Annotated in this window: 95 protein-coding genes, 14 pseudogenes and 3 other annotated features (1 of these 112 running past the window's edge); of the genes and pseudogenes, 25 read left to right on the top strand and 84 right to left on the bottom strand. The window is 63.3% G+C overall.

Annotated features, from left to right (window positions below; translation table 11 throughout):
* A protein-coding gene (locus PA01_00835; protein KON82667.2) for a sigma 54-interacting transcriptional regulator crosses the window boundary here: on the top strand, window positions 1-773 show its final stretch. Its footprint begins 1,039 nt before the window's first position; 773 of the gene's 1,812 nt are visible here — the last part of the coding sequence; its start codon lies beyond the left edge, outside the window; the stop codon is at window positions 771-773.
* Between the two features lie 105 nt (window positions 774-878).
* Here the strand turns inward: PA01_00835 and PA01_00830 are convergent, their stop codons facing one another.
* From PA01_00830 to PA01_00810, 5 genes are all read right to left on the bottom strand, one after another.
* Entirely contained in the window at window positions 879-1,331 is a 453-nt protein-coding gene (locus PA01_00830; protein ID KON82607.1) for a universal stress protein, read from the bottom strand.
* A gap of 19 nt (window positions 1,332-1,350) precedes the next feature.
* Window positions 1,351-3,747 (bottom strand): MMPL family transporter, encoded by a 2,397-nt coding sequence (locus tag PA01_00825; GenBank protein KON82606.1) that lies wholly within the window; start codon window positions 3,745-3,747, stop codon window positions 1,351-1,353.
* On the bottom strand, window positions 3,747-4,775 hold the full coding sequence (locus tag PA01_00820; protein ID KON82605.2) for a YCF48-related protein: 1,029 nt from the start codon (window positions 4,773-4,775) through the stop codon (window positions 3,747-3,749). The genes PA01_00825 and PA01_00820 overlap by 1 nt, the downstream gene beginning before the upstream one ends.
* 240 nt (window positions 4,776-5,015) lie before the next feature.
* Window positions 5,016-6,380 carry a DUF1329 domain-containing protein gene (locus PA01_00815; GenBank protein ID KON82604.1) on the bottom strand — a complete coding sequence of 455 codons (1,365 nt, stop codon included), beginning with the start codon at window positions 6,378-6,380 and terminating at the stop codon, window positions 5,016-5,018.
* Between the two features lie 29 nt (window positions 6,381-6,409).
* Window positions 6,410-8,008: a DUF1302 domain-containing protein gene (locus PA01_00810; protein ID KON82666.2), complete on the bottom strand. Its 1,599-nt coding sequence runs from the start codon at window positions 8,006-8,008 to the stop codon at window positions 6,410-6,412.
* Window positions 8,009-8,768: 760 nt separating this feature from the next.
* Here PA01_00810 and PA01_00805 point away from each other — a divergent pair.
* A complete protein-coding gene (locus tag PA01_00805) occupies window positions 8,769-9,101 on the top strand; it encodes a hypothetical protein (GenBank protein ID KON82603.2) in 333 nt (110 codons plus the stop codon).
* A gap of 38 nt (window positions 9,102-9,139) precedes the next feature.
* Here PA01_00805 and PA01_00800 read toward each other — a convergent pair.
* A pseudogene (locus tag PA01_00800) lies at window positions 9,140-9,460 on the bottom strand (transposase).
* A 62-nt stretch (window positions 9,461-9,522) separates the two neighbouring features.
* Here PA01_00800 and PA01_00795 point away from each other — a divergent pair.
* Window positions 9,523-10,053: pseudogene (locus PA01_00795) on the top strand (transposase).
* A 94-nt stretch (window positions 10,054-10,147) separates the two neighbouring features.
* Here PA01_00795 and istB (PA01_00790) read toward each other — a convergent pair.
* Both istB (PA01_00790) and istA (PA01_00785) read right to left on the bottom strand, forming a co-directional pair.
* Complete coding sequence (istB, locus tag PA01_00790; protein KON82601.1) at window positions 10,148-10,936, bottom strand: IS21-like element helper ATPase IstB; 789 nt, start codon at window positions 10,934-10,936, stop codon at window positions 10,148-10,150.
* Between the two features lie 38 nt (window positions 10,937-10,974).
* The gene (istA, locus tag PA01_00785; GenBank protein ID KON82600.1) at window positions 10,975-12,501 is read right to left on the bottom strand and encodes an IS21 family transposase; all 1,527 of its coding nucleotides are present in this window, start codon (window positions 12,499-12,501) and stop codon (window positions 10,975-10,977) included.
* A 226-nt stretch (window positions 12,502-12,727) separates the two neighbouring features.
* On the opposite strand from istA (PA01_00785), the pseudogene PA01_00780 reads away from it, so the two are divergent.
* A pseudogene (locus tag PA01_00780) lies at window positions 12,728-13,621 on the top strand (transposase).
* A gap of 116 nt (window positions 13,622-13,737) precedes the next feature.
* On the opposite strand, the pseudogene PA01_00775 reads toward PA01_00780, so the two are convergent.
* The 3 genes and pseudogenes from PA01_00775 to PA01_00770 form a co-directional block, all read right to left on the bottom strand.
* Window positions 13,738-14,693 (bottom strand): annotated as a pseudogene (locus PA01_00775) (IS256 family transposase).
* Window positions 14,694-14,786: 93 nt separating this feature from the next.
* Window positions 14,787-14,969: a hypothetical protein gene (locus PA01_18375; GenBank protein ID KAI5913750.1), complete on the bottom strand. Its 183-nt coding sequence runs from the start codon at window positions 14,967-14,969 to the stop codon at window positions 14,787-14,789.
* A complete protein-coding gene (locus PA01_00770) occupies window positions 14,956-15,159 on the bottom strand; it encodes a hypothetical protein (protein ID KON82599.1) in 204 nt (67 codons plus the stop codon). Before PA01_00770 ends, PA01_18375 begins: the two co-directional genes overlap by 14 nt.
* Before the next feature lie 315 nt (window positions 15,160-15,474).
* Between PA01_00770 and PA01_18370 the strand changes: the two are divergent.
* Window positions 15,475-15,669: pseudogene (locus PA01_18370) on the top strand (transposase domain-containing protein).
* A gap of 30 nt (window positions 15,670-15,699) precedes the next feature.
* Here the strand turns inward: PA01_18370 and PA01_18365 are convergent.
* The 7 genes and pseudogenes from PA01_18365 to PA01_00735 form a co-directional block, all read right to left on the bottom strand.
* A pseudogene (locus PA01_18365) lies at window positions 15,700-16,214 on the bottom strand (transposase).
* A gap of 212 nt (window positions 16,215-16,426) precedes the next feature.
* A pseudogene (locus PA01_00755) lies at window positions 16,427-17,730 on the bottom strand (IS4 family transposase).
* A gap of 209 nt (window positions 17,731-17,939) precedes the next feature.
* Entirely contained in the window at window positions 17,940-19,226 is a 1,287-nt protein-coding gene (locus PA01_00750) for a Fic family protein (protein ID KON82596.2), read from the bottom strand.
* Between the two features lie 220 nt (window positions 19,227-19,446).
* Window positions 19,447-19,779: a hypothetical protein gene (locus PA01_00745; GenBank protein ID KON82595.1), complete on the bottom strand. Its 333-nt coding sequence runs from the start codon at window positions 19,777-19,779 to the stop codon at window positions 19,447-19,449.
* Window positions 19,780-20,166: 387 nt separating this feature from the next.
* Window positions 20,167-20,379, bottom strand: coding sequence for a DUF4224 domain-containing protein (locus PA01_00740; protein KON82594.1), 213 nt, complete (start codon window positions 20,377-20,379; stop codon window positions 20,167-20,169).
* 1 nt (window position 20,380) lies between these two features.
* Window positions 20,381-20,548 carry a hypothetical protein gene (locus PA01_18360; GenBank protein ID KAI5913749.1) on the bottom strand — a complete coding sequence of 56 codons (168 nt, stop codon included), beginning with the start codon at window positions 20,546-20,548 and terminating at the stop codon, window positions 20,381-20,383.
* Between the two features lie 73 nt (window positions 20,549-20,621).
* Window positions 20,622-20,999, bottom strand: a complete 378-nt coding sequence (locus PA01_00735) for a hypothetical protein (GenBank protein KAI5913748.1) — start codon at window positions 20,997-20,999, stop codon at window positions 20,622-20,624.
* A 798-nt stretch (window positions 21,000-21,797) separates the two neighbouring features.
* Here PA01_00735 and PA01_00730 point away from each other — a divergent pair.
* Window positions 21,798-23,381: a nitroreductase family protein gene (locus tag PA01_00730; GenBank protein ID KON82593.1), complete on the top strand. Its 1,584-nt coding sequence runs from the start codon at window positions 21,798-21,800 to the stop codon at window positions 23,379-23,381.
* 12 nt (window positions 23,382-23,393) lie between these two features.
* A complete protein-coding gene (locus tag PA01_00725; GenBank protein KON82592.1) occupies window positions 23,394-24,161 on the top strand; it encodes a hypothetical protein in 768 nt (255 codons plus the stop codon).
* Here the strand turns inward: PA01_00725 and PA01_00720 are convergent.
* Together PA01_00720 and PA01_18355 are read right to left on the bottom strand one after the other, a co-directional pair.
* Window positions 24,158-24,502 (bottom strand): hypothetical protein, encoded by a 345-nt coding sequence (locus tag PA01_00720; GenBank protein KON82591.1) that lies wholly within the window; start codon window positions 24,500-24,502, stop codon window positions 24,158-24,160. The genes PA01_00725 and PA01_00720 overlap by 4 nt on opposite strands.
* A 115-nt stretch (window positions 24,503-24,617) precedes the next feature.
* Window positions 24,618-25,136, bottom strand: a complete 519-nt coding sequence (locus PA01_18355; protein ID KAI5913747.1) for a response regulator transcription factor — start codon at window positions 25,134-25,136, stop codon at window positions 24,618-24,620.
* Here PA01_18355 and PA01_18350 point away from each other — a divergent pair.
* Window positions 25,065-25,520: a hypothetical protein gene (locus tag PA01_18350; protein ID KAI5913746.1), complete on the top strand. Its 456-nt coding sequence runs from the start codon at window positions 25,065-25,067 to the stop codon at window positions 25,518-25,520. The two genes, PA01_18355 and PA01_18350, sit on opposite strands and share 72 nt — an antisense overlap.
* A 78-nt stretch (window positions 25,521-25,598) precedes the next feature.
* On the opposite strand, the gene PA01_00710 is transcribed toward PA01_18350, so the two are convergent.
* From PA01_00710 to PA01_00685, 5 genes are all read right to left on the bottom strand, one after another.
* Window positions 25,599-26,594 carry a tyrosine-type recombinase/integrase gene (locus tag PA01_00710; protein KON82665.2) on the bottom strand — a complete coding sequence of 332 codons (996 nt, stop codon included), beginning with the start codon at window positions 26,592-26,594 and terminating at the stop codon, window positions 25,599-25,601.
* Window positions 26,591-26,782 (bottom strand): hypothetical protein, encoded by a 192-nt coding sequence (locus PA01_00705; GenBank protein KON82590.1) that lies wholly within the window; start codon window positions 26,780-26,782, stop codon window positions 26,591-26,593. The genes PA01_00710 and PA01_00705 overlap by 4 nt, the downstream gene beginning before the upstream one ends.
* Entirely contained in the window at window positions 26,782-27,069 is a 288-nt protein-coding gene (locus tag PA01_00700) for a ribbon-helix-helix domain-containing protein (GenBank protein ID KON82589.1), read from the bottom strand. Before PA01_00700 ends, PA01_00705 begins: the two co-directional genes overlap by 1 nt.
* A gap of 385 nt (window positions 27,070-27,454) precedes the next feature.
* A complete protein-coding gene (locus PA01_00690) occupies window positions 27,455-27,706 on the bottom strand; it encodes a type II toxin-antitoxin system ParD family antitoxin (GenBank protein ID KON82587.1) in 252 nt (83 codons plus the stop codon).
* A gap of 292 nt (window positions 27,707-27,998) precedes the next feature.
* Complete coding sequence (locus tag PA01_00685; protein ID KON82586.2) at window positions 27,999-28,361, bottom strand: HNH endonuclease family protein; 363 nt, start codon at window positions 28,359-28,361, stop codon at window positions 27,999-28,001.
* 130 nt (window positions 28,362-28,491) lie between these two features.
* Here PA01_00685 and PA01_00680 point away from each other — a divergent pair, with 130 nt between their 5' ends.
* The 3 genes from PA01_00680 to PA01_00670 all read left to right on the top strand — a co-directional run bounded on the left by PA01_00680 (window position 28,492) and on the right by PA01_00670 (window position 35,370).
* On the top strand, window positions 28,492-29,367 hold the full coding sequence (locus tag PA01_00680) for a site-specific integrase (protein KON82585.1): 876 nt from the start codon (window positions 28,492-28,494) through the stop codon (window positions 29,365-29,367).
* Window positions 29,368-29,374: 7 nt separating this feature from the next.
* Entirely contained in the window at window positions 29,375-30,541 is a 1,167-nt protein-coding gene (locus PA01_00675; GenBank protein ID KON82584.1) for an IS91 family transposase, read from the top strand.
* A gap of 557 nt (window positions 30,542-31,098) precedes the next feature.
* On the top strand, window positions 31,099-35,370 hold the full coding sequence (locus PA01_00670) for a DUF3883 domain-containing protein (GenBank protein KON82583.1): 4,272 nt from the start codon (window positions 31,099-31,101) through the stop codon (window positions 35,368-35,370).
* Window positions 35,371-36,183: 813 nt separating this feature from the next.
* On the opposite strand, the gene PA01_00665 is transcribed toward PA01_00670, so the two are convergent.
* A complete protein-coding gene (locus tag PA01_00665; GenBank protein KON82582.1) occupies window positions 36,184-37,380 on the bottom strand; it encodes an IS256 family transposase in 1,197 nt (398 codons plus the stop codon).
* Between the two features lie 267 nt (window positions 37,381-37,647).
* Between PA01_00665 and PA01_00655 the strand changes: the two genes are divergently transcribed.
* Window positions 37,648-38,870, top strand: a protein-coding gene (locus PA01_00655; protein ID KON82580.2) for an IS3 family transposase whose coding sequence is annotated in 2 segments (ribosomal slippage) — window positions 37,648-37,930 and window positions 37,930-38,870 — 1,224 coding nt in all. Because the reading frame shifts where the segments join, the coding sequence is not laid out codon by codon here.
* Window positions 37,926-38,042, top strand: a sequence feature (AL1L pseudoknot). It overlaps the preceding gene by 117 nt.
* 1,066 nt (window positions 38,871-39,936) lie before the next feature.
* On the top strand, window positions 39,937-43,794 hold the full coding sequence (locus tag PA01_00650; GenBank protein ID KON82579.1) for a DUF3427 domain-containing protein: 3,858 nt from the start codon (window positions 39,937-39,939) through the stop codon (window positions 43,792-43,794).
* 255 nt (window positions 43,795-44,049) lie between these two features.
* Here PA01_00650 and PA01_00645 read toward each other — a convergent pair whose 3' ends face one another.
* On the bottom strand, window positions 44,050-44,634 hold the full coding sequence (locus tag PA01_00645) for a plasmid pRiA4b ORF-3 family protein (GenBank protein ID KON82578.1): 585 nt from the start codon (window positions 44,632-44,634) through the stop codon (window positions 44,050-44,052).
* Between the two features lie 2 nt (window positions 44,635-44,636).
* Window positions 44,637-44,873, bottom strand: a pseudogene (locus PA01_00640) (transposase domain-containing protein).
* Window positions 44,874-45,179: 306 nt separating this feature from the next.
* Here PA01_00640 and PA01_00635 point away from each other — a divergent pair.
* Both PA01_00635 and PA01_00630 read left to right on the top strand, forming a co-directional pair.
* Window positions 45,180-45,383, top strand: a complete 204-nt coding sequence (locus PA01_00635; GenBank protein KON82576.1) for a hypothetical protein — start codon at window positions 45,180-45,182, stop codon at window positions 45,381-45,383.
* Entirely contained in the window at window positions 45,370-47,448 is a 2,079-nt protein-coding gene (locus PA01_00630) for a recombinase family protein (GenBank protein KON82575.1), read from the top strand. Before PA01_00635 ends, PA01_00630 begins: the two co-directional genes overlap by 14 nt.
* Here the strand turns inward: PA01_00630 and PA01_00625 are convergent.
* From PA01_00625 to PA01_00510, 24 genes and pseudogenes are all read right to left on the bottom strand, one after another.
* A pseudogene (locus PA01_00625) lies at window positions 47,449-48,761 on the bottom strand (IS66 family transposase).
* A 63-nt stretch (window positions 48,762-48,824) separates the two neighbouring features.
* Entirely contained in the window at window positions 48,825-49,172 is a 348-nt protein-coding gene (tnpB, locus tag PA01_00620) for an IS66 family insertion sequence element accessory protein TnpB (protein ID KON82574.1), read from the bottom strand.
* Window positions 49,169-49,615, bottom strand: coding sequence for a transposase (locus tag PA01_00615; GenBank protein KON82573.2), 447 nt, complete (start codon window positions 49,613-49,615; stop codon window positions 49,169-49,171). The genes tnpB and PA01_00615 overlap by 4 nt, the downstream gene beginning before the upstream one ends.
* Window positions 49,616-49,770: 155 nt before the next feature.
* Window positions 49,771-51,255: a reverse transcriptase domain-containing protein gene (locus PA01_00610; GenBank protein KON82572.1), complete on the bottom strand. Its 1,485-nt coding sequence runs from the start codon at window positions 51,253-51,255 to the stop codon at window positions 49,771-49,773.
* Window positions 51,256-51,745: 490 nt separating this feature from the next.
* Window positions 51,746-53,176: an IS1182 family transposase gene (locus tag PA01_00605; GenBank protein ID KON82571.1), complete on the bottom strand. Its 1,431-nt coding sequence runs from the start codon at window positions 53,174-53,176 to the stop codon at window positions 51,746-51,748.
* Between the two features lie 396 nt (window positions 53,177-53,572).
* Window positions 53,573-56,893: a DEAD/DEAH box helicase family protein gene (locus tag PA01_00600; protein KON82570.2), complete on the bottom strand. Its 3,321-nt coding sequence runs from the start codon at window positions 56,891-56,893 to the stop codon at window positions 53,573-53,575.
* 297 nt (window positions 56,894-57,190) lie between these two features.
* A pseudogene (locus PA01_18345) lies at window positions 57,191-57,331 on the bottom strand (transposase).
* A 36-nt stretch (window positions 57,332-57,367) separates the two neighbouring features.
* The gene (locus tag PA01_00590) at window positions 57,368-57,967 is read right to left on the bottom strand and encodes a muramidase (GenBank protein KON82664.2); all 600 of its coding nucleotides are present in this window, start codon (window positions 57,965-57,967) and stop codon (window positions 57,368-57,370) included.
* Between the two features lie 2 nt (window positions 57,968-57,969).
* On the bottom strand, window positions 57,970-58,524 hold the full coding sequence (locus tag PA01_00585) for a TrbM/KikA/MpfK family conjugal transfer protein (GenBank protein KON82568.2): 555 nt from the start codon (window positions 58,522-58,524) through the stop codon (window positions 57,970-57,972).
* Between the two features lie 754 nt (window positions 58,525-59,278).
* Window positions 59,279-60,205: pseudogene (trbL, locus tag PA01_18340) on the bottom strand (P-type conjugative transfer protein TrbL).
* Between the two features lie 10 nt (window positions 60,206-60,215).
* Entirely contained in the window at window positions 60,216-60,446 is a 231-nt protein-coding gene (gene trbK, locus PA01_00575) for an entry exclusion lipoprotein TrbK (protein ID KON82566.1), read from the bottom strand.
* Between the two features lie 14 nt (window positions 60,447-60,460).
* Entirely contained in the window at window positions 60,461-61,219 is a 759-nt protein-coding gene (trbJ, locus tag PA01_00570; GenBank protein KON82565.1) for a P-type conjugative transfer protein TrbJ, read from the bottom strand.
* 18 nt (window positions 61,220-61,237) lie between these two features.
* The gene (locus tag PA01_00565; GenBank protein ID KON82564.1) at window positions 61,238-62,626 is read right to left on the bottom strand and encodes a TrbI/VirB10 family protein; all 1,389 of its coding nucleotides are present in this window, start codon (window positions 62,624-62,626) and stop codon (window positions 61,238-61,240) included.
* Window positions 62,627-62,631: 5 nt separating this feature from the next.
* Window positions 62,632-63,129, bottom strand: a complete 498-nt coding sequence (locus PA01_00560) for a conjugal transfer protein TrbH (protein ID KON82563.2) — start codon at window positions 63,127-63,129, stop codon at window positions 62,632-62,634.
* Entirely contained in the window at window positions 63,126-64,022 is an 897-nt protein-coding gene (gene trbG / locus PA01_00555; protein KON82562.1) for a P-type conjugative transfer protein TrbG, read from the bottom strand. The genes PA01_00560 and trbG overlap by 4 nt, the downstream gene beginning before the upstream one ends.
* A gap of 17 nt (window positions 64,023-64,039) precedes the next feature.
* Window positions 64,040-64,822, bottom strand: coding sequence for a conjugal transfer protein TrbF (locus PA01_00550; GenBank protein ID KON82561.1), 783 nt, complete (start codon window positions 64,820-64,822; stop codon window positions 64,040-64,042).
* Window positions 64,819-67,356: a VirB4 family type IV secretion/conjugal transfer ATPase gene (locus PA01_00545; GenBank protein ID KON82560.1), complete on the bottom strand. Its 2,538-nt coding sequence runs from the start codon at window positions 67,354-67,356 to the stop codon at window positions 64,819-64,821. The genes PA01_00550 and PA01_00545 overlap by 4 nt, the downstream gene beginning before the upstream one ends.
* On the bottom strand, window positions 67,353-67,664 hold the full coding sequence (locus PA01_00540; GenBank protein ID KON82559.1) for a conjugal transfer protein TrbD: 312 nt from the start codon (window positions 67,662-67,664) through the stop codon (window positions 67,353-67,355). Before PA01_00540 ends, PA01_00545 begins: the two co-directional genes overlap by 4 nt.
* Window positions 67,665-67,666: 2 nt before the next feature.
* Window positions 67,667-68,092 (bottom strand): conjugal transfer system pilin TrbC, encoded by a 426-nt coding sequence (gene trbC / locus PA01_00535; GenBank protein KON82558.1) that lies wholly within the window; start codon window positions 68,090-68,092, stop codon window positions 67,667-67,669.
* 13 nt (window positions 68,093-68,105) lie between these two features.
* Window positions 68,106-69,065 (bottom strand): P-type conjugative transfer ATPase TrbB, encoded by a 960-nt coding sequence (gene trbB / locus PA01_00530; protein ID KON82557.1) that lies wholly within the window; start codon window positions 69,063-69,065, stop codon window positions 68,106-68,108.
* A 294-nt stretch (window positions 69,066-69,359) separates the two neighbouring features.
* Window positions 69,360-69,722 (bottom strand): transcriptional regulator, encoded by a 363-nt coding sequence (locus PA01_00525; protein KON82556.1) that lies wholly within the window; start codon window positions 69,720-69,722, stop codon window positions 69,360-69,362.
* A gap of 280 nt (window positions 69,723-70,002) precedes the next feature.
* Window positions 70,003-71,211, bottom strand: coding sequence for a mandelate racemase (locus tag PA01_00520; GenBank protein ID KAI5913745.1), 1,209 nt, complete (start codon window positions 71,209-71,211; stop codon window positions 70,003-70,005).
* Window positions 71,212-71,350: 139 nt separating this feature from the next.
* Window positions 71,351-72,535, bottom strand: a complete 1,185-nt coding sequence (locus tag PA01_00515; GenBank protein ID KON82555.1) for an alpha-hydroxy-acid oxidizing protein — start codon at window positions 72,533-72,535, stop codon at window positions 71,351-71,353.
* Window positions 72,536-72,586: 51 nt separating this feature from the next.
* Window positions 72,587-73,621, bottom strand: a complete 1,035-nt coding sequence (locus PA01_00510) for a TRAP transporter large permease (protein KAI5913744.1) — start codon at window positions 73,619-73,621, stop codon at window positions 72,587-72,589.
* 70 nt (window positions 73,622-73,691) lie between these two features.
* On the opposite strand from PA01_00510, the gene PA01_00505 reads away from it, so the two are divergent.
* Window positions 73,692-75,122, top strand: coding sequence for an IS1182 family transposase (locus tag PA01_00505; protein ID KON82554.1), 1,431 nt, complete (start codon window positions 73,692-73,694; stop codon window positions 75,120-75,122).
* 18 nt (window positions 75,123-75,140) lie between these two features.
* Here PA01_00505 and PA01_00500 read toward each other — a convergent pair whose 3' ends face one another.
* Genes PA01_00500 through PA01_00490 form a run of 3 tightly spaced genes read right to left on the bottom strand, consistent with a single transcriptional unit; the run spans window position 75,141 to window position 76,305 of the window.
* Complete coding sequence (locus tag PA01_00500) at window positions 75,141-75,506, bottom strand: TRAP transporter permease (protein KON82553.1); 366 nt, start codon at window positions 75,504-75,506, stop codon at window positions 75,141-75,143.
* On the bottom strand, window positions 75,496-75,978 hold the full coding sequence (locus PA01_00495; GenBank protein KON82552.1) for a TRAP transporter small permease: 483 nt from the start codon (window positions 75,976-75,978) through the stop codon (window positions 75,496-75,498). Before PA01_00495 ends, PA01_00500 begins: the two co-directional genes overlap by 11 nt.
* Before the next feature lie 12 nt (window positions 75,979-75,990).
* Window positions 75,991-76,305, bottom strand: coding sequence for a hypothetical protein (locus PA01_00490; GenBank protein KON82551.1), 315 nt, complete (start codon window positions 76,303-76,305; stop codon window positions 75,991-75,993).
* Between the two features lie 79 nt (window positions 76,306-76,384).
* Between PA01_00490 and PA01_00480 the strand changes: the two genes are divergently transcribed.
* A protein-coding gene (locus PA01_00480) for an IS3 family transposase (GenBank protein KON82549.2) occupies window positions 76,385-77,607 on the top strand; the annotation gives its coding sequence in 2 pieces (ribosomal slippage) (window positions 76,385-76,667 and window positions 76,667-77,607; 1,224 coding nt in all).
* Window positions 76,663-76,779, top strand: a sequence feature (AL1L pseudoknot). It overlaps the preceding gene by 117 nt.
* Here the strand turns inward: PA01_00480 and PA01_00475 are convergent.
* Window positions 77,571-78,335, bottom strand: coding sequence for a TRAP transporter substrate-binding protein (locus PA01_00475; protein KAI5913743.1), 765 nt, complete (start codon window positions 78,333-78,335; stop codon window positions 77,571-77,573). The genes PA01_00480 and PA01_00475 overlap by 37 nt on opposite strands.
* 1,034 nt (window positions 78,336-79,369) lie before the next feature.
* Window positions 79,370-79,579, bottom strand: coding sequence for a hypothetical protein (locus PA01_18335; protein ID KAI5913742.1), 210 nt, complete (start codon window positions 79,577-79,579; stop codon window positions 79,370-79,372).
* Between the two features lie 113 nt (window positions 79,580-79,692).
* On the opposite strand from PA01_18335, the gene PA01_00465 reads away from it, so the two are divergent.
* Window positions 79,693-80,433, top strand: a complete 741-nt coding sequence (locus PA01_00465) for a hypothetical protein (protein KON82548.1) — start codon at window positions 79,693-79,695, stop codon at window positions 80,431-80,433.
* Between the two features lie 146 nt (window positions 80,434-80,579).
* Here PA01_00465 and PA01_00460 read toward each other — a convergent pair whose 3' ends face one another.
* Window positions 80,580-81,563, bottom strand: coding sequence for an IS5 family transposase (locus PA01_00460; GenBank protein ID KON82547.1), 984 nt, complete (start codon window positions 81,561-81,563; stop codon window positions 80,580-80,582).
* A gap of 155 nt (window positions 81,564-81,718) precedes the next feature.
* Between PA01_00460 and PA01_18330 the strand changes: the two genes are divergently transcribed.
* Window positions 81,719-82,580 (top strand): IS5 family transposase gene (locus tag PA01_18330; protein ID KON82663.2). Its coding sequence is split into 2 segments (ribosomal slippage): window positions 81,719-82,134 and window positions 82,133-82,580, totalling 864 coding nucleotides; the frame shifts between segments, so codons are not numbered across the junction.
* A gap of 104 nt (window positions 82,581-82,684) precedes the next feature.
* On the opposite strand, the gene PA01_00450 is transcribed toward PA01_18330, so the two are convergent.
* The 19 genes and pseudogenes from PA01_00450 to PA01_00360 all read right to left on the bottom strand — a co-directional run bounded on the left by PA01_00450 (window position 82,685) and on the right by PA01_00360 (window position 100,218).
* Window positions 82,685-82,822, bottom strand: coding sequence for a hypothetical protein (locus PA01_00450; GenBank protein KON82546.2), 138 nt, complete (start codon window positions 82,820-82,822; stop codon window positions 82,685-82,687).
* 69 nt (window positions 82,823-82,891) lie between these two features.
* Window positions 82,892-83,503: a class I SAM-dependent methyltransferase gene (locus PA01_00445; GenBank protein ID KON82545.1), complete on the bottom strand. Its 612-nt coding sequence runs from the start codon at window positions 83,501-83,503 to the stop codon at window positions 82,892-82,894.
* A gap of 456 nt (window positions 83,504-83,959) precedes the next feature.
* A complete protein-coding gene (locus tag PA01_00440) occupies window positions 83,960-84,724 on the bottom strand; it encodes an enoyl-CoA hydratase (GenBank protein KON82662.1) in 765 nt (254 codons plus the stop codon).
* A gap of 73 nt (window positions 84,725-84,797) precedes the next feature.
* A pseudogene (locus tag PA01_00435) lies at window positions 84,798-85,510 on the bottom strand (ABC transporter ATP-binding protein).
* 258 nt (window positions 85,511-85,768) lie between these two features.
* A pseudogene (locus tag PA01_18325) lies at window positions 85,769-86,083 on the bottom strand (hemerythrin domain-containing protein).
* A 71-nt stretch (window positions 86,084-86,154) separates the two neighbouring features.
* A complete protein-coding gene (locus tag PA01_00425) occupies window positions 86,155-86,910 on the bottom strand; it encodes an ABC transporter ATP-binding protein (protein KON82544.1) in 756 nt (251 codons plus the stop codon).
* Entirely contained in the window at window positions 86,910-87,842 is a 933-nt protein-coding gene (locus tag PA01_00420) for a branched-chain amino acid ABC transporter permease (protein KON82661.1), read from the bottom strand. The genes PA01_00425 and PA01_00420 overlap by 1 nt, the downstream gene beginning before the upstream one ends.
* A 2-nt stretch (window positions 87,843-87,844) precedes the next feature.
* Complete coding sequence (locus PA01_00415) at window positions 87,845-88,720, bottom strand: branched-chain amino acid ABC transporter permease (GenBank protein ID KON82543.1); 876 nt, start codon at window positions 88,718-88,720, stop codon at window positions 87,845-87,847.
* 87 nt (window positions 88,721-88,807) lie between these two features.
* Window positions 88,808-89,956: an ABC transporter substrate-binding protein gene (locus PA01_00410; GenBank protein ID KON82542.1), complete on the bottom strand. Its 1,149-nt coding sequence runs from the start codon at window positions 89,954-89,956 to the stop codon at window positions 88,808-88,810.
* A gap of 40 nt (window positions 89,957-89,996) precedes the next feature.
* Window positions 89,997-91,202, bottom strand: a complete 1,206-nt coding sequence (gene pcaF, locus PA01_00405) for a 3-oxoadipyl-CoA thiolase (protein ID KON82541.1) — start codon at window positions 91,200-91,202, stop codon at window positions 89,997-89,999.
* A gap of 12 nt (window positions 91,203-91,214) precedes the next feature.
* On the bottom strand, window positions 91,215-92,534 hold the full coding sequence (paaF, locus tag PA01_00400) for a phenylacetate--CoA ligase (GenBank protein KON82540.1): 1,320 nt from the start codon (window positions 92,532-92,534) through the stop codon (window positions 91,215-91,217).
* 102 nt (window positions 92,535-92,636) lie between these two features.
* Window positions 92,637-94,298 carry a phenylacetic acid degradation protein PaaN gene (gene paaN, locus PA01_00395; GenBank protein ID KON82539.1) on the bottom strand — a complete coding sequence of 554 codons (1,662 nt, stop codon included), beginning with the start codon at window positions 94,296-94,298 and terminating at the stop codon, window positions 92,637-92,639.
* A gap of 81 nt (window positions 94,299-94,379) precedes the next feature.
* Complete coding sequence (gene paaK / locus PA01_00390) at window positions 94,380-95,456, bottom strand: phenylacetate-CoA oxygenase/reductase subunit PaaK (protein ID KON82538.1); 1,077 nt, start codon at window positions 95,454-95,456, stop codon at window positions 94,380-94,382.
* A gap of 25 nt (window positions 95,457-95,481) precedes the next feature.
* Window positions 95,482-96,015, bottom strand: a complete 534-nt coding sequence (paaJ, locus tag PA01_00385; protein KON82537.1) for a phenylacetate-CoA oxygenase subunit PaaJ — start codon at window positions 96,013-96,015, stop codon at window positions 95,482-95,484.
* A gap of 22 nt (window positions 96,016-96,037) precedes the next feature.
* Window positions 96,038-96,793 carry a phenylacetate-CoA oxygenase subunit PaaC gene (gene paaC, locus PA01_00380; protein ID KON82536.1) on the bottom strand — a complete coding sequence of 252 codons (756 nt, stop codon included), beginning with the start codon at window positions 96,791-96,793 and terminating at the stop codon, window positions 96,038-96,040.
* Between the two features lie 21 nt (window positions 96,794-96,814).
* A complete protein-coding gene (gene paaB, locus PA01_00375; GenBank protein KON82535.1) occupies window positions 96,815-97,096 on the bottom strand; it encodes a 1,2-phenylacetyl-CoA epoxidase subunit B in 282 nt (93 codons plus the stop codon).
* Between the two features lie 25 nt (window positions 97,097-97,121).
* Window positions 97,122-98,123: a 1,2-phenylacetyl-CoA epoxidase subunit A gene (gene paaA / locus PA01_00370; protein ID KON82534.1), complete on the bottom strand. Its 1,002-nt coding sequence runs from the start codon at window positions 98,121-98,123 to the stop codon at window positions 97,122-97,124.
* Between the two features lie 357 nt (window positions 98,124-98,480).
* Window positions 98,481-99,113, bottom strand: a complete 633-nt coding sequence (locus PA01_00365) for a response regulator transcription factor (GenBank protein KON82533.1) — start codon at window positions 99,111-99,113, stop codon at window positions 98,481-98,483.
* Window positions 99,091-100,218, bottom strand: coding sequence for a PAS domain-containing sensor histidine kinase (locus tag PA01_00360; protein ID KON82660.2), 1,128 nt, complete (start codon window positions 100,216-100,218; stop codon window positions 99,091-99,093). Before PA01_00360 ends, PA01_00365 begins: the two co-directional genes overlap by 23 nt.
* Window positions 100,219-100,539: 321 nt before the next feature.
* Between PA01_00360 and PA01_00350 the strand changes: the two genes are divergently transcribed.
* A protein-coding gene (locus PA01_00350; protein KON82531.2) for an IS3 family transposase occupies window positions 100,540-101,762 on the top strand; the annotation gives its coding sequence in 2 pieces (ribosomal slippage) (window positions 100,540-100,822 and window positions 100,822-101,762; 1,224 coding nt in all).
* Window positions 100,818-100,934 (top strand) — a sequence feature (AL1L pseudoknot). It overlaps the preceding gene by 117 nt.
* A 784-nt stretch (window positions 101,763-102,546) precedes the next feature.
* On the opposite strand, the pseudogene PA01_00345 reads toward PA01_00350, so the two are convergent.
* Window positions 102,547-103,245 (bottom strand): annotated as a pseudogene (locus PA01_00345) (IS5 family transposase).
* Between the two features lie 254 nt (window positions 103,246-103,499).
* Here PA01_00345 and PA01_00340 point away from each other — a divergent pair.
* The 5 genes from PA01_00340 to PA01_00320 all read left to right on the top strand — a co-directional run bounded on the left by PA01_00340 (window position 103,500) and on the right by PA01_00320 (window position 109,185).
* A complete protein-coding gene (locus PA01_00340; GenBank protein ID KON82530.1) occupies window positions 103,500-104,081 on the top strand; it encodes a DUF6036 family nucleotidyltransferase in 582 nt (193 codons plus the stop codon).
* A 32-nt stretch (window positions 104,082-104,113) separates the two neighbouring features.
* Complete coding sequence (locus PA01_00335) at window positions 104,114-104,491, top strand: hypothetical protein (GenBank protein ID KON82529.1); 378 nt, start codon at window positions 104,114-104,116, stop codon at window positions 104,489-104,491.
* A 797-nt stretch (window positions 104,492-105,288) separates the two neighbouring features.
* A complete protein-coding gene (locus tag PA01_00330) occupies window positions 105,289-106,485 on the top strand; it encodes an AAA family ATPase (GenBank protein KON82659.2) in 1,197 nt (398 codons plus the stop codon).
* A 1-nt stretch (window position 106,486) separates the two neighbouring features.
* Entirely contained in the window at window positions 106,487-107,578 is a 1,092-nt protein-coding gene (locus PA01_00325; protein ID KON82658.2) for a ParB/RepB/Spo0J family partition protein, read from the top strand.
* Between the two features lie 425 nt (window positions 107,579-108,003).
* Window positions 108,004-109,185 (top strand): replication protein, encoded by a 1,182-nt coding sequence (locus PA01_00320; protein ID KON82528.1) that lies wholly within the window; start codon window positions 108,004-108,006, stop codon window positions 109,183-109,185.
* Between the two features lie 124 nt (window positions 109,186-109,309).
* Here the strand turns inward: PA01_00320 and PA01_18320 are convergent, their stop codons facing one another.
* The 6 genes from PA01_18320 to PA01_00290 all read right to left on the bottom strand — a co-directional run bounded on the left by PA01_18320 (window position 109,310) and on the right by PA01_00290 (window position 115,338).
* Window positions 109,310-109,729 carry a hypothetical protein gene (locus PA01_18320; protein KAI5913741.1) on the bottom strand — a complete coding sequence of 140 codons (420 nt, stop codon included), beginning with the start codon at window positions 109,727-109,729 and terminating at the stop codon, window positions 109,310-109,312.
* A gap of 32 nt (window positions 109,730-109,761) precedes the next feature.
* Window positions 109,762-110,061, bottom strand: coding sequence for a hypothetical protein (locus PA01_00310; GenBank protein KON82657.2), 300 nt, complete (start codon window positions 110,059-110,061; stop codon window positions 109,762-109,764).
* Window positions 110,062-110,493: 432 nt separating this feature from the next.
* On the bottom strand, window positions 110,494-111,282 hold the full coding sequence (gene istB / locus PA01_00305; GenBank protein ID KON82527.1) for an IS21-like element helper ATPase IstB: 789 nt from the start codon (window positions 111,280-111,282) through the stop codon (window positions 110,494-110,496).
* 38 nt (window positions 111,283-111,320) lie between these two features.
* Window positions 111,321-112,847 carry an IS21 family transposase gene (gene istA, locus PA01_00300; GenBank protein KON82526.1) on the bottom strand — a complete coding sequence of 509 codons (1,527 nt, stop codon included), beginning with the start codon at window positions 112,845-112,847 and terminating at the stop codon, window positions 111,321-111,323.
* Window positions 112,848-113,369: 522 nt separating this feature from the next.
* Window positions 113,370-114,533: a site-specific integrase gene (locus PA01_00295; protein ID KON82525.2), complete on the bottom strand. Its 1,164-nt coding sequence runs from the start codon at window positions 114,531-114,533 to the stop codon at window positions 113,370-113,372.
* A 235-nt stretch (window positions 114,534-114,768) separates the two neighbouring features.
* Entirely contained in the window at window positions 114,769-115,338 is a 570-nt protein-coding gene (locus PA01_00290; GenBank protein KON82524.1) for a hypothetical protein, read from the bottom strand.
* Window positions 115,339-115,343: the final 5 nt, after the last annotated feature.

Genomic DNA, 115,343 nt, shown 5'->3' with positions numbered 1-115,343 from the left:
GTGCGAACAAGGGAACGTTGTTTTTGGATGAAATCGGCACCTTGAGCCCCATTGCGCAAGGAAAGCTGCTGCGCGCTCTGCAAGAAGGAGAGATCGAGCGAGTGGGGGGGGAATGTTGTATTCGCATCGATGTGAGGGTGGTCGCCGCTACCAACGTGGACTTGCGCCAGGCTGTTCGCGAGGGCAGTTTCCGCGAGGATTTGTTCTATCGGCTCAACGTATTTCCCATTCAATTGCCGCCGCTGCGTTCGCGCAAGGATGACATACCGCTGCTAATGAATCACTTCTTGAATTTTTATTGCGATAAATATAATCGTCAGGTGATCGGTTTTTCTCCCGCAGTCATCAAGGCTTTTCTCAACTATGAGTTTCCAGGGAACATTCGGGAACTGCAAAATCTGGTCGAGCGCGGAGTCATATCGGCTTATGATGGCGGGGTCATTGATTTGTCGAATCTATTCACGAGCGGCGAAGCCCTCCCCCGAGATGTGCTGTCCATCGCTCTGGGAACAGGGCGCGCGATGCTCAAGAATGACAAAATCGAAGTCGACGAAAAATCTTCCGAGGCGAAGGATTTGTTCCAGTTATTATTGCAGTTTCAAGGCAATGACACGACTCTCTCGCTGGAGAAAATAGAACAAACTTTAGTCGAAAATGCAGTTTCCATGTCGAAGGGCAATTACTCCGCTGCGGCACGCCTGCTTGGGATCACTCGTTCTCAACTCGCGTACCGATGCGAAAAATATAAAATGACCGAAGGTGAAGGTAGTTGAGTCATTTGGCCAGCGCCAGAAACCGTGTTCGTCCTGCGGGTAAAAAAAAGGGGCCCTGCAACCGCCCCGAAAGTCTTCGGAGGAGACCGAAGCAAATAGTTCTGATCAACATGACGGGTGGGCTTTGGCTACAAACACCGGCAGAGGCGAGTGGGTCAGGACTTTGTGGGTTTGCGATCCGAGCGCGAGGGCCTTCAGGCCGCGTCGACCATGCGACGCCATGTAAATCAGGTCGCACGCTTTTTCCCGGGCAACGTGAAGAATCTCCTCGCAGGGGTCGGTGCCTATCCGTACGACCCCTTCGCAGGCGAGCTGCGCGGCCTGGCCCGCCGCCACGGCGTCGGAAATGACGGCCGACGCGCGGTGCTTCAACTCCTTTTCGAACGCTTCGGGAGAGAGCGTGCGCATCAGCGCCCCCTCCTGGGTCGCGCCGTAATCCTCGACCATCGTAAAAAAGGTGACGCGCGCCCCGAGGCTGCCGGCGAACTCCACCGCCTGCGCCACCAGCGAGCTCGTCAGCTCCGAACCATCGAGCGGCACCAGGATGTGACGGTACATTTCATGATCCTCCGTAGGGTCAGGCCAGCGCCATTTTTTTCGGTCGCAGCAGGAAATGCCCGAGCGCGGGCAGCAGGATCAGGGCGCCGAGCATGTTCCAGATGAACATGAAGGCGAGCAGGATCCCCATGTCGGCCTGGAACTTGATCGGCGACCACGCCCAGGTGGCCACGGCCAGCCCCAGCGTGATGCCGGTGAGCACCACCACCTTGCCGGTGAAGGTGAGCGCCTTGTAATAGGCTTCCGACAGGCTCATGCCCTCCTTGAGGCGCGCGAGCGTGACGGTCATCACGTAGAGCGCGTAATCGACGCCGATGCCGACCCCGAGCGCAATCACCGGCAAGGTCGCGACCTTGACGCCGATGTTGAGCCACACCATCAACGCCTCGCACAGCACCGAGGTGATCATCAGCGGCACCACCGCGCACACCACGGCGCGCCACGAGCGGAACGTGATGAACGCGAGCACGATCACCGCCGCATAGACGAGGAACAGCATCTGCACGTTGGCCTTCTTCACGATGATGTTGGTCGCCGCCTCGATGCCCGCGTTGCCGGCGGCGTTCAGAAAGCGCACCGCGTCGGTGTCGTGGCGGGCGGCGAACGCCTCGACCACCTTGACCACGCTCGTGAGCGTGTCGGCCTTGTGGTCCTTGAGGTAGGCATACACGGTCAGAAGATCGCAGTTCTGGTTGAACATCTCGCGCGGGGCGCGGGTGATGATCGCGTTGAGCATCTCCTGCGAGCGCGGGATCTCGAACCACTTGAGGCTCCCTTCGTTCATGCCGGCGTTCGACGCCTTGGCGAGCCCCGCCAGCGAGCTGGTCGTCTCGACCCCGGGCAGCTGCTGCAGCTCGCGCTCGAGCGCATCGACCGCCATCAGCGTGTCGTACTGGCCGCACGCGTATTGGGGCGTGCGCACCATGACGATGTAGACGTCGCTGCTCGCCGCGTAGTTGGCGGTCATGAAGGCGTTGTCGCGGTTGTAGCGCGAGTCCGGGCGCAGCTCGGGCGCCCCCGGGTCGGTGTCGCCGATCTTGAGCTGGAAGCTCGCCGCGAGCCCCACCGCCCCCATCGCCAGTCCCGCGAGCACCGCGATCGTCGCCCACTTGCGCTGCGTGAAGAGATCGAGGAACGCCCAGAACGGGTGCTTGGCCTGGGCGCCGCTCGCCTCGAGGAGCTCGGCCTTGAGGCTGCGCTGGGCGGCGACGGCGCTCACCCCGGTGTAGGAGAGCAGGATCGGTAGCAGCACGAGGTTGGTGAAGATCAGCACCGCGACGCCGATGCTGGCGGTGACCGCCAGATCCTGGATGACCTGGATGTCGATGACCATCAGCACCGCAAAGCCGACCGCGTCGGCCAGGAGCGCGGTCATCCCGGCCAGGAACAGACGGCGGAAGGTGTAGCGAGCCGCCACCAGGCTGTGCGTGCCGCGCCCGATGTCCTGCATGATGCCGTTCATCTTCTGCGCACCGTGGCTCATGCCGATGGCGAAGACCAGGAAAGGCACCAGCACCGAGTACGGGTCGAGCTCGTAGCCGAGCGTGGGCAACAGGCCCAGCAGCCACACCACGGCCACCACCGAGCACGCCACCACCAAGAGCGTGCTGCGCAGGCAGCGGGTGTACCAGTACAGCACCGCGGTGCAGATGAGGATCGCGACAGCGAAGAACATTATCACCTGCTGCAGCCCCTCGATCAGGTCGCCGACCACCTTGGCAAAGCCGGTGACGTGGATCTTGATCGTGTCCGACTCGTATTTCGCGCGCAGCGCCTCGATGCGCTGGGAGAGCGCGTGGTAGTCGATGCGCTCGCCGGTCTCGGCGATCGTGTCCTGGAGCGGCACGAAGAGGATGCTCGACTGATAGTTGGCCGCCACCAGCTGGCCGATCTCGCCCGAGCGCTCGACATTGATCCGCACCTGCTCGAGCGCTTCGGGCGAGCCGTCGTAGTCGTCCGGAATCACCGGGCCGCCGTCGAGCCCTTCTTCGGTCACCCCGGTCCAGCGCACCGCGGGCGCCCACAAGGATTTCATGTAGGGGCGGTCGACGCCCGGCATCAGAAAGAGCTCGTCGCTCATCTTGCGCACGGTGTCGAGATACTCCGCGTTGAAGATGTCTCCTTCGGTCGTCGCCACCGCGATGCGCAGGCTGTTGCCCATGCCCGCGAGCTGGCTGCGGTTGTCGAGGAAGTTCGCGACATACGGGTGGCTCGTCGGGATCATCTTGTCGAACGCGGCGTTCAGCTTGAGCCCGAGCGCCTGGTAGCCGAGCACGACGGTCGCGAGCAGGCACAGCGCGACGATCACCAGGCGGTTGTTGAACAGGAGGCGCTCGCCCAGCGAGCCCGAGCGCGTGTCGAAATTCGCTAGGTTCGCGATGACCGCTTCGGCAGGAAGTGCATGGGCGACAGCCATCATTTACGCTCCGCGACGATGAATTGAGCCAGGCCGACGCGGTTCAGACCGCGTGCCCCGGCCATGATGAGCGCGCCATCGCCGGCTTGGGCGAGCGCGGTGATCGCGTTGGGCGCTTTGACTTCGAGGGCGGTGAAGCTGCGCCCGCGGTCGTTGCTGCGCCGCAGCCGACCGCTTTCGTCGGCGAGCACGACCGACCCATCCTTGAGCCGCACGGCGCTCGTGATCGTGATGTCCTGATCGAGCGCGATGTGCGTCCAGCTCGCGCCCGCGTCGCTGCTGCGCCACACGTTACCGCGCAAGCCGTACGCGAGCAGCGTCTCGTCGCCGAGCGCGAGGACGCCGAAGAACGTGCCCGCATAGGGTGTCTTGATCGCCGAGAACGAAGCCCCGGCATCGGCCGAGCCGAAAAACGCCCCTTGCTCCCCGGAGATCAACAGCTGGTCGCCGTCGGCGTGGACGGTGTAGAGATGCAGCCCCCGCGGGTTCGGCACCCGCGACTGGATCGCGTGCCAGGACTGGCCGCCGTCGTCGGTCGCGAGCGCCAAGCCGTAGGCGCCGACCACGTAGCCGCGCCGCTCGTTGGCGAAACTCACGCCGAGCAACGGCTTGTCCGGACCGTCTTCGACGATTCGCTGCGCATCGCGCAGCAGACGATCCGCTCCGTCCTCGCCCGCTGCCGCGCGCGCCTTCGCCTCTTCGAACACGCGCTGCGCCGCCTGGCGGCCGTCGAGTTGGCGCACCCAGGTTTCACCGCCATCGCGCGAATGCAGCACGACGCCGCTATGGCCGACCGCCCAGCCCAACTGGTCGGTGACGAAGGTGACGGCGGTCAGCGCGACGCTCGAGGGCACCGTCTTCGCCTGTCTCCAGCTATTGCCGCAGTCGTCGGATAACAGCACCGTGCCGCGCACCCCAACCGACACCAGTCGCTCGCCCGCGTGCGTCACCGCCAGCTGCACCGAACTGGTGGCGCGCACATCAGCACTGGCCGCCACCTCCATCAGATCCGGCACCGGCTCGCTCAAGGCGGCCGCGGCCCCCAAGGGCCAGAGCAAGCTGAAAAGAGTTGCAGCCACGACGGGCCGTACTGCAAGGTTCAATACCATGTTACTGACTCGCGTCTGCGCTCCGGTGGGGCAGCGCGGACCCCGGGCGGATCCGTGCTGCGGCTGGTGCGTCGTTCAAAAACGGAAAAATTCGTGTGAAAGGCCTGCCCACCCCAGGCGGGCAGGCCTTGCCGCGGCTACCAGCCGCCACGGACCAGATCAGCGCGCCGCGTCGGCGGCGACCGCGTCCCCGGTAAAGAAGGTTTCGGGCTTGCGCGGCACGACTCGATACGATTCGTCGTTCAGGCCTTGCACCGTGCTCATCGTGCCCGCTTGCAGGTTGAAGACCGTCACCTGCTTGGCGAGCAACGCCGGAACGGCCGGCACGAAGAAGTTCGGCACCTGGGACGTGCGCCATAGCTTGCCTTTGGAGTCGTAGCCGTCCATCAATGCCAGCAGCGACGTATCTTCGTCGAAGTAGTACTTGCGCTTGGGCACCGCATGGCGCTTGCCCGACACCACCGTCGCTTCGACTTCCCACACCCGATGCAGCTCCCAGCGCACCTTGGCCGGATTCAGGTGGAACTTGTCGAACGCTTCGGAGACCTTGGCGGTGACCAGTTCGTTGTTGTTGTAAGGAATGTACATCTCCCGCTTGCCGACGAGCTTCCACTCGTAGCGGTCGGGGTGGCCGAAGAAGCCTTGCACCTCGTCGAAGTAGTTCGCGCCCGAGGCGACGAAGTCCGGCGTGTCGTAGGCGACCGTCGGTGCGCGCCGCACGCGGCGCTGGCCGACGAGGTACTGCCAGGCCTGACGCGGAGTCTGGGGGTCGATCTTGTCTCGAATCACCAGCGATTCGCCTACCTTGAAGGACGGCGCGGTCGTGCTGAAGCGCTGCATGAAATACTCGCCGTTTCCGTTCTTCGTCCACGTCTCCCACGAGCCATCCTTGTAGTTGTAGGGATGCTGGAAGAAGTTGTCATTGCGCGTCGCCAGCGTGTGATTTCCATCGGCCGACCCGACAATGTTCTTGAAGCCGAACTCGATCGATTCGGCTTCAACGCGCAACAGGTAGTTCCACACCACTTCGACGCCGGCCTGCGGAATGGGGAACGGGAGGCCGCCAAAGCAGTTTTCAATGGAGGCGCCGCCCGCGATCGTCTTGCAGTTTGTCGCGTTCCTGAAAGTGTTGTCGGCGATGTGCGTGGGCACGGTCGCGGTGCGGTGCGTCGGATAAATGTCGACACGGAACGTATCCGGGTATTTCTTCAGCAGCGCCTGCGTGCCTTCGGAGAGCTTGTCGGCGTGCTGCGCCATGTTCGCCGCGGTGATCTGCACCAGCGGCTTTTCATTCGGGAAAAGATTCACCGGAATGTCGCCCACCTTGGCGCCGGCCACCGGCTGGGTCTGGCCGCCCGTCCACGCCGGAATCGTGCCGTCCTTGTTGCCCGCTTTATCGCCGCCGAGCGGCGTCAGCGAGCTCTTGAGTTTCGCCGCGTCCTCGGCGCTGACGGCCGCCGCGGCCGTGTGCACACCCGAGACCAGCGCCAGCAGCGATGCGCACAGCAAAGTTTTTTTGAACATGTCCCGTCTCCTCGTTTATTTATGATGAATCAGAACGTGCGCTGCACCGTCAGCGACACGAAATCGCGGTCGCCGTGGAAGTTGTCATAGGACAACTCGCCCGCGGGATTGACGATCGAGCCCGAATCGCCGATGTAGTGGGTGTAGTTCAGGCCGGCCTGCCAGGTCTTGCGGTAATCGGCCTTGACGCCGACGCTGACGTTGCCGCCGTTTTCGGACGGGAACAGCACACCATTGACGGATGAACGCCCGGTCAGGCCGTAGCTCACCCCGATCGGCACCTGCAGGTCGAGCCCGGGCGCGACCTGGAAATATTCCGGCGTGAACACGAACTGGAGCGCGCTCGCCTCGCGCGTGGCATTCGGATCGAGCGCCGCGCGGTTGTCGGTGACGTTCAATACCCGGTTGTAGGCGAACTCGCCGACGAAAGAAGCCCCTTCCCACAGCGCATTGGCCGCCAGCACGCTGATCGCCGACAGGCTCACGTGCATCGTCCGGCCTTTCGGGAAAGTCGCGTCGTCGTCGTTGTCCGCGCCGCCCAGCCCGACGATGACGTTGCCGGTGCCCACTAGCGGTTGGTTCTCGCGAAACGACAGTTCGCCCGAGACGTTCGTCTCGCCCAGCAGCGTTGCGAAGCTCGCGCCCACCGTGCGGATGTTCTCCGCATAGACAAGAGCATAGTCGCCATCGACGCCGTGGGCCGGATCGGCATTGACCCCGGGCCGGATGTAGAACTGCGGCAGCTTGTCGTGGAACTGCGCAGCGTACAGCCCGTACTCGGTGTCGCCGGCGCGGAACTTGACTTGTACCCCGCCCTGGCCCGAGTCCTGCGCGTCCATGTCCTGCGCGCGGCGCAAGGTGCCGTTCGGGCCGAACGGGCCGTACAGGAATTCTCCGCCGGCGCCGGCAAAGTCGGCGAACGAGAAGTAGCTCCCGGCCCCCGGCAGGCGCGACTCGCGCCATTCGTACTGGTAGTAGGCGCCGATCGACAAGTCGGCGCTCAGCTGCAGCTGCGCCGACACCTGCCCCACCGGGCGCGCGACTTCCTTGAACTGGGAGTTCGGCACCGACAGCGCGCGCGCCAGATCGAGCGGCGTTTGCGCGCCGGCGATGCCGTTTGCGCCAAAGAACAGCGTCTCGCCGTAGAGCTGGGTGAAACGCCCCGCCTTGAGGTTCAGCCCCTTGCCGTCGATCTCGGTGCGGCCATACACGAAGGCATCGAGAAACTCCGCCTTGCGGCCATGCAGCTTTTCGGTCGCTGTCGTAAATTCATCGAAATCTGCGGAGCGCTGGTTGAGCGACCAGGCGTGGCGTTGGCTGCGGTCGTGGTCTTCGTTGTAAACCTGGTCGTACCAAGCGGCGCCACTGACGCGAATCCCCACGTTGTTCTTGTAGCGCAGATCGAATTCGGACAACAGGTCGACTCGGTTCGAGATCAGACCGCGGTTGAAGTTGCGGTCGCCGTCATTGGTGTTGATCCGGGCGCCTGCATCCGAAGCAGGGCCGCTGCTTTCCTGTTTCTCGACCCTCCAGCTCGCATTGTATTTGATGGTGTTGTCCCAGCGCATCGACAGGTCCGGGTTGCCCGTATCGAGGGTGATGCCGAAAGCTGCGCCTGAAATCACCATGCCAGAGCAAACGGCGACAATAGTCTTACCGCTTGGCGAAACCGGCGGCGTAAAACCGGAGTTAAAACAAGACTGCTTGTCGTTCATGTCTTCCTCCTTAAGGAAATATAACTACCGCCTTTTTTGCCTATACCCCATTAGGGATGGAGGCTTGTTGCAGAAGCGTTTCAAATGGCAGAGTTAGTGCGGCAATACATGTCCTTTTTTAGTAATTTTATGAATTGATAAAATGAACATGGCTTTAAGTAGCTGAAACTTGGCAATTGGAATTCGGCTGCTTGCGGGACTATTTCCTGACGTCGAATGTCCATCGTGAGGCACGAGGTGGCTATCTCTGCTGCACAAGAAAAGCATGGATCATGCCAATCTTTTTTTTAATCCATGGATGTTGCAACGCAGAAGATCGGCATCCCTTTAAAATTGCCTTTTAATGTGAATTCAGACCCATACTTTGCGCAGTGCGGAAGAAAAGCGGTTTTCAGCTGATTGAGAAATTTGTGAAAACACTGTGCGGTGGGGCTGGTGAACTTCATACTTTTCGTGCTTCGACCCCAAGCTTTTGTCTTTCCAGTTTCAGCAACGAGCCGACGAACCCGACTGCTGAATTTCGATGTAAGCGCTCCACGAACCTTTCTATTGCCCATATGATTCATTCGCTTATAGTGCGTTGTTAAAGCGTTGCCTAAGCTTTGTGTCACTGCCGGATGTAAGTTGATACGGGGGCAGCGGTATTGACGTCCATTCGAGTGCTCAGTTGGAAGTGGGGTCGTGGGCAGAGGACGAGGTGGCGACTTCCGAGTTCAAGGACGAGCGGCTGGGTAAGCGGTTTCGAACTCTGCTCCAGCAACTGACCGAGGGCGCAGGCAAGAGTATTTCGTTTGCCTGTCAGGACTGGGCCAACACGAAGGCGGCGTACCGTTTCTTCTCGACTCCACGGGTCAGCGAAGAAGCGATCCTGTCAGGACCTTTTCATTCGACCCGCGAACGCGCTTCCCTCGTCGACGACCATGTTCTGGTCTTGCACGACACGACGGAGATTTCGTTCAAGCACAACGACGGCACAATCGGTCTGCTCGGGCAGGTCGGGAGCTAAAGTCAGTTCTGGTGTATGAACCCATCCGGCCTGGCTGATCAGGCGGCGAGCCGCTGCTGTTCCTGCTCTTGCTCCTTCACGGGTTCGCCGTCCTTGAAGACGACGCTGCCCATCAGTTCGGCAATGCGCTTAAAGCCGCGAATCCCCCGCCAAGATTTCTCGGCTTCGTGCACGAGCTTGAAGGCCAGGCCCAGGAAGCTCGCGCGCGACACGCAGTTCTTCGTGCGGGTGGTGCGGTGACGCACGGTGGCGAAGGTCGACTCGATCGGGTTGGTCGTGCGCAGGTGAATCCAGTGCTCGGCCGGGAAGTCGTAGAAGGCGAGCAGCGCGTCGCGATCGGCGACGAGCTTGTCGGCCGAGGCTGTGTAAAAACGCCTCTTATGGCATGATATTGGCATTGTTGTCAGGGTGATCGGGTGCCATGAAACGATTCATCGAAGGACAGTGCCGGACACAGAGCGCATTACTACCCGAGAGTCTGGATGACTTTGTCGCCGAGACAAATCCGGTACGGGTGATCGACGTCTTCGTCGATGAGCTTGATCTGCGCAAGCTGGGCTTCGCTGGCGTCGATCCAGCGGCCACCGGACGCCCCGCCTACCATCCGGCCGCGCTCCTCAAACTCTACATCTACGGCTACCTGAACCGGATCCAGTCGAGTCGGCGCCTGGAGCGCGAAGCTCAGCGCAACCTGGAGTTGATGTGGCTCATCGGACGCCTGACGCCCGACTTCAAGACCATCGCCAACTTCCGCAAGGACAATCCGAAGGGCATCCGTGGCGTCTGTCGCCAGTTCGTCGTGCTGTGCCGCGAACTGGGACTGTTCGCCGAAGCGGTGGTCGCGATCGACGGCAGCAAATTCAAGGCAGTCAATAACCGCGATCGCAACTTCACCAGCGCCAAGCTGCAACGGCGCATGGAAGAGATCGAATCGAGCATCGAGCGCTACCTGGTCGAGATGGTGTCACTGACCGGCACAATGGAGCCACCGATGATCGGCATATAGGAGCCAGCAGGAACGGGCTCTGACGAACGTCTGCGGGGGTTCAAGATTGGCTGTTTTTCGGGGTGCCGGCAAGGGCCGTTTTGGCCTTGTTCGGACCCTGTCGCGGGGCGCGGTAGGAAGCCCCGTCGAGGGTCAGGCAGTAGGCATTGTGGCGCAGGCGATCGACGGTCGCGGACGCGAGGAGTCGGTTGCCGGGGAAGGCCTGGTCCCACTCGGTGAAGTCGAGATTGCTGGTGACGACGGTGGCCGCCTGCTCGTAACGCTCGGCGATCAGGTCGTGCAGATCTTCGTCGGCGGGCGAGCGCAGCGGTTTGAGGCCGAAGTCATCGATGATGAGGACCGGCACGCGCGCGAGCTGCATCAATTTCCGTTCGTACGCGCCGGTGGCCCGCGCCGCATTCAGGCTCGCGAGCAGCTGCGAGCAGGATGCGAACACGACATCAAACCCCTGGCGCACCGCGCAGTGGCCGAGCGCCTGCGCGAGATGGCTCTTGCCGGTGCCGCAGGGGCCGACGATGAGCACCGGGGCGCGCTCGTCGATGTAGCGCCCCGTGGCCAGATCATGCACCAGCGCGCGGTTGGTCGAGGGCAGCCGGTCGAACTCGAAGCCTTCGAGGGTCTTGGTCGCGCGAAACGCCGCGCGGCGCAGCCGCGTGGCGAACTTCTTCTGCTCGCGCCGCGCGACCTCGTCCTGGATCAGTAGCGCGAGAAATTCCGTGTAGGCGAGCTTCGCGTCAATGGCCTGGCGGTTGCGGGCCTCGAGCGAGTCGAGGATGCCGGAAAGGCGTAACTGCTTGAGCTGCGGCGCCAGTTCGGTGGCGGGATTCATGGTGAGAGACTCCTTGGGTGAGATGGGCGTGCGCCCGGTCAGTGAAGCGAGGGGGATTCGTCAGCGAAGAGCGCCGCGGTGGCACGAGCGAAGCGGGCGCGGTCGGCATAGGGTTCGGTGCTGACCGCGGTGAGCGGCTGCAGGTCGTGGCCGCCGGCGAGGATGGTCTTGACGGTGCGGTAATGCGGGCTGTCGTGGTCGAGCGCACGCGCGCAGGCGGCCTCCAGGCGCGCCGCGCCGTAGCGGCTCTTCAACTGCAGCACGCCTTGGGCGGCGCGTAGCCGCTCACTGATGCGGTCGGTGAGCAGCCGCCCGATGAGCCGGGCGCACGCCTCGCCGATCTCCGCGGCCTGCTGCAGACACCAGCTGCGGTCGTGCGCGAAGAAGCGCTGGGCGGCGGGCGGCAGATGGTCGGTGACGGTGCGCCGCTCGCCGGGACGACGGGCGCGGGCGTGGGTGGCGACCGGTTTGAAGTCCTGATAGACCGTGACGACGGTGTCGGTCGCCCGCAGCCACAGGCGTTTGCCGACCAGGGCGAACGGCACGGAGTACAGCGCGCGCTCGAAGCTGACGTGACAGTCGCGATGCACCGCCACCTGGTGCCAGGTGCCCAGATCCGGCGGCACCGCCGGCAGCGGCCGCAGCACGCTGCGCTCGACGGCGAAGCTCGCGAGCGGCTGCACCCGCGTCGTGCCGTGAATGCGCAGCCCCGCTTCCTGCAACACCCAATCGCGCGCCTGGGCGTTCAGATCGGCCAGATCGCGGAAGCTGCGCGTGGGCAGGAAGTTGCCCTTCACGTATTTGACGCCCGCCTCCACGATCCCCTTCTTCTGCGGATCCTGGGGCGGGCAGGCGTCGATCCGAAAGCCGTAGCCTTCGGCGCATTCGGCGTAGGCGCGCTGCACCTCGGGGTCGTGCGCGCACGCCTTGGTGATCGCGCACTTGGCGTTGTCGATGATGAGGCGAGCGGGCACCGCGCCGAACCACTCGAAGGCGCGCCGATGGCAGCCGAGCCAGGTGCGCACGCTCTGATCCCACACGAACTCGACGTACTGGTGCCGCGAGAAACACAGCGTCATCACGAAGGCCCACGTGCGGCGCAGCTCGCCCGTGGCCGGATCCACGAGCTGCGGGCCGGCGCCGAAATCGACCTGCGCCGCTTCGCCCGGCGCGAACGACAAGCGCACGGTCGCTTCCGGCGGGCGCTCGCGCTCGATCGCGGCAATGAGCCGGCGCACGCTGGAATAGTGCCCGGTGAAACCGTGCTCGCGTTTGAGGGTGGCGTGGATCACCACGCCCGACACGCCCTGCGCCAACCACTGCTCGATGAGCGGCCGGTAGGCGCCAATCGACGACTGCGCGGTCACCGGCAGGCGCGGCCGGCCGATCGCCGCGGCGATCTCGGCGTCCTCCGGCACCGGCTGCGCCGGATCGAGCCAGCCGCGGGCGGCGGCCAACTCCCGGAAACGGGCCGCCTTCGCCCGTCCCATCAGTTTCGCGCGCGCGATCTCGCGCTCGGAGTCGCCCTGACGCATGCGCATCAGGGCCTGGCGGTACTCGTACATCTCGATGCTCCTGCGGGCCACCGGCTCCCTCCTGCCAAACCAAAACCCGGCAGGGTAGCGATGGACCGCTCAAGGTCGAGACGTCCGTCAGAACAACGCTGGCTCCATTACGCCGATCCGGCGCTGGCGCCTATGTGCCGATCCGTGACTGGCTCCAATATGCCGATCACGCCCTGGCCTCAATGTGCCGATCATCAACTGGCTTCAATGTGCCGGTCGATGACAGATGGACAGCGCTGACCGGCAAGAGCCGGCTGTGGCCCAGGCGAAGAAGGAGCGACTGCAGGACAAGATTACGACGCTGAAGGCGCGAATGAAGGAACTCGAAGCGATCGGCGTGCAGCTCGAGAACGCGCCCGACAAGCAGGTTTCCCTCACGGATCCCGACGCCCGCTCGATGAAGACGCGGGGCACGGGCATCGTCGGCTACAACGTGCAGACGGCCGTCGAGACCAAGAACCACCTGATCGTCGCCCACGAGGTAACCAACGACGGGCTGGACCGAGATCAACTGAGCAAGATGGGCAAGCAGGCCCGCAAGGCGATGCGAGTGGAGTACCTCACGGCAATCGCCGATCGGGGCTATTTCAAGAGCGAGGAAATCCTCGCCTGCCACAAAGCCGGCGTCGTGCCGCTCGTTCCGAAAAGCACGACTTCCAACGCGAAAGCCGAGGGGCGGTTCGACCGGGCAGACTTCGTGTACGACCGTGACAACGACGAGTACGTCTGTCCAGCCGGCGAGCGCCTGATCTGGCGCTTTGCGCGAGTCGAGGCGAGGCTGACGATGAATCGCTACTGGAGCTCATCCTGCCCGCGATGTGCCCTCAAGCACCAATGCACCCCGAGTGACTATCGGCGTGTGAGCCGCTGGGTGCATGAGGAAGAGCTGGAGGTCATGCAGGCGCGGCTCGATAAAGCGCCGGACAGTATGCGTATCCGACGTCGGACGGTCGAACACCCCTTCGGCACCCTCAAGGCGTGGATGGGCGCGACCCACTTTCTGACCAAGGGCCTCGAACGCGTCCGAACGGAGATGAGTTTGCACGTTCTGGCGTACAACCTGAAGCGAGTAATGAATCTGATGGGAAACGAGGCACTGATGGCAGCGATGCGGGCCTGAAGCAGGTCTATTACGTCCTCAATAACGCCGCCTCGCCGCCAGCGAATGACTTGAATTGCCAAGAGTCCTGCCGACGCGGACGCCGGGCAGCGCAGGTTGAACCGTTTTTACACAGCCTCGGCCGCCTTCGGGTACTTCGCCTGGTAGCTCTCGACGAAGCGATCGAAGGCGGTTACAGCCCCCGCGCGCGCGTCGGTGCCATCCAGATCTCGTGAAGCTGCGCCTTCGCCCTGGCGAGCAGGCTCTTGGGCAGGGCGTTGAGCACGTTGGCGGTCTTGTGCACCCAGCAGCGCTGCCGGCGGGTTTCGGGGTAGAACTCGTCGAGCGCGGCCCAGAAGCCCAGCGCCCCGTCGCCTACTGCCAGGCGCGGACCGACTTCGAGGCCGCGAGCCTTCAGGTCGCGCAGCAACTCGAGCCAGGATGCCTTCGATTCGCGCAACCCGTCGCCGATCGTGACCAGCTCCTTCGTGCCATCGCGCCTCACGCCGATGACGACCAACAGGCACTGGCGGGCATCGTCCTCGCCGCGCAGGCTGGTGTGGACGCCATCGACCCACCAGTAGACGTAACGGCGCCCGGACAGGTCCTGCTTCATCCAGCCGGCGTACTCGGTGGCCCACTCGGCCTTCAGGCGGCTGACCACATTGGGCGACAGTCCGCGGGCCTCATCGCCGAGCAGCACGGTGAGCGCCTCGCGCATGTCACCCGTCGAAATGCCCTTCAGGTACAGCCAGGGCAGCGCCGCCGACACCCGCGCCGAGCGGCGAACATACGGCGGCACCAAGGCGGAATTGAACTTCACCCCGCCGCCCGAGCGGTCACGCACCTTGGGCACCCGCACCTCGACGTTGCCGACCGTCGTGAGCGCCTCGCGTGCCGGCAGGTAGCCATTTCTGACCACCGCTCGGCTACCGCCCAGCATCCGCACGTTCTCGTACTCGGCCAACAACTGCTGCACCTCCACTTCAATCGCCTTCTGGATCAGATCCCGCGCGCCGCGCCGGATCAGCTCCTCCAGCGACACCCCCACTTGCGATTGCGTGACCTTCTGCTCACTCGTATCCTTCTTCAAGGCGCGCCTCCGTGGTTGCTGAAAATTTGGTCTCGACAACTCAATTCTCAGCAGAGGCACGCCGCCTCATCAAGCCCTTCTATCAGGATCTGGTCATACACCAGTCTTGACTATATCTCTGTCGCGGAATCCACGACGCTTTGCTTCTTCCACCAGTTCGTATTGGCGGCGCTGGCTTTCCAGATTCATCTGGACCTGAGTCTGGGTCGACTGCCGAACATAGACTACCGCCTTGCGATTGAGCAAAAGCGCTGGCAAACGATCAATGTTCGTCATCGTCATGCTCCTTCGCTGTGACGACGCCGGCGGCCTGCATCAGCAGGCTCGCAAGATGTGTAATTGCCCTTGTCCGCTGGGCCGAGCTCATCCCCTGAAGTTCGACGGGGTCGAACGTCATGTTCATTTGTCGCGGCACCGACCACGGCGACTGCAGGTCTGCTGGAACGACGTTGGGCAGCTTGTCCATTGCGTTTCTCCCGGACGGTGTTGGAATCGTCCGGCGAGTTTCCTCGCAAACGTCGATCGACAAGCAGTTGATGCAGATCGCACAACGCCGCCACAGTGACCCTCGGCTCACCCAGTTTCATGGCTGAACACGCGGCAGGATCGAGCATCCATGCTGCGATCACTTTGACTACGCCAGGGTCGGATTCAACGTGAACTACGTGGCCTCGGCCACGCTGCTCGATGTCGCGAACCTTGACGCGGCGCCCATACAACGGATGCCATCGATAATGGACTTCAGTTTCCTGCCCGATATGGGCAGAATGAACGGGAACTGGCGCTCGGGCGCAAGAACTGGCTCTTCGCCGGTTCCCTTCCTGCCGCCGCGATCATGAGCCTCATCCACTCCGCGCGCCTCAATGGCCACGAACCCTTCGCCTATCTGAAGGACGTCCTCGCTCGCCTGCCCAGCCAGCCTCACAGCCGCATTGCCGAGTTGCTGCCTCATCGTTGGCAGCCGTCGAACTGCTGAACAGCCGCGTCAAGACGGGTTCGCCGGAGCCTTACAAACCAGGTTCTTTCCTGCTTGCCAACCTTCACGGTTGAGCATCACCTGGATTCGTCGGTAGCCGTAGCGGACTCGCGTCGCTGCAAGCTCCTTCATGCGCTGGCGCAACGCTGTTCGGGGATTGAGCACGCTTTGGTACTTCTGCACCGAGCGATGCTGCCTGGTCAGTCGACAGGCCCGGCGCTCGCTGTAGCCGTGGTGGCTCATGACATAGGCCACCACGGTCCTCTTCAGCGCGGGCCGGGAAACTTTTTTGACAAGACCTCCTGCAAGACTGCCTTGTCGAGGCTCAGCTCCGCGACTAGCTTCTTGAGCCGGCTGTTCTCATCCTGCAGCTGTTTCAATTCGCGAACCTGATCGGATTGCAGGCCGCTGTAGAGCTTCTTCCAGCGGTAGAACGTCTGCTCGGAGACGCCGACCTGGCGAACCACGTCGGCGACCGGCATGCCCAATTCTGCCTGCTTCAAGATGGCGACGATCTGCTCAACCGAAAACCGCTTCTTCTTCATGACAAACTCCCTCCTTCTGAGGAAAAGTTTGCGGAAAAACTAACGTTCCGGCTGGTCCGGATTTCGCCGGGCACATGAGGGGTCTCGGAGATGTGAATCCATTATGGGCCAGGCTAACCCGTGTATTTCACGCAGCGCGGCCTGGAAGTGGTGATCCTGCTGGCGGGCGGCGACAAGTTCACCCCGGCATGGGGCATTCCGTTACACACAATTCATTCATCATGCTGGTCACGCGCGTACTTGAGCCCCGCCGCGAAATCCATGACGCGCTGAAGACCGATCCAGATCGTCTTCACGCCGGGCTCGCCGTCGCCCTTGCGCCCGAGAAAGCCGCCGAGCCTGGCCACCCGGCGCACCATCTCGTTGAGCGCAGGCGGTTTGTTGGGAGGAGGCTGCTTGTTCAGGATGAAGGCCGCCTGCCATTCGTCACGCTCGAAGAGCAATTCGGCCTCGAGCTCGGGACAGGTTCGCCCGAGCCGCATCAGCCGGGCAATACGCCAGGCCACCACCATGAACAGCGCCAGCGCGCGCTCCAGGCGCGGCACCGTCGCCAGTTGCAGCGCCTCGACCTTGCAGCCGTTCTTGAGCACGTGGAAGAACAGTTCGATCTCCCAGCGCGCCCGGTACCAGTCGATGAGTTCGCTTGCCGCCTCGAAGCTGGCCGCCTCGCGGTTGGTGAGCAGCCGCCACTCGACCGGCTTCACGCCGGCCGGTGCACCCATCTCACGGGCGATCACGCACGTTGCCTCGAGCTGATCGCGGGGCCCGGCCTTGAGCTTGACGCGCGAAGACCAGACTTGCTGCCGCACCTGCCGCACCTGCCGCGCCTTTTGCCCCTTGCGCGAAGGGATCGTGAAGCTGATCTCCCCCAACGGTTCTGCGCCCAGCACGCGGGGCCAGAGCATGTCGCCGCCGGGCAGCGCGCGGTTGTGCTGCGAGCGCAGCAGCCAGTCGGCCGGCAACCCAGCTCGCGCGCCCGCGCCATCAGCGCGACGATATCGGCTTCCCGATCCGCGACATACACCAGGCGGGTGGCGGGCAACGCTGCCGCGCGTTCGGCGATCCGCTCGTAGCCTTCGATCCAGCGCCCGCTCTCGGTGAGGCCGCTGCGCGTGCCATCGTCGGCCTTCGGTTCGCGCGCCCACATCCACGCATCGAGCACGCCCAAGGGCTCACGTGCCGGCGACACGGCGTAGGTCGGGTGCAGGTACATCCCGCGCTGCGCTTCAAACGACAGCGGTCCCAGCCCCTCGATCGCTTGGCCGTTGAAGTCGAGTTCGGTCGTGTCCTGGAGGCACAGCACCACCGCATGTGCCGCCATGCGTTCATCGGTGCCCGCCAAGTGCGGCGCCAGGATGTCGGCCCAGCCGATGTCGTCGTCCGACAACAGCCGGTACGCGGCCTGCGTCTCCGCCCAGCCGCCACAGGCGGCCGGGATGCTCGCCGTCGGCCGCGCCGCCAGCCGCTCGGCCACCAGCACCGTGCGCCGGTTCAGGCGCTGGTCGCCCAGGTCGATGGTTTCAAATTCGTCGGCAGCCCAGCTCATGGATGGTGTCGTCAGATCGGAAAGGTCAGGAGCTTACGCAATGACGTTCGCGTTGTGTGTAATGGAATGGGCATGGGGGGCGCGGCACCGAAGCGGGAAGCCGGGTTGACCGCTGCCGCGCCGCTCCTGCATCGCTGCCTGGCGACAGGCCTGAAACCCTGCGTGAGATTTGTGTGGCTTCACGAAGCGCCATGCTGCTCTAGCCACGCCGAAAATTCCAGGGGCCTCAACCCGAAGCGAATCGCGTTGCCGGGGTGAATCGTGTTGAACTCGGCCAACGTCAGGGCGACGAAACGCGGCCGGTCGTCTTTGCCCACCGTGGCCGGCATGACCGCGCGGATCGCCGCTTCGTCAGCGCGCTGCCCGCCGCGCACGATGGCGGCGACGGTTTCGGCAAGTTCGTTGCGGTAGCGCAGGCGGAAGGTGTCGGGCGGGACGAGCTGCTGCTGCACGGCGACGTATTGCTGGCAGGAGCGTTCGTAAGCCCAGACGAAGACGTCGCGCAGCAGGGCGACGTCGTTGAGTTCATACACGCCGAGCATCGCATCGACATAGGCCTGCTGCGGCACGTCGATGAAGGACAGCGGGCAGAGGTTGTGCCGGATCAGCGGGATGTTGGCGGCCAGCCGCGAGACGCGCTTGTTCACATCTTCGAAAGGTTGCAGGTAGGGCAGATGCACCATCAGGAAGAAGGCCTGCTCGAAGGGATCGTCGATCTCGGCGGCGATGCGCAGCACGATGCCGAACAACTCCTCCAGCCGCTGAGGCAGGGCGATCGGCAAATAGACGCTGCCGCCGATTTCGACCGAGCGCGCACGCAGGCGGCCGCACGTGAGCGGATCGGGCATCAGACCGTCGGACAGGAAGGCGTGCAGGGCGATGACGGTTTCCGCTGAGAGGCCGGCGCGTTCGACGTCGCGGATCAGGTATTCGATGGCCGCCTTGTGGTTCAGGATCATCTGGGTTTCCAGTGCATCCTTGCCTTCGGCGGCCTCGCCGAATTCGATCAGGCGCTCGGTATCGAGCCGGCTGTAGGTGTTGCCTTCGAGGCGCGAGGAAGCCCAGGAGAGGTCGATGAGCAGGCGGTTGAGAATGTCCCGCGCGAAGGTGCCCGCGGTCGCTTGCTCGGCGGGCGAGCGCCCCATGCTGTGCAGTTGGGCGCGTAAGTCGGCAGGCAGATAGGCTGTCCGGTTGGGGTGGTATTGCTCCAGAAAGCCAATCTGGTAGCCGACGGGTTTGCGTTGCTGGCGCGGCTGGCGAACGTAGGCCTTGATTGCTGTCCCCTCGGTGGACAGAGGTACGTACGTTTCACCTGTTCCGGAGGCCTGAAGGTTAGGCAATTCGACGTCCGATGAACCGACGGTTTCCGGGAATCGATACTTGAGGGCGCGCCCCTCGCCTTCGGTTCGCACACGTTGTTGCGCAACCAGGCTGGCCAGACGGCGTTGCAGGGTGCGGCGCGGCAAGGCCGGGCCGATCTCCTTGAGCAGCCCGTCGATGCCGATTCCGCCCGGATGCCGGGCGATCAGCTCGAGGATGGGTTGGAGCTCCTCGTCGAGGATTTTTTTTGGCATGAAATCGCTTTTATGTGGCGCGGTAGACAGTATCGCGCCATTTTATGTGGCGCGCAAATAAGCAGTCGTGCCACTTGATGGCCGCTTTCGCGCCAAGTAACGCTTCTGGCCCTTACGACTGCCAGATTGTCGGCCGCGGTCTGGCGCGTGGACTGGTAGTCGTCACGGCCAACGAAGCGGAGTTCTGCCGGGTCGGTGTGTTGTGTATCGAGAATTGGCGAAGATAAAGGGTGATCGCATCGCGGCGCAGCGCGAGCAGATCGCCGCGGCGCTGGCCGGTGAGGCGAGCCAGATCCATCAGCGCGGCCACGATCGGAGAGGCGATCCGCTTGACCGCTTCGAACTCGGCGTCGGTGACGTAGCGCGTGCGAGGGGTTTCCTTGAACGGCTTCACCTCGCGCACCGGGTTGTCCTTGCAGTGCCCCCACATGATCGCGTGGCGCATGATGTCCTGCAGCAGGGACCGTTCGTGGTTGGCGCGGACTTTCCGACGTCTTCGCGCGCGTCTGCATGAAGTCCCACACGTCCGCTGGGGTGATCTCGGCCGGCTTCATGAGGCCGAACACCTTCGTCAGCGTCGCCGCTTCCAGCCTGTTGCCGGCCTGCGTGCTCGGGGCCTTCTCGGGGACCACTTCGCGCAGGTAGCGGCCGATGACGCTCGACATCATCTCGGCCGGGGCGTCGGTGTTCTCCAGTACGGCCCATTTCGTCCGGGCGACGGGGAGGCTTCGCCCGAGGTTGATCCATCGGGCTTTTCCCGCGTACCAGTACGAGCGCCCCTTGAGGTACATGCGGGGCGGCAGGTGCAGGCCATGTTTTCGCTGACGTCCCATCATCGCAGGATAGCTTCGAGATTCGGGCCTTGCCTGCGCCGGACAGGTTCGGTCGAGCCGCCCATGCGCTTCTCGACAACCGAGCGCAGCACTTTCGGGTATCCCGCGGCGTTTTCCTCGTAGGGCCAGCCACGATCCGTGAGCCAGCGCTTTTGCGCCGAGGGCATCTGGTAGCCGGTGAGGTCGCGCAGTTCGTCTTCATTCAGGAACATTTCATGCCTCCTTCGGCGGCGGCAACAGCGCCACCGCGATCGCGTGTTCCGGCCGGGTCTTTTCGTTCGGCAGCAGGATCTGCGTAAGGCGCGCGCCTGCGAGCGAAAGCTCGCCGGTCTCGCTTCCCGGGAAACTCGCCGGCGCACACTGCGGCCATGGTGAAGTCATTGGCGCCTCGCATGGGGCCACAGGCCGGGCATCGCATGCGCGGCGTCCTAAAAGCCAGGGAACGCTTGCTGCGTCATGACGCGCCCTCGGGAACAGGGGACGCGCTCGGACTCCGCTGCGGCCGAAGCTCGTAATAGCGATCGAGGAAAAGGTGCTTCGCCACGAGCGGAGGCAGCGGCTGGATCTTCAGCGGCAGCGGCCCGACCCCCTCGAGGGGCGCCACCGCGGGGTCGTGCGCTTGGCCGAGATCGCGGCGTTCGGTCGCGCGCAGCACGAAATCGGCCTGCTCGACCGCCGGGGGCAGGCCGCTCGGTAGGCCGAGCCGCGCGAGGATGTAGGGGGCCGCATCACCGTCGGTCTCGAAGCATTGCGGCAGCAGCTGCTCGAGTGCCGTCCGCGCGTCCGCGAGCAGCGCGGCGAGCGCATCGTCGGGCGGCACGATCATGCTCACGAGATAGTCGTGCTGCGCGATCGAATAGAAGAACGTCGTCTGCTAGGCGAAGCAGCAGGTGCTGGCCAGCATGTGCGCGATGTCCTCGATTCGCACGATCGGGTCGCTCGATCCGAGGCACTCGGAGTACGGGCCGCAGCGGGGCGAGTGCTCGAAGCGGGCAGCCGCCCGGCGCCTTTCCGCTAATGCGGCGAAATCCTGTTTCATATCCTGCCCGGGTTGCCTTTTTCGACACTTCGGGAGCCCTTCGACGAAGGGCGCTTTCTGCAGCGGAGGCTACAGAAATCGTCTTTGCGGTTTTCCACCGTTTTGCACGTTTCGGCAAAAACGTGCGTCATGCGACCTGTCAGCCCCTGAAACAGGGACGGCCTTCGGCCCGGGGTTTCGTCATAGGGGTTTGCCTGTCAGCGCCTTCGCACCGGTCCGGAAAACCGGTGCTTCGTCGAAACCGGAGCCGCCGACGAAAGTCGGCGGTCTTCTTCAGGGAGGCTGCGAGGCGCCAGCGTGCAACTGACAGCCCGGCTCATCGCTCGCGACACGGTTTCGTCACGCGGTTCGCGGCGCGCCACGGGTCCAGAGCGACTCGCGGCGGTTCGACCGATCCTTCCTCATTGGGCCCAATCAGGAAGTGCATGAAGACGGAAGTCCGCGGCTGGCGGGGGCTGCACGGCTCGACGCCTGACTCGCGCCGCTGTCGGGAAGGCCGATATTTCGGCGGGGTGCGACTTCGCTCGTGCAGCTCGCGAGGGCGGGGGCGATAATGGAAAATACTGCGATCGCCACCCATGGGCCGGTGCCATGACCGTTCGTGCCTATCATGAAAATAGCAAGCATCGACCCGAGCGCTATGCGCTGGGACCGGGCCGGCTCGACTGGGCGAATCAGCCCGATCCGTGGCGCAGTTATGCCGGCGCGCCGCGTGTTGTGCTGCCGCTGGCGGCCGATGCTTGCGAGACGCGCTACAACGACTTGCGCCGTGGCCGTCTGCCGGTGGCGGCGCCGCTCGATCGCGCGCACATCGGTTTGCTGTTCGAGTTGTCGCTGGCGCTGTCCGCGTGGAAGGAATTCGGCGGCACGCGCTGGGCGCTACGCTGCAATCCTTCGAGTGGCAATCTGCATCCGACCGAGGCCTATTTGATTGTGCCGGCGCTGCCTGACGTCGCGGCAGGGGTGTATCACTATTCGAGTCGTGAGCATGTGCTGGAACAGCGCGCGGGCGCAACGAACGAATGGGATGCGGCGTTCCGCGGCCGGGCGCTGCTCGTCGCGCTCAGCTCGATCCACTGGCGCGAGGCATGGAAGTACGGCATGCGCGCGTATCGCTACTGTCAGCACGACTGCGGACACGCGATCGCAGCCGTTTCGCTCGCTGCGGCGGCGCTCGGATGGAGGGCGAGGGTGCTCGATGAGGTCGGCGACGATGACGTCGCGCGCCTCGCCGGACTGGATCGCGAAGCCGACTTCGGCACCGCCGAGCGTGAAGTGCCGGACGTGCTGATGCTGATCGGCGACGCGCAGGCAGTGGTCGATGTCGACTTGCTCGGCGTCCTCAGCGCGCGCTGCGCGTGGCAGGGCCAGGCCAGCAGGCTCAGCACGGGTCATGTGCACTGGCACGAGATCGACGACGTTCAGGCCGCCGTGCACAAGCCGCGAACCGCACCGGAGGCGGTGGCGGATCTGCCGACGTTTCCGGCGCCGTCCGAGCCGACCCTCGACTTGTGCGTCGCAGCCCTGGTCCGGCAGCGCCGCAGCGCGCTCGCGTTCGACGGTGTCTCCGGCATGACTGCCGAAGCTTTCTTCGCGCTGCTCGATGCGGTATTGCCGCGACAGGGCGTGCCGCCGTGGAGCGCGTGCGCGTCGCGCCCGCAGGTCCACCTGGCGCTGCTCGTACATCGGGTCACCGGACTCGACGCGGGGCTTTACATCTTGCTGCGCGACGCGGCGGTGCTCGACGAACTGCGGGCAGCGCTCCGCGATGACTGGTTGTGGCACAAGGTCGGGCCGACTCATCTGCCGCTATACCTGCTGATCCCTTACGACCTTCGCGCTTCGGCGCAGCTCGTCTGCTGCCATCAGGAAATTGCCGCCGATTCGTGCTTCGCGCTCGGCATGCTGGGGCGCTTCGGTCTCGCCCAACGCGAGCCCTGGCGCTACCCGGCGCTGTTTCGCGAGTGCGGCATGATCGGCCAGGCGTTGTACCTCGAAGCGGAAGCGGCTGCGCTGCGCGGCACCGGCATCGGCTGCTATTTCGACGATTCGATGCACGAATTGCTCGGTCTAGCGGGGAGCGAATGGCAGAGCCTGTATCACTTCACCGTCGGCGTCCCAACCGAGGATGCGCGGCTGAGCTCGCTGCCGCCATACTCCGGGCGCCAGTTGTAGTGAATCCGTGATGTGACGCGTTCCTCGCGCATTGCCGAGTATGGGGCGCTCGCTTGGGTCTGCCTCCTGTTTGCAGGACTCGCGTTCGTCGCGCCGATTGCGCAGCCGCAGGACTACCACCGGTTCGCGGATTCGCGGGCGCTGTCGCTGGGACCGATCGCGCTGCCGCATGCGGCCGACGTGTTGACGAGCCTCGCATTCGTCGCGGCCGGGCTGGCGGGGCTCCCGCGCTGCTCCCGCTCGATGCCCGCGCAATATTTGCCGCTGACGGTTTTCTTCACGGGGCTCGTGCTCACCGGGATCGGGAGCGTCTGGTACCACCTTTCTCCAACCGACGCGTCTCTCGTCTGGGATCGGCTCGCAATGACGATCGCGTTTGCCGGGGCTGTAGGTTCCCTTGGTGCGGAAAGGCTGGGACCCGCGGCCGGCAGGCGCTGGTTCGTCGGGTGGCAGATGACAGGATTGGTCGCCGTTGTTCTGTGGAGGCTCTCGGGCGACTTGAGGCTTTACCTCGTTACCCAGTTCGGCGGCCTTGGCGTACTGCTGCTGTGGTTCCGCCTTCCCGTCGCCGCGGGAATGGTTCGGCTGCCGTGGGGTTGGCTATTGTTCGCGTACGGGGTCGCGAAAGCCTTCGAGCTCCTTGACCGCTTGCTCTGGACGCTGACAGACGGCTTGTTTTCGGGGCATCCGGTCAAGCATTTGATCGCCGCGCTCGGTATTCTGCCGATGCTCCGTGTCCTATCGGAACGACGAGCGGGAGCGCGTGAACGGCGCAGCTAGCGGCTCCCGGCGACCTTCACGAAGGCGACCGACGCCTCGAAGAGCTCCAAGTCCTTCTCGTAATCGGCTGCGTCTTCGCGGTTGATCTGGATCCATTCCCGCGTGCTGGCCAGGCCGCCGGGCTGGAACGCGGAGACGTTCGCCCGGGAAAACTGCGCCTCGGTCGCGACGGCGACGGGAAGGCGTAGGCCAACGCCGTTGGCGCTGACGCAGGCAAACATCTTGTCGCTGACGAAATAGGCGTCCAGGCCGCTGATTTTCCGGGCGCTGACGCCCGGGAGTTTGAGCAGCAGCGCGTCGAGCTGGGCCTTACGGCCGGGTTGAGTGGTTTCGGTCTTCACTGGGGCGCTTCGGTTGTGCGGTACAGTGCGATTGAATCACAAACGCCACGGTCGGTGCGCCTGACCCCGACGTGAAATGACCGCGGCCGCCTGGACGCAAGGCGGCATCAAGTTCTTAGATGAGGCCCAACTCCAAGGCCCGCGCTACGGCCTGCGTACGACTGCGGATCCCGAGCTTTCCGTAGATTCGGCGCAAATGGGTTTCGACGGTGTTTTCGGTCACGAACAGCTTGCGCGCGAGTTCCTTGTTGGAGTGCCCTTCGGCGAGGCGGCGGAGGATCTGACCTTCCTTGGGGCTCAGGCGCATGGCCTCGTCCTGCAGCGGCCACTTGGGGGCGACCGGTTCGGTCCTGGTCGCGGCGGCGCGCAGATTTTGAAGATAGCCGGGCGAGACAGCGCATTTCCGGTCGGCGAGCGCTTGCAGCAAGTCGTGGAGATGCCAGGGTTCGTCCGCAAAGACCCGCAACATTCCGCCGGGCTGGGCCTGTAACAGGGCCCGCTCCAGCGTTTCAAGGGGAGGCTGCCGAAATGCGCGGGATCGATCGTATGGCGGCCAGCGTCCATGCCACGGTCCATATCGACAGTGCGCGCGATTCACCTGTTCGTGGATGTGCTCGACGATCGCGAGGATCATGCCGGTTTTGTAGGCGCGGTATTCGGGGATGGAAAGTTACCCCCATTTTTTGTGGATAAGTGCTGGGGTTCCTGTGGATTATTGCTCCCGCCAGCCGGTTTGGTCTGCCGCGTTCTTTCCGCCAAGGCGGTCTGCGCAACGAACGTGAGGACCTTGCTGCGCTATTTCGTCACCGCGATCGCCGGAATCGTCCGCTGCTACCTGCCCTGGCTGTGGTTCAAGAAGGGCGGATCAGTCTGGCTGTTGTCGGCGCTGGCGAGCCTGGTGCGCCTAGTTTACTCCCGCTGGACGAGGCCGCCTCTGGTCACTTGTATGCCCGCAAAACGCTTAGAGAGCGGACCGAGCACCACCCGCAGTTCCGCATTACTTCGCTGGATTTGCTGAAAACTTCGGGCTATTCGATGTGCCATGTAGTGCTTTAGCATGTAAATAATTATGGCATAGGAGTTGCGCCGCGAAGATTTAGACCACGATCCGCTCGACCTCATCAAGGGTGAGCTGGTCATTGCGGCGGTCGTAGAGGCCGGTAGTGCGGGCGCTCTCGTGGTTGGCCATCTGTTGCGCGATCTCGAGCTTGCCGCCGTTGCGCAGGTATTCGGTGATGCCCGTGGCGCGGAAGGAGTGATTGCCGATGCGGGTGAGGATGCCGGCGTTGGCCGCGCGGCGACCGATCATCCGATAGGCGTCGGCTTGGGACATCGGGCGCTCCGAGAGTCTGCCGGTGTGGCCGATGGCGGTGCGGAAGAGGAAGGCCTTGCCCGCGCCGGCGAGCTGCGCGCCCTCAATATAGGCGTGCAGATACTCCTCGAGATTGTGATGACAGGGCATTTCGTGCTGCTTGCCGCCTTTCTCGTGCAGCCGCACCCAGCTGCGCCGGCCCTGCACATAGACATCCTCAACCCGCATCTTGAGCGCCGCGCCGATTCGGGCGAAGGTGTAGACCATCAGGCCGATGAGGGCGCGATCGCGCAGGCCCACGGCCGTGCTGACATCGATCGCGTCGAGCAGAGCGCGGGCCTCGTCTGCGGCGAGCACCGGCGTCTTGCCTTTCTTGACCGAGTGCTTCGGGCCGCGCACAGCGCTCGCCGGATTGATCGCGACGACCTGGCCGACCACCAGCCAGTCGAACAACATGCGGATGGCGGCCAGGTGCTGCTTGACCGAGGGGGCCGACAGGCGCGTCTGCAGCGTCTCGACATAGGCGGCGACATGCACCGGCTCAATGTCGCGCAGCACTGTGATCTGGGCTTCCTGCTCGCACCAGGCGGCGAACCCGACCACGGCCCACCCATAGGCGCGGCGCGTGTTGGGGTTACGGATGTTGGCGGTGAAGAACTCAATGAAGCGCCGGCTGGTCGACTCATTCGGACAGAACAGGGCGGGGAGGACCAATCCTCCTGCCGCTTGCCGCGCAGGCAGCTTCGCCGCTGCTGCCGGCTGGTCCAGACCTTCGCTCATGCGTCGAAGCCTCCTCTTTCTGCAAGGAGCACTCTCCCACGTTTGACGATCCTGTCTATGTCAAAGTCGGTGATCCGACCGGCCATCAGGGCCGTCATCCCCTGGCTGATATCCGCGCGGAGAGCTTTGGGTTCACCCGGCTCATGCTCCGCGTTTTTCTCTTCCGAACGTCTGCCGCCATTAGTCATCACGTGCCATTCCTTTCAGGGCCGTGAATTCGCGCACTGAAACGATCCACGCGCACGGCGGCGCAGGCCTCGCCTATGGCCGCCTGCAGCTCATCGGTGGGGATATCGGCGTTGCGCGCCTTGATGGCCTGCACGTTCTGATCAAACATCCGCCAGCGCACGGCGTCCTCGATGAAGCGGGAGATGTCGCCCTTGCGCATTCCCTGAGCCCCCAGAAAAGCGCGCAGTGCGAAATCGGTTTCCCTGGAAACCGTCACCGTCCACCTTGTCGTCGAATCGTTTGCCATGATCGAACCTGGATGTATGAACATCCACCATAAAACCTTTAGCGCCCCTACACTAGAAGAATCGGCCCGCCGGACGGGGCGGAAGAAACGGCCAGGCCGCAGGGGCTTCTCCCCGGATGATCTACAGATGACTGTCCGGGTCCATCCGGGCATGCAGCACCCGGATGATGCGAATCACCTCGCCCTCCACGGTGTAGAAGACGACATGATGATTGATGCCGAGTGAGCGATAGCCTTGCCTGACCTCATCCCGCATGCGACCGAGCCCGGGATGATCCTGCAACCGGGCGATGCCGGCTTCGAGCTCGTCCAGGTATCTGTCGGCGTGTTGCTCGCCCCATTCCTCGTAGGGGTAGCGCCAGATTCCGATCAGGTCCTGTCTGGCCTACGCATCCAGACCGGCTTGCCGCCGCGCGGCCCGTTTGATCTCCTGCAAATCGAGGGGCGAGTCCTCGCCGCTTTCCTCGCCCTCGATCAGGGCGCGGCGCAAGGCTTCCACCTTCTGCTCATGTTCTTCGAGCAGACGCAAGGATGCGCGGATGACTTCGCTTGCCGAACCGTAGCGGCCTTGGGCAATCTGGCTGGTAATGAAGCCTTCGAAATGCTCGCCGAGCGTCACGCTGGTGTTCTTTGCCATGGCGGGGCTCTCCTTTCCAATATTTATATATACCAAATATTGGTATCGTAGGCAAGGAACAGGTTGTGCGGTACTTTAGCCACAATGCGTCCGCGGCCTCGATGAACCTGCCATCTCGGCTGGCATCCTCGCCGCCCTTCTCGTCCCTTTATCCCTAGTTTCATGAATGATAACGTCCTTTATCAATCATAAACAGTCTAGAAAAAAAGCCGGCCGCAAGACCGGCTTCACTCCCTAGTCGTATTCCGACTTCGCTCGGTGCAGGTGCCGCCTGTCCGACCCAGTGCGAGGCTCAGACATGGCGAGGCCAGATTTTGAGCGCCCGGACGAGCAGGTCATCGGAACGCTTACAAATCGCGGCTTCATCCCATTGCGCTACGTCGTGCAGCAATCGGTTGATTGGCAGCAGCGAATATTTCAGTAGTTCAGGCCGCTTGACGGCCCACTCGCTATTCGACACGGACGAATTCAACGCTTGCGTCAAGATGGTGGTCCTCGCCGCTTGCAGAAGGCCAGGAAGGGCCGCTCCGGACTGCGCGGCGCGATCTGCTTCTTCGCCCGCCATTCCCGCCATTCGGCTTCGAGTCCGTGGATGTCCCATCCTTGCGCATTGCAGTAGCAGGATGAGACGGCTCATGGTCAGCAGCTCGGCCATGGACTAAACCGCTCGCGCGGTAGGGCGTGCTGAACCGCTTCGGACGGTCAGGACGTCGCGGGTGTGCATTGGCAGTGCTCTGCCATGTTGGAAATGAGGCGATCCGCCTCGTTTTCGACAGGAGCAAGCCATGGAAACCCAGAAGCCGAGCATCAGTCCGTTGCGCGAGCGCATGATCGAGGACATGCGGATGCGCAAGCTGGGCGATCGAACCCAGGAAGGGTACGTGCGCGCCGTGCGCTACTTCGCGAAGTATCTTGGGCGCTCGCCGGATACCGCGACCGTCGAGGATCTGCGGAACTACCAGCTGTACCTCGTTGATCACGGGACCTCGCCCACGTCGCTCAACGCGGCAATCTGCGGCTTGAAATTCTTCTTCACCGTCACGCTCGACCGTCCCGAGCTGATGGCCAAGATGCAGCCGGTGCATCTGCCGCGCAAGCTGCCGGTGATCCTGAGTCCGGACGAGGTGAAGCGCCTGATCGCTGCGACCGGCAACCTGAAACACCAAACCGCCCTGGCACTGGCCTATGCGACGGGCCTGCGCATCAGCGAAGTCGTGTCCTTGAAGGTCGCCGACATCGACAGCCAGCGCATGACGCTGCGGGTTGAACAAGGCAAGGGCCAGAAGGATCGCTATGCGATGCTTTCGCCGTTGCTGCTGCAACGGCTGCGCGTGTGGTGGCGAGTGGCCCATGCGCAGGGCAAGATGCTCGATGGCGGCTGGCTGTTCCCTGGTCAGGATCCGGTCCGACACCTCAGCGCCCGGCAACTCGACCGCGCCATCCACGCCGCCGCCGACGAAGCGGGCATCGACAAGCGGGTATCGATGCACTCGCTGCGCCATGCCTTTGCCACCCACCTGCTGGAGCAGAAGGTCGACATCCGCCTGATCCAGGTCCTGCTCGGGCACAAGAAGCTGGAAACCACCGCCCTGTATGCCCAGGTCGCCACCGACATCCTGCGCGAGGTCGTCAGCCCGTTGGAGAAGCTGAACTCCGCGTAGCGCGGCCATGGGGCGGCCTGCCCTGGAGGTCGCCGACATCTTCCGCACCCATGGCCCCGCGTGGCGAGCAAAGCAGTCAGGCCACCTGAGCCTCGGTCAGCTCAAGGTCATGTCGGCCATCGAACAGTGCCGTACCGCGGCGCTGGGCGGACACGCATTGCGTTGCAATGCCTGCGGGCATGAGGAGATCAGCTACAACTCCTGCCGCAATCGACATTGCCCCAAGTGCCAGGCGCGTGCCGCGCAGCGCTGGCTCGAGGCCCGACAGGCCGATCTGCTGCCCGTCGAGTACTACCACATCGTCTTCACGCTGCCCGAACCGATCAGCGCCATCGCCTACACCAACAAGGCGGTGATCTACCGGCTGTTGTTCGACGTCGCAGCGGAAACGCTGACGACGATCGCCGCCGATCCGAAACACCTCGGCGTCCAGATCGGCGCCACCTTGATCCTGCACACCTGGGGTTCGGCATTGACGCATCATCCCCACGTGCATGGCATCGTCCCCGGCGGTGGAATTTCTCCAGACGGCAAACGCTGGGTCGCTTGCCGGCGCGGGTTCTTCCTGCCGGTGCGCGTGCTGTCGCGCTTGTTCCGTCGGCGCTTCATCGAGGAACTCGAGAAGCTCTATCGCGCCGGCCAGCTGCAATTCTTCGGCGAGCACGCGCCCCTGGCCGATGCCGGCGCGTTCGGCCGGTGGTTGGTGCCGCTGAAGAGGTGCGAGTGGGTGGTGTATGCCAAGCGTCCGTTCGCCGGTCCCGAGGCCGTATTGGCCTACCTCTCCCGCTACACCCACCGGGTGGCCATCTCGAACCGCCGATTGGTGGCGATGGATGAGCACGGCGTGTCCTTCCGCTGGAAGGACTACCGCGCCAAGGGGCGTACCCGCCACAAGACGATGACGCTTGCCGCCGATGAGTTCATGCGGCGCTTCCTGCTGCATGTGTTGCCAACGGGTTTCCACCGCATCCGTCACTACGGACTGCTGGCCAATGCCGGGCGACAGCAGAATCTGGCCACGGCGCGTGCCTTGCTCGATGTGCCTCGACCCGAACCGATCGACAACGAAAGCGCCGTCACGCCACCGCCAACCTTCGTCTGTCGCTGCTGCGGCAGCGCCATGCTGGTCGTCGAGATCATCATGCGTCGACAGCCGATTCGCGCACCACCATGATGCACCGCCTGCAGCTCTTTCGTCACACGACAGCATCGGCGCCCGAGTTCCCGGCGCCGGCAGCGGCCGGCTGTTGTTCGATGCCTTCTCGCCAGCATTCGCCGCTTCCGGCACGCGCGATCGTGGCGCCAATGACCGCCGTCGGTGTCGAGCTGTGCGTGGCCGACGGTTCGATGCGCCAATCACCGGCCATCCCGGGAACAGCGACTGACTTCAAATTCCCATAGGTCGCGCCCTGCCCAAACCGCGCGGCAGCATTCCGCGGTTTCGTCCCTGGAGGTTTATTCAACGTCTGCCCGCAGGCGCTCTCGCGTCATCCAGCCTCGGCACGTGGAGGGCAGACGTCAAACAAACCTAAACCTAAGGCGACATTGCCGCATTGATTTGTTAGCGGCAGCAACGCACCTATTTGCGGACGCTGAACTAGGGATCGCTCACCTGCGTAATCGCTCAGCCTCGGCCTCTCGCTCAACAAAAAGCAAACCTTCGTGCGTCGTTGCGCGTGTATGACGTGCGCGCTACGATGCTGCCATCATCCTAGCGGCGCGGTGCGAAGTTTGGACAAGAATTTAGCAACAGAGGAATTAGAGCGGCCGGGTGGAACGACTGAGGTCACACCCCCAAGCCGATCTGCTCGGAATCGTGGAAAGGCCTGCATCCTCCCCCCTTCCGTCAAAGAGCCCGACTATGCGCCGCCCGACTTCAGCGGCAGCCGGCGAACCAGGATCGGCTCTAGCTTCATCGAGCAGTTTGTCGCGGGACATGATGCGAGCGACGTACTGCGCGAGCTCGTCCAGAACGAATATGATGGCGGCGGCGAGACGCTGACGCTCACCTTCGGGAGCAGCTCGCTTGAGGTAGCCGGCACGGGCCGAAACATTGACCGCAACGGATGGGAACGGCTCTCGGTGATCGTCGGCACCGGCAATGTGATGGGCAGCCGGCAAGCAGAGGTGGTGGCGCCGAAAGAAAACGGCATTGGTTCGAAGAATTTCGGCCTGCGCTCGCTCTTCCGCTTTGGTGACGAAATCCACGTGCGCTCCGGCGGGCAGGTCGCGCTGCTCGATCTTCAGACCCAGGAAACGGGGCGCGAGCGCGACCCGGCGTGGCGGGGCGAGAAGGGTGTTCGTGTCTACGTGCAGTACCGGCAGAAATCGACCGAGAGGCTTGAGGCCTTCACCGTCGAGCGCGAGGAGCATGCCATCAGATTGATGGCGGCGGGAATGCCGGATACGCTAGTAAAGCTGGCGCTCAGCGGCAAGAAGCGCGGCCTGCGCGAGGTGAATATCCGCTCGATTCGCACGGGCCGGATGCTGCGCTGGAGGCAGGACGCGAAGCCCGAACACTGCCGTGCCCCGGGCGTCACCATGGTGGCGCGGAGCGGGAGACTCATCGATGGCGACGACAGGGGCGTGCCGTTCCAGGAGGAGGAATTCTTCCGGTCGATCGAGATCCCGGCCGATCATGCCGCACGCCGCTTCCCTGCCTATTACAAGCTGCCCGGCGGGCGGCTAAAGATCGCGGTCTCCGTCCCGATCGCACGTCGGCGCATCGATCTCGCCCAGCACGGTTATTTCTACTATCCGCTGAAGACGCCTTCCTCCCGCACTGGTTGCGTCGTCAGCGTCAGCGCGCCGTTCGAACTCAATACCGATCGTAGCGGGATCAACGACCACGTCTGGAACGACTGGCTCATCGATCAGGCCGTAGATCTGACCGTCGATCTGCTCAAGGCCGACTGGTTCGGCCGATATGGTGCCGACTCCTTCAAGGCGCTTTTCGGCGACGGCGCCGCGAGCCCAGCTCACTTCGTGACCAAGGTCGCCGAACGGCTCGCAAAGGACGCCTGCTGGCCCACGCAGGGAAAGGGCGAGGACCACTTCGCTTCAGCAAGCGAGATCGTGCTGCCGACGGAAGAACAGTATGCCGGATTCCTCAGTGACAAGCGCTATCTCGATCCGGCCCTCGCCGCCGACAAAGCGCTATGCGATCTGGTCGCCGAGTGCGGCGCCAAGCGGTTCACTGCCTCCTCGCTGGTCCGATTGCGATGCGCGGGCAAGGATGAGGACGGTCTTGAGACCAAGGTCGGCGACGGCGCCAACTTCCATTTCACGGACTTCAGCCGCGCCCTCGCCGGTATCGACATGCAGAAGCGCCTCGCCGCTGCGCTGTCGGCCTATCCGCGCCGCCTGACCAAGCAGCATAAGGCCGATCTCGGCAACACGTCCTCCACTCTGAGCGCATCCGGCGAGCTCAGACCCGCCACCCAACTCATGATCGTGGATCCCGATCTCTGGGCCGACTGTCCAGAGCCGGAGGCCAACAGGCTGCATCCGGAGCTCGTTCCCTTCAAAGCGATTTCTAGCCACTGCCGGACATTCAACGAGGAGCAATGGCTGATCGACGCTGCCGAGCGCGCGGCCACGGCCGCCCCCGATGATCGGGAGCGCGAAATCCTTTACCGAAAGCTGTTGACGCGAAAGACACCGATCAGCCGGCGCGCCCTGACGGCGCTGCGCAACAATCCGGTGGTCAAGAACCAGCGAGACCAGTGGGTCGTCCCGAGCGCCATGGTGCATCTTAAGAAACCGCTCGCCCGCCTGCTCGACCCGGCCATCGACGCGCCGTCGAAGGAGATGTTGAACGCGCCCGATCTGATGGGACGCCTGCGGATCCGGAACACCCTGAACGGCTCGGATCTCGTGCGCTACGCTCGCGGCCTCGCCGATCGACCCGAGATGGCGGAGCGGTTTGAAAAGCTCCTCACCGAGAATCTGAAGTTGCTGCGCCCTGCAGAAATCGACGAATTGCGGGCAATCCCCTGCATCAAGGCACGGTCAGGTCGGCTTGTCACCCCGGCCATGCTGCATCTCGACACAACAACCAATCGGTTATGCATTGGCGACGATGACCGGGTTGTCGGCGGGACCAACGATCTTCTCTATCGTAAGCTGAAACTCAAGATCGCGCCCGATTCCGAGACCCTTCTCGATATCATCAAGCGCGGTCGGGTAGAGTGCAGAGCGCCTAATCGGCCAGATCTGCTCTATCCCACGCTCGTGGAGGCGATCGGGCGCGAGCGTCGCGCCAAGTCCGAGATTGTCAAGATGCCGATCTGCTGGGTACAAGACGGATACTATGCGCCCTCGGAAATCCTCGTCGGACCTCGGACGGCAGCACCGTTAGCCGAGGCGATCCCGCTCTACCGCTATTCCGATGAAGTCGGCCGCGCCTATCAAGAGCTTGGCGCGCCGGCCCAATCGACCGATGGCCATTGGGCGCACTTCTTCCGGCACGTGGGGACCGATTGGGCAAAGGACACGCCGCTCGACACCCGTCGCCGGCGCATCCTACTCGAAGCCTACAGCGCGCGCCGAAGCTTCGGACTGCCGCAGGGGCTCGAGGATGTTCGCTGCTTAATCGACGATCGAGCGCGGCTCTTCACGCTTGGCGAATTGCGTGCCGGAAAGCTCGTCGAACCTGACTTTCAGGCGCTCGAAGAGGCGCTTCGCAACGCAAATAGCGGGATCGGGGTTATCGAACGGTCTGAGCAGGCTCGCGCATTTTTCGTCGGTCTCGGCATCCGCCCACTGTCTGCGATCGCGGGCACGAGTGCGCCGGTGCTCGGTCTCTTGGGGCGACCGCCATTCTGGTACAAGCCCAAGCAGAGCGAGCGGGTCCTTGCCATGCTGCGCCGGCCGCTTTTTGCGCAAGCACTGTATGAGATCGCATACCGGAACCGACATGGCCATCCGGGCTTCGAGCCTTCGGATCTGGCAACGATCGAAGCGCGCCTTGCCGCCGTCCGCGAAATTGCCTTCTTCCAGAGTATGGAGCGGCGATACAGCGTAGGTGGCGCGAGTGTTCTCGTCCCCGCACAGGTCGCCGTCAGCAGAGAACGGATTGGCGTCATTCCCCCGAAGACCAAGAACAGCTTTCAGTTGCTGCTCGCTGAAGCGCTTGCCGAGATCGCGGGAGCGACTAGCGTGGCGACGATGCGCAGCATTGCCAACGCCTTCCTTCCGCTTCTCCTCTGCGGCACTCATGAGGAGCTCACGGAATACCTCGATCGGATGGGCATTCCTCATGGCCGCCAATGGGCGGACGAGGAAGAAGACAGCATCGATCTCGACAACGATGACGATAGTGACGATGATGCCGAGGAACTTGCATTGCGCCAAGTCTTCGACAATCTCGACACGGGCGGCTCTACGAACGCGGAGGCAGTCGGCCCCGTCGATCTGGCGCCGCCGCTCTCAACCAATCCGCCGCCACCGCCCCCGCTCTTTGAACTGCCAAACCTCGATGATGTTTCGCTGACCGTCGCATCGAAGAAGGGCACAGAGATCGAGCCACGCGGCCCCTCGGGCCGCGGTGGGAGCCGATCGTCCAGGGGCTGGCTTCCACCGACGCCTGCCGAAATCGAGCGCGCTAGCCTCTTAGGTCGGCGCGGCGAAGAACTCATCTATCGCATGGAGCTACAGAAAGTGCACGATATGGGTTATGCAGAGCCCGAACGCTACGTCATTTGGACCTCGCGTGAAGAACCCGGTGCCGACCACGACATCCGCTCGATCGACGCACATGGGCGACCACGTTGGATCGAAGTAAAGTCAACTACGGGCGTCGATGGCCGATTCGACTGGCCGCGCAAGGAGTTCGAAAAGGCGTTACGCGAGCGCGCTCGCTACGAATTGTGGCGCGTCTATCGCGTCGTCGGCCACGCACCAGTTGCAAAGTGCTTCCCCAATCCGGCACGCATGCTTGGCACGCGCCAGATCACCCTCGAGCTCGGCATGTTGCGCGCCAACATTGAGAAGCTGGACTGAGGCTTTCAGGATGAGATATGAATAGGCGTTTCGGTAGCCGCCGGGTTCCGGCTCGAATCAGCAGCTGTCTTCCTTAACTACGCATCAAGGTCTCGGTCTAGTCCGACTCCGGCCCGCTTTTTCTACCATGGTTTTAGTCCCAGTAATCCTAGCCCATGACTGCTACGACGTTCACTGTGGGCGTTCCGCTTCAAGCTGGCAATGACCAACTGGCCGTTACCGGCAGTCCCGACGGTACTGTCTGAGTTGCGCCATACTCGTCGCACCGGTCCCGAGGCGCGTCTGCCCAGATCCACCCAGCGCGCCGCATGGCACCAGCGCACCTACAACGTCCAGCGCGGATCCCCTGCAATCTCACGACACCGTTCATCGTTCATCATACCGACGACATAGCAGGGCGCGCTGCACGGACCATTGCCCGTGGCATACTTCCATATGACGTCCTTCGCTACCATAAGGAGACTAGCCGCGTCATGACTGAACGCCCCCAAAAGAAGCCACGACAGCAACCAGCGCTGTGCTTCAAGACTGGCGAGGACATCCGCAGCTTTCGGAAAAAGCACGCGATGAACCAGTCGGAGTTCTGGAGCCGTGTCGGCGTCACGCAAAGCGGTGGTTCTCGCTATGAGTCCGGGCGCAACGTCCCGAGGCCTGTGCAAATTCTGCTGCACCTGACATACGGGAAGGACAAGCAATCCGCCGATATGTACGCGTGGCTTCGCGGCCAGGGGGATCGTGTCCCGGGGCGTGGTGTAAGAATCGTCAGCAGAAGCGGTCGGCGGGTCATCGTCTCCGGTTTGGCAGGAGCCCGTGTCAGGCTGCGACCGCAGGCAGGCTGACGTTGGAATTGTCACCAACTTCGGCGAGCGTTTCCAGCGTCATGTAACGGCGCTGCAGGGCCCATTCGTCGTTCTGCTCGAGCAGCAAGGCCCCTGCCAGACGGTAGATCGAGGCCTCGTTCGGGAAGATGCCAACGACGTCGGTACGGCGCTTGATCTCGCCGTTGAGGCGCTCGAGCGGGTTGGTGCTGTGGATCTTCGTGCGGTGCTCCTTCGGGAAGCTCATGTGTGCCAGCACGTCGTCCTCGGCCTCGTCCATCAGCTTTCCGATCTTCGGAAAGCGCTCGCGTAACTGGTCGGCGACCGTGCGCCATTGGTCACGCGCTGCGCGCTCGGTGGTCTGGGCAAAGATCGTCGCGACCAGGGCGGAGACGACACGGCGTTGCCCGGCCGGCGCATGCACGAGCACGTTGCGCATGAAATGCACCCGGCAGCGCTGCCAACTGGCCGAGATCACCTTGCGCACGGCGGCCTTGAGCCCCTCGTGGGCGTCGGAGATCACCAGCTTGACGCCGCGCAGCCCGCGCCGGGTGAGGCTGCGCAGGAACCCGGTCCAGAACGGCTCGGCCTCAGAGGCGCCGACCTGCATGCCCAGCACCTCGCGTCGTCCATCGGTGTTCGCACCGATGGCGATTATGGCGGCCACCGAGACGATCCGGCCGGCCTCGCGCACCTTCAGGTAAGTGGCGTCGATCCACAGGTAGGGCCAGTCGCCCTCGATCGGGCGTTGCAGGAAGGTCTGCACCCGCTCGTCGATCTCGGCGCACAGGCGCGAGACCTGGCTCTTGGAGATCCCGCTCATGCCCATGGCCTGCACCAGATCATCGACCGAGCGGGTGGAGATGCCCTGCACGTAGGTTTCCTGGATCACCGCCGCGAGCGCTCTCTCGGCGGTACGCCGCGGCTCCAGGAAGGGCGGAAAGTAGCTGCCCGTGCGCAGCTTCGGGATGCGCAGCGCGACCGTGCCGGCACGCGTGTCCCAGTTGCGGTCGCGGTAGCCGTTGCGCGAGTTGGTCCGCTCTTCGCTGCGTTCGCCGTGCGCTGCGCCACAGCGATTGGCCACGTCCAGCTCCATCAGGCGCTGGGCGACGAAGCCGATCATCTCGCGCACGATGTCGTCGGCGCCGGCCTTCTCAAGCAGCTCGGAAAGCTGCATCCTGTCTTGGGTCATCGGGGTCTTCCTCATGGTTCGGTTGAAGTGTCGCGACTCCTACCTTACCGAAGATCTCCGATGACCCGCCGACTTCGCGCCCGCCGTGGTGGCCCTGCAGGGCCACCACGGCAAACACTTCACTCCCTCACGCTGTTACACCACTTCTCGGGACACCGCCCCGGGCAACCCATTCTTAGTTGTCGCAACTGACTCTGCAATCCTAGATGGGCACAATGAATCGCCCCGGGTTTTGCGGAGGCTCCAACTCTTGAGAAGATGGAGCCCATGAAAAAGACAGCGAAGTTCTCCCCCGAGGTCACCGAGCGCGCCGTGCGTATGGTGTGTGAGGCCAAGGGTCAGTACGAATCCCAGTGGGCGGCGATCGTCTCGATCGCGGCAAAGATTGGCTGCACGGCGGAGACACTGCGCCGGTGGGTTCGCCAGCATGAGCGCGACACCGGCCAGCGCGAGGGGCTCACGAACGCCGAGCAGCAACGCATCAGGGAACTCGAGCGCGAGGTCCGCGAGCTGAAGAAGGCCAACGAGATCCTGCGCCTGGCCAGCGCGTATTTCGCGCAGGCGGAGCTCGACCGCCGCAACAAGTGATGAACGGTTTCATCGACACGCACCGCGAGCACTTCGGGGTCGAGCCGATCTGCAAGGTGCTGCAGGTCGCCCCGTCGGCTTATCGACGTGCCGTGGCGCGCCGGCGCGATCCGGCTTTGCGCTGTGCGCGGGCCCGTCGCGACGCGATGCTGGAGGACCACATCGAGCGGATCTGGCAGGCGAATCTGCAGGTGTATGGAGCGCGCAAGGTATGGCGGCAGTTGCGGCGCGAAGGCCTTGAGGTCGCCCGCTGCACGGTTGAGCGGTTGATGCGTGTCAAAGGGCTGCGCGGCGCCATGCGCGGCAAGGTCATGCGGACTACCCGGCCGGATCCTGCTGCTCCTTGTCCGCTCGATCGCGTCAATCGTCAGTTCGCCGCGCAGCGCCCGAACCAGCTCTGGGTTTCCGACTTCACCTATGTCTCGACCTGGCAGGGTTTCGTGTACGTCGCCTTCGTCATCGACGTCTTCGCCCGCTACATCGTAGGTTGGCGCGTCAGCCGGTCCATGCGCACGGAGTTCGTCCTCGATGCGCTGGAACAGTCCCTGTGGGCGCGCCAACCCGAACGTAATGCTTTGATTCATCATAGCGATCGCGGCTCGCAGTACGTCTCGATCCGATACAGCGAGCGACTGGCAGAAGCGGGCATCGAGCCGTCGGTCGGCAGCCGGGGCGACAGCTACGACAACGCGCTCGCCGAAACCATCAACGGGCTCTACAAGGCAGAAGTCATTCACCGGCGTGGGCCCTGGAAAAGCGTCGAAGCGGTCGAGCTGGCCACCCTCGAATGGGTCTCGTGGTTCAACCATCACCGGTTACTTGAGCCGATCGGGTACATTCCCCCAGCCGAAGCCGAGGCAAACTATTACCGCAGCCTTGGCGAGCAGGCGGTCGCCGCCTGACTCACACAAAACGGCCTCCGCGAAACCCGGGGCGATTCACCTTCGCAACCCATTGATTCGTATAGGACGCGTGCGAAACCGCCTTCCGCACGAACAGAGAGTAGAGAGCCCTCTCTGCCTCATTTTTATGTAATTTATGACGAATGTAGGCTTCCAGGTGCGACCGCACCTTTCGCACGCATCGCTGGAACCCGCGCCACGGCTGGCGTTTCGGGCAGATAAGACAAAGCCCGGAGCAAGTCCGGGCTTTGAGGGTATTGGTGGTGCTGGGTTGACTACCGAAGAATCGCTCTTGGGGCAGGTGGGTAATGGCAAGCAATGCTGCGGACGTGCGTCGGTTCTCATCCAGGAATGGCTTCAGACCTGAGTTGCTACCCTTTCCATTACCCTTACTAAAGGGTAATTACCCCTTTTCCCGCCACTTCGCCGCCCGCCCCCGCCCCACACCCGCCCCTTACTTTCGACGTTGCGGGTGGCCTAGTGCTCATGCAATACCCGCCATGCGTAATGCAGCAGACTAACGTGCCAGACACTGGGTTACGCGATAAGAATATTTCTCGGGCAAATCATTTTTCCACGAGTCGAGCAGGGGGAAACTGCCCGCCATGTGCCGATGCCGCGAATTGGGAGCCATACGTTTGGGCAAGGGTTGCGCCAGACCTCGAACTCCAGCCTTCCGGCCTGACGGGGATCCGCATACGCCACGTAATCGGCCCGCTCATCCACCCATGTTTGAACATTGTTGTCGGTCAAGCATTGAAAGCCCAACGATTTCAGGCGCTCCTCAGCAAATGCAAGCTGCTCGCGCGAGCGCGACGGTGACCAAGAATAGCTTCCCTCATCCAGCAACTTCGGCTCCTTACCAGGTGACACACGGTACAGCGTTTCCGTCTTGCGTCTTTGCTATTCGCCCTGCGCGGGCAGCTTCTCCTTCCGGTGAATGCGTACTACCGATCCGATGCGCGGTCACCAGCGCCGACGGTAAGCTGTCGTTACCCGCAGTACATGAGGGAAAGCTCACGAAGTTGTATGGGATACTCGTGACACTCTTCGCTCGCTGCGCCGAATGTCCAACACCCTCGCCTACTACGCCGCAAACGCCGCGCGCTTCTTTGACGATACAGTCGCCGTCGACATGAGCGCACTGCACGCGCGCTTTCTCGCCCACGTCCCCGCCGGTGGCCTGATCCTCGACGCCGGCTGCGGCTCTGGCCGCGACAGCAAGGCTTTCATCGCCGCCGGCTACCGCGTTGCAGCCTTCGACGCCAGCCCGGAGCTCGCCCGCCTCGCCGCCGAACACCTCGGCGGGCCGGTCGCCGTCCGGCGTATCCAGGAAGTGGACGAGCAAGCCCGCTACGATGGCATCTGGGCCTGCGCAAGCCTGCTGCACGTGCGCGAAGCCGAAATCCCCGACGCCCTGCGCCTGCTCTGCCGCGCGCTCAAGCCTGGCGCCACGCTCTATCTTAGCTTCAAGCTCGGCGAGGGCGAGCGCACGCACGAAGGGCGGCACTTCACGGACGCGAACGAGATGCGGCTGCGCGGCTGGATCGCCGAGCAGGCGGAATTAGATGCAGTCGAATGCTGGACGACGGTCGACCAACGCCCCGGGCGTGAAGAACACTGGTTGAACGCGCTCGTGCGTCGTGCGGACGTCGCGAGCCGCAAACTCATCACGGGCGGCACCCCGAATCCCTTTCTGCCGCACCTGTGCGCCGCGATCGCCCAGGCCGACGAAATCGACCTCGCCGTGGCCTTCGTCAAGACCACCGGTCTGCGCCTGCTGCTGCCCGACCTGCATGCTGCGCTCGGCGTGGACGGCGAACGCGCGCGCCCTCCCGCTCGCCTGCGCATCATCACCAGCGATTACCTCGACGTCACCGATCCCGAAGCCCTGCGCCTGCTGATGCTGCTGCAGGAGCAAGGTGCACAAGTGCGCGTCTACGAGTCCGCTGGCAGCAGCTTCCACATGAAGGCCTACCTGTTCGCGCACCTCAAAGGCGACGGCGGACTGCATGGTGCTGCCTTCATCGGCTCCAGCAACATCAGCCGACAGGCACTGAAAGACGGTCTGGAATGGAATTACCGCGTCGATTACCCGGGCGACGACGGATTTTTGGAGGCCCGCGCGCGCTTCGAGGCGCTGTTTCGCGATCCACGCACCGCCTCGCTTAGCGACGCGTGGATCGATCGTTACGAAGCTCGCCGCATACGCGCTGAGCGCGTGGTCGCACCGGGGACCGAAGAGGTCGAAGCGCCACCGACACCCACACCGGTGCAAAGCAGCGCGCTCAAAACCTTGGCCGCCAGTCGTGCCGAAGGCTATCGCCGCGGTCTCGTCGTGCTCGCCACCGGCCTCGGCAAGACTTGGCTCGCCGCCTTCGACGCCGAGCAGACCGGCGCGCGTCGTGTGCTCTTCGTCGCCCATCGCGAGGAAATCCTCAGCCAAGCTGCCGAAACCTTCCTGCGCATTCGTCCGAAGGCGCGCGTCGGCTTCTACATGGGACAGGCACGCGACAGCCAGGTCGACGTGCTGTGCGCCTCGGTGCAAACACTGAGCCGCGCCGAGCATCTCGAGCGCTTTGCGCCGCAGCACTTCGATTACGTCGTCATCGACGAATTTCACCATGCCGCCGCGGCCACCTATCGCCGCCTGCTCACTCACTTCGCGCCGCAGTTCCTGCTCGGCCTCACCGCAACACCGGATCGCAGCGACCAATCGGACATTCTTTCGCTGTGCGACGACAACCTCGTCTACACCTGCAACCTGTTTGACGGCATTACCGCCAAGCTGCTCGCACCGTTCCATTATTTCGGCATCTACGACGAGTCAGTCGACTACCGCGAAATCCCATGGCGCTACGGCCGCTTCGACCCGGAGCAGCTATCGAACAAGCTCGCCACGCTCGCGCGAGCCCGCCATGCGCTCCAGCAATGGCGCGAGCGCGCGCAGCAACGCACGCTCGCGTTCTGCGTATCGATCCGACAGGCCGAATTCATGGCCGAGCAGTTCGGCCGCGCCGGGGTCTCCGCCGCCGCGGTGTACGGCGGCTCCCCGCTGAGCCGCGCCGAAGCGCTCGAGCGCCTCGCCGGCGGCCGTTTGCAGATCATCTTCTCGGTCGACCTCTTCAACGAGGGCGTCGACCTGCCGGCGATCGACACGGTGATGATGCTGCGCCCCACCGAATCCAAAATCCTCTTCCTGCAGCAACTCGGCCGCGGTCTGCGCAAAGCGGATGGAAAAGATAAGCTCGTCGTGCTCGACTTCATCGGCAACCACGTGAGCTTCCTGCACAAGCCACAAGCGCTGACCGGCATTGGCGCCAGTTATCGCCAGCTCGCCGACTTCGCGCGTAAGGTCGAGAAGAACGTGCTTGCTCTACCCGATGGTTGCTTCATCAATTACGACCTGCAACTGATCGACTTCCTGAAGTCGCTCGACACCGACGGCCTCGCCAAAGAATACGAGGCCCTGAAAAACGGTTTCGGCCGTCGGCCGACGCTCGCCGAGTTCTATCGCAGCGGTGCCAACGTCGGCCGCGCGAGGCAGCAGTTCGGCAGCTGGTTCGAACTCGTCGGAGAAATGGGCGACCTCGGCCCGGAGGAAACCGCGGTCGCAGAAAAGCACAAGGCGTTTCTGCGTGAAGTGGAAGTCACCCAGATGACGAAGAGCTTCAAGATGGTGCTACTTGAAGCGCTGCAAGAGCTCGACGGGTGGAGCACTCCACCCGGCCTGCCTGCACTCGCCGAGCGCTCCTGGCAAGTCTTGCAGCGTCGACGCCCCTTGCTCGTGGACCTCTCTGACACATCGACCGATTCAGCAGACGGCATCAGCGAGGCGTGGCAGCGCTACTGGCGAAGGAATCCGGTGAATGCCTGGGTCGGCGGCAATCAAGCCAATGCGAGTGCGAGGTTTTTCAGCATCGTGCAAGAGCGCCTGCAACCTGCTTTCGAGGTCGCCGCGGCAGACCGCGAGACCTTTGCCGCGCTGGTGCAGGAACTCGTCGACTACCGCCTCGCCGCCTACGAGGTCCGCCGCATCACCAGCACGCCGGTGCCCGGCAACGTCGTCCCCTTCCAACGTCCGGCTCCTAAGCGCACCGAACTACCTTACTTCCCGAACCTCAAGATCGCCTGCGGACATTTCCGCACCGGCAGCGCGGACGCCGAAGAGCACCGCAGCCTCGGACACCGCCACGGCCACCTCGACCCCGCCCGCAATTTCATCGCCCGCGCCTCGGGCAACTCCATGAACGGCGGCAAGAACCCCGTCCGAGACGGCGATTACCTGCTACTCGAACTCGTCGGCCCGACAAACGCAGGTTCGATCACCGGCAGCGTCATGGCGATCGAACGCCAAGACGAAGCCGGCGACAACCAGTACTTGCTTCGCGTGGTCACCAAAACGCGTGACGGCAGCTACCTTTTGAAGGCGAACAATCCCGACTACGAGGACCTGCTCGCCACAGACGACATGCGCACGCTGGCGCGCTTCAAGGAGGTCATCGATCCGCTCGAACTCGCGATTGGCGAACCCTTCATGCGCGAGGATATTCCGGCGCTGTTCGGTGAGACCTTCAACCCGGGAAGTTGGAACAGCGGCCATGTCGTGCTGAATGAGAAGAAGGCACACGTCCTACTCGTGACGCTGAACAAGCAAGGCAAGGCCGAAGATCACCGCTACCTCGACCACTGGATCGACGAGCACACCTTTCACTGGCAGAGCCAGAACTCGACAACGCCCGATAGCAAGCGCGGGCGGGAGATCATTGAGCATCGCAAGCTCGGCATTTCACTGCACCTGTTCGTGCGGGAAACGAAACTGGAGGGCGGGAGGGGGGCGCCGTTCATCTATCACGGGGCGGTTGAGTATCAGAGTCACAAGGGGAGTTCGCCGATTAGCGTGGTTTTCGGGGTCAGTGGATGAATGCGAGGGGCCGCTTATCGTCAATCTCTTATCGGAAAAACACTGGCCGCATGTCTGTTTGTCGGCCTGAGGGGCCATTGAGCCTGCGGCACGCGTCGGTCGGGAATGCGCTGGTTACCTGCCCTTCGTCTGCTTGTCGCGGTCAATGACCGCTTGTCACTTCAGCCTACAGTCGGATCCGATCCAACGCCGTCATTAAGCTTCGAGGAAAGCAGTCGCTCAAAGGTAAGCGTCCGCCCCAGACCGTCTTGACGTTCAGAGCTTGATTTTGTGCAGGCGCAAATCGACGGTCTCGATGTCGAAGGCGGTCGGGTCGAAGGACTTCCCGTGCCATGCGAGCATGGCGTGGTGCTCGGGATGGTTCGGGTCGGCCATCGCGGCGACGAAGTCCGCGTAGCCGGGTTCGCCACCGACATCCTCGGGCGGACTGGCATTGGCGCCGGCAAGGCAGAGCGCGGTGTTGAAGAGCGGGTCGGGCGGCAGGCGGCGTTCGACCCTGATGCGATGCTCCCAGTCGTCGCCGAAGTCATAGACGTAGCGAAACGACTTGGCGCCGCCCAGCGCAGTCGCGAGCCGCACGCGCTGTTCGGAGCGCACGGGTTCGAAGTCGTAATCGGGATCCGGGATGCCGTAGCGCTCGCCCGCGATCTCGAACTCGTGCAGGTGGCAGTCGAGCCAGCCCATCACGGCCTGGATGACCTGGTGCAGCTTCGGCAGCGTGAGGGTTTCCGGCACGACCACGCGGCGCCAGATGGCCGGTTTGATCCAGGCGAGTTCAATCCTCAGTTGCAGCCGGTGCGGCGCGGGCCGCGCCTTCGCAAGTCGTACGACAGTGCCCATGGTCAGGCCGCCTTGCGCAGGAGTTCGGATGGGTCGCGGTCCAGATTCCAGGGCAACAGTTCTTCGATCCGGTTGATCGGATGCTCACCGATGCGTCCGAGCACGTCGCGCAGGTACGCTTGCGGGTCGAGACCGTGGAGTTTGGCCGAACCGATCAGGCTGTAGAGGGCTGCTGCGCGCTCGCCCCCGGCATCCGAGCCGCCGAAGAGGAAATTCTTGCGTCCCAATGCCAGTTCCCGTTCATTCTGCCCATATCGGGCAGGAAGCTGAAGTCCATTATCGATGGCATCCGTTGTATGGGCGCCGCGTCAAGGTTCGCGACATCGAGCAGCGTGGCCGAGGCCACGTAGTTCACGTTGAATCCGACCCTTGCGTAGTCAAAGTAATTGCAGCATGGATGCTCGATCCTGCCGCGTGTTCAGCCATGAAACTGGGTGAGCCGAGGGTCACTGTGGCGGCGTTGTGCGATCTGCATCAACTGCTTGTCGATCGACATTTGCGAGGAAACTCGCCGGACGATTCCAACACCGTCCGGGAGAAACGCAATGGACAAGCCGCCCAACGTCGTTCCAGCAGGCCTGCAGTCGCCGTGGTCGGTGCCGCGACAAATGAACATGACGTTCGACCCCGTCGAACTTCAGGGGATGAGCTCGGCCCAGCGCACAAGGGCAATTACACATCTTGCGAGCCTGCTGATGCAGGCCGCCGGCGTCGTCACCGCGAAGGAGCATGACGATGACGAACATTGATCGTTTGCCAGCGCTTTTGCTCAATCGCAAGGCGGTAGTCTATGTTCGGCAGTCGACCCAGACTCAGGTCCAGATGAATCTGGAAAGCCAGCGCCGCCAATACGAACTGGTGGAAGAAGCAAAGCGTCGTGGATTCCGCGACATCGAGGTTATCGATGATGATCTGGGTCGATCGGCAAGCGGAATGGTGGCTCGGCCCGGGTTCGAGCGCCTTGTGGCATTGCTCTGTGCGGGCGAAGTTGGAGCTGTCCTTTGCCTGGACGCATCACGTCTCGCGCGCAACGGGCGCGACTGGCACCATCTGCTCGAACTTTGCGGCCTCGTAGAGGCGCGGGTAATCGACCTGGATGGATTGTACGATCCGTGTCGGCCAAACGACCGGCTGCTGCTCGGCATGAAGGGCAGCATCAGTGAATTCGAGCTCAACGTTCTGCGTACCCGCATGCTCGATGCCGCACGCGGCAAGGCTCACCGTGGCGAATTGCGGATCAGCGTACCGGTGGGTTACATCTGGCATCGAGAAGTTGGATTGGGTCTCGATCCGAACCTGCGATTGCAGGAAGTCATACGTCTGGTCTTCGCCCGTTTCCGCGAACTGGGCAGCGCACGGCAAGTGCTGCTGTCGCTGCGAGCCGAACAGGTTCACTTTCCGCGCCCCTCCGACGGCCGGACACTGACGCACTTCGACTGGACGCCGATACGCTATCGTAATGTGATCTCGGTGCTCAAGAATCCGTTCTACGCCGGGGCATACGCGTACGGCAAAAGCGGGAAGCAGACGGCAATCGTAGAGGGCCGCGCACGCAAGAGCTACAAGCACCGCAAACCGTTTGAAGAATGGGACGTGCTGCTCAAGGAGCACCACGAAGGCTACATCGACTGGACGGAATTCGAGCGCAATCAGAAGCAGCTCGCGGCCAACGCTTATGGCAAGGCGGGTGACGTGAAATCGGGTCGCGGCGGGCGAGCACTGCTCGCAGGCCTGCTTGCATGTGCGCGTTGCGGGCGCCGCCTGTCGGTGGCCTATACTGGCCGCATACCACAGCCGGTCTATCGATGTGACCGCTTCGACATGCCGCCCCGATGCATGAGCTTCGGCGGATCTCGTGTCGATGCTGCGATCGCGACAGAGCTTATGCGCGTTGTTGAACCCGTGGCGATTGAAGCAGCTCTTCACGCCGAGCAAATGCACATGGACATCCTGAACGAGCAGCGGCGGATTGTCGAACTCGAACTGCAGCAGGCTCAGTACGAAGCGACGCTCGCGGAGCGGCGCTATGCCGCCTGCGATCCCGATAACCGCCTGATCGCCGCGCAACTGGAGAAGAATTGGGAAACTGCGCTACGCCGCGTACAAACCTGCCAGGCACGCCTGGAATCGGTATGCACACCAGCGTCGGACATCCCCACCCCTGACTTTGCAGGGCTTGCCGAGGACCTCCATGCTGCGTGGAACGCTCCAGGCGTCACCATGCGCACGCGCCAACAACTGGTTCGTGCACTGATCATCGATATTGTTGCCAACGTGGACGAGACGGCGCGTGAAGTCATCCTGACGATCCATTGGCAAGGCGGCCAGCACTCACAGCTACGGATCCGCAAGCCCAAGTCGGGCGAGCATGGATGCTGCACGTCTGACGAAGCCCTGGCAGTCATTCGCAGCATGGCAACGCGGTGGTCGGATCAAGACATCGCTGCATCGCTGAACCGGATGGGGATCCGCACCGGGCAAGGCAAGACCTGGACTGCCCATCGCGTCAGCTCCCTGCGGCGGGTCCGCGGTATCAATGCCTACCGGTCGGCGCAGAAGAATGGCGAATGGTTGACAATGTCGGAGGCCGCGAAACTGCTCGGCGTCACCAACCACGCAATCCGTCGCCTGATCAAGGATCGGATTCTCCCCGCCGAGCAGGTAATGCCCGATGCGCCGTGGCAAATCCGCGCCAGCGACCTGCATACCGAGGCGGTTGGCGCCGCGTTGACCTGCAAACATCGCCCGTGTCGCAACGACGTCGAAGGACAACTCCCAATGTTTATCGAGGTTTCAGAAGGAGGTGCACAATGAACGCCCCGTCGCCACCGCCCGCAGGGCGCGCTCGGCGGCGTTGTTGTCGATCTCGATGCGGCCGTCTTCCGCATAGCGGACGAGCGCCTGCCAGTGGTTCAGGGCGTACTGGATCGCCTCGCTGATGCCGGACTTGCGCGACACGCGCCGGCTCTGGGTTTCGAGCCAGGCTTGGAGAGCCTCCAGCAGCGGGCGCGCCTGGCCCTGCCGCGCCGCGCGGCGAATCGGCGGTGGCTCACCGCGAATGTTTGCTTCGATGGCGTACAGCTGGCCGATCCGCGCGAGCGCCTCGGCGGCGATCGGAGAGGCCTGCGCCCGATGCACATCGAAGAACTTGCGGCGCACGTGCGCCCAGCAGCCAGCCTCCTGTACCCGCCCAGTGGCGTACAAGGGATGGAAACCGGCATAGGCATCCGCCTGCAGGATGCCGCAGAAGGCTCGCAGGTGACGCTGCGGATGCTCGCCCTTGCGATTGGGCGAGTACGCGAACCATACGGCCGGTGGATCATTGCTGCCCGCGGGGCGATCATCGCGCACGTAGGTCCACAGCCGCGCGGTCTTGGTCCGTCCTTGGCCGGGTGCGAGCACCGGCAGCGGGGTGTCGTCAGCATGGACCTTGTCGGCGGCGAGCACGTGGCGGCGCAGCGCCCCGACCAGGGGATCGAGCAGTTGTGCCGATTGCCCGACCCAGTCGGCGAGCGTCGAGCGGTCGAGCTCGACGCCGGCCCGAGCGTAGATGGCACTTTGCCGGTACAGCGGCAGGTGGTCGCAGAACTTGCCCACCAGCACGTGCGCCAGCAACGCCGGCCCGGGCAGTCCGCGCTCGATCGGCCGCGCGGGGCGGCCGCCTGCACGATGCGCTCGCAGTGCGAGCAGGCGAGCTTCGGGCGCACGTGCCGGATGACCTTGAAGTGCGCCGGCACGTACTCGAGCATCTCCGCGACGTCCTCGCCGAGCTTGACGAAAGTGCTGCCGCAGTCCGGGCAGTTGCCTTCGGCGGGCGAGTGTTCCACGGTCTCGCGCGGCAGGTGATCCGGCAAGGGTTTGCGGGCGGGGCGTTTCGGTGACGGAGCTACCCCGGACGTCGTGTCCGGCGAAACGTCTGCGCCCGCTTCGCGCCTGGCGGCCTCGATGCCCTCGAGGGCGAGCTCGAGCTGGGCGAGCGTGCCGTCCAACTGCTCGGAGCGGCGACCGAACTGCATCCGACGCAGCTTGGCGATGATCAGGTTCAGACGCGCGATCTCGGCCTGCTGGGCCGTCACCAGGGCCTTGAGCACAGCCTGGTCGTCGGGAAGGGGCGTCGTCGCGTGCATGACGAGAGTCTACGCGATGCTGCGAGGCGTGAACAGCCCCCCGTGCCCGATATGCCTCTTGACTTACGCCGCGCAGTCGGGCTGCCAGGTCCGCTCGGGCCGACGCCAGTCGATGCCCTCGAGCAGCATCGACAGCTGCGCCGTCGTCAGATGCACCGCCCCCTCGGTCGCCTGCGGCCAGATGAAGCGACCCCGTTCGAGGCGCTTCGCGAAGAGACACAGGCCGTCGCCGCTCCACCACAGCAGCTTCACGAGATCGCCCCGCCGCCCCCGGAAGATGAAGACATGCCCGGAGAACGGATTCTCGGCGAGCGCCCCTTGCACGAGCGCTGCCAAGCCGTCCATGCCGCGCCGCATGTCAGTGACTCCGGCTACGAGCCAGATGCGTGTGTGCGCCGGCAGGCCGATCATGCCCGCTCGGCCAGACAATCGAGGACCGTGCGCAGCGCCTCGCGACTGACCTCGCCGAGCACCCGCACGGTGGCGCCGCCCACGACGATCTCGAGCGCAGCCGCCTGCTCCACGCCCGCCAAGTCCTGCCTGGCCGTCGCCGACAAAGTCATCACCGGCAGCAGTTTCGGCATCATGCTCCCGCCAGGCGTCGCAGCCGCTACGTGCTCCGGTTGTGGCCTGCCGAACAGGCCGGCACGGTAGTGGCGGCGCCACTTGAACAGCAGGTTGGCATTGAGGCCATGCGCGAGCGCGAGCTTCGCCACCGAGATCCCCGGCTCGCACGCGAGGGCGGCGAGCTGGCGCTTGAAGTCGATCGGGTAGTTCGGACGCCCCTTGCGGGTTACCCGGGTGATGCCATTCGTGGCCAAAGTGGTCCCCACCAGATATTTGGTGGGCACCACTCTGGGGGAACCCAGTCAGGGACGGAAGACGGTGCTGGGCGGACGCTTACGCTCAAAGTGAAGGGAGGGGCAATGGGCCAGCTCCACCGGCGCGGCCTCCCAGTGGCGTAGCCGCCCTTCGACCACCCTGTTAGGCCTAGCGGTCGGAGTCGCATTCAAAACTTCTTCACGCAGCCAGCGATAAGGAAATTCATGGGGGACCCCTTCGAAAAGTAGTCCAAGACGTAGTTTCTCTCAGCGGCCTTGAGTGACCTCGACCCCATAGCTGACGCCCACGACAGCCAATCGGACTGACCAGTCTTAAGGTACTCACTTCGGATTTCTTTGAACCCAAAGCCTTGCTCAGGAATCTCTAGCACCTTCGCACGTGCTACTTTGAAATCCTGTGACAGCTCATAGAGCTTGATGAGGAGCTGCCCGTAGCAGCCGTGTCCCATAAGATGGTCTTCGACGATGCACGTGAGCCAGAACAGCTGGTACTCAAGAAAGAAGGTCTCGGTCTTGAGGTACCCAAGCAGGATGTCGGCCAAGTCGAACTTCTCAGAGATAGTGCCGCACACCGAATAGAGATGCTTGGAGAGATTGGGAAAGCGCCCCAGCAACGCAGGGATGTGCTCAAGAATACTGTCGCTATGGGCGCGCAGAAAACTCAGTATTAGGTCCGCATCCGACTCTTCGAGCGCCTCGTCCTTAAGCAACGCTAACAGGGCGTTAACTTGGTCGGCAGTCAAAGTCGATTCGATCTCAGTCTCGATCTCAACCAGGTCAACAGATGACGCCCCGTGAATCTCGTGAACCTCCTGGACGATCTCCTTCAATGACTCATGAATCTTGGAGAGCGTTTCTTCGACTCCAGTGACGCTTTTGTCGTAGCAGGTCTTTCCGGGGTTCACATTGAGTCCGTATTGCCCAAGAAGTTGCTGGATGCGAACGAAATCTTGTCGAAGCACGTCCGGCTTTTCATCAAACAAGGTGAAGTCGTCCATGAATCGGACCAAGCAGGATGACTTCACCTGACCTGCAAGATCAACGAGTTTGAGGAACTCGTTGCCGATCATCTTGCTTGGATAAATGCCCTGCGGAAGAAAGTCGACACTTCTTCCTGCGTTGATCTCACGTAGAAACTGACCCATTGCCTTGCTGTCTACGTCTGAGACGGCCGGGGCGGCGGCGAACCAATGCGCTATGTCGTGGTGATACAGGCTGTTGAAGTAAGCTGCTATGTCGAACTGTAGCTTGTGTGAGAAGGCCTTATCATTTTCAATGAGGCACTGCTTGTACTCTCCGTATGCTGAGTGCACCGACACGTGCGCACCGTCCTTGAACCGGTAGCCAAAACTCCGCCGGGTCTTGCTCACTTCAGGCCGAAAGATCGACCGGTTCCGGTAGCACACGTCGTACAGAAAATACTCTGCAACGGGGTCAAGCTTCAACGTCCTTCGAAGGTGTCCATGAGGCTTTGTCGCGTGCACCCTCTGCTGCGGCAGGAAGTTGTCCGCTTTGTTCTGCTCGTCCAGGACCTTCTGGTAGATGTATTCGCTGATCTCTGCTTCATGCCGCTCGGCCATGAGCAGATTCGTCTTAAGCGGAAAGAGCGTTGCCCCGAAATCTGCTTTGATGAAATCGAAAGTCGCGGTCATAAGGAAATTGCCTGGGCCCTGATTGCGAGGCCTAACTTTATTCTTAGGGAGACGGGAATGCCGCATTGCACTTGATGCGCTGCATAACGACGGCCCCGTGACGGAGAGGAGATCCGCTTGCGCTTTAGCGATGAATAGCGAGTTCGATACCTATCTGCATTCATAACACCTCGTGAATGCCGGCACATGACCTCTCTATCGGCAGAACCACAGCATACGTGGCGAACGCACCTATGTCTATCGCGTACCGACGTGTGCCGGCATTGACGATTTCATCGTCTGTCCATGGTGCAGACGCTGGCTTAAGGACCGCCACGCCCGGCAACGACTGGCCAATGTCATGGAGTGCGCCGAAATGTTGGCTTTTGGCCGAGGCTGTGTAAAAACGGTTCAACCTGCGCTGCCCGGCGTCCGCGTCGGCAGGACTCTTGGCAATTCAAGTCATTCGCTGGCGGCGAGGCGGCGTTATTGAGGACGTAATAGACCTGCTTCAGGCCCGCATCGCTGCCATCAGTGCCTCGTTTCCCATCAGATTCATTACTCGCTTCAGGTTGTACGCCAGAACGTGCAAACTCATCTCCGTTCGGACGCGTTCGAGGCCCTTGGTCAGAAAGTGGGTCGCGCCCATCCACGCCTTGAGGGTGCCGAAGGGGTGTTCGACCGTCCGACGTCGGATACGCATACTGTCCGGCGCTTTATCGAGCCGCGCCTGCATGACCTCCAGCTCTTCCTCATGCACCCAGCGGCTCACACGCCGATAGTCACTCGGGGTGCATTGGTGCTTGAGGGCACATCGCGGGCAGGATGAGCTCCAGTAGCGATTCATCGTCAGCCTCGCCTCGACTCGCGCAAAGCGCCAGATCAGGCGCTCGCCGGCTGGACAGACGTACTCGTCGTTGTCACGGTCGTACACGAAGTCTGCCCGGTCGAACCGCCCCTCGGCTTTCGCGTTGGAAGTCGTGCTTTTCGGAACGAGCGGCACGACGCCGGCTTTGTGGCAGGCGAGGATTTCCTCGCTCTTGAAATAGCCCCGATCGGCGATTGCCGTGAGGTACTCCACTCGCATCGCCTTGCGGGCCTGCTTGCCCATCTTGCTCAGTTGATCTCGGTCCAGCCCGTCGTTGGTTACCTCGTGGGCGACGATCAGGTGGTTCTTGGTCTCGACGGCCGTCTGCACGTTGTAGCCGACGATGCCCGTGCCCCGCGTCTTCATCGAGCGGGCGTCGGGATCCGTGAGGGAAACCTGCTTGTCGGGCGCGTTCTCGAGCTGCACGCCGATCGCTTCGAGTTCCTTCATTCGCGCCTTCAGCGTCGTAATCTTGTCCTGCAGTCGCTCCTTCTTCGCCTGGGCCACAGCCGGCTCTTGCCGGTCAGCGCTGTCCATCTCGACCAGGTAGCGCTCGATGCTCGATTCGATCTCTTCCATGCGCCGTTGCAGCTTGGCGCTGGTGAAGTTGCGATCGCGGTTATTGACTGCCTTGAATTTGCTGCCGTCGATCGCGACCACCGCTTCGGCGAACAGTCCCAGTTCGCGGCACAGCACGACGAACTGGCGACAGACGCCACGGATGCCCTTCGGATTGTCCTTGCGGAAGTTGGCGATGGTCTTGAAGTCGGGCGTCAGGCGTCCGATGAGCCACATCAACTCCAGGTTGCGCTGAGCTTCGCGCTCCAGGCGCCGACTCGACTGGATCCGGTTCAGGTAGCCGTAGATGTAGAGTTTGAGGAGCGCGGCCGGATGGTAGGCGGGGCGTCCGGTGGCCGCTGGATCGACGCCAGCGAAGCCCAGCTTGCGCAGATCAAGCTCATCGACGAAGACGTCGATCACCCGTACCGGATTTGTCTCGGCGACAAAGTCATCCAGACTCTCGGGTAGTAATGCGCTCTGTGTCCGGCACTGTCCTTCGATGAATCGTTTCATGGCACCCGATCACCCTGACAACAATGCCAATATCATGCCATAAGAGGCGTTTTTACACAGCCTCGGCCGACAGGCCCCCTCTCGGATCTCGCCCGTCAGCGGCCGCCCGTTGCGTCTAGTGCCCCCGGCGGGCGGCCGAGCGACGCGGTCAGATCTCGATCTGCTCAGAGGTCTTCAGGGCATCGTCGATTGTGGATATCCGCTTAAGGGTGCCGACGCTCCTGAACCTCTCCTGGCTGCTATGTCATCTCTCATTAAAAATCATGACGTCGCTCCCGCATGGATCCGTGCGCCCCTGGAATCGGCCATCGAGCCTTGAGCGGCCACCGCTGATGTCGCCATTATCTGCGTAGGCGGATATGAAACGTCGCGCATGGGGCTGACAAACCCAACCCGTTAGTGATTTGCAATGAGCCAGAACGGCACGTCGTAGGTTTCTCGCAGATAGTTTTCCGTCACACCCAGCAGCTCCAACTGCGATGGACTCACGTCCCGCTTCGACACCCCGGGCTGCACGGCATACACTTCCACGGTGACCGACAGGACATTGAGCCGGCGTGCGATGGTATGCAGGTCTGCCAGCTCGCCTTGATCCAAACGGGTCCCGCCCCGCTGGTTGCGCTCGACCTCGCGCCGGCGCATTCGGTCCAACATTTTCCAGACCATCCCCTTCCAGCTCACGCTGCGCTGCGCCTGACCGCACACCTCGTAGAGATCCTTTACACGCGCACCCGCCGCATCCTCGCTCGAATACTTGCAGTGATATAGGCGGACGAGCAGCACATTCTCTGTCACGCGCAGCGCAACCACATCGGCAATCTCTCCCGATCCGTCATCGTCGAACACGACATCGAAACGGGTAGCCGCGGGTTCTGCGAGCAGACCCAGGACAACCTTGCGCTGAATCGACGCTGGCCGACGTTCCTCGCGCTGCGATTCCATGCGGATGTCGGTCCCCTGCCAATCCCATTCGATGATGCGCTCCAGCGGAAACGGCATACGTCGGTGCGCTTGCGGAAGCGGGTAAAGTTCATTGCCAACCATCATGGCGCCATCGGCGAAATAGAGGGTCGGCGGATTCTCCGCGAACCACTCGGCAAGCGGCCGGGACGCCCCGCGCCCGACTGAAATGCTCGCCTCCGGGCCCGACACCCTGACGAAGGTCGCCCGCCGTTCTACGATCCTGACCTCATACTCCACTACGGCACCGATGTGATCGGCCACCACGGAAAACCGCAGTGGCCCGACTGGATCGTGAGAGGTGATTGCCAGTCCGACGTCGTAGAGGGACTCTTCCTGTCGCCCAATTTGGATCAGCACCCGCTCTTGCGGTCGCGCGAGCAGATCCGGATGCCACTCCACGGCGATGGCAACAGTCTCCGGCCGGCCCTCGACCTCGATCGGGACCACCACGTTGCGAAACACGTCGACGGTCGAAATATTCTCGTCATTGAGCTTGGCGCCAATGCCGTGACACCACTCGACCCATTCGGACAAGTCGTAGGCCACCCGATACGACCAGACACGACCCTTCTGGGAACACCCGAACGTGATCGGTTCACCGTGCTCGAATCCCTTGCCAAACAGATTCGACTTTGCCTTGTTTTCCCGCATTGCCGTGACGAGGGCCTGGGCCACGTCCGCGCCATTGTGCATGGAGAACTGTATGTTGCGGCTGAGCAGATGCCTCAGCCCCAGACTCATGATCACGAAGCGGTTCAGTCCGTGCATCGCCCGAAAGATGGGTTCGCCCCGGATCAGCCGCGCCGAATCACCAGCCACAACCGTCGCAAGGTCCTCGTGAACGGAACTGTTGTCGGAACTATTGATGAACAGCAGGCCGCTTTCTCGATCCCAGTGCAGCAGGTACAGATGCCAGAACGTTTCCTTGAGGTCACGGATGTCGCCCCATGGAACTGGCAGGAGTTCGCGCGCGACGACGATAAGCGTGTTCGCTTCTCTGTTGATGTAGGGACCGGCATACAGCCGCCCCGCGGGAAACTTTCTTACGATGGCATCCGGTTTCCAGTCTGCGCAATCAGTCTTGAAGACGACGGCGCTCATTTTTGGGAAGATATTCTGCAGCGAGATAACCGGACTGGCCTCCCGGAATCCGTCGATGAAATCCGATCTGCGCACCTCGCGCTGCGTCGCCCCTTCGCTGAGCCTGCGCAACAATTCGTTCCAGTCCGAGTCCTCCGCGTAGAGGGCCTGCAACCTTTGCTCGACATTAGCGTCGGCAATATTAGCAATGACAGTGGCTTCGCCAATACCTTTCGCCGAGCGGGTAAAGCGGCCAGTGAACTGCAGGGTGATCGCTAGGCTCTTGTGCATGTCATGCAAGGCCGCGATCTTGAGGGCTGGCAAGTCAAAGCCCTCGCCAAGCATGTCGACACACACGACAATTCTCGAGGCACGTGTCTGCAAAGCCGCCAGACCAGCCTGGCGGGCCGCCGCGCCTTGCCGGCTGTGCACCAGGACGGGCCGATGCTCGGGTGCCATCTGCTGGTAGATCGCATGCAACAGTTCGGCGCGCCGAATCGAGGCGGCACGCGCCATTACCAGATGGTCATGACCGGCTGCCATGTCTCTGTTGAGGACGGCGATGGCCGCTTCGCAGATCGCCGCGTCAGCCTGCCGCGGATCGAACTCTATGACGGACTTGAACAACACGGCACGAAAGTAGCCCTCCGACTGGGCCCGCCGGAGGGGATAGTTGAAGATGATCTTGCCGTCGACGGGTTTCCCGTCCTGCCGGAATGGTGTCGCCGTAAACTGCAGGATGTGCGCGGCAGCCATTCGCTCCTTGAACGCATCCCAAGTCTGGGCCGCGACATGATGGGCCTCGTCGATGAACACGTGCGATGCCCATTGCGCGAGCGCATCGTCGCGCCGACTCATGCCGCTGGCGATCGCCATCGTTGTCACAAGGACGTTGCATTGCATCAGGATTCGGTCGGCGTCTTCGCGGGACTGGGGCATCCGCGTGAGCATGCCTACGACGGGGAGGCTTGCCGCCTGACCGACGACGCCGAATGCCTTCAGCCAACCCAAGGTTAGGAATTTTCGCCCCACCTGTACGCGCAGTGCATCAGAGGGCACAACGACAAGCAATCGCGGGATCCGCCTCGCCACCAACAGTGCCAGCATAGTTTCAGTCTTGCCGGTGCCCGTTGGCATGACTACGGTGGCTGTGGCGTCAGACACCTTCCAGTGCGCGAGGACGGCGTGCAGTGCGCCCATCTGCGGCCCGCGCAGCCCAGGCGATACGGTGTCGTCCTCCAGGATTTCCTCCTCTCGGAAAAAGAACTGGTCCCGCCAGCTTCGCAGGACCAGGTCGCGACGAGCCTGCGCAGCCGCGACGTCCGTGGATTCGGGCGCCTGCGGCAACGGTGACAGCCAGCGCGCCCCACGACTCGACGCCAGATCCCATCCCCGCTCGCCGCTGGGAAAACCGGTCTTCGTGGTGACCAGAATGTCCCCCCCGACGTTGCCGGGGTCCGCGCCACTGGGAAGAACACGGATGTGTTCGCCGTCTGGCATCATGACGTCATAGGCTAAGATGCGGCCTCTCGGGTCGGCCTCTTCCTTAACTTCCAAGCAACCGCGTATCGCCTCGACACGCAGTTGCTGGACCTCATTTCCGCCAATACTGCCGCACAGGTGAAACCGCTCCGGAATGGAGCCTTCATATCGCGTTGCCATCGCATGGATCACGGTAGAGTCGGTGCACCCAAGTATATGGGATACACATTTCTGCGTATGCATACCTCCTACCGGGGGCGCACGCGTCGCCGCAGCCATGCAGCCGATCTACCCATGCCGGTCGCTCCGGTCTTGCGCCAGCGCGGGCCGACGGACCGCATCGGGTCGCGGTCCTGTTATCTGCGGAAGTTCCAAGCACTCATTGGCGACGATTTCCCTGTCGATGACCGCTGACCTGCACATTCCTGTCGTAAGCGGCTTCGGTCGCCAATGGCCGTTCCGGCCGAGCTGCTGTCTGTGGGCCCCCTCGGATCGCCTGCTCGAGTCAGAATTGACCCGCTCGAGCATATTCGTGCTCTTCAAATGCTTGTGATGGGCGCGGGGCAGGCGGTAGAAGCTGAGCGTCTCGCCGATGTTCGCCTCGACCCAGTCGATGAGCCGCGGATACTTGCCTTGCGGCGATCCAATCCGAGAGTTGCAGCGGCTTCATTCGTTCGCGCTGGTGAAAGTGATCTGGCGCGACACATAGGCAGCCGTGCGCGTGGATCGTGGCGGGGTCGGTTGCACGGCTGGAGTCGCCAGCGCGGCCGCAGCGGCCGGCGCCTGTATCATTGGTGTCGAGGGCGCTGCGCCCTCTTTGGTTACGTCGAGGGTGACAAACCGGGCTTCCAGCCAATCCGCCCATTTCGCCGCCTTCTTCATCAGGTCGGCGCGATAGATCGCATTGAATTGCGGTGTGCGCGAATGGTAGTTCGCGGCTCGCGTCCAGATGTCTCCCTTGTCGTTGCGCAGGTGCATCCGCAGCCGCCAGGCGGCCAGGTCGAACGAGTAGCAGCCAGCGGCCGCTACATCGTTCGCCGTGATACCGTACTGCTCCAGTTCGCGCAGGTATGCGGTATTGAACTGCATCGGGCCTACGTCATGGGTGCCGTTCATGTTGCGAACCCACTGGCCTGGTTTGCCGCCCTCTTTCTCGGCGACTGCCAAGACGATGTTGGCGGGCACTTCATACTTCACGGCAGACGAGATCGAGCACACGATGCGCTCTTGCTCCAGCGGGGGTAGATCCGCAACGAACGGCAGCACGATTAGCTCCCTCCCCACCAATAGTTCCGGTGCTCCGCTTTCAGGCGGGCGTTGTATTCCGCCAGGGCACGTTCGTAATCCTTCGTTTCGACCCAATATCCGCCGTTCTCCGGCGTCCCGACATACATGGGCTTGGTCTGACTGAAGTCGGTGTAGGCGTGTGCTGCATAGGCCGCGCAGTAGTCGGGCATCCTGTCGCCGATATAGATCTCGCCGCCGTCGCCGCTGGTCCACATTTGCAGCGCGCTGTTCAGCGAGGCCGCATCGCATCGGCCGGCGCTTCGCGAGATCGCTCGTACCAGGGTCGACATTTGCGGCGTTTGGTTGGCGACCGGGCACTTGTTCAAGAAGCCGAGCCTCGCCTCGAGCGTGTCCGACAGTTTCTTTTTCCTGATACCGAAATAGCGATCCAAGGAGGGGGTGCACTCGCTCGGCCGCTGCCCGGTGGAGAGGCACAGAATGACCTCGCAGGCAAGGCGGATATCGCCGGAAAGCACGTCTGCGTCTTGGGCACTGACCGAGCCCGCCCCTGCGCCGATGGCCACCACGGCGGCCATCCCAAACAGGTTCTTCTTCATTCTTCGATTCTCCTTGCTCATGCGAATTTGCTGCCTCGGTTCGCAAACGCAGCGACTTCTGCCGCCACGTCGGCATCGCTGGCGCTGACGCCCGCGAGATTGTTTCCCCGAACGTCGGCAGCGATTCGATGGCGCTTCCTGCCTCATCTTTCGCACTCCCGGCTTTGATGGCGGCAGCGATCTTGCCCCCCGTGGTTTCAGCGATGCGATCCATCGCGGCATCCCTGATGCCAGCCATCTTTTCCTTTGCTACCTGTGCCGTGCCTTTCGCCAAGTTTGCGGCTGCATCGACGGCGAACAGCCCCGCTTTCCCGGCCGAGGGCCTCAAGCCTCCGGAGCTTCGCTGCGGCCCTCCTTCTACCTTTCCTGCGCCGCCCGTTCCTGCCGTGGCCTTGGATTCGCCAGCCTTGCCTTGCCCCTGATCGGACTTCCCTTCTTTGCCCTTGGCGTCCCCACCCTGCCCCTCGGCCCTCGCTCCCGAGCTGTCGTGTGGGGCCTGGACGCTGACGGAGGATGCGAAGCCAGCTGCTTGGGCGAACGGTGTGCTGCCGGTGCTTTCCTCACTCTTGCCGCCACCACCGCCCCCTCTCCCGCCGCCACCGGCCCACCTGCTGGTGAATGCGTCAGCGCCGGATTGGACGTTCTCGCTGGCCTTGGAGAAGGCCGCCATCACGGCTTGTGCACCACCGGCCGCGTTCGCGGCACCTGCGGCCAACATCGCGCCTCCCGTCGCCGCTGCTGCCGCCGCCATGCCCGCGGTGCCGACCGCAGCGCCAGCTCCGAAGTTGCCGATACCGGCGTGTCCGACAGTGGCGCCGATGATGATTCCGGATACGATGCTTGGGAGCTTGTTGACCAGCGACAGCAGGATTACGCAAACAATCAACATGACCCCCATTTCCTTGATGGTCATGCTTTCGCTCATCCTTCCGTAGTAGTCATCGAGGAAGGTTTTACCGATGCCGACGATCAGCACCATCGCGAGCAGTTGAGCCGCCACGCCGAGGACGGTCTTGTAGTAGTTGATCGCCATGTCCGAGGTCCACCGGGAGCCGCCGAAGCCCAGGAAGAAGATTCCCGCATACGCCAGAATCCAGCCGGAGACGAGCAGGAGCAGCATGTTGACGCCGACTAGAGCGAGGATCACCAGGATGGCTGCGGCGATGCTGATCCCTACGGCGCTATTCACTGGCGACCACAGCGACGACTGGTCAATTACCTTGTCGAAGATCTCAAAACCCACATCCACGATCCCGGATGGGGAAAGGCCGATGCCCAGCCCAGTTGCATTGCCGCCGATCTGCCGCAAGCTATCCATGATCGATTTGGCGAAGTTCGGGCCGTTGGTCAAGAGCCACCAGAACAAGCCGGTGAAGATCGTGAAGCGGACGAATTCCGCGAAGAACTCGCCAATGTCGGCCTTGCGCAAGGCCATCATGCCGAACGTCCAAACCATCGAGATCACGACCAGCAGCCAGAACAACCAGGACGCGGAATTGATGATGGTGGCAGCCCAGCCGCTCGCGGCTGTCTGGTAGCGCGTCAGTACGCTATCGAGCACGTCCGCGTTGTCGATGGCGGCATGGGCGTCCAGTGCAAAGAGTGCCAGCCACAGCGGCAACAGCAGAGGAAGGGCTTTGAAGGTGACTGGCAGTCTCATGATCATTCCCTCAATAGGTCTTTCCGGAACTGGACTTGAAGTCGCCACGACGAGCGCAGGCATCGGCAAACGCCTGCCGTACCTTCTCGTCCTGGATCTTCTTGATGTTCTCCAGCTTGCAGTTCTCATCGTTAACCACCGGCATTTCCTCCTTCTTCGGTTCTTCCGAGGCATCCGGCGCGCAGCCAGTCACGAGGGCCCCCATAAGGGCGGCCGCTGTCAGGGTCAAATTGCGATTCATCCGCCCATGCTCCCTTACCAGGTCTGCCCGGAACTGGCCCGATAACTGCCACGACGGAATTGTTCATCCGCTGCGATAGTCTGTGCCTCCCGGTCGGCCTCGGCCTGCATGCGGGTCGCAACCGCGTTCTGCTGGGCGATCAACAGCCCGCGTATCTGTAAGAGCTGATTGGCTTGCTGGCTGGCGAGCTGGTTGGCATAGCCGAGCGCCTGCATCTGGCCGCTGGCGCCTTGGGCGCTGGATTGCAGTTGTTCCAGTGTGCGGGCGTCGGCCTTAAGGGCTTCCTGTTGCCTGTCGAGGCCACGGAAAAGCGCGTCGTTGGCCTTCTTCTGCGATTCGGAGGCCAGGCGTCGGTTCTCGTTCATGGCCGTCCGCTCTGTGTCGGTGCACCCGGCGCCGGAGAAGCACGGCGAGCCGCGGTAATAGGCCACGTCCTGGAACTTACCCAGGTAGGCATCAACGCTGCCGAGCTGTGTCTTGTAGTAGTTCAGCGTATCGACGGCGGTCATCAGGCCGCTGATGGTCGATTGCGCGCGGTCCCAAATATAGGCGGCTGGTGCCATGGTGTTTTGAATCTGGTTCTCGTACTGCTGTAGTTGCGTTTGATACTGCTCGATCTGCTTGAGCGTCTGGGCAACGCTTTCGATGGCCGTCATGATGGTTTGCGAGAGGTTCGCGCCGTCGATGACCGGAATCCCGGCGTGCGCTGCGAGCGGGCTTGCGGACAGAGCAACGACCAGGGCGGCTTTAGCGGCTAAAAATTTCATCTTCATGGGGGCTTCTCCTTGGCGTCAGTAATCGAACGATTGGTACGGCTTTGAAAAAGTCATGTCCTTGGTGACGATGACGTTAAAGCGGTAGCCCGGGCGGATTTCCAGCGTTGGTGCGATGTTCAGGTTTTTGGCGATCATCTGTGCCGTGACTTGGCCGAGCTGTTGCCCGAGGGCTTCGCTCAAGGCATCGCTCGCGCGCTGCGAGTCGCCGGTGCTGTTGCCGTTGTCCTGGCTCAAGGTGAAGCCGGCCGTTACGGCCGACATGAGGAAGGCCGACGCGAACGTGCGGAAGTAGTGGTTGTTCACCTGGTCGTTGAAGCCGGCATAACCCGCGCTGTCGGCGCCCGGCATGGCGCCGATATCCATCGCCTTTCCGTCGGGGAAGACAATGCGCTGCCAAGCCACCAACACGCGTGCCTGATCGTGGGCAACATCGCTGGAGTACGTCCCGACCAGGCGCGACCCTTGCGGGATCAGCAGGTGCCGCCCGGTCGGAGTGTCGTAAACGTGCTGCGCGACTTGGGCCATGATCTGGCCCGGCAGATCTGAGTTGATCCCGGAAACGAGTGTGGCGGGTACGACGAACCCGGCCCGCAGCTCGAACGGCGTGTGTGGCGCCTCGGGCTGGGACTCCATCGCCCAGCGATCACCCTGCCCTGCTTTCCCGAACTGAGTGATATTGTTGCGACCACCTGTCGAAGTCCGGACCAGTTGCGACGCCCCGCCATCGCCCGCCGCCGGGTTGGTCGCCCCGGTGTTGAGGTTGTTGCGAATTTGTGCCAGGCGCGCTCGATACGCGGCACTCGGATCTTCGCTGCGGGCGCCGTCCGCCTGCTGTCGCACGGCGGCAAGCCGTGCCAGCATTTCGTCGCGCGATTGCGGCGTGCCGGCTGCACCCCCGGGCACGGAGGCAGCGCTACGCGGGGCCACCATCTGCACCCCGGTTCGCGCCTTGGCCGCTTCCTCGAGCCGTTGGAGCTTCGCCATACGAATGCGGTCGGCCTCGTCGTCGCGCTCGGGCTGCTGTAGCCTGCCGCTCGCAACCGGCGGGCTCGGCGGGACGTCCAGGTTCTCGGGTCGGGCGATCAATATCGGCTCGCCGGCAGGGGCCGCGTCGAGCTCGGGCGGGACCAGTTGCGACGCCGGCTGAATCATCCCGCCGGTGTGCTCGCCGGCAATCTCCTTGGCGAACATCGACGTGTTGCCGGCTTTCTCGGCGGCACCGGTTGCCGGTGCGTTCTGCTTGGCGGCGCGGTCCGCTGCCACCAGCATCATGACCACCAGAAACGCGACGATCACCCCGCCCAGCAGGTACATGGGCAGATTGTTGACCCGACGCACGCCCGACTTCTTCGACACTTGCCCGGGCGAGGCCTCCGGTGCCATTTGATCGGCTGTTTCGCTCATCAGTATCACTCCTTGCGTGCCCAATACCCGGCCGGAATCGGCGTGCGGTTCTGTTCCAGGTAGGGGCGTGTGATGGACTGCGAGCCGACCAGCAGCGTGAGGCGATAAAGCCCGCTGCCGGCGTCGTGATCCAGGACGTACCGTAGCGGCAGCGCGGCTGTGGTCGGCGGTGCGACCGCATCCGGCTCGCCGATTTTTTGGTCTGGCGCGGCCCTGCCGGCGCTGGGGGTCCTCTCTGGAGCGTACTCCAGGACCGCATAGCCAGCCGCTCGGAGATTGCTGACCAGTGCGGCGCCGAACTCGTCCGGCGTGGGCTGTTGCAGTTCGAAGCGTGTCTTGGCCGGCGGCCACAGCGCAGCGAGCTGCTTCGCGGCATCCCCGCCGAGTTGCTGCTGATCGACCGTAACCGGGGGTTGGACGAAGTTGCCGTAAGGGGCTGTCGTTGCGCATCCGCCCAAGGCGAATGTAACCAGCGCGACAAGGGCAAGTCTCTTCATGGTCATTTCCCGGTCCTGGTGATGGTTACGCGATCTTGGCTACTACCGACGCCGGCAATCAGGACCGCCTTGTCGAAGATCGTGTCCACGATGTAGCGGTCGCCCTGGACGCGGTAATTGACCAGCACGGTTTCGTCGTCGGTGAAGAGCTCGCCATCCTTGCGCACGACCAGCAGGGTCGGCGCCTCGGTCTGCTCCATCGTGGATGGCATTTCGATGATGGTCTTGCGGCCATCGTTGTAAACGCGCACCGGCTTCCAGCGTGTGGCGCCCGACACGTCATAGTCGAACGACAAATTGCCGAGGTATTCGCCGGTCTGCGGCATCGTTTGCTCTTCGCGCTCGCGCACATCGCGGGTGCGGATCGCATCCCACTTGGCCAGGGCGTCCTCGGGGTAGGTGAAGGCCACTTGCGGCATGTACTCGGTGCGATGCGAGCGCAGCTTGAGGTGATAGGTGCGCCGGTTCGTAGTCGCGATCAGGCTGGTTTCCAGGCCGACATCCATCGGCTTGATGATGAGGTGCTGGGTTTCGGCGGCGCCGCTGCCCGTGATCGCTGGCTCCACCGTCCAGCGGGCGGTATCGCCCAGGTGGATCGAGTTCACCAGTTCGCCGGGCTGCAAAGCTACGTCGCAGACCTGGAGTACCGCGCACACGACGCTGGGTTGCTGCGCGCCGTAGATGAAGCGCACGGCGCCGTTAGCGCCGGCCACCGGCTTGATGCCGGTCGCCGAACTCGCTCCCCACTTCTTGGCGATCCTCAACGCCTCCCGCTCTTGTGCGGTCAAATTTGGGTTCTTCCCGGAGAAATACTTGTCGGCCAAGTCATCGCCCGGCGCCCCCACGACGGGTGCGGTCAGCGCGACGCCCAGGATCACCGCCGAAAGATGCTTTTTCATCTTGGATAACCCCTAAATCAGAGAATGCGTGACCAAGAAAAGTCGCGGACGAATACGCTCATGGGGTTGTTCCGCAACTGCTCGTCTGTTGTTTGGCTGGAGACTTCGGCCGTGTACACCGTGACCAGGGCGCGCATCGTGACGGGCTGGCCCTTCACGATGCCTTGTCGGTCGCGGCTGGTTTCCACCCAATCCACTTGCCAGGTGTCGGGCGACTGCTGGAGGACGGTCTTGATTTCGACGTTGACCATTTCCTTTTCCGCCCGCTTGAAAGGGCTGGCCTCGGGGTGGCCGTTCAGCCACTCGTTCATCTTTGCGGTCGCGGGATCGTTCGGAGAGAGCTTCGCGTACACTCGGAACACGGCCTTGCGCTGCAAGGCCACGTCGGGCGTCACGATCCTGGCGTCTCCAATGAACTCAGCCACCGACGCGTGAACGACGCGTGGATCGGCTTTGGCGGCTGCGGTGACCGGGCCGGCGGCCACCATCTGGCCGAGCTTGTCGACTTCCACTACATAGGGGATGAACTTCGACTGGCTCCCGAGGTGGATCACGCCGCCGACGGCGGCCAGGGCGATGAGCAGCGACAGGATGCCGATGACCTGCCAAGTCTGGCGCTGGGATACGATCGACCCGACGTGATCGTTCCAAGTGCGGCGAGCGGCCAAATAGGGGTTCTCGACCTTCCCCTCGCGGCGGCCGCCGACCATCGGGGCGCCGGAGTTGCGGGGATCGAGGGGATCGCCGTTCAGCTCGGTCTTCTTGAAGATCAAGCCCTTCATCGTGTCAGCGATGCTCATGCGGCCTCCAGGTAGTCATTGAGGTTCAGGCCCTTCCCCGCCAGCCACTCATGCACCCATTGATCGCCGAACTTGGCTTCAAGGCTCTTGATGCGGGCAACCGATTCCTTGTCGGAGGAACCGACGAAGGCCAGGGCGAACGGCCCCAGGGCGAGGTCATAGAGGCGGCGGCCATGCTCGGAAACGTAGTAGTACTGTTGTTTCGGAATGGCGGTCGCCAGGATTTCGATCTGACGCGTGTTGAGGCCCATGCGGCGGTACAGAGCCGCCGTGTCCTGGTCGCGGGCATAGATGTTGGGCAGGAAGATCTTGGTCGCGGTAGATTCCACGATCACGTCGAGGATGCCGCTGTTGGCCACGTCGGAAAGGCTCTGTGTCGCCATCAGCACGAGGCAGTTGGCTTTACGCAGCACCTTGAGCCATTCCCGGATCTTGGCGCGGAATGCGGGGTGACCGAGCATCAACCACGCTTCATCCAGGATGATGACGGCCGGCTGGCCTTTCAGGCTGCGCTCGATGCGGCGGAACAGGTACAGCAGGACCGGGAGCGCGTACTTCTCGCCGAGGTCCATCAGTTCCTCGATTTCAAAGGTGGTGAAGTCGGCGAGGGACAAGCCATCCTCTTCGGCGTCCAGCAGGTGGCCCATCGTGCCGTCCACCGTGTACTGCCTGATCGCCTCGCGGATCGCTTCATCCTGGATCGTCACCGAGAGCTCCGAGAGCGTGCGGGCGCCGCTACGATGCATGCTCATGATCGCGTGGCCAACTTCGTTGCGCTGGGCCGGCGTTGTTTCGACCCCGTTCAATGCCAAGATGGTGTCGATCCACTCCATCGCCCAGGCACGATCGCCCTTGGTGTCGAGGAACTGGAGCGGGCAGAAGGCCAGGCGTTCATCGTCGGCCGCCACTGAGAAGTGCAGCCCGCCGACCGCCTTGGTCAGCGGGTACAAGGACATGCCTTTGTCGAAGGCGTAGAGGGTCATGCCGGCGTAGCGCCGGAGCTGCGCGGCGATCAGCGCCAAGTGCGTGGACTTGCCGGCGCCGGTCGGGCCGAACATGAATGTGTGGCCGATGTCGCGCACATGCAGGTTGAGGCGGAACGGTGTAGCCCCATGAGTAACGCAATGCATCAGGGCCGGCGACAGGGGCGGATAGAGCGGGCACGGCGCGTCGGCGTGGCCGGTCCAAATGGATGAGGTCGGGAGCAGATCCGCCAGGTTCATCGTGTTGATGAGGGGCCGGCGCACGTTCTCGACGCCGTGACCGGGAAGGCTGCCGAGAAAGGCATCGAGCGTGTTGATGGTCTCGATGCGCGCTGCGAAGCCTAGGCGATTGATGGACTTCTCGACCAGCCGGGCCGATTCCTCGAGCTTGTCTCGATCCTCGTCCATCAGGATCACAACGCCTGTGAAATAGCCGACCGCGACCAGACCGCTATTCACTTCGGCAATCGCCGCTTCGGCGTCGCCCACCATCGACAGGGCGTCCTGATCGACCGGGCCGGTATTGGTGTTGAAGACCTGATCGAAGAACCCGCGTACCTTCTGTCGCCACTTCTTACGGAACTTGTCCAGGTGCTTCACGGCCTCGTGCTGGTCCATGAAGATGAACCGGCTCGACCAACGGTATTCGCACGGCAGCTCGCCCAAGGCGGTCAAGACGCCGGGGGTGGACTCCAGGGGAAAGCCCTCGATGGCGACAACCTGGACGAAGTTGCGACCGATCCTGGGCACCACCCCGCCCCACAGCTCTTGTCCGCCGATCACGGCATCCAGGTACATCGGATTGCTGGGCAGCAGGACCGGGTGATGCCGCCCGGTGATGCAAAACTGCAACCAGCTCAGGAAGTCATCATGGGTGACGGTGGAGCCGTCTTCGTTGACCACCTTCTGGCCGCGCATCCGCATCAGTTTGACGGCCGAAGACAGGCGGTTTTCGATGGCCGTGATTTCGCGCTTGAACTGCTCGATGAGCCCCATCGTCCGCGTCTTGTGATCGGGAGCGAAGGCCTCATCGTCAAACATCAGTTCCACGAACTTGCGTTGCGCGAGGAGCGGCGGGAACCAGGTCAGCGTCAGTACGAAGTACCCCTCGTACATCGTGCCCAGGCCCTCGAACAGCCGGCGCCGCTCCTTGTCTATCGCGGCCGATACGGCATCCGGGAAATGCGAGATCCCCTTTGCCGAATAGTTAGGCGCCGGCCGACGCACGGCGTCCACATGCACCATCCAACCGGAACCGAGGCCGGCCAGAGCCTGGTTGATCCGGAAGGACACCATTTCGCGCTGCTCATCGGTGCTGCTGGCGTTGTCATCTCCCCGATACAACCACGCAGCCATAAAGGAGCCGTTCTTGCCCACGATCACGCCGTCATCGACCACGGCGGCGTAGTTGAGCAAGTCGGCCAAGCCCGCGTCTTTGGAACGATGCTTCTTGAGCTGCAATTCGGCATCGACCCAGCGAATGCGGGCAACCAGGATGAGCAACAAGACGGTCCCGAGGCCAGCAATGGTGATTGCAATTGTCTCAATCATTTGTATTGCTTCCCTTGGCTTGTCGTGTTTTCCCGGAAGGGCGTCGAGCGCGGGGGGTAATACGCCTTGTAGCGGCGGTGCCGCAGGTAGACGTGGCGCATCTTCGGATCGCCCTTCGCCATGAGGCGGAGAACGAAGAGCGCCCCGAACCACAAGGCAATCCCGAACACCGTTGCCCTGATTTCTTGCGCGCTGAAAATCAGTGCCCCGGCCAGCAGCCCCGAGAACATCACGAGCTCACGATCCCCGCCCATGAACAGGTTTTCTCGGTTACCGGCCCGGCGAATGGGAATGGTGCGCAGGGCCATGTTTATCCAGCCTGCTTGTTGAGGACCACCGAGGCGGCCAGCTTGGCGTGCTGGATCGTGTCATCGGACGCAGCCGCGATTTCCGCGCCACGCCCGAAGAAGGTGCTCATCATGTTTTGCGCCCCGACCAGCAGGGCCATGACCAGGACGATGAAGATCAAGGTGCGGAAGAAGCCGTTGAGTTCTCCGCCGAAGATCAGGATGCCGCCGGCAACGACGATGCCGATGAGGGCCAGTGTGAACGCGACCGGACCGGTGACGGAGTTGCGGAGGTTGGTCAGCCAACTCTCATACGGGAGCGAACCGCCCGTTCCTTCAGAGGCGAAGGCCGAATGCGGCGCCAGCAGGAAGAAGGCCAGAAGAGCGAGCAGACCGAGATAGAAGACGGCGTTGCGATCGAGGCGGAACGAGGGCACTGCGACTTGCATGGGGGTTACTCCTTTAAAGCGCTTTGGTGATGTAGCGGCCGTGGTCGAAACCCGATACCTCGATAATTTCCTGGACGCGGCGGCCGCCTTCGGATCGGGCGATGTGGACGACCACATGAACCGCTTGGCCGATGAGCGGTTCGATGGGCTTGGGAGAGTCGGAATGCATGCTGATGAGCATTGCGAGCCGATCAAGGCCGGCTTTCGCATTGTTGGCGTGAAGGGTGGCGGCACCTCCTTCATGACCGGTGTTCCAGGCCATCAAGAGATCAAGGGCTTCGGGACCGCGTACCTCTCCGACCAGGATTCGGTCGGGACGCATACGCAGGGTGGTTTTGAGCAGCGCCGTCATGCTCACGTCGAGGCTGGTGTGGTACTGGACGTAGTTCTCGGCGGCGCACTGAATTTCTCCGGTGTCCTCGATGATGAAAACCCGCTCGGTCGGGTCATTGATCACCATTTGGTTGATGAGGGCGTTCACCAACGTGGTCTTGCCGCTGCCGGTCCCGCCGATCACGAGGACGTTGCGATGCGCGCGGACTGCCTCAATCAGCACGTCGCGCTGCCCAGCGGTCATCACGCCGCTTTCGACGTACTGCTCGAGGGTGAAGATGGCGACGGCCTTCTTACGAATGGCAAAGATCGGGGCGGGCACTACTGGAGGGATCTGGCCAGCGAAGCGTGAGCCGTCCAAGGGCAATTCGCCTTCGAGGATCGGCTTCTGGCGCGTGACTTCCTTGCCGTGGTAGCCGGCGATGGTCTCGATGATCGCCTGCGCCTGCGCAACGCGCATTGAGCCGATGCAGTGCATCGGCTCACCCAATTTTTCCTGCCACAGTTTGCCGTCGGCATTGAGCATGATTTCGACGGTCTTGGGGTCGCTCAGCGCGGCAAGGAACTCCGGCCCCATGTCTCGTTCGAGCTTGCGCTTCGCACGTTCCTTTATGCTGATCGCTTCCTTGTGCTCGGTCATCGTTTCCGCCTGCCTAGGATGTCATTTCTCTGGATCCTAGCACTGAACGATATATCGAAATATATTTATGTCGAAAGGGAAACGAATTGAAACGATTTGACGAAATCGTTTCTGTCGGTTACGCGACATGATTAGGGCAAAATGAGGGAAGAATCCGACAAAGCACCCGGGGGGTGCCACCACGTGTTTCTGTGGGATTTGCTGTGGACGTGGGGTTCCAGGATCGGGCCCCCGGCGCGCTTTAGCCGCTAAAATGCGGCTTTCAGACTTTCGTGTTGCCTTGCCTTTCTGGCGTTACGCCTTCGTAAGCTTCTTCCGGGCCGTTTCGGCCCACTTTTTCACGATGAACGCTTGATGCTCCGGTAGTACCACCGCTACCCGCACATAGCCGGGTGGGAGACTGCTGGCTACCTTTTCACCAGCCAAGGCTTCCAAGGAGGCCGGGTCCAAGTCTGTCGATTCCAACATTAGCGGAAGTGGCGTTTGCAACGCCTTGGCAATGTCCTCCATCACCTTCAATGAAGGGTTGCCCTTGCCGGTGGTGATATCGGAGAGGAAAGAGATGGAAACGCCCGACTTATCCGCCAGCTCCTGCTTAGTCATGTGCAGTTCGTCAAGGACGCGCAGCATGTTCGTGAAGAAAATGTAGTTGTACAAGGGCTTCCGGCCTCTTATCTGCGTGTTCTTAATTTTAGCCGCTAAAAATCTTTGACTGGTTGTATAAGTATAGCTATACCTATACCGACTTTATCCGCGATGACAGTATGCCGCATAGCGGGCCCGAGCTGGCCGTATGGATCGACTCGCGGATGGTTGTATATGCTTGGCGAGATCCTCACGCTGCGCCGGTTTGTCCACCACCGCCAGCTCGTTCTCACTGAGATCGTCACCGCCTAGCAGACGAATCGGGTCGAGCCACTCATATCCCCGCGGATCATCAAATAGCGGCTGCCGATCGGCGCGACAAAGCGCGGCCATCCCTGACCGTACGCGCTCTAAGGCACGCGCGCGACGGCCTGGCGGCATAATTACCGAACACGGCTGAGGGGCGCCGAGCCGCGGGTGAACCGCGACGCTCACACAAACAAAGAATCGACGTCCCTTGGTTGGCGGCTACAGGGCGCCCAAAAACGACCCGCAGGCGTGCGCAACAGAATCCGGAACACGCGGCCCGTAGGCACACTTCGTTACGCGAGGTCACGCGCCACCTCCGACTCCTTCCAAGACACTCCGGTACCAGGGGCGTCGGACACAACGGCGGACTCATTCTCGAATTGCAAGGGTCCCGCAGGATGCGGTCGGCAAGGCCCATCCGCTCCAGCCAGTGTGCTGTTGGCGTCACCGCCAGCAGGTGCGCACTGATCTCCTGGAAGATGTGGCTCGACATCGGTAGGCCTCGCAGTTCAGCCAGCGTCGCCGCCTTCAGCCGACCAGCCATTTCGCCGATCTTCATCACGTCCGGCATGACTAGGTCACACGCATTGGCATCGAGCGCCCACTGCATTTCTCCCACTCCGCACCAGTTCTCGCCCATTTGTATGGGCATGCCCCCTGTAGCGCGAATCCGTGCGTGGCCAGCGTAGTCCTCCTGCAGTGTTGGCTCTTCCACCCAGGCGAGCCCATAAGGCTGCAACGTACGGATGCGGTGCATCACTTCGGGCACGGACAGCGACTGGTTGCAATCCACCATCAACGCGATGTCGTCGCCGATCTGGCGCTGGATCAGCTCCACGATGTGGCAATCCTCGGCAAGGTCGCGGTAGCCGATCTTCATCTTGATCGCCCGCAATCCCGCCTCCATGGCACGACCGGCACGCAGAAGACCAATTTCCTCGCCATCCATGTTATGACTGTCGTAGGCAGGGACCGGCTTCACACGTCCGTCGAGCAATGCGGCCAACGGCAAGTCATGCAACTTGGCGAGCGCGTCCCAGGTTGCCATGTCCAAGCCGGCGCAGGCGATCGTGACGAGGCCAGTGCGGCCGAGTAGCCGCAGGCGGCGCGCGAATAGGGTCTCGAACTCCACAGGGGCGAGTGTCTGACCGACGAGTTCGTCGCCGAGCGACTGCACCAGATTCTGCGTGCTTTCGAGTGCGAGGGGGGTGTAGGTGAAGACATATGCATGTCCGACGATCCCGTTGTCCAAGTGCAGATCGATCAGTACAGGGGCGAAGTGGCAACGCCGCCGACGCTCGTGCGCACGGGGTATTCCAACGGCACATTCACAGTGCGCGCGACGACTCGCTCCACTCAGGCCGCTCCTTGAAGTGACGCAAGTTCCACCATCATTTCTCCTTTGCACGGTTCGGACGCGACAATCCCGCGTTACACCAATAGTCATCAACCCGAACCAGGCACCCCCGATCCAGCCCCTCAACTCGGCTTGCACCCGACAGAATCATCGCCCGCTCAAGCTCCGTGCCGATCAGTCCCAGTATGGTGCTTGCGCCCGCTTCGCCATCATTGGCCAATCCATACAACAATGGGCGTCCGAGAAAGACGGCTCGTGCCCCCATCGCGAGGGCCTTCGCGACATCGAGGCCGCTGCGAAAACCGCTGTCGACGAAAACCGGAATGCGTCCTTCCACCGCATCGAGCACCCGTGTCACGGCGCCAATTGTCGATGCTGCTCCGTCGAGCTGTCGGCCGCCATGGTTGGAGACGATCAGTCCGTCGATGCCGCGTGCGACCGCTTCACGCGCATCCTCGGGATGCAAGATGCCCTTCAGCACCAGCGGGCCGTCCCACAGCCGGCGCAGCCAGCCGAGACAGTCCCACGACAGGCTGCGGTCCATCTCGCGGCTCAGGAGCGCCGCCTGCAGCGCCAGCGAATCTTCGCCTTCGCGCTCGGCGAGATTGACGAAAGCCGGCATGCCGCTGCGCAAGAAGCGCCACAACCACCGCGGGTGCATGGCCAAGTCCGCGAGCGTGGCCGGAGTCGGTCGGAACGGCAGCTGGAAACCGTTGCGCACGTCGCGCTCGCGGTACCCGCTGACCGGCACATCAACCGTGAGCACCAGGGCGCCATAACCGCTCGCCTTAGCCCTGCGTACCATCTGCTCGGCGATGCTGCGTTCGCGCATGACATAGAGCTGCATCCAGTTCAACGCGCGCTGCGGCTCGGCAACCTTCTCCAATCGCTCATTCGATGCGGTCGAGAGCACGAAAGGAACGCCCGCATCAGCCGCCGCACGCGCGAGCATGCAGTCGCCGCCCGGGCGGGTGAGCCCGTTAAACCCCATCGGCGCGATGCCGAAAGGCCGGCGCCAGATCTCGCCGAAGACTTCGATGCGCGTATCGAGTGTTGCCGTGTCGCGCAGAACTCGTGGCAGCAGCGCAAGACGGGACAGATCGTCGGCATTGCGGCGCAGGCAGTCGTTGCGCTCAGCCGCGCCATCCACGTAATCAAAGGCGAAACGGGGCAGCGCCCGCCGAGCTGCGCGACGGTGATTTTCAACATTCAGCTTCATCTGCTTTCCCGAATCGATGGATGATCCGCCGGACGGATCCGGCGGTGCTCATCATGCAATCAAATGCGGCAGCCACAGCGACAGCACCGGGAACGCACACAGGATGGCCAGCCTGGCCACATCAACCGCCACGAACGGCATTACACCGGAATAGACCTTGCCCAGCGGAATGTCGCGTGCAATTGAATTGATGACGAAGACGTTGATTCCGACCGGTGGCATGATCATCCCGAAGGTCACCGCCATCACCGTGATCACGCCGAACCACACCGGATCGAAGCCCAGCTCGATCATCGCCGGAAACACGATGGGGACCGTCAGCAGGACCATCGCCAGTTCGTCCATCACCGCGCCGAGCAGGAAGTAGCCGACCAGCACCACCGCCAGTACCCCGTAGGCACCAATCGGCAGATTGACCAGGAACTCGACCGCATTCTGGGTGAACTGCGTAATGGTGAGGAAATAGCCGAAGAGGAAGGCGCCGACGACGATGAACATGATCGACGACGAGATGCGTAGCGAATCAATCAGGGACTGCCGAATCGTCCTCCAGCCGAGGCGCCGCCGCGCCAGCCCGATTGCCAACGTGCCCATCGCGCCCACGCCCGCCCCTTCCTGCACCGTGAAGTAGCCAGCGTAGACGCCGCCGAGCACCAACACGAAGAGCAGAATCACGGGCCACAGGCCGACTGAAGTACGCACGCGCTCGCCCCAGCCATGACGCTTACCGACCGGCATGCTGGCCGGACTGCGCCACCCGAGGTACTGCACCAGAAGGAAGTAGAAGAGGACGCCCAGCAAACCTGGCACGACCCCGGCCGCGAAGAGCTGCGTAATGTCGGTGTCGGTCATGATCCCATACAGTACGAAGATGACCGAAGGCGGAATCATGATGCCCAATGTGCCCCCGGCAGCGATGAGTCCTGCAGCGAAGCTTGGTGCATAACCCGCCTTGCGCATCTCCGGCAAAGCAACCTGAGTCATCGTCGCGGCGGTCGCCACCGACGAGCCGTTGATCGCCGCGAACCCGCCGCAAGCGGCAATGGACGCGTACGCCAAGCCGCCGCGGCGGTGTCCGAACCACATTCGGCCGAGGCTGTGTAAAAACGCCTCTTATGGCATGATATTGGCATTGTTGTCAGGGTGATCGGGTGCCATGAAACGATTCATCGAAGGACAGTGCCGGACACAGAGCGCATTACTACCCGAGAGTCTGGATGACTTTGTCGCCGAGACAAATCCGGTACGGGTGATCGACGTCTTCGTCGATGAGCTTGATCTGCGCAAGCTGGGCTTCGCTGGCGTCGATCCAGCGGCCACCGGACGCCCCGCCTACCATCCGGCCGCGCTCCTCAAACTCTACATCTACGGCTACCTGAACCGGATCCAGTCGAGTCGGCGCCTGGAGCGCGAAGCTCAGCGCAACCTGGAGTTGATGTGGCTCATCGGACGCCTGACGCCCGACTTCAAGACCATCGCCAACTTCCGCAAGGACAATCCGAAGGGCATCCGTGGCGTCTGTCGCCAGTTCGTCGTGCTGTGCCGCGAACTGGGACTGTTCGCCGAAGCGGTGGTCGCGATCGACGGCAGCAAATTCAAGGCAGTCAATAACCGCGATCGCAACTTCACCAGCGCCAAGCTGCAACGGCGCATGGAAGAGATCGAATCGAGCATCGAGCGCTACCTGGTCGAGATGGACAGCGCTGACCGGCAAGAGCCGGCTGTGGCCCAGGCGAAGAAGGAGCGACTGCAGGACAAGATTACGACGCTGAAGGCGCGAATGAAGGAACTCGAAGCGATCGGCGTGCAGCTCGAGAACGCGCCCGACAAGCAGGTTTCCCTCACGGATCCCGACGCCCGCTCGATGAAGACGCGGGGCACGGGCATCGTCGGCTACAACGTGCAGACGGCCGTCGAGACCAAGAACCACCTGATCGTCGCCCACGAGGTAACCAACGACGGGCTGGACCGAGATCAACTGAGCAAGATGGGCAAGCAGGCCCGCAAGGCGATGCGAGTGGAGTACCTCACGGCAATCGCCGATCGGGGCTATTTCAAGAGCGAGGAAATCCTCGCCTGCCACAAAGCCGGCGTCGTGCCGCTCGTTCCGAAAAGCACGACTTCCAACGCGAAAGCCGAGGGGCGGTTCGACCGGGCAGACTTCGTGTACGACCGTGACAACGACGAGTACGTCTGTCCAGCCGGCGAGCGCCTGATCTGGCGCTTTGCGCGAGTCGAGGCGAGGCTGACGATGAATCGCTACTGGAGCTCATCCTGCCCGCGATGTGCCCTCAAGCACCAATGCACCCCGAGTGACTATCGGCGTGTGAGCCGCTGGGTGCATGAGGAAGAGCTGGAGGTCATGCAGGCGCGGCTCGATAAAGCGCCGGACAGTATGCGTATCCGACGTCGGACGGTCGAACACCCCTTCGGCACCCTCAAGGCGTGGATGGGCGCGACCCACTTTCTGACCAAGGGCCTCGAACGCGTCCGAACGGAGATGAGTTTGCACGTTCTGGCGTACAACCTGAAGCGAGTAATGAATCTGATGGGAAACGAGGCACTGATGGCAGCGATGCGGGCCTGAAGCAGGTCTATTACGTCCTCAATAACGCCGCCTCGCCGCCAGCGAATGACTTGAATTGCCAAGAGTCCTGCCGACGCGGACGCCGGGCAGCGCAGGTTGAACCGTTTTTACACAGCCTCGGCCAGAATGAAACAGTTCCTGGCTCATGCCCGAACTTGACGCAAATGCGCCCATCAGGATGAACATCGGAATCACCGACAGGTTGTAGTCCGTCACGACGGACAGCGGCACGTTGGCGAGCAGGTTGAGTGCCGGCCCCACGCCAGACAGGACGCCAAAGCCGAGTACGCCGACCACGCCCATCGCAATGCCGACGGGGATGCGCAGCACCATCAGCACGAACATCAGAACGAAGCCCCCGAGGGCGACGAGATCACGATCCATGCTGTTCCTCCTCGCCTCGAACGTGATTCATCAGCAATTCGATAAGACGTGCACAGGCCAGCAAGGCGCCGCAACTTATGCCAGCGGCGGCGATCGCATAGGGGCCCAGCAGCGGAAGACGCAGGTCCGAGGTCGACTGCGTACCAACGCCGCCGACCTTGACCCATACCATCCATGCCAGCGGCAGCAGGAACGCCGCGCAGACCGCAGCGGCGAGAATGTCCAGCCGGCGTCGGTTAGGGGGCCCCAGGTGCTCCCAGAGGATATCGACACAGATGTGCCCGCCGCGGTAGCTGGCGATCGCCATCCCCCAGAACAGCGCGACGCCCAGCAACAGCTGGGAACCGTCGAACCAGTCGGGGATCGTCACGCCCAGCAGTTCCCGGCTGAGCACGTTGGTGGTGGTGAGTAGCGCGATCAGCAGCAGGAAGACCGCGGCCACCGTTTCAGTCGCCGCGAGCAGCGTTTTCATGGTGTCCTCCGCTCAGTATGCGGCGTTGCGAGCGGTCAACTCCCGCCGATATTCGTCGAGCACTTCGACCGGATCAGCGCTTCCAGCAGGCATCGCCTTGGCCCACATGTCGTACACCGGCGTCACTGCCTTCTTCCATTTGTCCAGTTGGTCCGGCGTGAGCTTGACGATGGTCTGGCCCCCGCCCATCTCGGCAAGCTTGGCCGCGCCGGAATCCTCCTCGTCGCCCCAGGCGGTGCCGACCTTGGCCGCCCACTCGTTGTTGCAGTGGTCGTCGATCACCTGGCGCTGCGCGGTCGAGAGCTGGTCGTACCAGCCCTTGTTCATCACCCACACGAAGGAAGCGTTGTAAAGCTGAATCGCCCCGGGTTTTGCGGAGGCTCCAACTCTTGAGAAGATGGAGCCCATGAAAAAGACAGCGAAGTTCTCCCCCGAGGTCACCGAGCGCGCCGTGCGTATGGTGTGTGAGGCCAAGGGTCAGTACGAATCCCAGTGGGCGGCGATCGTCTCGATCGCGGCAAAGATTGGCTGCACGGCGGAGACACTGCGCCGGTGGGTTCGCCAGCATGAGCGCGACACCGGCCAGCGCGAGGGGCTCACGAACGCCGAGCAGCAACGCATCAGGGAACTCGAGCGCGAGGTCCGCGAGCTGAAGAAGGCCAACGAGATCCTGCGCCTGGCCAGCGCGTATTTCGCGCAGGCGGAGCTCGACCGCCGCAACAAGTGATGAACGGTTTCATCGACACGCACCGCGAGCACTTCGGGGTCGAGCCGATCTGCAAGGTGCTGCAGGTCGCCCCGTCGGCTTATCGACGTGCCGTGGCGCGCCGGCGCGATCCGGCTTTGCGCTGTGCGCGGGCCCGTCGCGACGCGATGCTGGAGGACCACATCGAGCGGATCTGGCAGGCGAATCTGCAGGTGTATGGAGCGCGCAAGGTATGGCGGCAGTTGCGGCGCGAAGGCCTTGAGGTCGCCCGCTGCACGGTTGAGCGGTTGATGCGTGTCAAAGGGCTGCGCGGCGCCATGCGCGGCAAGGTCATGCGGACTACCCGGCCGGATCCTGCTGCTCCTTGTCCGCTCGATCGCGTCAATCGTCAGTTCGCCGCGCAGCGCCCGAACCAGCTCTGGGTTTCCGACTTCACCTATGTCTCGACCTGGCAGGGTTTCGTGTACGTCGCCTTCGTCATCGACGTCTTCGCCCGCTACATCGTAGGTTGGCGCGTCAGCCGGTCCATGCGCACGGAGTTCGTCCTCGATGCGCTGGAACAGTCCCTGTGGGCGCGCCAACCCGAACGTAATGCTTTGATTCATCATAGCGATCGCGGCTCGCAGTACGTCTCGATCCGATACAGCGAGCGACTGGCAGAAGCGGGCATCGAGCCGTCGGTCGGCAGCCGGGGCGACAGCTACGACAACGCGCTCGCCGAAACCATCAACGGGCTCTACAAGGCAGAAGTCATTCACCGGCGTGGGCCCTGGAAAAGCGTCGAAGCGGTCGAGCTGGCCACCCTCGAATGGGTCTCGTGGTTCAACCATCACCGGTTACTTGAGCCGATCGGGTACATTCCCCCAGCCGAAGCCGAGGCAAACTATTACCGCAGCCTTGGCGAGCAGGCGGTCGCCGCCTGACTCACACAAAACGGCCTCCGCGAAACCCGGGGCGATTCAAGCCGCATGTCGGTGTGGAATTTGGCCGCCTTGTGCACGTTGAAGGTGATCAGCGAATTCCACGGGAAGGTGATGGCGTCGGCCACCCCTTTGTCGAGCGCGTCGCGCGACTCCGGCGCCGACACCTGCACGTTGCTGCCGCCGAGCAGGGTCACCATCTGCGCCACCGTGCCGTTGGCCGGACGGATCTTCATGCCGCGGATCTGGTTTGGGTCGGTGATCGGGGCCTTGGAATGCAGCGTACCAATGTGCATGTGGGCGAAACAGAGCTTGACGTCGGCCATCTCCTTGGCCGCGTATTTGCGATACCAGGCGTCGAGCGCAGCGGACCCCGCACCCGGCGTGCTCGCCTGGAAGGGTAGTTCGCTTGCTGCGAAGATCGGGAAGCGGCCCGCCTGGTAGCCGGGGCTGACCCAGCTCATGTCGGCGATGCCGTCGCGCGCCATGTCGTAGTGGTCCGCCGCCTTGCCGAGTTGCTGGGCGGGGAAGGACATCACCTTGATGCTGCCACCCGACGCGGCTTCCACGGATTTTGCCCAAGGCGCAAAGCCGGTTTTCACGAGCGCATGCTGCGCCGGCAGCCAGTGTGCCAAACGCAGCTCCACCTGCTTGTCCGCGGCGACCGCCGGCAATGCGGCAGCCAAGCCGAGAGTCATAGCGAAACCGTAGACGAAAGTGTGCTTGTTCATGTCTTGTCTCCTCACTTTGGTGAATAGTTATAGGTTTATATAAAACATTTTGACGTAAAACAGATTGCATGGGAACGAAGCCCTCGGCCATATTACCGCGGACGATCCGTACCGGCACCGCCCGCGGTTGTGGTACGGGCCTATCCAGCGCAAGGGCAACGTCGCGACGTTCCGAGTCCGCGAGTGCGGCGACATGGGCAGCGGTCACCCGCTCGGACAGCCTTTCGGGGTCGCCCCCATTCTGCTCCAGCAGTTCGAGGATCAAGCGCATGCTGCGATGGCCACGCTCGGCAGTGTCCCATAGCCTTTGATCAATCGGCCGCAGCGTGCGAGTTCCAGCGCCAACGATGGACTACGCTCTGCGTCTCGCTCTACAGCCGCCAGCCAGCGCTCCATTACCTGTTGCTCCTGGGCAAAGCGCAGGCTTGGCGGCCGTAAGGGTTTCAAGCAGCGCAGCAGGGCTAAGAGTGCGAAACCGGACACAGTGTCTGTCCGCAATCGCAATCGCAATCGCAATCGCAAGCCCATGCCATTGACAAGTCGCGCGCTCTTCAACATCGGCTCGATCCACTGCCCAAGGCCTGCTGGCAGCACCGCCCGAATTTCCTCCAGCGCGGCTTCAGAAACTCCGTGACATATACCGGCTCGACCAGCCGTGCACCTACTTCAGCACGCATCTGATCGATCCGCGAACGACGAGTTTTCAGTTCAGCAACACGAACGACATCCTCGTATGTCATCCACAGCAAGGTGACGCGCGACTTCGGTACCGACTTCATCTGCATCGCCTGCCTTGAGACAGTCTGAGCGCAGCCGCTGCAAGCAACGTGACGCATATGCCCCATCCTGGTAGTCGCGCACCTGCGCGTAGCCTTCCGCAGCCACGCCGCCTACCGCCCGCGGCAAATCGCTCACCGGAGCCAGGTCGGCCGCAATGCGCGCCTGACTATCGGCCCGCGCTGTCGCTGTCATGCCTGCGCGGGCGCGCCCGCGTCGAAACCACGCAGACTGGTCTCGACCCCCTTGCCCGATCGCTAGATTGCACCGTCGCACGCCTCGCATGGAAATGGCAGGCAGTCCGAACCGACCATCGCAGCGAACAGTACTGTGTTGATGAGGGTGCCCTGCTGCCAGGAGATTTCACGCATATCTAAGGCAATCACCTCGCCCGCCAGCTGACGAGCTGTGTCGAACACCCGTGTCGGGTCGTACCGGCCGTCGCCCATACCGGTCTTCTCCGACACCGCGAATTCGCGATGAGTGAATGATGTGCTTCGCATTCTGGGGCCGGCCGCTGCGAATTTGCCGCGCGTCCGTCGGCGCGTGGTCGGGGAAAAGGCTAAATAGGGGACCAGTCATGAGGCATTTGCCCACCGTGGGACTAATCGTGCCGCCCGCAAGCGGTGCCATACCTCCTGAACCGCCCGTTCTTTATGGCCGGGAGGTGCGCTTTCTCTCGGCCGGCCTCGGGCTTGAGAAGATGACGCCGGAGGGATATGAGGCCGTTATCGACAGGACCGGCGAACTTGCCCGCCGCCTGGTGGCGGATGGCGCCGACGCCGTAATCATGATGGGCACCTCGCTCAGTTTCTATAGGGGACCGACCTTCAATGACGAGTTGGTGCACATCATGGAAGCCGCTGGGGGGCGTCCGGCAACCACCATGAGCAACGCGATTGTCGAGGCGCTGCGCGCGGTCGGCGCCAGCCGCATCGCCGTTGCCACCGCCTATGTGGAGGCGGTCAACCAAAGGCTTGCCGACTTCCTGCGCTTTGCTGGTTTCGAGGTGGCGGTGCTGGACTCGCTCGATATCGAGCGTGTCGAGGACGTGCCCAGCGTTGGCGCCGGGCGGTTAATGGAGATCGGGGTGCGGGCGGGAACGGCTCAACCGGTCGACGCCCTGCTGCTGTCCTGTGGTGGGCTCCAGACCCTGGGGGTCACGGTTCCTCTTGAGTGCGAGCTCGGCATCCCGGTTATTTCCAGTGCCATGGCCGGTGCTTGGGCGGCCGCGCGTTTGGTCGGCCATAGCGGGGCGAGCCCAAGTTTCGGCCGGCTGTTCGAGTCGACTGGGCGCGATCTTCTGCCGCGGTGTACCTAGGGAGACGCTGAACAAATGACGAACCCGTCGTCGATGATCGGCCGTGGCAACGTTTGCTCCGAGAATTTGATCGGATCGTTCGCGGAATTGCTCGCGCGGAGAGCTTTCCGGGGCGGGTTCAATGTGCGTTCTTCGATTTTCATCATTCAGGACGCACTGCGGGCGTCGGGCACGAGCAATCGCCGACGCGCCAGGACCAGATTGGCGAGCCCGAAGAGCGAGAACAACTGCGCGGTGTTCTTCGCCAACCCGCGGTAACGCGTCTTGCGGTGACGAAACAGGTTCTTCACGACATGGAAAGGATGCTCGACCTTTGCCCGGATGCGCGCCTTGGCATGTTCATACTGCTCGAGCAGCCGGTCGAGACGGCTCGTGCCCAGCGCCTTGCGCTTGCCCGGGCGCATCGCCACGTGCCAGTCGATCGAGAGGCCCTTGTTCTCATCGCGCTTGTGCACGCCCTGATAGCCCGCGTCGCCGAGCACATCGGTCTCGTCGCCGTGCAGCAGCGCATGCGCCTGGGTGACATCCGCGACGTTGGCCGCGGTGCCGACCAGGGTATGGACCAGACCGGAATCGGCATCGACACCGATGTGCGCCTTCATGCCGAAGTGCCACTGCTTGCCTTTCTTGGCTTGATGCATCTCCGGGTCGCGGGCTTGCTCGCGATTCTTCGTCGAGGGCGGCGCGGCGATCAGCGTGGCATCGACGATGGTGCCTTCACGCATCATCAAGCCTTTCTGTGCAAGGTGGGCGTTGATCGTCTCGAAGATCTTGCGCGTCAACCCGTGCGTCTCGAGCAGGCGCCGGAACTTGAGCAGCGTCGTCGCATCCGGAGCGGACTCGCGCGCCAGATCGATGCCGATGAAACGGCGGATCGACTGGCTGTCGTAGACAGCGTCCTCGATCCCTTCGTCCGACAGCCCGAAGCACTGCTGCGCCACGTACATCCGCAGCATTCGCTCGAGCCCGATCGGCGGACGACCGCGGCCTTCTCCCTTCGGATAGTGCGGTTCGAGTTCGGCCACCAACGCCGACCAAGGCGTTACCGCCTCGATCTCGGCCAGGAACCGATCGCGCCGCGTCAGCTTCTTCTTCGCAGCGTACTCAAGGTCGGAAAAGCTCGATTGCATGCTCAGTCTCGGGGGCGTGGGCTGAAAGAATTATCTCAAACGCATCGGCAGCACGGGTCCACGGTGTCCGAATAAATCAGCGTCTCCTTAGAACTTATCCGTAAATAGATATACTCTCCCTGAAGCCGCAGTTGCCGCGTTGTTGGGGAGAGGGTATGACCGGGCGAGTTCAATCGTGGGAGGTGACCGATGCGTTCTGGGAGCGTGTGGAGCCACTGATTCCGCAACGCGCGCCCTCTCCGGGCAAGCGGTACGTGCGCAAACCGGGGGCTGGGCGCCCGCCCAAGCCGCCACGACTGGTGTTCGAAGCCATTGTGTATGTGCTGCGCACGGGCTGCCAATGGAAGGCCTTGCCCAAGGAGCGATTCGGCAGCGCCAGCGCGGTGCACAAGCGCTTTCTCCAATGGGAGAAGGCGGGGCTGTTCGAAGCGCTGTGGCAGGCTGGGCTGGCCGAGTACGACGAGATGGAAGGCATTGCCTGGCGCTGGCAAAGCGTGGATGGGGCGATGATGAAAGCGCCTCTGGCACAAGAAGCCGTGGGGCCCAACCCGACGGATCGGGGGAAAAAAGGGGAGCAAACGTCATCTGCTCGTCGACGGCCGTGGCGTCCCGTTGTCGCTCATCGTGACCGGGGCCAACGTCAATGATGGCAAGCGGCTCGTAGAGGTGCTCAGCGCCATCATGATCAAGCGCAAGAACCCGCCGCGGCGGCGACACAAGCACCTGTGTGCCGATGCTGGATATCGCAGTGCGGGGAACCGTCAAACCATCGAGGCGCACGGCTATATCCCTCATGTGGTCAATCGCCGCAAGGAAGCCGCCATGAAACGTCGCAATCCGAAAAAGAAGGCCAGGCGCTGGGTGGTCGAGGTCTGCCACAGCTGGTTCAACCGCTTTCGCAAACTGCTCGTGCGCTACGAGAAACTCGAACGCAGCTTCCTCGCCCTCAATCATCTGGCCGCTGCCATCATCGCCTTTCGCAAGGTGCCGCTCAGCGTCAATATAATTTACGGATAGATTCTTAATGGCCCCGTGTGAGCGGGAGCAGCCGGCCAAGCCAAGAAGCGCTGAAATTCCACCACCAATGTCCAGATCGATTTGCAAGCTGTCGTCCAGCCTTTTCAGGCCAGCTGCGCCTGAATCGGCGGGCATTTCACCGAGCCGAAGGAACAGAACACGCAACAGTCGCCGGGGTTGGGGCGCAGCAGCGCCTTGCAGTTTCGGCACTCGTAGAAGAACTGGCAGGCGTCGGTCGGCATGGTTTCCTGCCGGGCGAATCCACAGTGTGGGCACGTCAACACGGACTCCAGGACAATGGGACTCACTGCTCACCTTTCCCGGTGGGTGCGGATGAAAACTGCCCCGTAGTGGTAGGGCGGCAGCTCGACCAGCGTTTCCAGCTTGAAGCCGGCCGGCTCGACCACCGTGCGGGTTTGTTCCGGCGACATGCGCATTTCTGTCTTGGGGCCTCGCGGCTGGCCGAGGACGGTCGTTTGTTCGCGCGGCAGGGAATGCCAATTGACGATGACGAAGCGGCCGTTGGGCTTCAAGGCCGCAGCGACTTCGCGGGCCAGTGCCGTCTTGTCCGGCGCGCCGTGGAAGGTGTTGGCGATCAGCACATAGTCTGCGGGCGCATCCAGCAGACAGCTCAGCGCCATGGCGTCCCCCAGCAGCCAGTCGCAATTCGCCATCCCCTCGCACGCCGCTTGCGCCTGCTTCAGCATGACCGGATCGAGGTCGAAACCGATGACGTGCCCCGAACCCACCTGCCGGGCGATGGCAGCCGTAAAATAACCGTCGCCGCAGCCCAGATCGACGACCGTCATCCCTTGCTCGATGCGCACGGCCTTGACGACACCATCAGGGTCGGGCCACAGGGCATGCCACCAGTCCCTGTCCGGCATGCCCGTGGCGGGAAACAACTGCTCCTGGATCGTCATTCGAGGTTCTTCTTCATCCGCTGGTACTCCTCTTGGCAGGGTGTTTCCGTCCCGTTGATGGCTCGTAAGTCCTGAAACCCTAAACCTACGCCAGAAGTTACGCCGATTGGCGTAGCTCGGCGGAAGCAAGAAGCTCGATCAGACGGTGCGTTCGTTTCCCGCAAGGTCTGCCGCGCGGGCGCGTTCTCCCGCAAACCCGATGTACCAGTCGAGCGAAGCCGGGTTCATCATCGCATCGCAACTGGCCGCCTTTTCGGAGGCACGCCCATCACGATCTTCCGGACCGGAATCTCCATCTTCTTGCCGGTCAATGTGTACGGAACGGCGTGGACGCTGTGGATCGCGTCCGGCACTGGTGCGGGCTGCAGTCGGTCCGCAGGCGGGACGCAGTCTTCGCTTCCCGCGCCGCGTCGAGGGCGACACCGTCGACGAGGCGCACGAACAGTGGCATTCGGCTCAGCGATGGGTGTAGATCGCGCTGCGTTTGGCGACGAAGGCCGCCATGCCTTCCTTTTGGTCCTGCAGCCCGAAGGTCGCGTGGAAACTCCGTCGCTCGAATAGCAGGCCTTCCGACAGGCCCGATTCGAAGGCGCGGTTCACCGACTCTTTGATCATCATCGCGACCGGGAGGGAAAAGGCAGCGATCCGCGCGGCGGCTTCGAGCGCTTCGTCGAGCAGGCGCTCGGCGGGGACGATGCGCGACACGAGTCCGACACGCTCGGCTTCCTGCGCATCCATCATCCGGGCGGTCAGGCACATGTCCATCGCCTTCGCCTTGCCGACCGCGCGCGGCAGCCGTTGCGTGCCGCCCGCGCCCGGCAGCACGCCGAGGCGGATTTCGGGCTGGCCGAATCGAGCGTCTTCAGCGGCGATGATCATGTCGCAGGTCATCGCCAGCTCGCATCCGCCCCCGAGCGCGAAGCCGCGAACCGCCGCGATGACCGGTTTGCGGACGCGAGCGAGCCGGTCCCAGTTCCGCGACACGTAGTTCGTCTTGTAGACGTCCATGTAGCTCCAGTCCGCCATCGCGTCGATGTCGGCCCCGGCCGCGAAGGCCTTGCCCGCACCGACGATGACGATCGCGCCGATCGACTCGTCGGCGTCCATCGCCTCGAGCTCGTCGCCGAGCAGGTCGATGAGGGCATCGCTCAGCGCGTTTAGGTGGTCGGGGCGGTTCAGCGTGAGCAAGCCGACGCGGCCCCGGCGCTCGGCGAGTACCAGCGGTTCACCAAGCTTGTCCTTTGAATCGTGGAGGTCGGACACGGTATTTCTCCCAATTTATTCGTGACGGGCATCACATGCCCAGATAAGCCTTCTTCACCTGTTCGTCGTGCAGCAGCTCGGGGCCCGGCCGCTGAGAATCGTGTGGCCGGTCTCGACGACGTAGCCGATGTCGGCGATCGCCAATGCGGCGTGCGCGTTCTGCTCGACGAGGAAGATCGTGATGCCTTCGGCCTTGAGGCGCCGGATGACGCGGAAGATCTCCTCGACGAGCAGGGGCGCGAAGGCCCATCGAAGGCTCGTCGAGCAGCAGCAGCTTCGGCCGTCCCATCAACGCGCGCGCCATCGCGAGCATCTGCTGCTGCCCGCCGGAGAGCGTCCCCGCGGGCAGCGCGCGCTTCTCCTTCAGGATCGGGAAGATGCCGTACATGCGCTCGAGGTCCTGCTCGATCTCGCGATCATGGCGGACGTAGGCACCCAGGCGCAGGTTGTCCTCGATGCTCATCGGGCCGAACACCTGCCGCCCTTCGGGCACCTGGCAGATGCCGGCGCGCACGCGTTTTTCCGGGGCGAGACGCGTGATGTCCTCGCCCGGAAGCGCACCGCCCCGCTAGAAGCGGGCTGCACGCCGGAGATCGTGCGCAGCAGCGTCGTCTTGCCGGCGCCGTTCGCACCCACCAGCGCGACGAGCTGGCCTTGCTTCACGTCGAGGTCGATGCCGTGCAACGCCTGGATGCGGCCGTAGTGCGAGGTCAAGCCGCGGATCTCGAGGACGGTTTCGCGCACCGGCTGGGCGGGGGCGAGGAAGGACGGCGTCTCGCGCCGGCCGCCGAGACCGACGGGCTCGGGCGCGAGCGCGATGATGCGGGCCTTGAGCATGTCGAGCTCACCACGGGCGCGGCTGCCGAACAGCGGATCTTCGTCGGCCGCGAAGGCTTCGTCGATGCGCTCCCAGTCCTCGGGCGTCAGCGCGTGGCGTGCGGAGGGAATGACCGTCGTTTCCTCGAAGCGCATGTGCTGGCGCAGGTGCTCGGCGAACTCGCGCAAGGCGTCGAGGAAGACCTGCTGGTCGCCGCGTCGGCCCTCGCGGAACGTCACCGCCAGTGCATGGACGCGGTCGCGGTGGGCCGGGCCGTCGCGGTGCTCTGCTTCGAGCCGGGCGATGGCTTCCGCCGCAGCCGGATCCCTGCGCCGCAGGGCCGGGAACAGGAACTCGTCTTCCTTGCGGTGGTGGATGCGGTCGATGTACACGTCCAGGTATTCCAGCAGCTCGACCGTCGTCGCGGCGGCGGCCCGCGCGTCGCGGTCGGCGGCAATGGCTTCGCCCAGCGCGTCGAGGGCCGTCGCGACGCGCCACATCCCGCGGTGCTCCGCCTGGATGACGTCGATCGCCAGCATCCGTGATTCAAGAACTTCCATGGAGGGCTCCTTCAGGCCGATGCGCCGAGATAGGCGGCGATGACGTCGGGGTTGTCGCGGATCTCGGCGGCCGTGCCTTCGGCGAGCTTGCGGCCGTAGTCGAGCACGAGGATGTGGTCGGACAGGTTCATGACGAGCTTCATGTCGTGCTCGACGAGGACGACCGTGACGCCAGAATCCGCGACCTTGCGGATCAGCGCCTCGATCTCGGCGGTCTCGGTGTGGTTGAGGCCTGCGGCCGGTTCGTCGAGCAGCAGCAGCTTCGGTTTCGCCGCGAGCGCGCGCGCGATCTCGAGGCGCTTCAGCGCGCCGTAGGACATCTGGCTGGCGTGGGTGTCGCGATACTGGCCGACGCCGACGAACTCCATCAGGCGCGCGGCCTCGTCGCGGCATTCGGCGTCGGCCTTCGCCAGCCCGGGCAGCCGGAACAGGCCGGCGAGCAGGCTGGAGCCCAGCCGCAGGTGGGCGCCGACCATGACGTTCTCGATCGCGCTCATGTTCATGCACACCTGCAGGTTCTGGAAGGTCCGGCTCATGCCGCGGCGCGCGAGGCGGTCGGGGCTCTCGCCCCCCGCAGGTGCGTCGTCGAACAGGATTTCCCCGCTGGTCGGCGTGTAGATGCCCGTGATGAGGTTGAAAAGCGTCGTCTTGCCGGCGCCGTTGGGGCCGATCACGGCGTGGATTGTTCCGCCGCGCACGGTGAAGGACACGTCCTGCACCGCCTTCACGCCGCCGAAAGTCTTCGAGAGGTTGCGCACTTCGAGCATCACGCGGCCCTCCCGGCGAACTTCAGGCGCAGCGTCGGGACGATGCCGCGCGGCAGGAAGATCATCGTCAGCATCAGGATCAGGCCGAAGACCACCGTCTCCCAGCCCTCGAACGCCGACAGCAGCTGCGGCAGCAGCGTCAGCACGACCGCGCCGAGGATCGAGCCGAACACCGACGCCATGCCGCCGAGCACGACCATCGTGACGAGCTCGATCGAATGGAAGAAGCCGGCGACGCCCGGCGTCAGGAAGCCGACGTAGTGGGCCGTGACGCTGCCCATCACGCTCGCGACGACAGCCGAGAGGACGAAGACGCGCACCTTGAACGAAGTGGTATCGACGCCCGCGACACGCGCCGCGATCTCGGAGCCATGGATCGCCTGCAGCGCACGGCCCGCCGGCGCGTCGATGAGGTTCAGCGCGGCGCGCGTGACGAGCAGCAGCATCACCGCGACGACTGCATACCAGGTCTGCTCGCCGACGATCTGCACGCCGAACACGGTGAACGCATCGACCGGCATGCCGTCCGGGCCGCCGGTAAAGTCGGTCTCGTTGACGATCACCATCGACAGGATGATGCCGAGCCCGAGCGTCGCCATCGCCAGGTAATGCCCTTTGAGCTTCAGGATCGGACGCGCGACCGCGAACGCGAGGACTGCGGTCGCCACCGCCCCGAGGATCAGCGCGACCGCCGACGGCCAGCCGTAGCGGCTCGTCATGATCGCCGACGCATAGGCGCCGATGCCGAAGAAGCCGGCGTGGCCGAGGCTGATCTGGCCGGTGTAGCCTATCAGCAGGTTGAGGCCAACGGCGATGCTGGCGTTGATCGCGATACGGATCGCGAGGTCGTAGTAGTAGGCGTTCGGCAGCGCCAGCGGCAGCACCGCCAGCACGAACGCGAGGAACAGGAATCCGCGTGTGGTCGGTTTCATCGTCATACCCGGTCGGTGGTCTTCTTCCCGAACAGGCCCTGCGGCAGGAAGAAGAGGATGAGAAGGATCAGCACGAAAGGCATCGCGTCCTTGTAGGCGGACGAGATGTAGCCGGCGGTCATCGCCTCGACGACGCCCAGCAACAGGCCGCCGACGATCGCGCCGATTCCGCTGCCGAGCCCGCCGAGCGCCGCCGCGACGAAGCCCTTGAGGCCTATCATGATGCCCACGTCGTAGCTGGTGTAGGTCATCGGCGCGACGAGGATGCCGCCCACGGCACCGAGCGCCGCCGACAGGCCGAACGCGAGCAGCAGGATGAAGCGGGTGTTGACGCCGACCAACTGCGCCGCGAGCTTGTTGCACGAGGTCGCGAGCACGGCCTTGCCGAGCGCGGTGCGGCCGAAGAAGAGCGCGAGAGCGACGACCACGACGAGCGTCACGCCCATGACCCACAGGCTCTGCGGCATCAGCGTCGCACCGAGGATCGCGATCGGCTCCTCGCCGGAGAACGCCGGCAGCGCATGGTTGCCCTTGCCGAGGAACACTTCCACGAGGCCGCGCAGCGTCAGCGACGCGCCGATCGTGATGATGACGAGCGTGACGACTTCGGAGTTGCCGGCCGGCTCGATCGCGAGCTTCTCGACGATGAGGCCGGCCACCGTCGCGACGAGCACCGCGAGCGAGATCGCCAGCGGCAGCGGGACGCCCGCCTGCACGAGCAGCGCCGCAGACATGCCACCAAGCATGATGAACTCGCCCTGCGCGAAGTTGATCACGCCGGAGGCGCTGTAGATCAGGGAAAAGCCGACCGCGGCCAGCGCGTACATCGCGCCGACGGTGAGGCCGGAAAAGAGGAACTGCAGAAGTTCGGACAGCACGGAATGCCTCCTTCGGATTTCGGGACGAACGGAGCTACGCTGCCCGGGGAAACCCGGGCGAGCGTGTCGAGCACAGGAGGGCTGGGCTTAGTTCAGCAGCGTCCAGTCACCGTTGCGTATTTCCAGCATGCGGAAAGCCGAGAGGCTCAGTCCCATGTGGTCCGATGCGGACATGTTGAAAGCCCCGCTCGTCGCGACGAAATTCGTCGTCGCTTCGAGCGCGTCACGCACCTTCCCCTTGTCGGTCGAGCCCGCACGACGCATCGCGTCGGTCGCGAGCATCAGGCCGTCGTAGGCATAGCCGCCGAAGGTCGAGGGTTCCGCCTTCCAGCGCTCGGCAAATAGCTTGGCGTAATCGCTGACCACCTTCTTCTGCGGATCGGTCGCGGGCAGCTTCGCAGCGACCGGCAATGCGGGCGACGGCAGGCGCACACCTTCGGCCGCGGCACCGGCGAGCCGGATGTACTCGTCCGAGGCCACCCCGTGCGACTGATACAGCGGCAGCTTGATGCCCAGCTGCGCGAAGTTCTTCGTCACGACCGCGGGCCCCTGGCCGAGGCCGAACACGAAGACGGCCTGCACCCCCGGCACACCCTTGATCTTGGTGAGCTGGGCCGTCATGTCCGTGTCCTTGGGACCGTAGGTCTCGTCCGCGACGAGCGTGATGCCGTACTTCCCGGCGACGGCCTGCGCTTCCTTGCGCCCGGACTGGCCGAAGCCACTGTTCTCGGACAGCAACGCAACCTTCGTTAGGCCCGCCTTCTTCATGTCGTCGAAGACGCGCTCGGCGGCCATGCGGTCGGTGTGCGGGGTCTTGAACACCCACTTCTTCGCCGGCTCGACGATGACGACCGCGCCGGCGAGCGAGATGAACGGGACCTGCGCGCGTTCGACCAGCGGCGCCATCGCCATCGTCGCACCACTGGTCGTGCCGCCGATGATCAGGTCGACCTTGTCGTTCTCGATCAGGCGCTTGGTGAAGCCGTTGGCCTTGCCCGACTCGCTGCCGTCGTCGTAATGCACGAGTTCGAGCGGACGACCGAGCACGCCACCGTTCTTGTTCAGCGCCTCGACGTACATCTGCAGCGTCTTCAGCTCGGGATCGCCGAGGTAGGCGGCCGGGCCGGTGACCGACAGCACCGCGCCGATGCGGATCGGGTCGGCGGCGACGGCGGTGCCGAGGGCGGCGCAGGCCGCCGCGGCGAGGGTGAACTGGATGAAAGTGCGCTTCTTCATTGGGGAGTCTCCTTCGGTATCTTTCTTATGTCGCCGGGCGTCAGACCCGTTCGATGATGAGTGCGATGCCCTGCCCCACGCCGATGCACATCGTGCACAGCGCGTAGCGGCCGCCGGTGCGTTCGAGCTGGTTGAGCGCCGTCGTCACCAGTCGGGCGCCCGAAGCGCCGAGCGGATGCCCCATCGCGATCGCGCCGCCGTTCGGGTTCACGTGCGCGGCATCGTCCGGCAGGCCGAGATCGCGGGTGACCGCGAGCGCCTGCGCGGCGAACGCCTCGTTGAGCTCGATGACGTCCATGTCGGCGAGCGTCAGACCCGCTTTCGCGAGCACCTTCTTCGACGCGGGCGACGGGCCGAAACCCATGATGCGCGGCGCGAGGCCTGCCGCCGCCATCGCGACGACGCGCGCGCGCGGCTTGAGGCGGTAGCGATCGACGGCGGCTTCGGACGCGAGCAGCACCGCGCACGCGCCGTCATTCACGCCCGAGGCGTTACCGGCCGTGACCGTGCCGTCCGGGCGCACGACGCCCTTCAGCTTCGCGAGCGTCTCCAGCGTCGTATCGGTGCGCGGATGCTCGTCCGTCGTGAAGAGCTTCGGCTCGCCCTTCTTCTGCGGGATCGCCACCGGCACGATCTCGCTCGCGAAGAAGCCCGCCTCGTTGGCGGCCGCCCAGCGCTGCTGCGAGCGCAGCGCGAGCGCATCCTGGTCGGCGCGGCTGATGCCGAATTCCTGCGCGACGTTCTCCGCGGTCTCGGGCATCGAGTCGATGCCGTACTTCGCCTTCATCACGGGATTCACGAAGCGCCAGCCGATCGTGGTGTCCTCGATCTTCGCGCTGCGCGAAAACGCCGTGTCGGCCTTGCCCATCACGAACGGGGCGCGGCTCATGCTCTCGACGCCGCCGGCGATCATCAGGTCCGCTTCGCCGGCCTTGATCGCCCGCGCGGCCATGCCGACCGCATCGAGGCTGGAACCGCACAGGCGGTTCAGCGTCGTGCCGGGGACGTCCTGCGGCAGCCCCGCGAGCAGCGCCGCCATGCGCGCGACGTTGCGGTTGTCTTCGCCGGCCTGGTTCGCGCAGCCGTAGATCACGTCATCGACCGCGGCCCAGTCGACCCCAGGGTTGCGCTCGACGAGCGCGCGGATCGGCAACGCCGCGAGGTCGTCGGCGCGCACCGCCGACAGCGTGCCGCCGTAGCGGCCGAACGGGGTGCGGATCGCGTCGCAGATATAGGCGTTGTTCATCGTCTCCCCTCCTCAGGCCGCGACGTTGCGCTTGTCGATCAGGCGCTTGGCCTTGCCGACCGAGCGGAAGAGCGAGCCGGGCTGCGCCATCGTCGTCTTCGTGCTGATGCCGATGTAGGACTTGATGTTGTGCTGCAGCACTTTCGCGATCTCCTGCTGGCGCAGCGGGCCGAGGTCGGCCGCTTCGGTCGAGAGCTCGACGACGACTTCCATCTTGTCCATGTGGCCGTCGCGCGTGAGCTCGATCTGGTAGTGCGGCGAGAGCTCCTTCTGCTTGAGGATCAGCTCCTCGATCTGGCTCGGGAACACGTTCACGCCGCGAATGATCAGCATGTCGTCCGAGCGGCCGGTGATCTTGCCGATGCGGCGCATGGAGCGCGAAGTCGGCGGCAGGAGCCGCGTAAGGTCGCGCGTGCGGTAGCGGATCACGGGCAGCGCTTCCTTCGACAGCGACGTGAAGACGAGCTCGCCTTCCTCGCCGTCCGGCAGCACTTCGCCGGTCTCGGGGTCGATGACTTCGGGATAGAAGTGGTCTTCCCAGATCACCGGGCCGTCCTTGCTCTCGATGCACTCGCTCGCGACACCCGGGCCCATCACTTCGGACAGGCCGTAGATGTCGACCGCGTCGATGCCGGCGCGCGCCTCGATCTCGTGGCGCATCGCCTCGGTCCAGGGTTCGGCACCGAAGATGCCGATCTTCAGCGACGACTCGGCCGGGTCGAGCCCCTGGCGCACGAACTGCTCGAGGATGTTGAGCATGTAGGACGGGGTCACCATGATGATCTTCGGCTTGAAGTCCTGGATCAGCTGGACCTGGCGCTCGGTCTGGCCGCCGGACATCGGCACCACCGTGCAGCCGAGCCGCTCGGCGCCGTAGTGCGCGCCCATGCCGCCGGTGAAGAGGCCGTAGCCGTACGAGATATGCACGACGTCGCCTTTGCGCCCGCCCGCGGCGTAAATCGAACGCGCGACGAGGTTCGCCCAGTTGTCGATGTCGTTCTGCGTGTAGCCGACGACGGTCGGCTTGCCGGTCGTGCCGCTCGAAGCATGCACGCGGACGACTTCTTCACGCGGCACCGCGAAGAGACCGAACGGGTAGTTGTCGCGGAAGTCCTGCTTCACCGTGAAGGGGAATCTGGACAGGTCTTCCAGCGTCTTCAGATCCGACGGATGGACGCCAGCCGCCTCGAAGCTGCGGCGGTAGTGCGGAACGTTGTCGTAGGCGTGCTGCACCGTCTTCTTCAGGCGCTCGAGCTGCAGCGCGCGCAGTTCGTCGCGGCTGGCCGTCTCGATCGGGTCGAACCCGATGCCATGTTCCATGCGTGCGTTCATTCCAGTACTCCTCTCTCTGTGGGGTTGGAACGGCGGCGGATCTTCCTGTCCGGGTCCGCTTCGCCGTCCTGTCTGCTGGGTATGTCGTGGTTTTGTTGTCGCTTACGCGGGGAAGCGATGCTGGATGACGCGGAAGCGGTTCGCGACGAAGGCGCTGTCCGAATAGCTCGCGTTGGCCGACGGATTGGCGCCGGTGCCGTGGTAGTCCGAGTACGCCGCCGACTGGTTCACATAGACCGCGCCCGTCAGATTCAGCGACAGCGCGACGCCCGCGCGCTGCGTCGCCGCGACGACCTGCTGCACGAATTCCGGCTTGCTGCTGTATGCGCCCACGGTCAGCGCGCCATGTTCGGTCGTGATGCGCTCCGACAGCGCAAGCGCCGCCGCGGCGTCGGCGGTGCGCACGACGAAGGCGATCGGGCCGAAGCGCTCTTCCATGTAGGCGGCCTCGTCGGCCGCGTCGCACTTCAGCAGCACGGGCGTGCGGACCGTCGCTTCGGGGAATTCGGGGTGCGCGACCGGCTTCGACGCGAGCACCACTTCGCCCCAGCTCGCCGCCTCGTCGAGGCGGCCGAGCGTGTCGAACGACTGGATGCAGCCGAGCACCGCCGCAGCGACGGCCGGATCAGCGAGCAGCTTGTCGATCGACCGGCCGAGGTCCGCCGCGACGTCGTCGAAGCTCTTGTGGCCCTGGTCGGTGTCGATACCGCCGGCCGGCACGAGGATCGCCTGCGTCGTCGTGCACATCTGGCCCGAATACAGCGACAGCGTGAAGGCGAGGTTGCGCAGCATGCCCTTGTAGTCGTCGGTCGATTCGATGACGACGTTGTTGACGCCGGCGAGCTCGGCATACACCTGCGCCTGGCGGCAGTTCTCGATCAGCCAGTTGCCGAAGCTGTTGCTGCCGGTGAAGTCGATCGACTTCACTGCCTTGTGCGTCGCGAGGAAGCGCGTCAGTTCGCGCGAGTCATCGACGGCGAGCAGCACCGCGTTGGGATCCGCGCCGGCCTCGGCGAGCACTTCCCGCAGCACGCGCACGGTGATCGCCGCGGGCAGGATCGCGTTGCGGTGCGGCTTGACGATCACCGGGTTGCCGGTCGCGAGCGCGGCGAAAAGGCCCGGATAGGTGTTCCACGTCGGGAACGTGCCGCAGCCGATGACGAGTGCGACGCCGCGGCCGACGATCTCGTAGCGCTTCTTCATCACCAGCGCCGGGTTCTTGCCCTGCGGCTTTTCCCAGACGGCTTCCGCGGGAATCGCCGACATCTCGCGCCACGCATAGGCGACGGCTTCCAGCGCGCGGTCCTGCGCATGCGCGGCGCCCGCCTGGAAGGCCATCATCCAGCCCTGGCCGGTCGTGAACATCACCGCGTGGGCGATCTCGAAGCTGCGCCGGTTCAGGCGCACGAGCGCTTCGAGCAGCGCACCGACGCGGCCTTCCGCGCCGAGGGCCTGCAGCGACGCACGCGATGCCTGCGAGGCTTCGATCAGCGCTTCGCCGCTGCAGCGCGGATAACGGATGTTCATCGGCACCCCGTAGGGCGAGCGCTCGGCGCCCGCGGTGCCGGTGCAACCGGGCTGGTCGAGCTCGAAGTCGGTGCCGCAATAGGCGTCGAACGCGGTGCGGCCGTCGGCCATCGCAGTTTCACCATACACTTTCGGGCTCGGCATTTCGGAGAACGGGCTCCAGTAGCCGCGCTCGGTGACCGCCTGGACGGCGCGATCGAGCATCGCCTGATGGCGATCAAACATCGGGTGGGTCATTTCGATTCTCTCTGTAGGGTATTGGGATCGTGCCGGAGCGGCCTCTGCGGGCCGTTGCCGGGAGTGCTGCAGTCCTGTTCGTCAGGTTTCCTGATCGAAGTCGATGACCAGCTTGTCCGTGACGGGATAGCTCTGGCACGACAGGCGGAAGCCGCGCGCGACCTCGTAGTCCTCGAGCGCGAAGTTGGTGTCGTGGTCGACCTCGCCATCGATGACCTTGCAGCGGCAGGTCGAGCACACGCCGCCCTTGCACGAGTACGGCATCTCGATGCCCTGCGCGAGGCCGGCGTCGAGCACCGAGTCGCGGTTCTTCGGCATCGTGAACTGGCGCACGCGGCCGTCCTGGATCACCGTGACTTCGCATTCCTCCGTCCCCTTGACCGGATGCGAATGCGCCGGACGCGGCCCTTTCGGCAGGCTGGTCGCGAAAAGCTCCATCTTGATCGCGGCCCTCGGCACGCCGTGCTCCTGCAGCGACGCGGACACCGCTTCCATCATGTCCATCGGGCCGCAAATGAACGCGACGTCGATGCGCTTCGGGTCGATCCACTGCGCGAGCAGCGCGTCGCAGCGCTCGCGGTCGATGCGGCCGTTGAAGAGGTCGATGTCCTGCTGCTCGCGGGAGAGCACGTGCACCAGGTTCAGGCGCTCGCCGTACTCGTCCTTCAGGTCGGCGAGATCTTCGCGGAACATCACGCTCGACGACGAACGGTTGCCGTACACCAGCGTGAAGCGGCTTCCGGGCTCGCCGGCCAGCAGCGTCGTGACCAGCGACAGGATCGGCGTGATGCCGCTGCCGGCCGCGAAGCCGACGTAGCGGCGTGCGACGTGCGCGTCGGGCGTGATGCCGAAGTGGCCGGAAGGCGGCATCACCTGCACGCTCACGCCGGGCTTCAGGAAGTCGTTCGCCCAGTTCGAGAACAGGCCGCCATGCACGCGCTTGATCGCGATGCGCAACGCGCGCTCGTCGGCGCCTGAACAGATCGAATACGAACGGCGCACGTCCTCACCGCCGATCTCGGTGCGCAGGGTCAAGTGCTGGCCGGGGGCGTAGTGGAACGCTTCCGCGAGCGACGGCGGCACGTCGAAGGTGACGACGATCGCGTCGCGGGTCTCGGGGCGCACACTGGCGACCCGGATATCGTGAAACTTGCTCATCTCTTGCTCCTTTGCTGTGCCTTTCTCAGTGGCACTTGAAGTAGTCGAACGGCTCGCGGCAGTCGAGGCAGCGATGAAGCGCCTTGCACGGGGTCGAACCATGGCGGCTGATCGGCTCGGTGTGCGTCGAGCCGCAGTGCGGACATGCGGCGGGCGCGTCATCGGCCGTACGCCGGCGCAGCCCGCTGATGTCGATCACCTGCCGGCCGTCGGCACGACGGGCAGGCGGCGCGATGCCGTATTCCTGCAGCTTCCGGCGACCCTCGCTGGTCAGCCAGTCCGTCGTCCAGGCCGGCGCGATGCGGCTTTCGAGCCGCACCCGCTCCACCCCCCGCTCACGCAGCGCCTCCTCGATGGAGCGGCCGATGACTTCCGTCGCCGGGCATCCCGAATACGTCGGCGTGATCACCACCTCGCACACCGCTCCGGCCGGCTCGTCGTGCCAGTTCACCTCCCTCACGATCCCCAGATCGACGATGGAAATGACCGGAATTTCGGGATCCGGCACGTCGGCGAGCCAGCCCCACACTCTCTCGCTGCATTCGCGCAAGTCGACCATCGCTGCCTCACTTACCACGTTGTCACCACGTCGCGCCGGGATAGGCGCGCTGCAGGAACTGCATCTCGGCGAGCAACAGGCCGAGGTGTTCCCCGTGCCGGCCCTGCTTGCCGCCCTTCTGCATCCACTCGCCTGCGGGAAGCTCGAGCGTCGCTTCGGCGAACATCTCGCGCACCGTCGCGAGCCACACGTCCTTCAAGGTCGAGGGGTCGCACGCCAGCCCCTGCGCGCCGAGCAGCTCCTCGGTCTCGTCGGCGTTGAACATCTCGCCGGTGTACATCCACAGTTCGTCGACTGCGGCCTGCATGCGACGCCGGCTCTCCGCGCTGCCGTCGCCCAGACGCACGACCAGGTCGCTGCTGCGCCGCAGGTGGTACGCGACTTCCTTGATCGCCTTCGACGCGATGTCGGCGATGCGGTCGTCAGCCGATCGCGTCAGCGCTTCGAGCGTAAGGTGATGCCACACGTCGAAGAAGAACTGGCGCACCAGCGTCTGGGCGTAATCGCCGTTCGGCTGCTCGACGAGCAGCAGGTTGGTGAACTCGTGCGAGTCGCGGCGGAAGGCCAGCGCGTCCTCGTCACGGCCGCGTCCTTCGACCTCTCCGGCGTAGGACAGCCACATCCGGGCCTGGCCGATCAGGTCGAGCGCGATGTTGGTCAGCGCCATGTCCTCCTCGAAGGCGGGACCCTTGCCGCACCATTCGGACAGGCGCTGCGACAGCACCAGCGCGTTGTCGCCGAGGCGCATCAGATAAACGGACTTGTCATCGAGCAGCATGTCTGTCTCCCGATCCCGTCATCACATGTGCTTCACTTCTTCCGGCACCGGGAAGAAGGTCGGATGGCGGTAGATCTTGTTGTTCGCGGGCTCGAACAGCGCTTCCTTGTCGGCGGGGCTGCTCGCGGTCACTTCGGACGCCGGCACGACCCAGATCGACAGCCCTTCGTTGCGGCGCGTGTAGACGTCGCGCGCGTTGTTGATCGCCATCTCGGCATCCGGTGCGTGCAGGCTGCCGACGTGCTTGTGCGCGAGGCCGTGCTGGCTGCGGATGAACACTTCCCAAAGGGGCCATTCCTTCATTTCTCTTCTCCTCTCGATCTCGTTATCAGGCGGCCTTGGCTGCCGCGACTTGTCTTTCGGCTTTCTTATCGGCGTGGGCGAGCAGCGCGTCGCGGAACCACTTGCCGTCGTCCCAGGCTTTCACCCGGGTGCGCAGGCGGTCGCGGTTGCAGGGGCCGTTGCCGGCGACGACCTGGCGGAATTCCTCCCAGTCGATCTCGCCGAAGTCGTAATGGCCGGTGTCCTCGTTCCACTTCAGTTCGGGATCGGGCACGGTGAGGCCCAGGTATTCGGCCTGCGGCACGGTCTGGTCGACGAACTTCTGGCGCAGCTCGTCGTTCGACAGGATCTTGATCTTCCACTGCATCGACTGCGCGCTATGCACGGAGTCGCTGTCCGGGGGCCCGAACATCATCAGGGCCGGCCACCACCAGCGGTTCAGCGCGTCCTGCGCCATCTGCTTCTGTTCGGGCGTGCCGCGCGCCATCGTCATCACGAGGTCGTAGCCCTGACGCTGGTGGAAGGACTCCTCCTTGCACACGCGCACCATCGCCCGCGAATACGGGCCGTAAGAGCAGCGGCACAGCGGGATCTGGTTCATGATCGCCGCGCCGTCGACCAGCCAGCCGACCGTGCCGATGTCGGCCCAGCTGGTGGTCGGGTAGTTGAAGATGCTGGAATATTTCACCTTGCCCGACAGCAGGTCCGCGTACACCTGGTCGCGCGTCACGCCGAGCGTTTCCGCGGCGCTATACAGGTACAGCCCGTGGCCGGCCTCGTCCTGGATCTTCGCCAGCAGGATCGCCTTGCGCTTCAAGGTCGGCGCGCGCGTGACCCAGTTGCCTTCAGGCAGCTGGCCGACGATTTCCGAATGCGCATGCTGCGAGATCTGACGGATCAGCGTGCGGCGGTAGCCTTCGGGCATCCAGTCCTTCGCCTCGATCTTGATGCCGGCGTCGATCTTTTCCTGAAACGCGCGCTCCTCGGCCGACATCTCGTCCAGCCCCTGCACCCGCTTCATCCCTGTGTCCACCATCTGGGCGTACATGTTCTTCCTCCTCTCCGAGTTCGTGCATCCTTTGTCAGACGTGATACGTCTTGTCGCGCGCTTGGAGTCGTGCATGACTCATGCCAAACAGGCGTTGGAGCGAATCTTAGGGAGCGATGTCCACCAGAGCTGTCGGAGTGTTCCCGACCTTTTGTAGGAATTTTCTGATTGGAGAAGCCCGAAAGCCGGTAGGCCGCAGCATCCCCCGGCGACTACACGGTCACGCCGACATGGGAGTCCTCGTGATACACGAATGATTCGCAGCTGGCTTGCTGGTGCAGCATGACGAGAGCAACTTTAAGCCGGTCATCGGCCTCCCGGTAAAACGTCGGAGGGAAATGCGCCCTCTGCGCTCAGTCAGTCGAGGAGGCCGTTGCGCATCGCGTACTGCACCAGTTCGGCGTTGCTCGCGAGGCCCAGCTTCTCGAGGATGCGGACTCGGTAGGTGCTGACGGTTTTCACCGAGAGGCACATCTGGATGCCCACGTCGGTCAGCGACATGCCGCGCACGATCTTCATCATCACCTGCATCTCGCGCGCGGTGAGCTTTTCGTGCGGCGCGCCTTCGCGGGTACGGTCCATCTGCATCAGGAGGCTGGCGGCACTGCGCGGCGAGACGTAGCGCCCTCCTCCGACCACGTGCCGGATCGCGGTCAGCAGCTCCTGCGGCTCCACATCCTTGGAAAGGTAGGCATTCGCGCGTGCCCGCAGCGCGAGCACCGCGTACTGCTCCTCCGGGTACATCGACAGCATGATGACCGGCAGCTCCGGGCGCTCGGCACGGATCGACTCGAGGGTGTCGAGGCCGCTGCGCCCGGCCATGTTGATGTCCATCAAAACGACATCGAACTTGCCGGTGCGGATCTTCGCCAGCGCGCTCGCGCCGTCGCTCGCCTCGTCCGCGACATGCAGGTCCGCCTCGTCCGAGAGCATGCGCCTCAGACCGGAGCGGAAGATCGTATGGTCATCAACGATCAGCAGTTCGATCATTGCTGCGCCGCTCCATATAGCCCGGTACTGCGAGGAGCACGACCGTGCCGCCGCCGGCGCGGGCGTGAACATAAAGCGACCCTCCGATGCTGCGCGCACGTTCGGCCATGCTCAACATCCCGATCGACCCTTCCCGCATCGAAGGCCGATCGATGCCCTTCCCGTCGTCGCGAACCTGCATCTCGAAACGGCCATCGCGGTTGCGCACCCGCACCTCGACCGTTTCCGCCTGCGCGTGCCGCCCGATATTCGTCAAGGCCTCCTGGAACACGCGGAAGCATTGCGTGGCCGTCTCGGCGGACAGCTCGGGGTCGTCCCCCTCCAGCGTGAAGCCGACGAGGATCTCGTTGCGCCGGCCGAAGGCTTCGAGCTCGCCGCGAATGGCGGCGACCAGCCCGAGCGTATCCAGCATGCGCGGCCGCAACTCATCCGAAATCTGCCGGGCGGTGTCGATCGTGTCCTGGATCAGCGGGAGGAGTTCTTCCGTGATCTCGCGAATCTCCGCCAAGGCAGGATCGGTGGTCCGCCGCTGGATGCGGAAGACGTCGAGCTTGATGGAGCTGAGCATTCCACCGAGGACATCGTGCACTTCGCGCGCCAGCTGTCCGCGCAACTCCTCGCGCGAGCTGTTGAGGTAAGAGGCCAGCTCTCTGAGCCGCCGTCGCGACCGGTGCAGATCCAGGTCTCGCCGGACGCGCTCGCTGACGTCGATCACGACTCCCGCCAGCGCAGGCTCGCCATGGTAGTCCACCCGAGATCCGTGTACCTCGATATGAACAGTGTGGCCATCCCGATGCCGACACCGCGTGAAATAGCGAATCGACGGCACGCCCTCGTAAACGCGAAGGCGATAGTACTCCATCGCTTCCCCAACGAAGTCCGGGAGAACGAGGTCCCGAATCGACGTACCGACGAACTCCTCTTGCGTGTAGCCGAACATCTCGGCAAAGGTCGAGTTTGCGTACTGGAAACGCTCGCGGAAGACCAGATACACGCCCGCCAAGGACTGCTCGACGATTCCCTGGAAAGGGATCTCGCGGAAGTCGATTTCCACGCGTTCAGGCTGGCGGTCCGGCACGTCGGTGGGAGGTTCACGTTGGGCCATGGCTTATCGGAACATTCCTCCCGATCGACGTCAATGGCTGAGCGGCCTCACCCGCGAGTTCGGCACAGATTTGCGGCACGCCGACCCGCACCGCAATGGCGATCCGGGCCGGGCTCAGGCGCGGTCGCGAAGCTGCTCGACTCCAGCGTTCTTCGCGCAGTTGACGCAGCAGAAGTACTTACCCCCGCCTTCGACGCCATGGCCGACGATCTTGCAGCCGCAATGCGCGCACGCGGGCGCGCACGCATGGATCGCGCATTCGAAGCTGTCTGAATCGCCCCGGGTTTTGCGGAGGCTCCAACTCTTGAGAAGATGGAGCCCATGAAAAAGACAGCGAAGTTCTCCCCCGAGGTCACCGAGCGCGCCGTGCGTATGGTGTGTGAGGCCAAGGGTCAGTACGAATCCCAGTGGGCGGCGATCGTCTCGATCGCGGCAAAGATTGGCTGCACGGCGGAGACACTGCGCCGGTGGGTTCGCCAGCATGAGCGCGACACCGGCCAGCGCGAGGGGCTCACGAACGCCGAGCAGCAACGCATCAGGGAACTCGAGCGCGAGGTCCGCGAGCTGAAGAAGGCCAACGAGATCCTGCGCCTGGCCAGCGCGTATTTCGCGCAGGCGGAGCTCGACCGCCGCAACAAGTGATGAACGGTTTCATCGACACGCACCGCGAGCACTTCGGGGTCGAGCCGATCTGCAAGGTGCTGCAGGTCGCCCCGTCGGCTTATCGACGTGCCGTGGCGCGCCGGCGCGATCCGGCTTTGCGCTGTGCGCGGGCCCGTCGCGACGCGATGCTGGAGGACCACATCGAGCGGATCTGGCAGGCGAATCTGCAGGTGTATGGAGCGCGCAAGGTATGGCGGCAGTTGCGGCGCGAAGGCCTTGAGGTCGCCCGCTGCACGGTTGAGCGGTTGATGCGTGTCAAAGGGCTGCGCGGCGCCATGCGCGGCAAGGTCATGCGGACTACCCGGCCGGATCCTGCTGCTCCTTGTCCGCTCGATCGCGTCAATCGTCAGTTCGCCGCGCAGCGCCCGAACCAGCTCTGGGTTTCCGACTTCACCTATGTCTCGACCTGGCAGGGTTTCGTGTACGTCGCCTTCGTCATCGACGTCTTCGCCCGCTACATCGTAGGTTGGCGCGTCAGCCGGTCCATGCGCACGGAGTTCGTCCTCGATGCGCTGGAACAGTCCCTGTGGGCGCGCCAACCCGAACGTAATGCTTTGATTCATCATAGCGATCGCGGCTCGCAGTACGTCTCGATCCGATACAGCGAGCGACTGGCAGAAGCGGGCATCGAGCCGTCGGTCGGCAGCCGGGGCGACAGCTACGACAACGCGCTCGCCGAAACCATCAACGGGCTCTACAAGGCAGAAGTCATTCACCGGCGTGGGCCCTGGAAAAGCGTCGAAGCGGTCGAGCTGGCCACCCTCGAATGGGTCTCGTGGTTCAACCATCACCGGTTACTTGAGCCGATCGGGTACATTCCCCCAGCCGAAGCCGAGGCAAACTATTACCGCAGCCTTGGCGAGCAGGCGGTCGCCGCCTGACTCACACAAAACGGCCTCCGCGAAACCCGGGGCGATTCAGTCGAACGTCTTGGTCTGGCCTTCCATCGTGACCTGAAACGCCTTGTCGTACTCGTTGCCGCATACATCACATCGCGCCATGTCTCTCTCCTGACGAAATCTCAACGAATGCGGCGGCGGAAAACCCGCGCCACGGCGAATGAACCCGCAGGGCCCGGATAACGAGGGTGCGGAAGAGTCCCGCTCCCCACGTCCCCCTGCAATCGCCCTTCCCGGCTTCGACTCGGCCCAGTAATCCGGCTTCCCGCAGCCGGCGCGACGAGACCGTGCAAACAATAGTGAGGGCGCGTGAAAAGTCGATACGAAACCTCACTTGCTCGCCGACGTGACGGCAGAGACCTTGTTCAGTCGGGCTGGTACCATGCTGCCCCGGCCGGACGGTCCCTACCGGGGACCGGAGACCGATCGGTTTGATGTTCGGGTTCGCTGCGACTCGAGCGCCAATCAAGTCACCTCTCACACGTTACTCTGCGCATACACAAACCCTTTCGGCACTATCTCGACTCGATGGAACAACCGCTTAATCATTAGAAGGGTGCTGCGCCTACCCACACTGCAATGATGCAGCAGGGTGTTTTCGCGCCGGTGCTGGTTTAGGGAAGTGCTGAACAAATCGGTTCCAACGGACACTGGACGGGTCGCGCGCACGAAGCAGCGAAGGACATTTCAATCCTTTGGCATTTCTTATGCGGAACGATGCCATCCGTAGGTATTTCACCCCCCCTTTTCGCGCCCTGGCGCCCCATTAGGACGCACCTCGGGCGTGAAGCGCCAACAACGGTCGGCGCGCCAGGAACAGATTAGCCAGACCGAATAGCGAGAAGAGCTGCGCCTCGTTCTTCGCCAGTCCGCGGTAACGGGTCTTTCGGTGCTTGAAGAGGTTCTTCACGACATGGAACGGGTGCTCGACCTTGGCGCGGATGCTCGCCTTCGCGCGCTCGAGCTTCTCGAGGAGCTTGCCCAGCCGGTTCTTCGGCAGCGCCTTACTCTTGCTGCGCTTCATGGCGATGTGCCAAGTCACTTTGTTGTCGCGGTTTTCCTCGCGCTTGTCGACGCCCTGGTAGCCCGCGTCGCCCAGCACCTCCGTCTCCTCTGCGTGCAGCAGCTTGTGCGTCTGGCTTACGTCGCTCTCGTTAGCCGCCGTGGCCACCACCGGATGCACCAGGCCCGATTCGGCATCGACGCCGATGTGCGCTTTCATCCCGAAATGCCACTGATTGCCCTTCTTCGTCAGGTGCATCTCGGGATCACGTGCCTTCACGCGGTTCTTGGTCGACGGGGGTGCGGCGATGAGCGTTGCTTCGACGATGGTGCCCTCGCGCATCATCAGGCCCTTCTCCGCGAGGTGCGTCTTGATCGCCTCGAAGATCTTGCGCGTGAGCCCGTGCGTTTCCAGCAGGCGGCGAAACTTCAACAGTGTGGTCGCATCAGGCGCCGCTTCACGGGTGCGCCAGCTTAACCTTGGGGATGGCAACGCTTCGAAGTGAATTGCTAGCAAGTCAGGTTTGTCTGGCAAACCAGACAAACCTGACGGGATCGACCTAGCGGCATGGGTGTCGGCCTACGCCCGCCTTACCAGGAGAATCGGAGGCGACGCATGACTGCGGCCACCTCCTCTGCTGGGCTTCAGCTGCGAAACTTGAGTCGGGCCTTCCACGCTATCCCGATACAATTGCAGGCAGCATTCTGGGAGGCATCATGAACACCCCGATGACGGACGCGATCCTGCAGCTCTTCAGCAACCTGGGCGAGGAACTCGCTCGGCGCCAAGTGCCGCCCGGTGCCGTCCACGCATACATCTTCGGGGGCTGCGCGGTCCATCTCCACGCCCAGTCCCGGGCCAGTACGGACGTCGACGCCGAGTTCGCGTATCCGCAGCCGCTCAAGAGCGAACTGATGCTCATCCTGGCTGACCTGCCACCAGTGGATTACGACGATCCGGAGGAGGGGCCGTCGCAGCTGGCCTACGACCCAACCTTCAACCCGACCCTGGGCCCGCTCCACATGGACTACCAGGACCGCTCTGTGCCCCTCGAGGGCACCCGCGAGTCACCCGTAGTCGTGATGCTGCCGAGCATCGAGGACATTGCCCTGTCCAAGCTAGGCCGCCTAGGTGACGTGGATCTGGAGGACATCCTCACCCTCCTCGCCCTGCCGGAGGCCTCCTGGGAACGGTTTGAACAATTGGCGCTGGAGGCAGCCAAATACTACGTGGGGCCTGACTTGACCCCGAATTTGGCCCATGTTAGAAGAAAATTTGACGAGAGGAGGTCTTCGTGAAAAGGTTGGCTCGAGGAGCGGCACTAGAGAGAATGCTTGGCGACGTAGTGCGCCAAGGCTTCGCGCGTGTCGATCCTGAGCTGCTGCGCGAGGTCGCTGAACGCCTCTGGTACGCTGGCGAGGTTCCCAACTTGGCTGACGTGCCCGCCAACCTCCGGCCAGATGCCGGCTACCTGGTCGACAGGTTGGCCCGCTTCAACGTCCTGCCGAAGGAGCGAAAGCTACGGCTGCTTTCGGCTATCCGCCAGTTCCAGCCCTCCTCACCTGCACCCAAAGCTGAGGCCGCCGGTTGCAAGGATCCTTTGGCGGTGGCATGGGGCGCTTCGATGGACCTCACCAGCCGCTTGGGCGAGCTGATGCCGTACCAGACGAGGCAGTATGCTCTGGACAGGACCAAAGCGGCTGCCTGACCTGGTTGGCGGAACTCATTGACGCCGGAGCCTGAGGGCTCCGTTTTCGTTCGGGGTCCACTGGCGGAACCTCGTGCTCTACCAAGGGATGCGGCGCCCGAATGCGAATGCGTCCATGAGGGCACCTGCGGGCTGTCAGCGGAGACTGGCTACCGGGTGCTGCTGTTGAGTACCGCAGCGCACCTCATCGCACGCTGACCAAGGCGCACAACGAAGGGCGGCTCGACGAGAAGCTCAAGCCCTTTACCACGCTGCGGCTCCTGATCATCGATGAGACCGGCTATGGCGAGCTCATTATAGGAACGCGACCACCCTTGCCTTTAAGGCTATTTTCCAGCCAGTGCTTAACTCTGACCACCGCCTCGCTTCTCCTGACTCGCGTTGGCATGATTGCTGCCGTCCTACCAGCAACTCCCGGAATTAGAATCTCATTCTTCATTAATGCAATTAACCGTCGTAGGTTTCTTAACCTACACTCCCACCCTTCCACGGTCTGCGCGCGACTCCGAAAACGCAAGCAAGCAGTTCCAAGAGCATACAAAGCAAAGACATTCGGTCGGTTAATTGCAAATGACGCTAGAAGCTAGGCGGCCTTCACCCTCCATTTCAGGGAACCAGGGTAAGCGACTGATTCTTTAGGAGTCTGCGGTAGGCGTGAATATGCGAGGTGGACTTGCGCCCCGCTGCATCACCGCGTATTCTCCGCTTCGGAGTTATTTTGCACCATGAGCGTCGAATGGAAGCTTAGTCGTCGCCTCAGTGCAAGAGGCGCGATCCTAAAACAAAGAAGGCTTGCCATGGCACTGACGACACCCGAATCTGATCTCAAGCTGAAGCCCATCGAAGCGAAGGTCGGCCCAGCTCAACTCATCGAACTCGCGGGTATCGCAGACGACATGTTGGCATTGGTGCGCGACAGCATGCTCAAGCCGCACCCGCGCAAAAACCCACCTGAATACACAACCACTCAGCTAGCGACGCTCTGCGGCATCGACCGGGCGCGCATCAATTATCTCATCGGCAAGGGTGACCTGCCCCCAGGGGTCGCGCAGGGCGCGGGCCGTGGGCGGGTCTTCACCTTGGCTGAGACGCGGCAATGGGTCCAGGCTGAGAGCAAGATCAAGAAACGCCCCGAGGGAAAACGCGGCCGCATCGTTGTCGTCAGCAATTTCAAAGGGGGCTCGACCAAGACGACGACCGCGATGTCGTTGGCTCAAGGCCTGACTCTGCGCGGCCGGAAAGTGCTCATCGTCGACCTGGATCCGCAGGCATCGCTCTCTTCTCTGTGCGGGCTGCTGCCCTCTGCCGAAGTCGACAGCGACGCGACGGTGATGCCCCTTATTTTCGGGGACCAGAAGGATCTCCGATACGCAATCCAACCCACATACTGGGACGGGCTGGATCTGATTCCCGGTGCCCCTACCCTCTTCTCGGCCGAGTTCGTCATCCCTCACAAAGTGGCCGAGAAGCCCGGCTTTGAATTCTGGGACATCCTGGCCCCTGCCCTCCAAGACTTGGCGGGTGACTATGACATCATCGTGTTAGACACGCCGCCTTCTCTCTCGTACCTTACCATCAACGCCCTGATGGCCGCAGACGGGATGCTGATGCCGCTGCCGCCCAAGAGCTTGGACTTCGCGTCGGCCGCTCAGTACTGGTCGCTGTTCTCCGACCTGGCGAGCTCGTTCGAGAAGCGGAACTTCGTCAAAGAGTTCGACTTCGTGAACATCCTCTTGAGCGCGGTGAATGCGCAGGAGGCGTCGGCCTCCGTGGTCCGCGAGTGGATCGTCTCGACCTACACCGCTAAGGTCCTGCCCGTCGAGATACCCTTCTCGAGCGTCATAGGCACCACCGCGACCGGCTTCGGCACCGTCTACGACGTCAGCAAGTGGGAAGGCGGCGCCAAAACCTACAGCCGTATTCGTGACGCTTACGACCAGGTCGTCGAAATCATTGACAACAAGATCGTGAAAGCTTGGTACGAGGGGGCTTGATATGGCCGGCGCGAAGGATATGAAGTCGAAGAACACCGACCTCTTGGCCGCCATGCAAGCGCGAACGGCCAGCGGCGGTGTGGCGAAAAGGCTTCCAGAGAAGCCAGATGAAGCTCGTACCGCTCCCGGACAGCTGGCAATTTTCTCCGGCCAACTGGCGGACGCCATGGCACGTGCCGAAGCGGCGGAAGCAGAGCTGGCCAAGCTCAAGGCGGAGCATGGCTCCAAGGAGGCGCTGGCAGAGGCTCATCGCAAGCTTGCCGAAGCGGAAGCAGCGCTGGCGACTGCGCTTGAAAGCCAGCCACGCCAGAAGGCCAAACTCGACGAGCTCCACGAGATTCCGGGGCGACGCCGCAAACTCACCGCCGAGCAGTATGCGGAGTTGCGCGAAAACCTGCGACACAACCCGTTGGCGAACCCGGTCACTGTACGACTGCGACCTGAGGGCGGCTACGAGATCATCGCCGGCAACAACCGCGTAAGCCTCTTCCGCGAGCTGGGCCGGGACGAGATTGACATCAACATTCTCGACCTCGACGACGACGAGACCGACCGGACGGCGTTCTACTCCAACCTCCTCGCCCCGAGCCTCACGGACTACGAGAAGTATCTCGGCTTCAAAGGGCGGATGGAGAAGAAGAAGCTGAGGCAAGCGCAGGTGGCTGCCGAAGCCGGCGTCAGTCAGCCGTACATCAGCTCCCTCATGGCGTTTGACGAGCTGCCCGAGGAGGCCTTGGCATGCATCGCCGACGCCCCTGCCCTCTTCGGTGCCAAGGCCGTGCAGCAGCTTGCTCAACTCACCAAGCAAGGCAAAGCAGCTAAGGTCATTGAGGCCGTTCAGAAGATCGTCACGTCGGAGCTTTCCCAAGTTGCTGCGGTGCAACAAGCAAAAGCCAGTGACACCTTGAAGCGCCCCGCCCGGCCGGAACCCATCACCTTCCGTCAGGGTAAGACGAAGTATTGCGAAGCGCTTCGCAGCGACAAGACCGTCCGCCTTTCCTTTGCTTCGGCTGAAGAAGCTGAGGCGACTTTCGCGCTCATTACTCAGCTTATCAAAGAGCGGGCAAGCGCCGGTCACGGCAACAAAAAGTGATTATCAACCTGCAATAAGACCGGAAAACAGGGACTTAACGAAAAATGAAGCGAAAGGGAGGTGCCGGATGACTGCTTCGGACGTACTGCCCTCTTCTACCCTTCCGAATGTTCAGAAAGCTGCCCACCGTCCACAGGGCAGCTTTCTGAGCATTTGGAGGCGGCACTCGTCTCGTGCGGGAACACGAGACTGACGGCTGTCGTTTGGACAACGTAAGAGGAATCGACTAGCGACAACGCTGAGATCAACTGACCCCTGAAAGGACAAAGGCCAACTCTGGAAAGTTGGCCTCTGCTAGGGATTGAACCCTGACTTAACGCTCACCGGCGGGAACCGGTTACGCGACAGTTGCATGTCCGTAGTTTAATGAGCGGCGAGTTGGTGTCAATACCGAAAGGGGTCCTTTTTGCTCAAAAAGGACTATCGTGCCAATTTCACTGGCTTGCGAGGGGGTTGTTCAGCTCGACGCCCCCCTCCCCTCCCCTTCTGGGCCCAAGGCCCGGTTTCTGCCGGCGCCGCTCATCCGGGCCCGGGCGGAAGCGCTCAACCCGCGAAACTGCCTCGACTTGGCCAGAACGGCCCGTCAGGCACTCTACGGCATCTTGGCCTTCTTCGATGTGAAGCGTCCCACCGAGCCAGTCTTCGCCAGTCGAGACAGCATCTGCGCCGAGTCGCTCCTCGGGAGCCACCCCACTCTTTACCGCGGTCTCGCGGAGCTCGTAACGAGGGGGTACATCACGCGCGAGCAAGGCCGCAGGCGGGCGAGGGAAGCCTTTGGCCAGTATTCGGTAAGCCGCATTTGGCTGACCGAGAAGGCATTGCAGCTGCTCGGCCTGGCTGGACAAGCACACGCCAGGAACGGCGGCTACCAGGAACAACTGGCTGCCAAGGAAGAGGTCGTTGGCCAGCCGAAGCGCAGTTTTCCACAGGGGCCGTCTCTCACCGTGAGAGCCCGTATACAAGAGATTGAACTTTCCCCTAATCAACAACTTTCTTCGAAAGGACAGCCCCCACACGAAGCGCCGCGCAAGACCGACCAGGAAAGGGCAGGGGAGTCTTCAGAAAATAGAATCGACAAGAAAACCCGTCTGCCAGCAGAGCTGGTTCGACTCATGTCGCTCGGCCTTTCTCGAAGTCGTATCTGTACGCTCATGAAGCTGGCTCGCGAGCATGGCAACGGCGGCAAGCTCGGAGCAGTGGTCGCCCTGGTGTGGCATCGCATCCGGCAATTCAACGCAAAAGCCACTTTCGCGTATCTGGCTACGCTTGTTCGGCAGCGGAAGGACTACGCCCGCCTGCTCGAGATCCGAGACCGGTACGAGGACAGGGGGAGTACGTCGAAATCGGTCCTCGAGCGGCTCAACGCGAAGCTGCCGATATTCCTCGAGCGGGCAGAGGGCATGCAGGTTGTCAGCCGACGGGGCAAAGTAATAGGCGTGCTTAAGCGCATGGGGGATGGCGGGTACGTCGAATGTCAAGACGACCAAGGCGTGCGTCGCACCCTGCCGGTGAACGCGCGGCTCGTCGAGTCATGGGAGGAGGGCGACGTTGTACTGCGCCGCCCGAACCACGCAGTTTGCGATGAGGCAGAGTTCGCAGCGGAATGATTCTCTCATCGCTTATCAACCTGCAATAACGCCAATAATCAAATACTTAGAAAAAATGATGCACTGCACTGACAAGAAGGGGAAGGGAGGGATGGCTAAATCGGAATGGGTCGTCCGGATGAGCTTACCGCATGAAGTTCGTCTTGATCCCTACAGCCTCGAGGCCGTCGGCCAAGTCATACGGGTCGATTGTGACGGGCGGGACCTCGACGTCGTCCGGGACACCATCGGTTTCGAGCAGATGCTGCCAACGCGCGCGGCAATCTTCTGGAAACGCGAAGGCTTGGTAGACCAGGCGTTGCCCGCCGTCCAACCAACCGCATTCGACTTTGAGCTCGTCGCTCCAATCATGCTGATAAGCCTCCCGGAAGATCGCGCGGCCAAAATTGGCGAGGTCCTTCAAAACGCCGGCTTCGAGCGCGGCCGCCTCGAATCTGTCCCACGGAAAATCCCCGTACGTACCGCCAAAAACCGGCGCAGTCAGCACACGGTCTCGGAGTCGAAGCATGTCAACATCGTTGATCTTCGCTGCAATGAACATCATCGTTGGACCTCTGTGCAATGAGGAGGTGGCTACTATATGGAGCGGTCCGGAATGCGCCAATCTTCGGCGAGTTTTTCGAATTCGCCAATCAAGCACCCCAGTAGCAGGTGAACCTCTTGCTGCGGCTGGCTATCCATCTGGAGGACGGTGAGACAGTCCCGGAAGATTGCTTGATCGAGCGCCCGGAAACCGGCTAAGTCGACGGGAAAGCGGGTGCCGTTATACAGACCAAGAAGGAACTCAACGATGTACTTGCACTGACCGAAGTGACCATTGGCGGCAGTCCAGAGGCGTTTGAGCGGGGCAAGTTGTTCAGAAGTGGGCGCAGCCATGGAAGGCCCTGGTTGATTACGCAGGGTGCATTGCCGCGCCAGGCTTTGCAGCGGAAAAGTGCAAAGCTTAGAGACGAAGGGCACGAAGAGCGGCGGTTCGCTCGGGGTTCGGTGCTGCGCGGGTCCGCTGAATCCGACGTCGTGGCGGTTTTTCAGCTACCGCCAAAACTGTGCCGGGATCACTTCGCGCTCGGCAGGGGGCACGCGGGAACGAAGCTTCGCCGTCATCCCGCTTTCGCCGCCCAGAGCTGCCTCAGCATAGAGCGGTCCGGCCGGCGCGTTATGTTGAAACACCAGGAGTAAGCGGCGCCCTTTTGGTTGTAGCGGTAGGCTGCGACGGCCAGGGCGTGTCACTGACCGGCACAATGGAGCCACCGATGATCGGCATATAGGAGCCAGCAGGAACGGGCTCTGACGAACGTCTGCGGGGGTTCAAGATTGGCTGTTTTTCGGGGTGCCGGCAAGGGCCGTTTTGGCCTTGTTCGGACCCTGTCGCGGGGCGCGGTAGGAAGCCCCGTCGAGGGTCAGGCAGTAGGCATTGTGGCGCAGGCGATCGACGGTCGCGGACGCGAGGAGTCGGTTGCCGGGGAAGGCCTGGTCCCACTCGGTGAAGTCGAGATTGCTGGTGACGACGGTGGCCGCCTGCTCGTAACGCTCGGCGATCAGGTCGTGCAGATCTTCGTCGGCGGGCGAGCGCAGCGGTTTGAGGCCGAAGTCATCGATGATGAGGACCGGCACGCGCGCGAGCTGCATCAATTTCCGTTCGTACGCGCCGGTGGCCCGCGCCGCATTCAGGCTCGCGAGCAGCTGCGAGCAGGATGCGAACACGACATCAAACCCCTGGCGCACCGCGCAGTGGCCGAGCGCCTGCGCGAGATGGCTCTTGCCGGTGCCGCAGGGGCCGACGATGAGCACCGGGGCGCGCTCGTCGATGTAGCGCCCCGTGGCCAGATCATGCACCAGCGCGCGGTTGGTCGAGGGCAGCCGGTCGAACTCGAAGCCTTCGAGGGTCTTGGTCGCGCGAAACGCCGCGCGGCGCAGCCGCGTGGCGAACTTCTTCTGCTCGCGCCGCGCGACCTCGTCCTGGATCAGTAGCGCGAGAAATTCCGTGTAGGCGAGCTTCGCGTCAATGGCCTGGCGGTTGCGGGCCTCGAGCGAGTCGAGGATGCCGGAAAGGCGTAACTGCTTGAGCTGCGGCGCCAGTTCGGTGGCGGGATTCATGGTGAGAGACTCCTTGGGTGAGATGGGCGTGCGCCCGGTCAGTGAAGCGAGGGGGATTCGTCAGCGAAGAGCGCCGCGGTGGCACGAGCGAAGCGGGCGCGGTCGGCATAGGGTTCGGTGCTGACCGCGGTGAGCGGCTGCAGGTCGTGGCCGCCGGCGAGGATGGTCTTGACGGTGCGGTAATGCGGGCTGTCGTGGTCGAGCGCACGCGCGCAGGCGGCCTCCAGGCGCGCCGCGCCGTAGCGGCTCTTCAACTGCAGCACGCCTTGGGCGGCGCGTAGCCGCTCACTGATGCGGTCGGTGAGCAGCCGCCCGATGAGCCGGGCGCACGCCTCGCCGATCTCCGCGGCCTGCTGCAGACACCAGCTGCGGTCGTGCGCGAAGAAGCGCTGGGCGGCGGGCGGCAGATGGTCGGTGACGGTGCGCCGCTCGCCGGGACGACGGGCGCGGGCGTGGGTGGCGACCGGTTTGAAGTCCTGATAGACCGTGACGACGGTGTCGGTCGCCCGCAGCCACAGGCGTTTGCCGACCAGGGCGAACGGCACGGAGTACAGCGCGCGCTCGAAGCTGACGTGACAGTCGCGATGCACCGCCACCTGGTGCCAGGTGCCCAGATCCGGCGGCACCGCCGGCAGCGGCCGCAGCACGCTGCGCTCGACGGCGAAGCTCGCGAGCGGCTGCACCCGCGTCGTGCCGTGAATGCGCAGCCCCGCTTCCTGCAACACCCAATCGCGCGCCTGGGCGTTCAGATCGGCCAGATCGCGGAAGCTGCGCGTGGGCAGGAAGTTGCCCTTCACGTATTTGACGCCCGCCTCCACGATCCCCTTCTTCTGCGGATCCTGGGGCGGGCAGGCGTCGATCCGAAAGCCGTAGCCTTCGGCGCATTCGGCGTAGGCGCGCTGCACCTCGGGGTCGTGCGCGCACGCCTTGGTGATCGCGCACTTGGCGTTGTCGATGATGAGGCGAGCGGGCACCGCGCCGAACCACTCGAAGGCGCGCCGATGGCAGCCGAGCCAGGTGCGCACGCTCTGATCCCACACGAACTCGACGTACTGGTGCCGCGAGAAACACAGCGTCATCACGAAGGCCCACGTGCGGCGCAGCTCGCCCGTGGCCGGATCCACGAGCTGCGGGCCGGCGCCGAAATCGACCTGCGCCGCTTCGCCCGGCGCGAACGACAAGCGCACGGTCGCTTCCGGCGGGCGCTCGCGCTCGATCGCGGCAATGAGCCGGCGCACGCTGGAATAGTGCCCGGTGAAACCGTGCTCGCGTTTGAGGGTGGCGTGGATCACCACGCCCGACACGCCCTGCGCCAACCACTGCTCGATGAGCGGCCGGTAGGCGCCAATCGACGACTGCGCGGTCACCGGCAGGCGCGGCCGGCCGATCGCCGCGGCGATCTCGGCGTCCTCCGGCACCGGCTGCGCCGGATCGAGCCAGCCGCGGGCGGCGGCCAACTCCCGGAAACGGGCCGCCTTCGCCCGTCCCATCAGTTTCGCGCGCGCGATCTCGCGCTCGGAGTCGCCCTGACGCATGCGCATCAGGGCCTGGCGGTACTCGTACATCTCGATGCTCCTGCGGGCCACCGGCTCCCTCCTGCCAAACCAAAACCCGGCAGGGTAGCGATGGACCGCTCAAGGTCGAGACGTCCGTCAGAACAACGCTGGCTCCATTACGCCGATCCGGCGCTGGCGCCTATGTGCCGATCCGTGACTGGCTCCAATATGCCGATCACGCCCTGGCCTCAATGTGCCGATCATCAACTGGCTTCAATGTGCCGGTCGATGACAGGGCGGAAGCGCGCTGAGCGAGCCAGCTGCGAAGTCGATCCGCTGATTGGCCATTTCGATGCTTTGTTGCCGCGAAGGGACGGGGGGCTTGGGCTGAAGGAGCTTGGTGCCCATGACTCGCCCCTAGGTCTCGATGACTGCTACAGCCGAATACTGCTGTTCCAGAATCCGTTCCGCACGACGGGGCGGAGCGTCAAGGGTGCTCGGCCCCGAGTTCCCGCCGCTTGCGGAAAACCGCAACGCGGTTTGCTCGATTTCGGCTTCAAGGAGAGGTGAGCTGCGCATACCGGATTCCCTTCAGTCGAGATCTGCCCGTTTGGAGGCGACGTTCGCGTTGGTTGTAGGCAACTTCGTTTCGTTGTCTACCGCGAGCTGGTCGGTATTTGTGAGACGCTGCCGGGCTTCCATGTCCTCGTGGAAGGCGTGTTGATCCGTTGCGATGTAGATCTCGGTTGTCTGCACCGATGCATGCCTGAGGGCATCCCGGGTATGGAGCAAGCTGGCCCCGTCCTGGAGCAAGTGAGTCGCGGCAGTGTGCCGCAACCAGTGTGCGCTCGCGGCCTTCAACTTCCCGGCGTGATAAGGATCCGTGCAGGCCTGAGCGGCGGACAGAAACAGATTCTTCAGGATCGCGTGGATGGTTTTCACGCTGACCGCGCGGCCAGTGCCGGTGATGTCCATCAGAAGCGGCTCGACAACGTTGGGGGAGGGGAGGGGAGGGCGCCTCGTCGATGCCCGGTACGCTCCGAGGAGTCGCATTGCCTCGCGCGTGAGTGGAATGGGCTGGTCGACGCTGCCTTTCCCGACAACTTTGAGCCACCAGCGCCCTTCGATGCGCGTGACGTCCGCCGTGCTCGCTTTCGCCATCTCGAAGCGACGAAGCGCGGTCAGTTTGAGGAAACCCGCCAGGAACCGTGTGCGCTGATAGTGCGCTTCGTCGCGGGCGGTCTCACGTGGCCACGTCTCCAGATGAGAGAGCACGAGCTGCCAGAGATCCTGCTCGAGATAGCGGTCGACCGTCGTCCGCCGCGGCTTGTAGCCTTTCTTCCGAGCGGCACGGAGCGGGTTGCCGGCCAGGTAGCCGACGCCGCAGAGATGCTCGAACATCCCGAACAGCACAGTGAGGGACTGACCCGCAGCGGACCAGGAGAGGGCGCCGACGAAGGGCCGCCATTCCGGGTTCGGTGAGCCATCCGCCAGGAAGCGGGAAGGGCGCTGCACCGACCGCCATTCCGGGTTGTCGGTGCCGTCCTCGAGGTAGCGGGGCACTTTGACCAAGCACCAGTCCTCGATGGGCTGAGGGTCGCGGAGAAACAGCCCGTAGTCGGTCAGGTCTTCGACCATCAGATCGGCGAGCCCCTTCCCTCTTGTTCCGGCCCACGTTAGGAGGCGCTCGGCATCCCGTTTGTAGGCCTCGAAGGTGTTCCGGTTGTCGACGTACTTTGCGAGCCAGCCGCTCACGGCCTCTATGTCCGTCTCGGCCCGGGTAAGCGTCCGAGTGCCGGCGTTCGCGCCCACAACCAGCTTTCCGGGTTGGACAGGCAGGGCAGGGGAGAGCGGGTGGGTGGCGATTACCGGAAAGTCGGGCATGGCGTTAAACGGGAGCCAGGAACGCACGCACCGCGTCGCCCACGGTTCGCTTGCTCCGTGGCCGTAGGGTCAATAAGGAGCGTCCATGCGAGGTAGGGCAGGGGATTCAAAGGTTGCATCCAGCGCGCTCCGTGAGGAGCGCCGTCCGCATCAGGTCTTCGCTTGTGCGGCAGCGGGCGTAAACCTCCTGAACCCGGCGGGCATGCTCAGCAGGGTCGAACGGCCCCTCGAGCTGCTCACGCAGGAGGCGGTCGAAAACTGCGCTGGCGTGCCCGCTCCAGCTCACGACTCGCAGCCCACGCACGAGGCCGGTTTCGCTCTTGACGAGGACGAGCGACAGCGCCTGGTACGTGCCCGGCATATGCGGCGGCAGCTCGCGGTCCTCCGGGTCAGTCACGAGGCGATGGAAGTACGCCTGATCGCTCCAGTCCAGGATGCCGGCCACTCGAAACAGCACGAATAGGGTGTGGTTGAGCTGGCAGAGGCCGAGGGGTACCGAGCCAGGGTGGAACGCCTTGATGTCTCGCGCAGCTAGGTTGGCCAGGCAGATCTGCAGCAGATGAGTGCCGCAGAAGATTCGGTACTCGAAACGGTTGCCGAGCCACCTGGTGACGCCGGGGATGAACGGTTGGCCGACGATCAGTTGCCAATTCTGGTTGTCGTCTGTTGCGGACATGCGAA

It is taken from the genome of Azoarcus sp. PA01, assembly GCA_001274695.2.
Classification (GTDB): domain Bacteria; phylum Pseudomonadota; class Gammaproteobacteria; order Burkholderiales; family Rhodocyclaceae; genus Aromatoleum.
The sequence above is the reverse complement of the archived record's forward strand: the minus strand, read 5'-3'. Positions and strand labels throughout refer to the sequence as shown.

What these genes read in the sequence shown, in the direction of transcription:
- paaC (KON82536.1), bottom strand. Translation starts at nt 96,793, where the DNA reads ATGCTGCTCGATGACAAGTCCGTTTATCTGATGCGCCTCGGCGACAAC.
- PA01_00545 (KON82560.1), bottom strand. Translation starts at nt 67,356, where the DNA reads ATGATTGAGACAATTGCAATCACCATTGCTGGCCTCGGGACCGTCTTG.
- PA01_18320 (KAI5913741.1), bottom strand. Translation starts at nt 109,729, where the DNA reads ATGATGTTCATTGCAGCGAAGATCAACGATGTTGACATGCTTCGACTC.
- PA01_18350 (KAI5913746.1), top strand. Translation starts at nt 25,065, where the DNA reads ATGCCACGGTCCATATCGACAGTGCGCGCGATTCACCTGTTCGTGGAT.
- PA01_00630 (KON82575.1), top strand. Translation starts at nt 45,370, where the DNA reads ATGACGAACATTGATCGTTTGCCAGCGCTTTTGCTCAATCGCAAGGCG.
- tnpB (KON82574.1), bottom strand. Translation starts at nt 49,172, where the DNA reads ATGATCGGCCTGCCGGCGCACACACGCATCTGGCTCGTAGCCGGAGTC.
- PA01_00815 (KON82604.1), bottom strand. Translation starts at nt 6,380, where the DNA reads ATGTTCAAAAAAACTTTGCTGTGCGCATCGCTGCTGGCGCTGGTCTCG.
- PA01_00810 (KON82666.2), bottom strand. Translation starts at nt 8,008, where the DNA reads ATGGTGATTTCAGGCGCAGCTTTCGGCATCACCCTCGATACGGGCAAC.
- PA01_00700 (KON82589.1), bottom strand. Translation starts at nt 27,069, where the DNA reads ATGGCAAACGATTCGACGACAAGGTGGACGGTGACGGTTTCCAGGGAA.
- PA01_00705 (KON82590.1), bottom strand. Translation starts at nt 26,782, where the DNA reads ATGACTAATGGCGGCAGACGTTCGGAAGAGAAAAACGCGGAGCATGAG.
- PA01_00325 (KON82658.2), top strand. Translation starts at nt 106,487, where the DNA reads ATGGCCGGCGCGAAGGATATGAAGTCGAAGAACACCGACCTCTTGGCC.
- PA01_00460 (KON82547.1), bottom strand. Translation starts at nt 81,563, where the DNA reads ATGCAATCGAGCTTTTCCGACCTTGAGTACGCTGCGAAGAAGAAGCTG.
- PA01_00510 (KAI5913744.1), bottom strand. Translation starts at nt 73,621, where the DNA reads ATGTGGTTCGGACACCGCCGCGGCGGCTTGGCGTACGCGTCCATTGCC.
- trbB (KON82557.1), bottom strand. Translation starts at nt 69,065, where the DNA reads ATGACCGAGCACAAGGAAGCGATCAGCATAAAGGAACGTGCGAAGCGC.
- paaK (KON82538.1), bottom strand. Translation starts at nt 95,456, where the DNA reads ATGAGCAAGTTTCACGATATCCGGGTCGCCAGTGTGCGCCCCGAGACC.
- paaN (KON82539.1), bottom strand. Translation starts at nt 94,298, where the DNA reads ATGACCCACCCGATGTTTGATCGCCATCAGGCGATGCTCGATCGCGCC.
- PA01_00505 (KON82554.1), top strand. Translation starts at nt 73,692, where the DNA reads ATGAAACGATTCATCGAAGGACAGTGCCGGACACAGAGCGCATTACTA.
- istA (KON82600.1), bottom strand. Translation starts at nt 12,501, where the DNA reads ATGTACGAGTACCGCCAGGCCCTGATGCGCATGCGTCAGGGCGACTCC.
- PA01_00610 (KON82572.1), bottom strand. Translation starts at nt 51,255, where the DNA reads ATGACCGCGACTTTCGATTTCATCAAAGCAGATTTCGGGGCAACGCTC.
- PA01_00685 (KON82586.2), bottom strand. Translation starts at nt 28,361, where the DNA reads ATGGCCGAGCTGCTGACCATGAGCCGTCTCATCCTGCTACTGCAATGC.
- PA01_00425 (KON82544.1), bottom strand. Translation starts at nt 86,910, where the DNA reads ATGCTCGAAGTGCGCAACCTCTCGAAGACTTTCGGCGGCGTGAAGGCG.
- PA01_00450 (KON82546.2), bottom strand. Translation starts at nt 82,822, where the DNA reads ATGCCGACCGACGCCTGCCAGTTCTTCTACGAGTGCCGAAACTGCAAG.
- paaB (KON82535.1), bottom strand. Translation starts at nt 97,096, where the DNA reads ATGAAGGAATGGCCCCTTTGGGAAGTGTTCATCCGCAGCCAGCACGGC.
- PA01_00825 (KON82606.1), bottom strand. Translation starts at nt 3,747, where the DNA reads ATGGCTGTCGCCCATGCACTTCCTGCCGAAGCGGTCATCGCGAACCTA.
- PA01_00500 (KON82553.1), bottom strand. Translation starts at nt 75,506, where the DNA reads ATGGATCGTGATCTCGTCGCCCTCGGGGGCTTCGTTCTGATGTTCGTG.
- PA01_00330 (KON82659.2), top strand. Translation starts at nt 105,289, where the DNA reads ATGGCACTGACGACACCCGAATCTGATCTCAAGCTGAAGCCCATCGAA.
- PA01_00490 (KON82551.1), bottom strand. Translation starts at nt 76,305, where the DNA reads ATGAACAAGGGCTGGTACGACCAGCTCTCGACCGCGCAGCGCCAGGTG.
- PA01_00465 (KON82548.1), top strand. Translation starts at nt 79,693, where the DNA reads ATGAGGCATTTGCCCACCGTGGGACTAATCGTGCCGCCCGCAAGCGGT.
- PA01_00410 (KON82542.1), bottom strand. Translation starts at nt 89,956, where the DNA reads ATGAAGAAGCGCACTTTCATCCAGTTCACCCTCGCCGCGGCGGCCTGC.
- PA01_00565 (KON82564.1), bottom strand. Translation starts at nt 62,626, where the DNA reads ATGAGCGAAACAGCCGATCAAATGGCACCGGAGGCCTCGCCCGGGCAA.
- PA01_00605 (KON82571.1), bottom strand. Translation starts at nt 53,176, where the DNA reads ATGAAACGATTCATCGAAGGACAGTGCCGGACACAGAGCGCATTACTA.
- PA01_00680 (KON82585.1), top strand. Translation starts at nt 28,492, where the DNA reads ATGGAAACCCAGAAGCCGAGCATCAGTCCGTTGCGCGAGCGCATGATC.
- PA01_00360 (KON82660.2), bottom strand. Translation starts at nt 100,218, where the DNA reads ATGGCCCAACGTGAACCTCCCACCGACGTGCCGGACCGCCAGCCTGAA.
- PA01_00310 (KON82657.2), bottom strand. Translation starts at nt 110,061, where the DNA reads ATGGCTGCGCCCACTTCTGAACAACTTGCCCCGCTCAAACGCCTCTGG.
- PA01_00335 (KON82529.1), top strand. Translation starts at nt 104,114, where the DNA reads ATGCTTGGCGACGTAGTGCGCCAAGGCTTCGCGCGTGTCGATCCTGAG.
- PA01_00515 (KON82555.1), bottom strand. Translation starts at nt 72,535, where the DNA reads ATGAAGCTGAATGTTGAAAATCACCGTCGCGCAGCTCGGCGGGCGCTG.
- PA01_18375 (KAI5913750.1), bottom strand. Translation starts at nt 14,969, where the DNA reads ATGACGAACATTGATCGTTTGCCAGCGCTTTTGCTCAATCGCAAGGCG.
- PA01_00665 (KON82582.1), bottom strand. Translation starts at nt 37,380, where the DNA reads ATGACCCAAGACAGGATGCAGCTTTCCGAGCTGCTTGAGAAGGCCGGC.
- PA01_00585 (KON82568.2), bottom strand. Translation starts at nt 58,524, where the DNA reads ATGGCCGCCGTGGTGGCCATCGGCGCAGGGGCGGGCTCGGTCAGTGCC.
- PA01_18355 (KAI5913747.1), bottom strand. Translation starts at nt 25,136, where the DNA reads ATGATCCTCGCGATCGTCGAGCACATCCACGAACAGGTGAATCGCGCG.
- PA01_00365 (KON82533.1), bottom strand. Translation starts at nt 99,113, where the DNA reads ATGATCGAACTGCTGATCGTTGATGACCATACGATCTTCCGCTCCGGT.
- istB (KON82601.1), bottom strand. Translation starts at nt 10,936, where the DNA reads ATGAATCCCGCCACCGAACTGGCGCCGCAGCTCAAGCAGTTACGCCTT.
- paaA (KON82534.1), bottom strand. Translation starts at nt 98,123, where the DNA reads ATGTACGCCCAGATGGTGGACACAGGGATGAAGCGGGTGCAGGGGCTG.
- istA (KON82526.1), bottom strand. Translation starts at nt 112,847, where the DNA reads ATGTACGAGTACCGCCAGGCCCTGATGCGCATGCGTCAGGGCGACTCC.
- trbG (KON82562.1), bottom strand. Translation starts at nt 64,022, where the DNA reads ATGAAAAAGCATCTTTCGGCGGTGATCCTGGGCGTCGCGCTGACCGCA.
- PA01_00770 (KON82599.1), bottom strand. Translation starts at nt 15,159, where the DNA reads ATGGACAAGCTGCCCAACGTCGTTCCAGCAGACCTGCAGTCGCCGTGG.
- PA01_00730 (KON82593.1), top strand. Translation starts at nt 21,798, where the DNA reads ATGACCGTTCGTGCCTATCATGAAAATAGCAAGCATCGACCCGAGCGC.
- PA01_00550 (KON82561.1), bottom strand. Translation starts at nt 64,822, where the DNA reads ATGAGCATCGCTGACACGATGAAGGGCTTGATCTTCAAGAAGACCGAG.
- trbJ (KON82565.1), bottom strand. Translation starts at nt 61,219, where the DNA reads ATGAAGATGAAATTTTTAGCCGCTAAAGCCGCCCTGGTCGTTGCTCTG.
- PA01_00645 (KON82578.1), bottom strand. Translation starts at nt 44,634, where the DNA reads ATGGGCACTGTCGTACGACTTGCGAAGGCGCGGCCCGCGCCGCACCGG.
- PA01_18360 (KAI5913749.1), bottom strand. Translation starts at nt 20,548, where the DNA reads ATGACTTCACCATGGCCGCAGTGTGCGCCGGCGAGTTTCCCGGGAAGC.
- PA01_00560 (KON82563.2), bottom strand. Translation starts at nt 63,129, where the DNA reads ATGACCATGAAGAGACTTGCCCTTGTCGCGCTGGTTACATTCGCCTTG.
- paaJ (KON82537.1), bottom strand. Translation starts at nt 96,015, where the DNA reads ATGGTCGACTTGCGCGAATGCAGCGAGAGAGTGTGGGGCTGGCTCGCC.
- PA01_00540 (KON82559.1), bottom strand. Translation starts at nt 67,664, where the DNA reads ATGGCCCTGCGCACCATTCCCATTCGCCGGGCCGGTAACCGAGAAAAC.
- PA01_00340 (KON82530.1), top strand. Translation starts at nt 103,500, where the DNA reads ATGAACACCCCGATGACGGACGCGATCCTGCAGCTCTTCAGCAACCTG.
- PA01_00740 (KON82594.1), bottom strand. Translation starts at nt 20,379, where the DNA reads ATGTTCCTGAATGAAGACGAACTGCGCGACCTCACCGGCTACCAGATG.
- trbC (KON82558.1), bottom strand. Translation starts at nt 68,092, where the DNA reads ATGCAAGTCGCAGTGCCCTCGTTCCGCCTCGATCGCAACGCCGTCTTC.
- istB (KON82527.1), bottom strand. Translation starts at nt 111,282, where the DNA reads ATGAATCCCGCCACCGAACTGGCGCCGCAGCTCAAGCAGTTACGCCTT.
- PA01_00290 (KON82524.1), bottom strand. Translation starts at nt 115,338, where the DNA reads ATGTCCGCAACAGACGACAACCAGAATTGGCAACTGATCGTCGGCCAA.
- PA01_00475 (KAI5913743.1), bottom strand. Translation starts at nt 78,335, where the DNA reads ATGAACAAGCACACTTTCGTCTACGGTTTCGCTATGACTCTCGGCTTG.
- PA01_00635 (KON82576.1), top strand. Translation starts at nt 45,180, where the DNA reads ATGGACAAGCCGCCCAACGTCGTTCCAGCAGGCCTGCAGTCGCCGTGG.
- pcaF (KON82541.1), bottom strand. Translation starts at nt 91,202, where the DNA reads ATGAACAACGCCTATATCTGCGACGCGATCCGCACCCCGTTCGGCCGC.
- trbK (KON82566.1), bottom strand. Translation starts at nt 60,446, where the DNA reads ATGAATCGCAATTTGACCCTGACAGCGGCCGCCCTTATGGGGGCCCTC.
- PA01_00650 (KON82579.1), top strand. Translation starts at nt 39,937, where the DNA reads ATGTCCAACACCCTCGCCTACTACGCCGCAAACGCCGCGCGCTTCTTT.
- paaF (KON82540.1), bottom strand. Translation starts at nt 92,534, where the DNA reads ATGAACGCACGCATGGAACATGGCATCGGGTTCGACCCGATCGAGACG.
- PA01_00495 (KON82552.1), bottom strand. Translation starts at nt 75,978, where the DNA reads ATGAAAACGCTGCTCGCGGCGACTGAAACGGTGGCCGCGGTCTTCCTG.
- PA01_00830 (KON82607.1), bottom strand. Translation starts at nt 1,331, where the DNA reads ATGTACCGTCACATCCTGGTGCCGCTCGATGGTTCGGAGCTGACGAGC.
- PA01_00675 (KON82584.1), top strand. Translation starts at nt 29,375, where the DNA reads ATGGGGCGGCCTGCCCTGGAGGTCGCCGACATCTTCCGCACCCATGGC.
- PA01_00710 (KON82665.2), bottom strand. Translation starts at nt 26,594, where the DNA reads ATGAGCGAAGGTCTGGACCAGCCGGCAGCAGCGGCGAAGCTGCCTGCG.
- PA01_00690 (KON82587.1), bottom strand. Translation starts at nt 27,706, where the DNA reads ATGGCAAAGAACACCAGCGTGACGCTCGGCGAGCATTTCGAAGGCTTC.
- PA01_00420 (KON82661.1), bottom strand. Translation starts at nt 87,842, where the DNA reads ATGAAACCGACCACACGCGGATTCCTGTTCCTCGCGTTCGTGCTGGCG.
- PA01_00445 (KON82545.1), bottom strand. Translation starts at nt 83,503, where the DNA reads ATGACGATCCAGGAGCAGTTGTTTCCCGCCACGGGCATGCCGGACAGG.
- PA01_00745 (KON82595.1), bottom strand. Translation starts at nt 19,779, where the DNA reads ATGCGCCACGCGATCATGTGGGGGCACTGCAAGGACAACCCGGTGCGC.